Source organism: Brucella sp. JSBI001 (genome assembly GCF_026014005.1).
Lineage (GTDB): Bacteria > Pseudomonadota > Alphaproteobacteria > Rhizobiales > Rhizobiaceae > Brucella > Brucella anthropi.
In genome coordinates this window covers 4,642,263-4,757,605 of record NZ_CP110339.1, presented here as the reverse complement: position 1 = coordinate 4,757,605, position 115,343 = coordinate 4,642,263, and the positions used below count along the sequence as shown (strand labels likewise).

Below are 115,343 nucleotides of genomic sequence, written 5' to 3'. Positions count from 1 at the left end.
ACGAGGCGTGCATCAGAAATCAGATCGAATGGAATGCGCACGACAGGTTCGCTGCCGTAGGAAATCTGGTCGCTTTCGATCACGACCGATTCCGCATCCCCCAGGACGATGCGGCCGCGGAATTTCTTGCGGCCTTCGTGCACGACGGAGGTTTCCACCTTTGCGATGTGACCGGCCCAATCGGCAAAGTCCGACTTGCGAACCAGCGGGCGGTCGATACCGGGAGACGAAATCTCCAGATGGTATTGTCCACTGATGGGATCTTCCACGTCGAGAACCGGGGCAACCGTACGGCTGACCAGTTCGCAATCATCGACCGTCATCGTGCCATCGGGACGTTCGGCCATGATCTGCAAGGTCTGGCCATTGAGCCCCGAAAGGCGCACGCGTACCAACCGAAAGCCCAGCGTATTGATGACGGGCTCGATGATGGAAGCCACTTTCGCATCAATACCCGTCTCGCGAATGATGCGTTCATCCGCGCCTGCTGCGAGCGTTTCTGCTTCGTTTTCCTGAACCTGTTCCGTCAACCTAAAAACCTTTCAAAAGGCCGGAAAGCCCCTTCAAGTTAGCCGTAAGTAACAAAAAAGAGCGGGACCGGGTGGACCCACTCTTGTTCAAACGACCAAGAATTTGAGACTTATATACCAGCGGAAGCGGATTTTTTCAAGACCGCTTCTGCTGTTCGATTCATTCCGTTCACTGCTGGTAGCTTCAACGACGGGTGAAGGTCAGATAGGCTGCACGGCGTCCTTCGCGAAAAGCCTTTGCCTCATAGCGCGTGCCAGGCCAGCCTTCATAGGCGTCGTTCCAGTCGGACGGGCCTTCTGCCTGCCAGTCGAATGCAGGATGACGGCGACAATGCTGGAGCGTCCAGTTGACATAATGTTCAATGTCGGAAGCAAACCGGAATTTCGCGCCGGGTTTCAGGACACGGGCGAAGCGGTCGAGATTGGCATCGCTGACAAAACGGCGCTTCCAGTGGCGACGCTTGTGCCATGGGTCGGGATAGAAGAGATCGATACCCGACAAGGAGGCGTCGGGCAGCCAGTCCAGAACCGCCGTCGCATCCTCGTCGTAGAGACGCAGGTTCGATCGAGGTTCGCCATCCAATGCCGCCAGCATCTTGGCCATGCCGTTGATGAAAGGCTCGACGCCAATGAAACCCGTTTGCGGATAACGGCCTGTCTCATGGTGCAGGTGCTCACCGCCGCCAAAACCGATTTCCAGACGAACTGCATCGACCTTCGCTTCAAAGAGCGTGCGCAGATCCTGTGGCGCCGGGCTTTCGACGTTGACCTTGAGGCGCGGCAGAAGATCCTCGAACAGGTTCTTCTGGTGGCTTCGCAATGGCTTGCCGTGGCGACGGCCGAAGAAATTTCCGGCACCGCGCAGAGGATGAGATTCTTCGGTCATATTTTATCCGTCGGCATCATATCGGTGTTCTATTTATTCGTTTTGACGCGCATCTAGCCCGAAAACCGTTTCACACTTTTCGGGATGCGCTCCAATAACAGAAGAGCGCGATCCAAGACCGCGCTCCTCGAAAATCGTCGGGACACATAACGCCAAGCGGCTTGCGATGCAACTTTCCGTCAGGAAAGTTACGCTACCGCGGCTTTCAGAGCCTTGGTCAGGTCCGTCTTCTCCCAGGAGAAAGAACCGTCACGGCCCGGCTTGCGGCCGAAATGACCGTAAGACGAGGTCTTGGCATAGATCGGCTTGTTGAGGTCGAGATGCTTGCGGATACCGGTCGGCGACAGGTCCATGACCTCGCGAAGCGCTTCCTCAACCGCAGATTCGGCTACCTTGCCCGTGCCATGCAGATCGACATAGACCGAAAGCGGCTGTGCCACACCGATGGCATAGGAAAGCTGGATCGTGCAGCGGTCGGCAAGACCGGCAGCAACGACGTTCTTGGCGAGATAGCGCGCGGCATAGGCGGCAGAGCGATCCACCTTGGTCGTGTCCTTGCCCGAAAATGCACCGCCGCCATGCGGAGCGGCGCCGCCATAGGTATCCACGATGATCTTGCGGCCAGTCAGACCAGCATCGCCGTCCGGTCCGCCGATGACGAACTTGCCGGTCGGATTGATGTACCAGTTGCAAGTGGCTGCGATCGGAAGCTCGCCGAGCGCATCACGGATATAGGGTTCGACAACCGAACGAACCTTTTTCGAATCCCAGCTTGCATCCAGATGCTGCGTGGACAGAACGATCTGCGTGACCTCAGCGGCCTTGCCATTCTCGTAGCGCACTGTGACCTGGCTCTTGGCGTCGGGGCCGAGTTTGCCTGCGTCGCCTTCGCCCTTGTGACGGGCTTCGGAGAGCTTTTCGAGAATCTTGTGCGAATAATAGATCGGGGCCGGCATGAGGTCGGGGGTTTCGCGGCAGGCATAACCGAACATGATGCCCTGATCGCCTGCACCTTCTTCGCCCTGACGATCGGCGGCGTTGTCCACGCCTTGCGCGATATCGGCGGACTGCGGATGCAGAAGCACGTCGATCTTCACCGTCTTCCAGTTGAAACCGTTCTGCTCGTAACCGATTTCCCGGATCGCCTTGCGGGCTGCCGAGCGGAAACGCGAAGGATTAATCAGCGGATGCCCTGCAGCATCATGGGCGACAGTGCCGTCCTTATTCTTCTTCAGGAACGTATCCGGCACGCGCACTTCGCCGGCAATGACCACCCGATTGGTGGTGGCAAGCGTTTCGCAGGCAACACGGACAGACCAGGGATCCACGCCGGTGCGGCGCGCTTCCTTATAGATCATGTCCACGATTTCATCGGAGATGCGGTCGCAAACCTTGTCCGGATGTCCTTCGGACACAGATTCGCTGGTGAAGAGATAAGAACTGCGCGACACGGGTAACCCCTCTTGAAAATCCAACGGAGAATATCTCCGCCATGGAAACACAGTAGCGCCCGGAACAGGCTTTCAGCGTTCCGGGCACGGTAATGTGTTAGCGAAGTTGGGATTAAACCGTCAATGCATATTCTTGTTGCGACAGCGCATCAGCGGGAAAATTCATTCCAGATGGCATTTTCTGCCTGTTCAGGCACTGTAAATCGCAAAAACCGGCGGGACATGTCCATGTCCCGCGCTTACTGCACTTTTCGAGATATGAAATCAGTCAGCGTCTGCAGCGAGCGACTTCACGAGATCGATGATCTTGCGGCGCACTTTCGGATCTGAAATTTTCGTGAAGGCGCGGGTCAGCTGAACACCTTCGTTGGAATTCAGGAAATCGACCACATAGGTTGCTTCATTGTCTTCCGCAAAACCGGCCTGGTTCGAAGAACCTGGTGCGTCTTCAAAAAAGAAGGAAACCGGGACATTGAGAATTGCCGAGATCGCCTGAAGGCGGCTTGCACCGACGCGGTTGGTGCCTTTCTCGTATTTCTGGATCTGCTGAAACGTAATTCCAAGGCTTTCGCCAAGTTTTTCCTGACTGAGGCCCAGCATGTTACGGCGAAGACGGATGCGGCTGCCGACATGCACGTCAATTGGGTTGGGCTTCTTTTTATTCTCAATCATACAACTGTCACTCCTCGCAGCTGCGAGCTTCCATTCATGCTCTGTTCATCTGAACAGCGATAACAATAAGTTTTGGGAGGTAGTCTGACGATTTTCCGCAAAAACCGTCGCCGCCGCGCCATAACATCGTAACAATATTAGTCTGTCAATGAAAACGCCTGCCGATTGGCAGTCGGAAAGCCATGCTCAACACGAGTAAGGTTAACAGCGCTACCAGAGATTGTCGTGAGCCATGTGGCGTGCCCCAAAATGGTGCACGAGATGACGGTAGGTAAGCGTCAACGACCCCGACAGCGTCATGTGCAAGTCCGTCGGTGATTCGACCATAAGCATCAACGACAGCTGAAAGACCATTGTTAGCTGCACGAATGAGGGGGAGCCCTTGCTCCACCGCGCGAACCTGTGCCTGGCGAAAATGCTGGTACGGACCCGGCGTATCGCCATACCATGCGTCGTTTGTCACATTGATGATGGCGCTGGCTTTTTGGCCCGTATATCCAAGCTCATCCGGAAAAATGGCTTCGTAACAGATCAGTGGCAGAAAGGTCTGGCCGTCTTTGACGTTCAGCGCCCGACGCGACGCACCGGCGGTAAATCCGCCCGGCATCTCCACCACTTCCTGAAGTCCAAGCCTGCGCAAAAAACTCTCATAGGGAAGATACTCGCCAAAGGGGACGAGGTGCACCTTGTCGGCGGCATCGACAATCACACCACGATCATCAATCGTATAAATTGAATTATAATAGCGCGGTTCACCGCCCCCTGATGCCTTCTCTTCACGAACGGCACCGGTGAGCAGCATCTGCCCGTCCTGTAGAACCTCGCCGATGCGGGACAGAGCCTCGGGCGTCGAGGTGAGAATATAGGGAACAGCCGTTTCCGGCCAAATGACCACATCGGGTTTCGGCTTGCCTTCCGCTGGCACTTCGCCCGTCAGCGACACCAGCTTGTCGAAGATAGACCGGCGCTCCGCATTATCCCACTTCATGGTCTGGGCGATAGACGGCTGTACGATGCGAACCGCGAGCGCTCCTTTTTCTTCACCGATTGCCGGCGCTTTTGAAAGCGTCCAGGCACCGAATCCGACATGCGCTGCCACCAGCAACAAGGCGAGAACAATGCCTGTCTTGGCAAACCGCCCACCAATCAGCAGAGCCGGTGCGGCAAAGACAAAGACGGCCAATGCGCTCATCCCGATCAGACCGAGCACGGCAACCGATTGCATCAGCAGCGGCGTCGGCATGATGGCATAGCCGATCGCATTCCACGGAAAACCGGTGAACAGGAAAAGACGCAGCCATTCCGCCAGCGCAAAGCCAAACGCTAGCGCGAAGATACGCCCCAAGCCGTCCGACCAGAAGATGCGCGCAACCATGGCTGCAAATGCATAGAATAGAGCCAGAAATGCAGGGAGGCCCAGAACAGCCAGCGGCAAGGCCCAGGCGAACTGGTCCGCATCAACCAGCAGCGCCGTTCCAATCCACCACAGTCCGGAAACGAAATAGCCAAACCCGAACCACCAGCCAACCATGGCCGCTGGCAACAGACGGCGAATCAGGCCGGCATTCGCTTTCGCAATGGCCCCGTCAATCAACCAGACCAAAATGGGGAAAGAAACGAAACCCGCCACAAAACCATCGAAGGGCGGCTGGGTCAGCGTGGCGAAGGCACCGCTCAGGAAAGCGGCCAACGCTCGACGCCAGCCGCTCGAAAGAATGATTTTCCCCGCCAGCCTTTCGATCATCAGGCCTCTTTGGGAGCGTCGGTTATGGTTTCAGCCTCTATAGGCTGGTCACCCGGCTTGGCGGACACGACAGCACGCTGCTGGCGACGGCGATCAGCCGCGGAAAGCGGCACAATACGCACTTTCTTCACCCGGCGCGGATCGACTTCCAGCACATGGAATTCATAGCCCGGAATAGCCTGCACCACTTCACCGCGAACCGGAATACGCCCCAGGACCGAAAAGATGAGGCCGCCGACCGTGTCGACATCCTCGCCATGTTCGCCGACTTCGAAGGATGGGCCGATTTTCGCGGCGAGCTCTTCCAGATCGGCGCGCGCATCGACAACGAACACGCCATCGGCTTCTTCGGCGATCATGATTTCTTCGTCGTCATGCTCGTCTTCGATATCACCGACAACCATTTCGACAATGTCTTCCAGTGAAACCAGACCGTCGGTACCGCCATATTCATCAATGACCAGCGCCATCTGGATATGGGTCGCCTGCATGCGCGCCATCAATCCGCTTGCCATCATGGATGGCGGCACAAACAGAACCTTGCGCATGAGATTGAGTTCACCGATCGTCTTGGTGAGATCGATCCGGCTCATGTCGAATTTGGCGGCCTTGTCTTCGGCCGTCGCCTTGCTGCGCGCGCTGCTACGGCGCGTGGTCTTCTGGCGGGCCTGCTTGGTGATGTAATTGAGAACATCACGGATGTGGATCATACCGCGCGGATCGTCCAGCGTCTCGGCATAGACCGGCATACGCGAATGGCCGGATTTTTCGAAAAGCTCCAGCACTTCCCAGAGCGGTGTGGAAATTTCCACTGCCTCGACATCGGCGCGCGGGATCATCACGTCTTCGACGCGAATCTCGCGCAGGCGAAGGATGTTATGCAGCATCGCCTTTTCTTCAGGCGAGAATGCTGAATCCTGTTCGCTTGCCGTGCTGGAAAGGGCATCGGCCAGATCTTCGCGCAGGGAAGATGATTGGCGCGAGCGCATGAACGGGAAAATATTAGACAAGAGGGAACGCTTCTCGGCCACTACGGGCCGCTGCGTACTTTGCCCTTCGGCGTCTTGAGTCTCGCTGCGATTTTCGCCAGCGGACGGGGGGTGCGATGTTTGATCAGCCATGGTCAATCGTTGTTAAGGTCTTATTCGGATACAGCATAAGGGTCGGGGATGGCAAGAGCATGAAGGATTTCACGCTCGCGCCCCTCCATAACCTCCGCTTCCGCATCGGTTTCATGATCGTAACCCAAAAGGTGCAAAAAGCCATGCACGACGAGGTGAGCGAGATGGTTTTCGAGCGGTTTGCCCTCTTCACGGGCCTCACGCTCGACAGTTTCGCGCGCGATGATGATGTCGCCCAGCATCGGGCCCGGCTGCGCCCCGGCCTTGACCGGAAACGCCGGAAACGACAACACATTGGTCGGCTTGTCCTTGCCGCGCCATTCTGCATTCAGGGTCTGGATCAAGGCATCGTCGGCGAAGACAACACTCAGCTCGCTTGCCGCGCTTTTCAGGCCAAGATTGGCCCAGGCGGCCTCGACCGACTTTCTGACGAGCCCTTCAAGGGCGGTTTCATCCGGCCAGTTGCCAGCTTCAACCATGATATCGATATGGATCGCGTTATTTGACACGTTCTGCGGCGGCTCTCCGTGCTGGCTAGCCGCATCATCCTTTCAGTTACAGGAAAGCTGCCTGCCAAGAGCGGTTCCCACTTTTGGGGACACGTTCGAAAAGGCAGACAGCTTTTCTTAAATCGTGATTCCAATAGGCAATTGCAAGATCATTCCGAACGCGCGTGCTGTTTGCCGTCGCGGTCGTAAGCTCCGACGATTGCCGCCACCAGCGGATGACGAACAACGTCTTTCTCCGTAAAGCGCACCTTGATGACGCCTTCGACATCGTCCAGCACGCGAAGCGCTTCAACGAGACCTGATTTCTGGCCCGGCGGAAGATCGATCTGGCTCGGGTCGCCATTGACCATCATGCGCGACCCCTCGCCCAAGCGGGTCAGGAACATCTTCATCTGCATGGACGTCGTGTTCTGCGCCTCATCAAGGATGACCGCAGAATGCGCCAGAGTACGCCCGCGCATGAAGGCAAGCGGCGCGATTTCGATCACACCTGCCGTAATGGCACGCTCAACCTTTTCGGCAGGCATCATGTCGTAAAGCGCATCGTAAAGCGGGCGCAAATAGGGATCGACCTTTTCCTTCATATCGCCCGGCAGGAAGCCCAGTCGTTCGCCGGCCTCGACAGCCGGACGTGACAGGATGATGCGCTCCACCAGACCGCGTTCCAGCAGCATCGCCGCATGGGCGACGGCAAGATAGGTCTTGCCGGTACCTGCGGGGCCGACGCCGAACACCAGCTCCGACCGGTCGAGCGCACGCATATAGGCATCCTGCGTCGGCGTGCGGGCAAAGATGGTCTTTTTGCGCGTGGAAATCTGGGCAGCAGAGAGCTTGCCCTTGTTTTCCATGGTCGGCAGCGTCAGCTGGTCGTCCGCAGCGATTGCCATGCGCAAGGCGCCGTCGACATCCGACGTCGTCAGCTCATGGCCTTTCTGCAGCGATTCATAAAGATGATCGAGTGCACGCCGCGCCTGCTCGGTTGCGGTCGGCTCCCCCCGGATCGAAAGCTGGTTTCCCTTGGAGCGGACATCCACGCCAAGCTTCTGTTCGATACGGGCCAGATTTTCATCGAACTGACCGTAAAGCGCGATGGCAAGACGGTTATTGTCGAAAGTGAGCACGATGTGGGCCATATCCGAGGCCCCGGTCGTCGGGCTTTTTTGCGTTTGATTGGTTGGCTTGGCAGACTTCAGCTTTTCCGTAGCGCTCAACCGTATCTCCTTAAAGCACAATCCTGAAAAGTTGCGACTTTTCAGACCAGATTATGCGTGAACGCAAACCGTTCACGCATTGCAATCGAAGTCTCGACAGGATTACCGGCAAGCGACTCAATACGCCGAAATTTTCTGCCTCGACATCATCATGCCTTCAGGCCAGTTTTTGCGCAATAAGGCTATTGGTCCCTGTGGATGTGATTTTCACATGAATGATGTCGCCGACCCGGTCATTGCTGTCATCGATGATGACAGGCAGGAGCCATGGCGAACGGCCCACCATCTGGCCTGCGACACGACCCGGCTTTTCAAGCAGCACATCCATCTCGCGACCGATCATGGAATCCTGAAATGCATATTGCTGTTCGGACAGGAGAGCCTGAAGGCGCTGAAGACGCTCATCCTTGACCGCTTCCTCGACATGATCGTCGAGATCGGCACCCGGCGTGCCGGGGCGAGGCGAATATTTGAACGAATAGGCCTGCGCGTAGTTGACCGCGCGCACCAGCTGCATCGTGTCTTCGAAGTCCTGATCGGTTTCACCGGGGAAGCCGACGATAAAATCGCCCGACAGCGCCAGATCCGGCCTCACTTCGCGGATGCGTTCGATCAGACGCACATATTCATCCGCCTTGTGACGACGGTTCATCGCCTTGAGAATGCGGTCAGAACCGGATTGTACCGGCAGATGCAGATAGGGCATCAGCTGGCGCAGATCACGGTGGGCGGCAATCAGGCTGTCGTCCATGTCGCGCGGATGGCTGGTCGTATAACGAAGCCGGGCAATGCCCGGAATGCGCGCCAGGCGAAACAGGAGTTCGCCCAAGCCCCATTCGCGACCATCATCACCAGCGCCGTGCCAGGCATTGACGTTCTGGCCAAGCAGGGTGAGTTCACGCACGCCGCTGTCGGCAAGGCGCTCGGCCTCTGCCACGATCTGCTTCACGCTGCGCGAAACTTCCGAGCCGCGTGTATAGGGAACCACGCAGAAGGTACAGAACTTGTCGCAGCCTTCCTGCACAGTGAGGAAGGCAGAAACACCGCGCTTGCGGGTTTCCTCGCGCTTGGGAGACGGCAGGTGTTCGAATTTATCTTCGAGAGCGTATTCGGTCTCAACCACCTTTTCGCCGCTGCGGACCCGCGCAAGCGCATTGGGCAGGCGATGATAGGTCTGCGGACCGATGACGAGATCGACATTCGGCGCCCGGCGCAGGATTTCCTGCCCTTCGGCCTGCGCCACGCAGCCCGCAACACCGATGGTCAGTTCCTTGCCATTCGCTTCACGCGCATCCTTCATCTTGCGCAGACGGCCAAGCGCGGAATAGAGCTTTTCCGACGCTTTTTCGCGAATGTGGCACGTATTGAGCAGAACCAGATCGGCATCGTCCGGCGTATCGGTCGCAACATAGCCTTCCGCTGCAAGGCTGTCGGCCATGCGCTGGCTATCGTAGACGTTCATCTGGCAGCCATAGGTTTTCACGAAAACCTTGCGCACATTGGGGCGCTCTGCCGTGGGCTCGAGATCGGTAATATTGTCGCTCATGCGCGGCTATCTACAGCTTTTGTGACCATTTTGAAAGGTGACAATCTGAACACTTGGCTGAACACCCGATGGAGCAGTTGTCACTCTTCGGGAATCTCGCGCCCCAGCAACGCACTTTGCAAGAGCGAGCGCACACGGTTTTCCATTGTGCGAGCCAGCGCCTTGCGGTCTGTCTTGGCCGTTACGACGACCGGCTCGCCAAAACGCACTTCAACGTCGATAGCACCTTCACGCAAGATACCTTTCAGGTGCGGCATCAGCTCGACGTCGCCCGGCCATGATGCGATCGGGCGGAAATAACGGCCCATGGCCATGCCATGCACGCCCGTGTAGGCAATGGCAACCGGCTGAACCACGACTTCGGGTACATTGGCTTCCTTGATCGCGGCATGCGCGGCACCAAAAAGCGCGGTCTTGAACGGCAGGACGCGATTACCATCCGAGGTCGTGCCTTCCGCAAACAGCACCATAGCGTCGTCGGTTACCAGACGCCTTGCGATTTCGGATGTCTGTTCACCCGTTTTGCCCCGCCGTTCCCGCTCCACGAAAACGGTGCGCTGCAAAACGGCGAACATACCGAAAACAGGCCACTTCCTGACTTCCGACTTGGCGATGAAGGAGACCTGACCGACCGTCGACAGAACAATAATATCGCTCCACGAAGTATGGTTGGCGACGAGTAACAAAGGTCGGCCCTCGTGCATCTGGCCGACGGTCTTGATGCGAAAACCGAACAGGCGTGCAGCAATACGATGGAAAAAGGTCGGCAGACGCCGCTTCCAGTTGTTCTTCAGCTTAAGCAACAGATACTGAACTGGAATAAGCGACAGGCTCAATGCGACCATTGCCGCGACGACGAGAAAGATGCGGATTGCTCCGATCATCGTGGCCCTGCCGGAGTACGGCTCAGGTCGCGGCGCAATATCAGCGCAGCCGAACGCCCATTGGCGGTTTCATAATAAGCGGGTCTGTCGCCAACCTTTTGGAAGCCGAGACGGCGATAAAGCGTCTGGGCGGCAACATTGGCCTCATCCACTTCCAGAAAAAGCGTTTCAGCGCGCTCCTGATAGAGATGGCGCAACACGGCATCCATCAGCGCGCGCCCGACGCCCTGGCGTTGCACATCACGCGCGACGGCGATCGTCAGGATTTCCGCCTCACCTGCCACCAGACGAGCCAGCACGAAACCACAGGCATCGTTCGGTTTGCCTTCCGCACGGGCAACAAAACCGAAAACCGTATCCTGTGCGATCAGCGATCTGAAATCGTCGGAACTCCAGCCGTGATGGAAAGCGACTGCATGAATACGCTGAATCGCATGACTGTCCTGTACGCCAAGCGGCTCCACCGAGATTTGTCTGCGACCGAAACGCCCAAACGGCAAGCCCATCATCGGCTATTCTCCGGTAGCCTTGCGCGGCAGCGCAAACCCGACCTGCGGCTTCGCATCAGGCCCACGCATGTAAAGCGGCTTCGGCGCATCGCCCGGCTGGCGCAAGCTTGCCAGACGCGCATAGATACCGATTTTCGCGGTTGGCTCTATCGGGCCCAACTCGAAACGGCCACCAAGCACGTCATTGATCGCAGCGGCTGCAGAACCCGCAAGAACAGTATTTTCCGCTTGAGAAACAGCAAGAGCCTCCGCTCCCTCTCGCGACAGAACCAGCGGCTTCGCGCCCGGCAACCCTTTTGCATCGAATGATTGCGCATAAATCTCGCCACGATGCGCGTCGAGGAGAACCAGAATTGGCTTTTCCGGGGACAGTATCTGTGTTTCCGCAGCCAACGCTTCGAACGCCGTTATGCCGATGGCAGGAACGTCGAGCGCCAATGCAAAGCCACGTGCTGCCGAGACACCGATACGAACGCCGGTAAACGATCCCGGTCCGATATTGACCGCTACCCGATCCATATCGCGGAGCGACAGTTTCGCCTCAGTCACAGCACGTTCGATATAGTCCATCAATACTTCCGCATGTCCCTTGCCGATGTTTTCGCTCACATCGGCAAGCACGACATCGCCGTCGGCATTGTAGACAGCAACGGAACACCACGAAGCGGCAGTATCAAGCGCAAGTATCTTCATGCGCAACCGGGTAAATCAGATTTTACCTCGCGACAAGCCAAGTCTTGTCCAAAGGCTGGATCAGTTTCGTTTTTTAGCCCTTCTCGCGGAACAAAACTTGGCGATATGCGTTTGAAAACCGGGTGCGGCAACGTTTTTGCTTTGTCCTGACGGCGACAAGGCCCATTCAGCAATCGAGCCTTACAATGATCTGGCGGGTTCATTTGCGTTTGGAACACCCACCCGTGACGATGAGCGACATCTCCCAGCCGCTCCAAGCCGGATCGAACAACAGGATATGAGGATAAAATGTCCAAGAAGTCGATGCATGCAACCCGCAACGATCTTCCTTCCAATACGAAGACGACAATGATCGCGCTGCTCAACGAAAATCTAGCCGCGACAATCGATCTTGCCCTCATCACCAAGCAGGCACACTGGAACCTCAAGGGACCGCAGTTCATCGCCGTTCATGAAATGCTCGATGGTTTCCGCGCCGATCTTGATGAACATGTCGACACGATTGCGGAGCGTGCCGTGCAGATCGGCGGAACGGCCTATGGCACTACGCAGGTCGTGGCCAAGGAAAGCAAGCTCAAGCCTTATCCGACCGACATCTATGCCGTTCACGATCATCTGCTTGCACTGATCGAGCGTTATGGCGACGTTGCCAATCTTCTGCGCAAGTCGATCAAGGATGCGGATGATGCAGGTGACGACGATACGGCGGATATTTTTACCGCCGCTTCCCGTGGTCTCGACAAGGCATTGTGGTTCCTTGAGGCCCACGTTCAGGAAAAGAACTGACCTCGCAGATGCAATGAAAAGGCCGGGAACTCCCGGCCTTTTCTATTCGCGATAATCAGTTGGCCCATTCGCCGCTGCGCATCACTGGCTCTCGGGTTCCATCCGCATTGATGCCATCAACGTCGATCTGGCCGGAACCAATCATCCAGTCGATATGGATGAGACTCGAATTGCCACCCTGCGCCTTGATCTGTTCCGGTGTCAGTTTTGCGCCGTCGATAAAGCACTTGGAATAGCACTGGCCAAGCGCGATGTGGCTTGCGGCATTTTCATCGAACAACGTGTTGTAGAACAAAAGCCCGCTCTGCGAGATCGGCGAGGAATGCGGCACCAGTGCCACCTCACCCAGATGACGGGCACCTTCATCCGTATCCAGCACCTTGTTGAGCACTTCTTCACCGCGGCTTGCCTTCGCCTCGACAATTCGTCCACCTTCAAAGCGAACCGCGATATCCTCGATCAATGTGCCCTGATGCGACAGAGGCTTGGTGCTCGTCACATAGCCCTCGACCCGTAGTGCATGAGGTGTGGTGAACACTTCTTCCGTCGGAATGTTCGGATTGCAGGTAATCCCATTCTTCGCCGTAGACGCGCCGCCGTGCCATTCATGACCGTCGGCAAGTCCGACCGTCAGATCGGTGTTCGGACCTTTGAAATGCAGGGCGCTATAAGCCTTGCCGTTCAGGAAGCGGGTGCGGGTGCGAAGCGCTGCATTGTGTGCCGCCCATGCGCCGACCGGATCATCGACATCGACGCGCGAAGCCGCGAAGATCGCATCGGCCAGCTTGCGGGTCGCGATGTCCGCCGGTTCGTTCGGAAACATAAGCTTCGCCCATGCCGGATTGGGATAGGAGACAATGTTCCAGTTGATGTCGAAACCGGCAATCTTTTCGAGAGCCGGCTGATAAGCTTTCGAGTTGGCCCGGTTGGCGCGTGAAACCTTGGCCGGGTCCTGGCTGGAGAGCAGCATCGGATTATCAGCTGCAATGGCCAAACGGGCAGCGCCATCCGAATAGGCCTTCGCCATTCCCTCATAGAGCCAGCTCGCCGCACGATCGAAACTTGCGTCGGATGCGTTCTCGTAACGCGCAAGCGCCATTTCGTCATCCGCGAAGAATGGTGTTACCAGTCCGGCTCCAGCCTTGTAAGCATGCTTGGCGATAAGGCGAACCAGCGGCAAGGCCACGACCGGCGCGGTAATGACGAGATCCTGCCCCTCGCGCAATTGCAGACCAACGCGAACGGCGACTTCCGCGAGACGTTCGAGTTTCACCGGATCGATGACTGGGTTCAGCTGTTCATGAGCCATGGGTGGAAGACCTTTTTGGATATGGAATCACCGACAGTTTATCAGACGGCATAATTTCACCACCTTTTTTCCTGCCTTTGCAGTATAGTAATTCTGCAGTCAGTTGCAGGAGAAAGCAGACAGTAATGAATAAGAAAATGCTTATTTTGCTGGGCGTTATCGGCCTTCTGGCGGGCTGCGTGACCATGACACCTGAACAACGTCGTGCGGCCGACGAACAGACCTGCCGCAGCTATGGCTTCAAGGCCAAAACTGACGCTTTCGCCAACTGTCTCATGCGACTGGACCTCGATCGCAGAGCTGACCGGCGTGCCTGGCAGGATCAGGTCGATTTCTACGACACTCCGATGGTGATCTATCGCCCGATCTATCGCTGAAACTTTCGCCGGAAAGCGACGACAATCAGCCAGAAAAATCAAAACGCCGGTCAGGTAGAACCAGACCGGCGTTGCAGATTATCTGATTGTAAAATCGCCTCTTATAGCGGTGCTTCTGGACGGTCCTGAGACAGAAGAAGCGCGCCAATGGCGTCAGCCTGCTTCTGGCTTGCCGGAGCATAGCCAAGCGATGTCGGCTGCGGGGCTGTCGTATCGAATTGCGGCTGGTAGGAGGCCACCTGCATATGCTGTTCCTGCTGAGGTGCAGCCACACCGCGATGGCGTGCCAGTCGTTCGCCACGGGCCTGCGGACCAGCGCCAGTACTCTGTTCCACACTTTGAGCCTTTGCCGCTTCCGCGAGTGCCACCTGAACGGTCGGTTCCGTTCCCGGAACTGGACCGGTCTGTGGCAAGGTCACATCATAAGACGGATCCTGTGGAACGGAAGGCGATTGTGGCGAATAGGCCATAGCCAGATTGTATGGCTCCTGCGGGACCGGATTTTGCAGCGAGCCGTCGCGATTGCGCTTCTCGTAGAAGGAATTTCCACCGGCTACGAGCACGTAATGCATATTGTTGTAAGGGAACTTCAGACCCGCCGTGTGGAAGAACATGGCATTCTTGAGCTTCGGATGACGCTCACCCTTCAGAACCGCGTCAGCAGCGGCCTGAACATCAGGCAGCGCCTTGGAATTCATCTGGCGGGTAAGCACACCGGGCGCAAACTGGTTCTTCTGACCGACGACACCGCAAATCGTATCCGGATAACGTCCCGACGCGAGACGGTTCATGACGACCGTACCAACAGCCAGAAGACCGTCGGAACTCGAACGATTGGATTCGAAGAACATCGCACGTTCAAGGCAATTCTTGTCCCGTGCGGTGTAGGTGTAGGTCTTCACGCCATTGACGGATTTGACGTGGCTTGCCGCCGTCTTTTCCGAATTGGCTTTTCCCGAGGTTCCGGTTGTCGTGCAACCGGTCACCACGAAAGGCGCAATCACCAGCCCGATAAGAGCGGGCAATTTCCACTTCGCGGCGCGCGTCAATGGCTCAGTCTCATGTTAGGACCCTTAACTGATCCAGTCATCCATTCAGGCGAACACATCTGGAACGATGCGCGCGAACGTCTGACTGCGGTGCAAGTCAAAGAGGACGAAGATCAAAATCACACGTCCTACAGTCGCTCAATCGAATTCAAGGTTTTGGAATTTTTAGGCCAAAAAAAGGCGACGGGTCAAATCCCAACAATGCTGGAGACCGCTGAAAAGTCCTAAAACAATTCCGAATCGAGATTGCGAATGTGCCTACAAGCCCTTTAAATATATTAACAATTCCTTAACAAGAATTAGCGATTCAGGTAAGATATTGATTTAACGAGATTCAAAGTCTCGCAATACACGCCATATCGCTGCCTTAATTCGCCTTTGCTTGTACATTTTTTGCATACACATTCGTGGTGTTTCAAATCTTCTGCAGAATTTCTGCTTCCAGGCCGGTTCCATTGCTCTTTGTCAACTTTGACAACAGATTTGTAACATCGCGTGAGATTATGCTTTTGAGACCCGTTTCGGGTTGTTGCAATGCGAATCGGGCGAGCACGATCCGCACCTTGCAAAGCTGGGTCTTGGACAAAAACGACCCGCCACGGATACCGTGGCGGGTCGGACAAGTTCAATTCCTGACGCCGAGATGACCGCAGCGGTCACCCGAAAGAATAACCCGCACCCCGAACGGTGCGGATCGGATCGAGCGCACGACCGACATTGATCGCCTTGCGCAGCCGTCCGACATGGACGTCCACCGTGCGGTCGTCGACATAGATATCCGGTCCCCAAACGCCATCCAGAAGCTGGCTACGCGAGAAGACACGACCGGGCGACATCATGAAATATTCGAGCAGGCGGAATTCCGTTGGTCCGAGACGAACTTCCTTTTCCTTGCGATAGACACGATGCTGTTGGCGGTCGAGAACCAGATCGCCCACTTTCAGCACGTGCGAAAGAATGCTCGGATTCGACCGGCGCAACATCGCCTTGACGCGCGCAAGCAGTTCCGGCGTCGAAAATGGCTTCACGACATAGTCGTCCGCACCGACGCTCAGGCCGCGAACACGTTCGCTTTCCTCGCCACGTGCCGTCAGCATGATGATGGGCAGGCGTTCGGTTTCCGGCCATTGGCGCAAGCGACGGCAAAGCTCGATGCCCGATACGCCCGGCAACATCCAGTCCAGAATGAGCAGATCCGGTACGTTCTCGCGCAAGGCGATCTCGGCTTCGTCGCCGCGCAGCATTGTATCGACCTGGTAGCCCTCTGCCTCAAGATTATAGCGAAGAAGAACGCTCAGCGCCTCTTCGTCTTCTACCACAGCGATTTTGGGTGCCTGTGACATCCAGTATTTCCCTATCCAAATTCGGCGGGCGGTGGATACAATCCCCCCAATCGACCGCGTGCCGCCGCGCTATTCACTCATTTTCAACCGCCGGACCGTGGTCCGGTCGGCTGTAGTTCAGGGTTTACGCGCCTCATCCACGACAATACCGTGGCTCAGGTCTTCCTTCGGTCGTTCGGCCGGCATTTGCAGGCCGGTCACGATGTAGTAGACGGTCTCCGCAATATTGGTCGCGTGATCGCCGATACGCTCGATATTCTTTGCGCAGAACAGAAGATGCGTGCAGGCGGAAATATTGCGCGGATCTTCCATCATGTAGGTCAGCAGCTCGCGGAACAGTGACGTGTACATGGCATCAATCTCGTCGTCGCGGTCGCGAACGACATTGATCTGCTGCACCGAGCGCGACGCATAGGCGTCGAGAACATCCTTGAGCTGGGTCAGCGCCAGCTCGGCGAGTGTTTCGAGCCCGCGATAAAGCTTTACCGGCTGGCGTGATTCCGAAACGGCGGCAACGCGTTTGGCGATATTCTTGCCCAGATCGCCCACGCGTTCCAGATCGGCAGAGATGCGGATCGAGCCGATGATCTCGCGCAGGTCCACAGCCATGGGCTGACGCTTGGCGATAATCATCACAGCCTTGTCGTCAATCTCGCGCTCGCTGGCATCGAGAATGAGATCGTCGGAGATGACGCGCTGTGCGAGCGCATTGTCCGCATTGACGATAGCGGCGACCGACTGCTCGACCATACGTTCCGCATGTCCGCCCATTTCGGCGATCTTATGGGAGAGAAACTTCAATTCCTCGTCGTAGGAGCGAACGGTATGCTGAGACGGCATAGTAGACCTCGTAATATAAATTGCGGGGAAGCCGCACTGTCTATCTGTTGAAGCGCAGTTCCGGATCAGCCGAAGCGTCCGGTAATGTAGTCCTGCGTGCGCTTTTCGGTCGGCGCGGTGAACATGGTTTCCGTGTCACCCACTTCGACCAGATTGCCGAGGTGGAACATGGCGGTGCGCTGCGAAACACGCGCGGCCTGCTGCATGGAGTGCGTGACGATCACAATCGTATAGTTCTGGCGCAGTTCGTCGATCAGCTCCTCCACCTTCGCGGTCGCAATCGGGTCGAGCGCCGAGCACGGTTCGTCCATGAGAATGACTTCCGGGCTCACCGCAATCGCGCGTGCGATGCAAAGACGTTGCTGCTGGCCGCCCGAAAGACCGGTGCCCGCATCGTGCAAACGATCCTTCACTTCCTCGAACAAGCTCGCCTTCTGCAAGCTCGTCACGACGATTTCTTCAAGATCGGCCTTGGTGCGGGCGAGACCGTGAATGCGTGGGCCGTAGGCGACATTTTCATAAATCGACTTCGGAAACGGATTCGGCTTCTGGAACACCATGCCGACACGGGCGCGCAGTTCGACGACATCGATCTTCGGATCGTAGATGTCTTCATTGTCGAGCGTGATCTTGCCACCGACCTTGCAGCCTTCGATCGTATCGTTCATGCGGTTAAGCGAACGCAGGAAGGTAGACTTGCCGCAACCCGAAGGGCCGATCAGCGCCGTGACCATCTTTTCCTGGATTTCCAGATCGACGTCGAACAGCGCCTGCTTCTCGCCATAAAATACGCAAACCTTGTCGCCGCGCATCTTTATGGAATTGGCGTTGGCGTTCATCTTTTCTCCTACGGCTTTCTCGAGAGATCGTTCAGTCATCAGGTTCATAGCTTTCGACTCCCGTTTACCAGCGGCGCTCGAAGCGGCGGCGCAGAATGATTGCTGCAATATTCATCACGGCAAGGAACAGAAGCAGGACGATGATAGCGCCTGACGTGCGTTCCACAAAGGCGCGTTCTGCTTCATTCGCCCACATGTAGATTTGTACAGGCAATGCCGTCGCTGGATCCATTGGCGTGGACGGCACGTCGGCGACGAAAGCCACCATGCCGATGAGAAGAAGCGGTGCGGTTTCACCAAGCGCATGGGCAAGGCCGATGATCGTTCCCGTCAGGATGCCGGGTGCGGCAAGCGGCAGGACGTGGTGGAACACCATCTGTGTTTTCGATGCACCAAGACCGAGGGCCGCAGCGCGGATCGACGGCGGCACCGCGCGAAGGGCGGCACGGGTCGCGATGATGATGGTGGGAAGCGTCATCAGCGTCAGCACCAGACCACCGACCAGTGACGCCGAACGCGGCAGGCCGAAGAAGTTGATGAAGACAGCAAGCCCGAGCAGACCGAACACGATGGACGGAACCGCTGCCAGATTGTTGATGTTCACCTCAATCATGTCGGTGAAACGGTTCTTCTTGGCGAACTCTTCCAGATAGATCGAAGCGGCGACGCCGATAGGCAGCGACAGACCGAGAACGATCAGCATCATGTAGAGCGAACCGACAAGCGCGACGCCGAGACCGGAGGTTTCCGGACGGCTGGAGGCACCGAAGGTGAAGAGACCTGTATTGAAGGCCTCCTTCATGACGCCTTCTTCCGAAAGCATCTTCATCCAGCCCACCTGACGGTCAGAAACCTTGCGGCTCGTCTCCGGCACGGAAAGGTCGATCTGCCCCTTGAAGGCGGAATCGATGTCGGCGCCGGCCAGAACAGGAACGGTCTGCGTCGTGCCGATGAGCGATGGAGTGTCCATCACCATCTTGCGCAGCTGAATGCGCACGCCGTCGGAATAGAAGCGGCCCAGATCACGCATTGCCGGACGGTCTGTCGCAGCAACACCCAGTTTTTCGGCCAATGCATTGCGCACCAGAAGCGGATAATTGGCCGTGATCAGCACATTCGGATCGGTCGCGCGCTTGTTGCCCGGGTCAATCACCTTTTCTTCAAGCTTGACCGGCAGATAAAGCGTCGTCTGCCAGAAGGCTGTATAGCCCTTGGAAAAGACCGAGAAGAGGAGCGCACACAGAAAGAACACGCCGATGGCGATCGCAGCAATACCGTAATAGCGGAAGCGACGTTCGGCAGCGTAGCGGCGTTTCAGTCCGATATCGCGGCGCGTTGGCTGTGCCGTGGCGCCACTGGCGTTGAAGGTCGTATCGGTCATTATTCGTACTGCTCCCGGTACTTGCGCACGATATGCAGCGCAAAGATGTTCATGATCAGCGTCAGGACGAAAAGCGTGATGCCGAGTGCAAAGGCCACCAGCGTTTGCGGCGAGTTGAACTCCAGATCGCCGGTGAGCTGGTTGACGATTTTCACCGTGATGGTGGTCATCGCCTCGAAAGGATTGATGTTGATGCGTGCCGCAACACCGGCGGCAAGAACCACGATCATGGTTTCGCCGATGGCGCGGGATGCGGTCATCAGAAGCGCGCCGACAATTCCGGGCAAAGCGGCAGGAAGGACAACACGTTTGACGGTTTCGGAGCGGGTTGCGCCAAGACCAAGCGAACCGTCGCGCAATGTCCGCGGCACGGCTGTGATGATGTCATCGGAGAGCGAGGACACGAAGGGGATCAGCATCACACCCATGACGAGACCAGCGGTCAGAACGCTCTGCGCCATGATGAAGCCCTGACCGCCTGCAATGGCAATCGAGAGATCGCGCAGGAAAGGTCCGACTGTCACAAGGGCGAAGAAACCGTAGACGATGCTGGGAATACCGGCCAGAAGCTCAAGGACCGGCTTGACGATCGTGCGCACTCGGGGCGACGCATATTCTGCCATGTAGATGGCCGAGAACAAGCCGACTGGAACAGCGAACAGCATGGCCACAAGGGCGATGTAAAGTGTACCAGCCAGAAGCGGAATGAGACCGAACTGGCCTGTCTCACCACCCGAGCCGGCGGCGGCAAAGCGCGGGTCCCATACAGTGCCGAAGAAGAACTCCCACGGCGAGACTGACTGGAAGAAACTGATCGTCTGGAACAGCATCGAGCAGATGATGCCGACGGTCGTCAGAATGGCGATACCGGATGCGGCGATCAGCCCCCAGAGAACGATCCGCTCGACATTGTTGCGTGCACGCATGCGGCGGCTGATCGTGGAAAGGCCGAAGATCAGGCCTGCGATGGCGATCACCAAGGAAACAGCCGAACCGATGGTGTGTGTCAGCGCCGTTGCCTTTTTCAGGTAAAGCGCGATCGGCACCATGTAATCCTGGCCTTCAGTCGCGAGCGCCACGCCCTTGGATGCAAGAACGGCGCGAGCATCCTGATAGTTTGCCGGGAAGCTTTCCAGTTCGGCAGGCGTCAGCCGGTCAAGCCCGTTGGCCAGACCACGCACCATGCCAAGCTGCAGGCTGCGATTGGTGAAGGAGCCGTCCTCGATAGCATCCGGCAGACGGGCGGTCGCGCTGTGATCGAGATAGACCGACGTTCCAACGGCCCATACAGCGAGAAACAGAATCGCAGGCAATGCAGAAACGAGGAAAACCCACCAGCCATGATAATGCGGGCGGGAATGCATTTTCTCGGTCGGCGAGGCTTTTGCGGAAGCAGACTGCGCCTTGTCCAGTGCAACGGCACGCTGGCGGCCTATGAAGAATCCGATCAGCCCGATTGCAACGATACTGACGAGAACCAGAAAGAAGGACATTCAATTTCCCCGGTTGCCCTGATGAATGCGGACGGTTTTAGGTGCAGCTTCCACCCATGCCGTTCCACGTGGATGCGCCTGTCATAGTGCAAAGGCGCGAAAGGAGAAGAACGCGGAGATTCATCATCCCCGCGTTCCACAGATTAAAACTTACTTCGCAGCCAGCGTCTTGCCTTCGGTGAAGGCGGCGCGCTGTGCTTCACGTTCTGCGTCCGGAGCCGGAACCAGACCATATTCGGCGAGCGGGCCATCAGGACCGATCATCTGGTCATTCAGGAAGAACTCAACATATTCCTTCAGACCCGGGATAACGCCAAGGTGAGCCTTCTTCACGTAGAAGAACAGCGGACGCGACACCGGATATTCGCCCGAAGCGACGGTTTCAGCCGAAGGGGTGATGTCGTTGACGGTCGCAACCTTCAGCTTGTCAGCGTTGTTTTCGAAGAAGTAGAGGCCGAATACACCAACGCCGGTCTTGTTGGAGTCGATGCGGGCGAGCGTTTCGGCATAATCGCCGTCGATGTCGACAGCTTTGCCGTCCTTGCGCACTGCGATACAGGCGGAAGCGGCAGCCTTGTCGTCAAGACCGGTCTTCTTGATTTCGTCCAGAGCGCCGGAGTGCTTGCAGCCGTCGGCAAGAACCTTTTCTTCAAACACTTCACGGGTGCCGTGCTTTTCGCCTGGGATATAGGCAGCAATGTCCCAGTCCGGAAGGTTCGGGTTGACCTGGTTCCACTTGGTGTTCGGATTGTCGACCAGCTTGCCGTCGACGACGAGCTTGGCTGCGAGAGCCTTGTAGACATCTTCCGGCTTCAGCTTCCAATCCGGACCCTTGGCGTCGGTCGCGAAGACGATGCCGTCATAGCCGAAGCGTACTTCCTGAACATCCTTGACGCCAGCGTCGATGCACGACTTCAGTTCCGAGTCCTTCATGGCGCGCGATGCATTGGCGATATCGATGGTGTTTTCACCGACGCCCTTGCAGAATTCTTTGATGCCTGCGCCCGAACCGCCCGATTCAACAACCGGTGTCTTGAAGTTCGGAAAGGTTTCGCCGAACGTTTCGGCGACGATTTTTGCATAAGGCAGAACGGTCGAGGAACCGGCAACCTGAATCTGATCGCGCGCCTGAGCGGCGGAAACCGACATAACAGCAGCGATGGCAATCGCTGCGGTCGAGGAAATCATCTTGTTCATGAGCTGCGGCTCCTGTTGTAAAAGACATATGACGATGTGGCGTCGTTAGCCCTCTACGCGCTCTATATTACATTCATATGACACTATTGTTACAGGTTTGTATCAGAGCCGCTTGCCAGTGATTTTGTGGGGTTCTGCCGGTCCCTGAACCGGCAAAGATTTCAGCGCTTGAGCGGTTCCGGTTAACACAGAATCGTGGAACCGACCTATCTCTTTGTTTGTATGCATTATCCGACGCAAAACCGCTTCGCACTTCTGCTGGAAATGCTCTTAGAAATGCGGCAAACGCGCACCGAGATCTTCAATCCCCGAAACATCGACGTTGGCGAAGGCAAAGCGCAGAAATGCTTCTTGCCCATCACCGAAGAACCGGCCTGGCAAGGTGAGGATGCCAAGTGACTTCGCAAGGCGCTCGGCAACCTCGACCGATGAGGCATCAGGATAAGGGTGACGGACGAAGGCGAAGTAGGCCCCAACCGCCTCCACATGCCAGCCCTCGATATTGGCCATGACCGACCGCAATGCAGAGGCACGCCTTGCAATCTCGCCGCGATTATCGTCACGCCAGCCGATCAAGGGCTCAATGGCGCGTGCGACTGCGATCTGTGGCGCGCGGCTTGCGCATATCTGCAGATTGTCCATGACTTTTGCAACGTTCTCGACCATCGCCTTGCCCGCGACAATCGCACCAAGCCGGTGCCCCGGAATGCAGAACGATTTTGAGAAGCTGTAAAGCTGGATCAGATGCGACGGCCAGTCCGCCTCGTCAAAAAGCCGATGCGGCGGTTCATTGGCATCGGCCATAAAATCGCGATAGGTCTCGTCCAGAATGAGCCATGTTCCATTGTCGCGGCAGAGAGCATAGATTTCCGATAACAGTCCCGCCGGATAAATCGCCCCAGTTGGGTTGTTCGGGGAAACAAGCGCCAGCGCCGCAATACCCGGACGAAGCACAGCTCGGACATCTTCCGCGCTTGGGATGAAACCATTCTGGGCATGGCAGGGCACCGAACCTGAAGCGATGCCGAGCATTTCCAGCGATGAACGATGGTTGAAATAGAACGGATCGGTGGTCAGCACCCTATCGCCACTTTGCGCCACACACATGATGGCAGCGATAAAGGCCTGATTGCAGCCGGACGTAATATGGACGTTGGAGGCGTCGATCTGCGCGCGATAGAGCTGTCCGACATGCGCAGCATAGGCTTCGCGCAGAACCTTTTCGCCCTCAATCGAACCGTAACCGGCATAGGCGACCGATCCGGCTGCCTCGCCGAGAAAGTGCAGCATGTCTGGATGCGGAGGATAGCCGGGAACAGCTTGCGACAAATCAATCAGAGCACCACGCGACCCGTCATAATCCCGCGCCCAGGCCTGTACCGCTGGAATGGGCGGCGCGGAAAGGCGATTAATCAGCGGATTGACGGCAGGCGAGGACATTGGCGGCTCCCATGGTGGTTTTGGCCACTCTTATCGCGATCGCTGGTGTGGTTGAAGCCATTATTCGCTCGGACGCGAAAGCACGTAAACAGCCGAGCCGAGCATGAAAACAGTTACCGATGTTGCCAGCAGCCAGCCGGGTTTCGCGCCCCACCAGAACAGGCCATACCCGACCGTCATGCCAAGACAGGCATAAAGCTTTGCACGTGGCGGAATGGCTCCACGCTCGCGCCATTTTATGACCAGAGGACCAAAACGCTGATCGGCAAGCAGGCGAGCCTCAAGCTTCGGCGATGATCGTGCAAAGAACCACGCGGCAAAAATGATGAAGATCGTTGTTGGCATGACCGGCAGGAAAGCACCGATGATGCCAAGTGCCAGCATAAGGAAGCCGAGGCAAAGATAGAGTATCCGCTTACCCGCCGAAATTGCTGGCGAAGCGGTCTCGATCCTGTCTTTTTCCGGGTGGTCCTGCATGGCGTTCCATCGTCTGATCTGGACGCTTATAACAGGATTCTGGCGCTTTCGTGCAGGTTCACAGCGGTCAAAGAAATGTCATCCCACTGCCTTTCAGCCCCTGTGGATAACTTTTTGAGACCGGTAAGGAATTGTAAAACACAGTCATAAATTGCAGCTTTGCCCCCGAAATGCCTTATTTCCTTAACTTTGCCACTCAGGATGAAAACTTGTTCTACAAATAAAAATTGCAACGCAATCGCACCGAACCTCCGTCCGGGTAAGCAGTTCTTCTTGCAATCAATGCGCGAAAACAAGGCGCAGCAAAGGCTGCCGCAGATTCCTAACGAATCGTAAACGGTATTACAGCAACCAAACAGAATCTTTCCTAATATTCCTTGGTTATGTTTATCTGATTAAATAAACAACGTGTAGTATAGGATGATTTTCCCGATGCGATATAGATTCAATTATCGCATAATGTTCTCATTCAAACCACGTCAGCGCCACATTTAGATTCCAGTTCGCGATTGTCTTTCTCAGCGACAACTGTGGGACACCCCGTTAACAACTAGTGGATCTGGCATGACTTTCAAGACCCGTATGGCTATGCTCGCCGTTGCGGCAACCGGTCTTCTCGCGACCACCGCAATCGAGGCTTCAGCACAGCAATGCGGCGGTGCCTCCTGGTACGCCCTCACTTCCCGTACGGCTTCGGGTGAACGTATGAACCCGGCCGGCCTGACCGCAGCACACCGCACCCTGCCGCTTGGCAGCAAGGTCAAGGTTACCAATCAGAGAAACGGCAAGTCACTCGTCGTGCGCATCAACGATCGCGGCCCGTTCATCAAGGGACGCGTCCTCGACCTGTCGAAGGGTGCCGCCGGCCGCCTTGGCTTCATCGGCGCGGGACACACCAAGGTCTGCTTTACGCCGCTTTGATTTCGGCGACATTTCGTCCGACTATTGGATATGGAGCATTTCCGATCTAAGTTCGATCGTTAGAAATGCTCCATCGAATTGTTTTCGGCATTTCCTTGCCCCAAAATCGGTTCCCACTTTTGGGTGAGATGCCTATTTCCGGTCCAACCGGTCGGTGAACCAGCGGGTCAGCTTGATCCAGACCTCGTCCTTTTCGGCGGCATCCTCGATCCCGTGTTCAAGATTGGGATTGTCGTTGACCTCGATCACCACCACGCCATCGTCCGTTTCCTTCAGATCGACGCCATAGAGCCCGTCGCCGATGCAGCGTGCCGCGCGTAGCCCGGTTTCCAGAACCAATGGCGGCGCATCGCCCAGCGCATAGGAACGAAACCCGCCTTCCAGAGGCTTGCCGCCCGTATCGTGCTTGACGATCTGCCAATGGTTCTTGGCCATCATGTACTGGCAGATGAAAAGCGGCTTTCCGTCGAGAACGCCAACACGCCAGTCGAACTTCGTCGGCATGTATTTCTGCGCCAGCAGGAGGTCACTGTCCTCCAGCCATAAAGTGGCGAGCGATTTCAGTTCGGCAAAATCCTTCACCTTCTTCACGCCGCGCGAAAATGACGAATCCGGTATCTTGATGACCATCGGAAAGCCGAGCATATCGGCGGCGCGCTCCAGATCCTCCTCACCCGCAATCATCACCGTCGGCGGAACCGCCACGTCGTTCGCCTGCATCAGTTCGTGCAGATAAACCTTGTTGGTGCAGCGGATCATGGAAATCGGATCATCGATGACTGGCATGTTTTCCTGCTGCGCCCGCCGGGCGAAACGGTAGGTGTGATTGGAGATCGATGTCGTCTCGCGGATGAACAGTGCGTCATAATTGGCAAGTCGCGGCAGATCGCGCTTGCCGATCGGTTCCACTTCCACCCCAAGCCGGGCTGCGATTCTTGCCCAATGCTTCAGCGTTGAAACGGTCGAGGGCGGCATAGCTTCCTTCGGATCGCACAGCGTTGCGAAGGAATAGCGCGCTGGCACCTTTGGGCGCGCGGCGCGCCACTCACGCTGGGTATAGCGATCAAGTGCGTCCTCGAAGCGTTCCTTCTGTGCCTTGGTAAACTTGGTGATATTCGCAAAGCCGATCTTCTGGATTCGCGCCCATTCACCGGGCTTGACCGTGACTTCCAGCGACGGCGCGCGAAACCAGTCGAAGAGCAGCCGTCCGAACCGTTCAAATTCGGGATTATCGGCAAGACCGAAATGTACGTGAATTGTTTCGGGCGCCCTTTCCGGATGCTTGCCGAGCGCCTTGTTCAGCATGTCTTCGAGTTCGGGAATAGCGTTTTCATAAAGTCGCCGTTCCGACAGATCGATCATCGTTTCCACAGAGGGGATGATGCGATGCCCCCGCGCTTCAGCCAGAAGCGAAGCGTAATAGCCACGGCTTTGATAGGCGTAGGAGCGCGACAGGTTGATGATGCGCGGGCGCAGCTGCCCGTTGAAGAGAGCGGGATGCGCGAGATAGTCACGCGTGGTCATGACCTTGTGCGGCGTCGCCCCATTGTCGATATCCGAGAGGCGCCCTACCAGAATGACGCAGATCGTCATCAATCCGTCCTTTTTTCCAGAATAACGGCCGCCCTGAGCCCATCACTGCCGAACCGTGCGATGCGGTCGAAAATGTGGAAGGGAACAGGGACATTTGCAGCATCGGCAATGGTTTCGCCGAGCTCTTCCTCCACCCAGGGGTCATGAATGAGAATATGCCGCCCATCTTCGCCATGGGCGAGCACCCAGTGCGGCACTTTCTTGCCGAACATATGATAACCGCTGATCAGCACGATCACTGCCGCCCCACGGCGCAAGGCAGCCAGAATGTCGTGCAGCGTGAAACCGCGATAGTCCACCGGAATTGCATAGGCTTCTGTACGCTGGCGGAAATCGGTCTGCGCCAGTTGCATCACCTTGCGCTTTTCCTCCGAACGCACCGATTGCAGGAAAAGCATGTCCTCGATGGAAACGATGATCGAAGCTTTCAGACCGCGCTCATGCGCAGCGACCGCAAGCCCAAACGGCTCACAACCGCCCGGCCCCGACATCATGTAAATCGTCGTCGCATCGCGCCAAAGGCGGACTTCCAGCACGGGGTCGAGCTGCGTCTCCCGATTGTGCCGGGCAAGCACCATCATCAGGCAGGCTGCACCGCAGGTAAAATCAGTCGTCTGCTCGTAATAGGGAAAGGCCGTGACGGGTGAAATGTCACCGCGAACCGTCTTTTCGAAACGCAGCGCATCCGAATGGTCAGCGTAGTAATCGAGATAGCGTCCAATGGGGCGGTAGCCGTGCCGCTTGTAAAGCGCGATGGCGCGTTCATTATCCTCGCGCACTTCCAGCCGCAGCAACGGACGGTCGTGGTCGTAAGCTGCCGTTTCCGCCGCCTGCAACAGAAGAGAGCCGACGCCCTTGACCTTGGCCTCCGGGTCGACGGCTATCGAGTAAAGTCGCGCAAGCGCGGTGCCATGACGGAAAAGAATCATCGCATAGCCGATGACCGTGCCGTCCATTGTTGCAACAATGGTTTCTGCGGTTGGTCGTGCGATGAGGGCACGAAATGAACGGCGAGAAATCCGGTCTGTCTCGAAACAGCGCTCCTCGATGCGCAGGAGCGCATCTATGTCGTCTGCCGTGGCCTTGCGCGTCGTTGCGCCTGTCATCTTTTGGCCTTTGCAAAGGGATCGTTACGATCCGGTCGACACCAACATTGGCTTATTCGAGGCAAAAGACAAGCGCCCGGACCGTGGCAAAATTATGAGTGATTTTTACCGCCTGATCGGTTCCGCTCAGCCGCTAAATTCAATCAATAATTGCAATTTTTGGCACCACCCGCGTTAACCATTAATTAAGAAGTCCGGCGACCCCAAGGTGAACTGAATTGACTCCAGAGTATTTCAGACATTAACGTTTCGTTAACAAATGAGTAACTGGCGAGAGCCAAAGGGCGTTGAGTATGTTTTGCGTTGTTCGCTCGACCACAAAGATTATGGCAGTCGCCGGTTTTGCAGTTTCGCTGCTGATGGCAAGCTTTGGTGCGGAAGCCGCCTCCGGCGACTTCATGCAGACCGGCAAGCTGACCTCGCAGCCGATTGGACATTATGAATTCTGCAAGCGCGAAGCCAAGGAATGCGGCATCACCAGCCGCGACACCCGCGCACTGCAGCTCGACCATTCAAACTGGCAGCGCATCGTCGAGATCAATCTTTCGGTCAATGAACGTATCAAGCCGATGACCGACATGGAAATCTATGGCGTCGAGGAATACTGGGCTTACCCGACGACTGTTGGCGACTGCGAAGATTACGTCCTGCTGAAGCAGCGTGAATTGCAGAAGGCCGGCATTCCGATCACCGATCTTCTGATCACTGTCGTTCGCAAGCCGGACGGTGAAGGTCATGCAGTCCTCACCGTTCGCACGGATCGCGGTGATTTCGTTCTCGACAATCTGACCGATGAAGTCATGCGCTGGAACGAGACCGATTATACTTATCTGAAGCGTCAAGCAGCCAACGATACCGGTCGCTGGGTCACCATCGAAGGCCCGGACAACCTCCTCGTCGGTTCGGTACGCTGACACAAAACCTTCCCCATATGTTTTTGAAAACGTCCCGGAATGTGCTATTCATTCCGGGTCTAAAAAGGAGAGGTCGGTGCGGTTAGCCCGATCCCCGTTGCAAAGCGGGTCCTGGCCTTCGCAATTGTTTTCATTTCGGCAAATGCGTCGAGTCCCTTGACCTTACACTCCGATGCAATGGTGTATTGGAGAACAAAAGGTCTTGGTCATGAAACAGCAAATCTCCGTCATTACAATTGGTATCGCCGACCTCGAGTGCTCACGTCGTTTTTACACGCAGGGTTTCGGCTGGGCACCTGTTTTCGAGAATGAAGAAATCATCTTCTATCAGATGAACGGTTTCGTTCTCGGAACCTTCCTGAAAGCTTCGCTCGAAACCGATATGAACCGCAAAGGCCTCCAGCAGCTCGGCGCATTTTCTCTTGCACATAATGTGGAACTGGAAACGGATGTCGTGCCACTGATGGACCGGTTGGTTGGGGCTGGTGGCAAACTGGTGCGTTCGGCTGACGCGCCGAGCCAAGGTGGTTTTCGCGGCTATGTCGCCGATCCTGACGATCACGCCTGGGAAATTGCATGGAACCCGGCCTGGGCCATCGATGAGAATGGACTTGTAACGTTCGGAATATGAACTCAATGGGTTGGCAACAGGGCGCGAAATGCGCCCTGTTGTTTACAATGATACGGCTATTGGGGGGCGTATGAAGAAAATCTACTTTATCTCGCATCCGGAAGTCGTGATCGATCCCGCAAAGCCTGTTCCGTCGTGGAACCTGTCGGAGCGCGGAATTGAACGGATGCGCTCCTTTGCCAACCAGCCTGAACTGCAATCGATCACATCGATCTGGTCCAGCACGGAAGCAAAGGCAACTGAAGCTGCTGAAATTCTAGCGGATATTTTGAGAGTCCGTCTATTAACCGACAGCCGCTTTAACGAGATCGACCGAAGCACCACTGGCTTCCTGCCCGCCGAACAACACGAGACTGTAGCCGACCAGTTCTTTTCCGCACCCGAAGCGAGTATTCACGGCTGGGAGCGGGCCATCGATGTGCAACAACGCATCGTGGAAGGTTTTGAAGCGGTGAAATCATTTCCGGCCTCCGGAGACATCGCGATTGTCGGCCACGGTGGTGCCGGTACGCTACTGCTCTGCTTTCTGGCCGGACGTCCAATCAGCCGCCAGTATGATCAGCCCTTTCAGGGCCATTACTGGTGTTATTCATGCGAAGACAAATCCGTCCTTCATCACTGGAAGCCGATAGCGCCACGCTGAAATTTCCTCATCGTACTGTCTAAGCTACATAGCAGTTCCGCAGACTGACCATTTGCGTTATTCTCCGATTCTGGTTGCTTCCAAGCCTCCCCCCTCCGTCCGGGAAAGCATTTTTCATGCAGGAAGATGAAATCATCGAACCAACTGTTCGGGCACATGCACAAGGAGGGACTGCAATGACAGCTCGTCACAGGAGGTTTATCGATGCGGTTATCGTCACCTATCTATCACCTGAAGCGGCTTGCCAAGCGTTTGGCAAATGATGCTGATATTCCACTTCACGAAGCGCTTGATCGCGTTGCCGCGCAGGAGGGTTACAGAAGCTGGAGCCTGCTCGTTAACAACACATCCGCTCCCGTTTCTGCTCGCGAAATCTATGGCTATCTCAAGTCCGGCAGCATGGTGCTGATTGGCGCCAGACCGGGCCATGGGAAAACCCTGTTGAGTCTTGATATAATGATTGAGGCCATGCGAGATGGCAATTACGGCCTTTTCTTTTCGCTTGAATACACTGAGACGGATATCGCCGGACGCTTCAAGGCACTCGGCGTCGATCGCGATAACTTCCGGCATCTATTCCGTTTCGATTGCTCGGATGCCATCTGCGCGGATTATATGATCGCCAAACTCGACGCTGCTTCGGCTGGAACCGTCGTGATCGTCGATTATCTGCAGATTCTCGATCAGAAGCGGGAAAAGCCCGACCTGTCGACCCAGATTGCGGCGCTCAGGTCATTTGCTTCAAAGCGAAGGCTCACCATTCTGTGTATATCGCAAATCGACCGTTCCTTTGATCCAGCGGCAAAGCCGTGCCCAGGGATCGAGGATGTTCGGCTTCCCAACCCGCTTGATCTCACATTGTTCGATACATGCCTCTTTCTCAACAATGGCGAGATTCGCGTGCAATCGCGTGATCGGATGAAGACGCTTGAAAACATGACGTCGTAGAAGATGTTCAGGCTACGGAAACCAGCCTTTCCGCACCCATGCGATAGGATATGGCGCTGGCCAAATGAATGCGACCGACTTTGTCGCTCCCGTCCAGATCGGCCAGCGTCCGGGCGACCTTCAGAATGCGATGATAAGCGCGGGCAGAAAAACGCATCTGCTCGCTTGCGTCACGCAAAAGCTTGAGGCCTGCCGCATCCGGCTCAGCAACCTGTTCGATCAGTTTGGCCGAGCAATAGGCATTGGTCAGGGACGGTTCCAGACCGAGCGCTGAATAACGCTGGGTCTGAATCGCACGAGCGCGGGAGACGCGTTGCGCGACCGTCTCGCTCGTTTCCGACCGGGATGGCTTGATAAGATCGAAGGCAGAGACGGCAGGCATATCCACCCGCAAGTCTATACGGTCGAGAAGCGGGCCTGAAATACGCGCCTGATAATCGGCCTGACAACGGGGCCCCCGCGCGCAGACATGACCGGGTTCGCCCGCCATACCACAACGGCAGGGATTCATGGCGGCGATCAGTTGAAAGCGCGCTGGATAGCTGGTGCGATGATTGACGCGTGCAATGAGACATTCGCCGGTTTCGAGTGGCTGACGCAAGGAATCCAGCACCTGTGGCGAGAATTCCGGAAACTCGTCCAGAAACAGCACACCGTTATGCGCAAGCGATACCTCGCCCGGACGCGCACGCAGTCCACCGCCGACCATTGCCGCCATCGACGCCGAATGATGCGGCGCGCGGAACGGACGGCGATCTGACAGTTTTCCACCCGAAAGCTCACCCGCAATCGAGGCGATCATCGATACGTCCAGCAATTCGCGCGGAGAAAGGCGAGGCAGAATGGATGGCAATCGCTGAGCAAGCATGGATTTGCCGGATCCCGGCGGTCCGACGAGCAGCAGATTGTGATTGCCTGCAGCGGCGATTTCGAGCGCTCGCTTGGCGGTCTCCTGCCCCTTGATATCGGCAAGGTCGAGTTCCGCTTCACCGGAAATCCGCATGGATGGTTCCGGCCGGGTCAGAACCTGCGTGCCGCGAAAATGGTTGGCAAGGGCGATCAGGCTGCGCGGAGCCAATATATCAATGTCCGCACCCGCCCAGGCTGCCTCAGGCCCACAAACATAAGGGCAGATGAGTCCCTTCTCGTCCCGGTTCGCACCGATTGCAGCAGGCAGGACGCCTGCCACCGGCGTTATCGAACCATCGAGCGACAATTCACCCAGAACGAGATAGGACTGGATCGCATCCGCCGGGATAGCGCCGATCGCCGCCATAAGCCCGACAGCAATGGGCAAGTCATAATGCGACCCTTCTTTCGGCAGGTCGGCAGGTGCCAGATTAACCGTCACCCGTTTGGTCGGCATGGAAAGGCCCGAGGCGTGCAACGCCGCTTGCACCCGCTCCCGGCTTTCTGCCACGGCTTTGTCCGGCAAGCCGACAATGGACATGCCCATCTTGCCCGGCGCGACCATCACCTGCACGTCGACAGGCACAGCTTCTATGCCTTGAAAAGCAACTGTTCCAACCCGCGCGACCATGTGCCCCCGCTCGCCACGCACCACATCTCTTAAGTGAGTAAAGACTCAAATACAACTTAGAGAGTTAAGCACGAGCGAGCGGTAAACTCAAGAACGTTAAGAGAACAAATTAACGCTTGGCTTCGACCGCATCCCAGAACAGGGCTGCTATATTAGTCCCGTCGAAACGCTGGATTTCGCGGATACCAGTTGGAGAGGTAACGTTGATTTCGGTCATGTAGTCGCCGATCACATCAATGCCGACCAGAATGAAACCACGTTCTTTCAGTGATGGGCCAATGCGCTCGCAAATCTCGCGTTCACGTGGCGTAAGCTTGCTTTGTTCCGCACGCCCGCCGACATGCATGTTGGAACGGGCATCGGTTTCCGACGGCACGCGATTGATTGCACCGACAGGTTCCCCATCAATCAGGATGATGCGCTTGTCGCCGGCGCGTACGTCCTTCAGATAACGTTGTGCAATGAACGGCTCCTTGAAGAGCTGACCGAACATTTCCAGAAGCGAGGTCAGGTTGCGGTCACCATCGGCCAGATGGAAGACGCCCGCACCGCCATTACCGTAAAGCGGCTTCAAAATGATGTCGCCGAACTCGCGACGGAAATCCATGACTTCCTGCGGGTCCTTGGTGATGAGCGTTTCCGGCATCAGGTCGGGAAACTCTGTCACAAAGATTTTTTCGGGGCTGTTGCGCACCCATGCCGGATCGTTGACAACCAGTGTTTTCGGGTGAATCCGCTCCAGAAGATGGGTGGTGGTGATATAGTTCATGTCGAAGGGCGGGTCCTGACGCAAAAGCACCACATCCATTTCCGACAGGTCGCGGCGGATCGGCTCACCCAGCGTATAGTGATCGCCCTTGACGTCGCGCACTTCCATCTTTTCCAAGCGGGCGGAAACGACGCCATCGCGCATCGAAAGCCGGTCTGGCGTATAATGGTAAAGCTCATGACCGCGCTTCTGCGCCTCGAGCGAAAGGGCGAATGTGGTGTCGCCCGTAATATTCACCGTGCTGATATGGTCCATCTGGACCGCGACTTTGAGAGCCATGATTTCCTCGCGATTCGAAGTTGCGGGAAATCTAAAACGGAATGACTGGGCAACATAGTCCTTTCTCTCAATCCGTTCTCGGGCGTTGGCTGTGCACTCACAATGCTTGAAGTTGAACTGGATCAGCTTTCATCCGTTGATTATGTTGGATGCAATCGCTTCGGGCGTCTCGGGAGGAAAAAGTGACCGTCGTTAAAACTACCCTGTTTGCCGACCATGTAGCAGAACTGGGCGAAGGCCCCGGCTACGATCCACTGAGCGGAAATGTCTGGTGGTTCGATATTCTCGGTCAGAAACTGATCGAGAAGAACTGGGACAGCGGTGAAATCCACGTCCATGCGCTTGGCATGAAGGCCAGCGCCCTCGCCGTTATCGACCGTGACCGGCAGTTGATCGTCAGTGAGCATGGGCTGTTCATCCGCGAACGCGCCAATGGGCGACTGACCCTTCATCACCCGCTTGAAGCCGACAATGAAATTACCCGTTCCAATGATGCGCGCGTGCATCCATCAGGATCGTTCTGGATTGGCACGATGGGCAAAAAGGCCGAGACCGATGCAGGCTCGATCTGGTGGTATCGCGAAGGCCAGGTGAAAAAGCTTTTCTCCGGTATCACGATCACCAATTCAATCTGCTTTTCTTCCGATGGAACGATCGCCTATTTCGCCGACACGGATCGCAACATCATCTGGCGGGTCGATACGGATCCTGAGACCGGCCTACCGATATCCGACAAAAGCGTCTTCCACCACCGGGCCGAAGAAGGCGGTGTCGATGGCTCGGTCGTTGATGCGGACGGCACGCTGTGGAATGCCTGCTGGGGCGGCAGTTCGCTCAATGCCTATTCATCGCAAGGCCGCCTGATCCGCTCGATTTCACTGCCGGTCCGCCAGCCATCATGCCCTGCTTTTGTCGGACCGGATGCAACGGTGATGATCGTGACCAGTGCCAATGAAGGACTCGACGAAGAGGCTCGCCGTTCCGATCCCCATGCCGGAAAGGTTCTGCTGCTCGATCTGACGCTTGCCGGACGGCACGATCCGCCGGTTCGGCTCTAAACAGCAAATAAAAAAGAGCCCCTGCGGGCCCTTTGATTTAGAGCATAATCCGACCGAAGTGAAACGAGGATCGATAAGATTATGCTTAAAATATAATAGGTTAGAGTTCCGATCAGATCCTATCTGATCGGCACTCTAAACGCCTTCGACGATGACGATTTCACCATCCGCAACCGTCTGGCGGATCGCCTTCGCCGCCTGATATTCCGGCGAATTATAGCAATCGAGCGCGTGCTGCATGGTTTCGAATTCGATGATCACGTTGCGGGCGCGACCTTGTCCCTCAACTGCATCAGCCGTGCCGCCACGAGCGATGAAATTTGCACCATAACGTTCAAATGCCGGTTTCGCCGTTGAAACATAATCCTTGTATCGCTCGGGATCACGGACATCCACACGGGCAATCCAGTAGGCTTTAGTCATGCTGTTTCCTCCACTAGCTCGCAATCTTTTCTACCGCATTATCCCGCGCAAAACCGCTTCGCACTTTTGCTGGAAATGCTCTAGGCAACGGAACGCATTTCGTCGAGAATGGCAAGGGCTGCGGCTTTGCGATCAACCGCGCCGACAATTGGACGGGCAACGACCAGATGGCTGGCTCCGGCCTTCAAGGCATCCGCAGGGGTCATGACCCGTTTCTGGTCGCCCTTTTCCGAACCGGCGGGACGAATGCCCGGCGTGACGATGGCCATATCCGGGCCGACCGCCTGACGGATGGCTGCCGCTTCGACCGCGGAAGCAACAATGCCGCCCATACCAGCCTCACGCGCCTGAAGGGCGCGTTTCAGCACCAGCGTTTCGGCATCGTCAGAATAACCTGCTTCCCGCAGATCGGCATTGTCCATTGAGGTTAGAACTGTCACGCCGAGCAGGCAGAGGTCTGATCCTTTGGCGGCTTCCACCGCTGCCCGCATCGCTTTCGGATAGGCATGCAGCGTGAGCATGGAAACACCCATCTTCGCGACATTCTCAACACCCTTCGCGATGGTGTTGTCGATATCAAGCAGCTTCATGTCGAGGAAGACTTTCTTCTTCGCCGCCACAAGGCTTTTTGCGAAATCGAGACCACCCGCAAAAACCAGCTGATAGCCGATCTTGTAGAAGGAAACAGTGTCGCCCAGCTCTTCGACCGCCTTCTCAGCATCGGCGATGGTCGGCACGTCGAGGCCCACGATCAAGCGCCCGGATGCTTGATCGCGCAAATCTGTCGTCGTCATGAGAGTCTCCGTGGTGATTTTTATTCTCTTCGCACAACAAGACTCGTTACGAAAGAGACGGAATCAGCTTTTTGCTTCTTCCACCCGTGCGATGAGGCTGCGGCAGACAGCGGAGAGCATTCTCGCGCTGCGTTCTTCTTTCAGCGTACCATCGTCATTGAACGCCACCGATGCATGACCGACCGAGCATTGCTCGGTGACGATCTGTACGCCGACATTCATCAGAACGGCGCGCAGGTGGTAGAGTCCACGCATACCGGCAAACATACCGTCGGAGCTGGAACAGAGGCCGACAGTCAGACCGGCATAAGGCCTGAACGGCCTGTCTCCGTCTCTTGAAATGCGACTGACCCAATCGATGGTGTTTTTCAGAAGCGGCGGGATCGATGCATTATATTCCGGCGAGCAGATCATCAGACCGTCCTGTTCGGCAAACAGGCGACCGAGTCGCATGGCGTTCTCGGGAACGCCATGCTCGTTTTCCAGATTCTGATCCATGATCGGCAGCGGATAGTCGGCAAGCGTGATGCGCGTGACCTGCGCACCTTGCGCCCGTAATTCTTTCTCGGCGGCATCTGCCATATGGCCGGAAAAAGCGCCGATGCGAACTGAACCCGCGAAGACGAGAATACGTGCAGTCATGAAAAGCCTCGTGCGAAACTAGTGGATTGAATTTGACGTTTGAATCCCGACTGAATGAGATGCTGTTTCAAACGTCAAATTCGAAAAATCCACTAGATACATAAAGTTACTAGTGGTCATTACGATTCCGACATTTGCTCGACGCTTGTATCAGAGGGACGCAAATGTCGGAATCAGACCACTAGACCAAAGGGCTGCGATAAACCCAAAGCTGCGCCGGTGGCACATTGCGCACCACGAAATCATAGTGCTGGACCGTATAATTGCCGCGACCGGCTGGAACCGGTGGCAAGGGACCATAGGTGATCTGCATCAGAGGCCGTCCGTGTGGAATGCGTGAAAGCAGGCTTTCCACGAGCTGGATGCGCTTGTCCATCGGGAAATTGAGCATCGGCACCGCAGAGATGATGCAGTCGAATTTCTGGTCTTTCTTCTCACCCAACGCGCTATCGAGATCGAAGGCATCACCCTGAATGATGTTGACCTCCGGAAAGATCGTATTCAAGTGATCCACGAAGTCCTGCGAATATTCGATGGAATAGAGGTCGGCAGGTTTCACGCCCTGTTTCAGGATCGCCTTGGTAATCACGCCCGTGCCCGGTCCGAGTTCCAGAACCGGAAGACCGGAACCGGTATCGATGACGCTCGCCATACGGCGCGCGGTAATGGAACTCGTCGGCAAAATAGCGCCGACCGCTTTCGGCCCGTCTATCCATCCCTTGAAAAAACGGATCTCCTCATCGAACTTAGCGGCCAGTTTCCTGCCGAGCTGTCCTGCCATTCTTGCTGCTCCCATTGTCGTTATTGGACAAGTTTATGCCGCTTTGAATTCCCTAAGCAAGGCGTGAATAAGGAAAAGAACAAAAAAGGGAGCCAAAAGGCTCCCTTTATTATTCACCGATACCTTCAAAGAATTCTTTCATCCTTGAGAAGAACCCCGCTGATTTCGGGCTGTTCTCTTGCGAGGAAAGTTTTTCGAACTCTTCCAGCAGTTCACGCTGGCGTTTGGACAGGTTCTGCGGCGTCTCAATGTCGATCTGTATATAAAGATCGCCAACGGCGGCCTGACGCAGAACCGGCATGCCCTTGCCCTTGAGGCGGAACTGCTTGCCGTTCTGTGTGCCGTCCGGAACCTTGACCCTTGTCTGCGTGCCATCGAGTGTCGAAACTTCGAACTGGCCGCCAAGCGCCGCAGTCGTCATCGAGATCGGCACCTTGCAATAAAGGTCGGAACCGTCGCGCTGGAAGAACTCATGCGGCTTGACCGAAAGGAAAATGTAGAGATCGCCCGATGGGCCACCGCGCATACCGGCCTCGCCTTCACCGGAAAGACGGATACGGGTGCCATCCTCAATGCCAGCAGGAATATTGACCGACAGTGAACGTTCCTGGGTGACGCGGCCCTGACCATGGCACTTGCCGCAAGGATCCTTGATCATCTGTCCGCGACCATTACAGGTCGGACAGGTGCGTTCCACCGAGAAAAAGCCCTGGGCAGCGCGAACGCGGCCCGAACCTGAACACATGGTACAGGTGGTCGGCTGGGAACCGGCCTTTGCCCCGGAACCCGAACATTCATCGCAGGTAATGGAGGTTGGAACGCGGATTTGCGCGGTCTTGCCCGCATAGGCTTCTTCCAGCGTCACTTCCATATTGTAGCGAAGATCGGCGCCGCGTTCGCGTCCGCCATTGGAGCGACGGCGACCACCACCCATCATCTCGCCAAAAATGTCTTCGAAGATATCGGCGAAACCGCCAGAGCCACCAAAACCGTTGCCGAAGCCGCCGCCCATGCCGCCATTTTCAAAGGCTGCGTGGCCGAACCGGTCATAAGCGGCACGCTTCTGCGGGTCCTTCAGCGTTTCGTAAGCTTCACCGATTTCCTTGAACTTGCGTTCAGCTTCCGGATTGTTCGGATTGCGATCCGGATGGTACTCCATCGCGAGCTTGCGAAAGGCGGTTTTCAGCACCTTATCGTCTGCCGTTCTTTCAACACCCAGAGCTTCGTAGTAGTCGATCTTCATCAGTTCGTTATCCCGGCGGCAGGAACGCGCCTTTTGCTTTCACGGACATCGTATCCCGAAACCGGTCCCCAGATTCGTGCGACACGCCCCAAAGCGTTCAACACTTGTCAGGGGCCAGCGTTTCCAATTGTTCATCTATCGAAGCGCCTTCCGACTCAATGCGTCAGAGCAGCACTCCGGGTTTCAGCGTCAACACCACTTTGCCCGAAACCGTCTCATGCTTTTCAAGATGTATGCAGGCCAGCGCGATTTTTCAAATAGAGGCTGATCTGCCTGATATTTCCATCGGTACTTTCTACCGATACCGGCCAATATGCAGGCTTATACAAAACCTGCGAATATGAACATCTCGAAAATTGGCAAAAGCCCGGGGCAGAGCCCCGGGCTTGAGCGTATAGAGCCTGAAATTACGACTTCTTCTTGTCGTCGTCGATTTCTTCGTAATCGGCGTCGACAACATCGTCGTTCGAAGCAGCTTCTTCGCTACCGCCGGCAGAACCGGTTTCAGCAGCCTGAGCGGCCTCATACATGGCCTGACCAAGTTTCATGGAAGCTTCGGCGAGCGTCTGCGTCTTGGCTTTGATGTCCTCGGCATCGTCGCCTTCAAGCGAGGTCTTGAGGCTTGCGAGAGCATCCTCAATGGCCTTCTTGTCGTCAGCCGAAACCTTGTCACCATATTCGCTCAGCGACTTTTCGGTCGAATGAACGAGGCTTTCGCCCTGGTTCTTGGCTTCCACGGCGTCGCGGCGCTTCTTGTCAGCTTCGGCATTCGCCTCGGCGTCCTTGACCATCTTTTCGATGTCGGCATCGCTCAAACCACCGGATGCCTGGATGCGGATCTGGTGTTCCTTGCCGGTGCCCTTGTCCTTGGCCGTCACGTTGACGATACCGTTGGCGTCGATGTCGAAGGTCACTTCGATCTGCGGCACGCCACGCGGTGCGGGCGGAATGCCGACGAGGTCGAACTGGCCGAGCATCTTGTTGTCGGCAGCCATTTCACGCTCGCCCTGGAAGACGCGGATCGTCACGGCCGACTGGTTGTCTTCGGCGGTGGAGAAGGTCTGCGACTTCTTGGTCGGGATCGTGGTGTTGCGTTCGATCAGACGGGTGAACACGCCGCCCAGCGTTTCGATACCCAGCGAAAGCGGGGTCACGTCGAGCAGCAGAACATCCTTGACGTCGCCCTGCAGAACGCCTGCCTGAATTGCCGCGCCCATGGCGACGACTTCATCAGGATTAACGCCCTTGTGCGGCTCCTTGCCGAAGAAGGCCTTCACGACTTCCTGAATCTTCGGCATGCGAGTCATGCCGCCGACCAGAATCACTTCGTCGATTTCGCCAGCCTTGAGACCGGCATCCTTCAGCGCTGCCTTGCAAGGCTCGATGGTGCGCTGGACGAGATCGTCGACCAGGCTTTCGAACTTGGCGCGCGACAGCTTGATGGCAAGATGCTTCGGACCGGTCTGGTCGGCCGTGATGAACGGCAGATTGACTTCGGTCTGCTGCGCGGACGACAGTTCGATCTTGGCCTTTTCGGCAGCTTCCTTGAGGCGCTGCAGAGCGAGCTTGTCGTTCTTGAGGTCGATGCCGCTTTCCTTCTTGAACTCGGCCACGAGGTATTCGACCAGACGCATGTCAAAGTCTTCACCGCCGAGGAAGGTGTCGCCATTGGTCGACTTCACTTCAAAGACGCCGTCACCGATTTCGAGGATCGACACGTCGAAGGTACCGCCGCCAAGGTCATAAACAGCAATGGTCTTGCCTTCGTTCTTGTCCAGACCGTAAGCGAGTGCAGCAGCCGTCGGCTCGTTGATGATACGCAGCACTTCAAGACCGGCGATCTTGCCGGCATCCTTGGTTGCCTGGCGCTGAGCGTCGTTGAAGTAGGCCGGGACGGTGATAACCGCCTGCGTAACCGTTTCGCCGAGATAAGACTCAGCGGTTTCCTTCATCTTCTGAAGGATCATCGCAGAAACCTGCGACGGGGAATATTTCTTGCCGTGGACTTCAACCCAGGCATCGCCATTGTCGCCCTTGACGATCTGGTATGGGACAAGGTCCTTGTCCTTGGTAACCATCGGGTCGTCAAAGCGGCGGCCGATCAGGCGCTTGACCGCAAAAATGGTACCTTCCGGATTGGTGACGGCCTGACGCTTTGCAGGCTGGCCGATAAGACGTTCGTCACTATCCGTGAATGCAACGATCGAAGGGGTTGTACGCGCACCTTCGGCATTTTCGATGACCTTCGCGTTTTTGCCGTCCATGACGGATACGCAGGAGTTGGTCGTTCCTAGATCGATACCAATTACTTTAGCCATATTTCTCTCCATTCAGCAAACCGCCAAGACCTCTACCGAGCGTTCCATGGGCGGTTCCTATCGGTTTCACAATGCGCTTTTCACGATGCTTGTCCAGATACCGGACCGGTTTCCAGACGCACATCAATGCCCTGTGCGAGGCGTATATAAGAAACGCGGTTTTTTACTGCAAGTCACAACAGCCAAGCTGAGGCAGATTCCGCACCCGGAAATACTGACAGGGACCTATCGACGTACAAAATAGGGGTCGCCGCTGCACTACATAGTGCGCGCCGACCATCATACCATAGCCGATTTGCCGTCTTTTGCCGCTCGGTAGATCGCATCGATGAATTTCTGGTTCGCCTTCGAGTTTTCAAGCGAGAAAAGCCGCGCATCCTTATCGCCACGCGCAGCACGCACAAAACTCTCGGCCTGAAGCTGATAATGATTGGCGTCACCGAACGACCATTCCGTCGCCTTCGTGTGACCGGCATCGAAAAGCGCGATGCTGCCATGACCATATTTGCCGGTATTGAACGGCGCATAGACTTCGATGAAGCCCTTGTCGCCATGGAAAACCATCGTTTGTCGAGTGCCAAGTTGCGTGGCGACATAGAAAGTCAGGTCAAAACCGTCGAAGCGCGCCGAAACATTGGCATAACGGTCGGTGCCGAAGGCCGGATCATATTCGACCGACGCCTGAACCGACACCGGTTCCTGACCGGTAACCATACGGGTTACCACGGTCGGATAGACGCCAATATCCGGCAGGGCGCCGCCACCCAGTTCCGGCTGGTTGCGCATATTGCCCGGATCGACATTGAAATAGGAAAAAGCGCCCTGCACATGGCGGAGCCTGCCGATAGCGCCTTCGGCCAGAAGTTCCTGCAGCTTGATCCACTGCGGATGGTAATAGACCATGAAGGCTTCAGCCATCGTAACCTTATGCCTGTCACGCGCGGCAATAAGCTGGTCGATATCGTCGGCCTTGAGTGCAATCGGCTTTTCGCACAGGACATGCTTGCCTGCTTCAGCCGCCTTGAGGCTCCATTCGATATGCTGCGAGGTCGGCAGCGGTATATAGACGCCGTCGATAGCGTCGCTGGCCAAAAGTTCTTCATAGGAACCGAATGCCAGCGGTGCACCGAAACGGTCGGCGACGGCGCGTGCCCGCGACAGGTCGCGGCTTGCAATGGCATGAACAATGCCATTTTCGGACGCGCAAAGCGCTGGAATTACCTGCGTGACGCCAATCTTGGCAGTTGAAAGGATACCCCAACGAAACATGCTGTTCCCTCTTTCATTCAAAGCAAGAACCGGACTCATTCCGGCGTGTCCCAGTCCTGAACTCTCAGTTCCGGCCAGAATTTCAGCGCGCGGGTTGCCTTGATCTCATGCGTTTCGCGGTTATCGATGGCACGATTGGGCCGAATGCGAAATGAAAAAATATCGTCAAAGCCGAATGGAGCGTGGATGAGCAGCCCATCTTCCGTCACCTCGCCGTCTTTTGCCAGCCGCGCACCCACACAATGGGCAATCGTCGAATAGCGTTCTATCGATTCGGTCGCAGAGCGAAGCGGTGCATAGGGCTGTCCAAAGCGCTTTTCGAACCACAGATGCACCCGCGCCTGATTGCGAACTTGCACCGGAAGCGGAAAGTCGCGGAAGACGTCAGCCCCGCGGGTGATAACCGCATCCTCTGCCTCCCAGGAGAGATCGCTGCTGTCGAAATAGATAATATCGAGATCCTTGATCCCATGCAGAGCCTGTCGCCTAGTCAGCCGATTCCAGATGGTGTTGTAGAGGGCACCGGAGACGAGCCAGAATTTGGATGATTCCCCGCCGAGTTCATGCAGCCGATGCAGCGCATCCATCAGCAGCGGGCTTTCCAGAATCATCTGTGAAAAGATATCCCGCTGCCGTGCGAGTGGCAGACCGGCATGACGCAAATGGTTCGACGTTGCCTTCATTGACCGCTCCCCGACCCATGGCGATAAAAGTCGATGAATGCGCGCAAGGCCGGGCGCATCTGGCGGCGGCTTGGATAATAGAGATAAAGCCCGGCGAAAGGCTGGCACCAGTCTTCCAGGACCCGGACAAGACGTCCATTCGCCAATGCATCGTGAACATAGGCTTCGAACAGATAAGCAAACCCCGTACCGTTCAGGGCTGCTTCCAGAATAACCCTGTCGTCATTGACAATCAGAGGTCCCTCAATGGCGATTTCCTGCACTTCGCCCGCTTTTTCGAACTCCCAGCGATAGGTTCGCCCGCTCGGAAAGCGATGGCGAATACATGCGTGCTGCAAAAGATCGCGCGGTTCGACGGGAGCTGGACGGTTATTGAAATAAGCCGGTGCCGCGACGATTGCCGCACGAACATGCCCGGTCAGCCGCGTTGCAATCATGTCCGCTTCGAGGCTTTCACCAAGACGCACACCTGCATCGAAGCCCGCCGCCACGATATCGGTGAAGCCATTTTCCACCCGCAGGTCGAGTGTAATATCGGGATAAGCTCTGGCGAACTCGCCCAGACGCGGAGCGATGACAAGCTGCGCCGCCACATAAGGCGCCGTGATACGCAACACCCCCGACGGACGATCTCGCGAATCAACGGCGGCGCCCAAAGCCGCATTGATCTCCTCAAGCGCCGGTGCCAGCCTCTCCAGCAATTGCCTCCCGGCCTCCGTCGGGGCAACGCTGCGCGTTGTGCGCGCAAGAAGACGCACACCCAGACTGTCCTCCAGTGTTGCCACTGCGTGGCTGACGGCTGAAGGTGCGATCGCCAGTTCCCGTGCTGCGCCACGGAAACTTCCATGCGCGGCAACGGCGGCTAGAACGGCAAGCTGTGACAGTTGACTTCGATTCATTGTTACAAATTACAGAACAAGCTGTGAAAATAAATCGGTATTATCGAACTGATCACCCTGTTTTATGGTTCGCAACATGATCCCGGGCTTGGGCGCAGGCAGCTTGAAGGCGCGTCCACCCAGAACCTCCTCCCGATCCTCCCGCACAATTCTCAGTACTTTCAATCAGCCATTCGAAAGGAACTACAATGCAACAGCGCAAACTCGGCCAGCAATTGAGCGTTTCCGCCCTTGGTTTCGGCTGCATGGGAATGACACACGCCTATGGGGGGCAGGACGAACAGGATGCAATCCGCACGCTGCACCGCGCCGTCGACCTTGGCGTGACATTTTTCGATACCGCGGAGGTCTATGGCCCGTTCGAGAATGAGAAACTCGTCGGCAAGGCGCTCAAGCCATTCCGTGAACGGGTGACGATTGCAACGAAGTTCGGCTTCAAGATCGAAGACGGCCAGATGAAGGGTGTCGATAGCCGCCCTGAACATATTCGCGACGTAGCCGAGGCCTCCCTGAAGCGGCTTGGCATTGATGTGATCGATCTGTTCTACCAGCACCGCGTCGATCCATCCGTGCCGATCGAAGATGTGGTTGGCACTTTGAAGGACCTGATCGATGAGGGAAAGATACGCGCCATCGGTCTTTCGGAAGCAGGTAGCACCACCTTGCGCCGCGCGCATGCGGTCCATCCGATCGCCGCGTTGCAAAGCGAGTATTCGCTATGGGCACGCGATCCGGAAGACAATGTGCTGCCAGTCTGCCGTGAACTTGGTATCGGTTTCGTACCCTATAGCCCGCTTGGGCGCGGTATGCTGACCGGCACATTGCGCTCACAGTCAGACCTTGCCGAAGACGATTTCCGCAAGACGCTGCCACGTTTCCAGCCGGGCAATCTGGAAGCCAACAACCGGCAGGTGGATCGTATCGTCGAGATCGCACAGGAAAAGCAGGTCACGCCCGCGCAATTGGCGCTGGCATGGGTGCTGAGCCGGGGCGATTTCATCGTGCCGATCCCCGGTGTCCGCAAGATCCATCATCTGGAAGACAATGTGAAAGCCGTGGACATCGTACTGACGGAGCAAGATCTCAAGCGTCTGGATGAGATATCCGCACCCGCCCTGATCGCAGGCAAGCGTTACAACGAACAGCAGCTTGCTTTGACCGGTCTTTGATAAATGCTCCAAATAAAAGGGGAGCCCGTCGGGCTCCCTTTTTTACATCCTGCGCAGAGCTGGCGGTGCAAGCGTCAGAAGCCCGGCCAGTGTCATGGCAAAGCCGACCCATAGCGGTGCATGCAGGCCATAGCCTGCCTCCATTGCCTGTCCACCAACCCACGGCCCAAGTCCGAGACCGATATTGATGACCGATGCATGCATGGCGTTCACCAGCGCGCCCGGATGCGCGATCCGCATCACCCTCGCGATAAAGGCAGGATTAAGTGCTATGCCTGTCAGACCGATCATCACGATGGCAAGGATCGTAGCCAGTTTCAGCTCGGCGAAAAGCGCGAAAATCAGCATGGCCGACAGCATCAACACAAGACCGATGGCGATAGTCGGGATCGTGTGACGGTCGGCAAAGCGACCGGTGACATAGTTGCCGACGATATTGGCGCCACCATAGACGGCAAGCAGCAGTGGCACCTGCATCGCGGAGAAGCCGGCAAGCTCCACCGTGATCGGCGACAGATAGCTATAGACCGCGAAAGACGAACCGATGACGAGCGCGCTCGTGGCATAGGCGGCCCAGAGTTTCGGCTTGCGCATTTCCTTCAGTTCAGAGCGCAGATCGGCCTGCGGCGTATCGGGCGACGATTCGATCTTGAAGGCGATGACAAGGGCGCAGATCAGGACCAGAACCACAATGGCCCAGAAGCTCGCCCGCCAGCCGAACGCATTGGTGATCGCCGTCGCTATCGGCACGCCGAAGACGGTGCAGAGCATAAGACCGGCAAAGACCAGCGATGAAGCTCGCCCGCGCAGTTCCGGTCCGACGAGCTGTGCCGTGATGGCAAGCATCAGCCCGAAGCTCGTTGCCGCCGCCATACCGGTCAAAACACGGGCGATCAGCAGAATTTGAAAACTGCTTGTGGACGCGGCCACGCTTTGCGCCGCTGCATAAAATACAAGCAGAATCAGAAGTCCCCGCTTGTTCTCGATCTTCAACGCCAGAAACAGGATCGTGACCAGCGGTCCGCCGATCATCATGCCAAGCGCATAAAGCGAAATGAGATTGCCGATATCGGCGATGGAACGGTCGAACGCCACCTGAAGTGAAGGCAGCATGCCCGAGATCATGAGTTCGGAAGTCGTGAGCGCGAACACGCCTAAGCTGAGGCAATAGACAACCAGCGGGATCGCTCGCGCCTTTTGCGAAGACGCAGAAACCTCTTCCGCCGCAAGGGCGGATTCGCACGTATCGTTCATGGGACGAATCCTATTTATATAGTGTAGACTACATAATTAATATCGCCTTGCCTGAAAGGGTCAAGAGAATTATATAAGGCTGATTACAGAAAGGGAGAAAAATGGTTCCACGCGGACGCCCGCGCAGCTTCGACCGCGATGCAGCGCTGGACAAGGTGATGAAGGTTTTCTGGGCCAAAGGCTATGAGTGCGCCCAGATCAACGACTTCACGACCGCCATCGGCATTACGCCGCCAAGCTTCTATGCCGCCTTCGGCAACAAGGAGCAGGCGTTTCGTGAAGCCGTCGACTATTATCGCCGCACCATCGGCACCGCTCCTTTCGATGCATTGGAAAATGCAACCACCATACAGGATGGCTTACGCCAATGGCTGGAACAGAGCGCAGACAGCGCTTTCGCCTGCCCGGCGGGCGGCTGTATGATCAGTGTCAGCTCAATCCAGTGCAAACCGGAAAATGTGCCTGTGAAGGAGTTTCTCCAGGCTATCCGACACGCAAATCATGAGCGGCTTTCCAAGCGCTTGCAGCAGGCGGTAGGGGCAGGTGATCTACCCTCCAATGCCGATACTGCACAGATGACCGAATTCTATCACATGATCCAGCAGAGCATTTCTTTTGAAGCCCGCGATGGCAATTCGCGCGCCGCGGTACAAAAGATCATCGATATGGCGATGATGGCTCTGCCAGCAAGGACGAGACAGGCCGCTGAATAGCTGCATTAGAGCGTCGATCTGACTGGATCAGATCGACGCTCTAACTTCTTCTATTACAAGCATAATCTTATCGATCCTCGTTTTACTCCGGTCGGATTATGCTCTAAAAAAGCCCGCCAGATGGCGGGCTTTTCATTTCATGCTTATCCGCGCAGCACACCGCCGGTCTGCTTGGCCACACTGGCCACTACCTGCTTCGATAGTGCTTCCAGATCTTCATCCGTCAATGTGCGGTCCTGCGGCTGCAGCAGCACTTCAACCGCGATCGACTTCTTGCCTTCACCCAGCGATGCGCCGGTGAAGATATCGAAGACCTGAACGCCAACAATTAGCTTCTTGTCAGCCGACGAAACTGCCTTCACTACATTTCCAGCTTCCACATCTGCATCCACCACAAACGCAAAATCGCGCTTGAGGCTCTGGAACTGCGAGAGGTTCAAAGCCGGCTTGGTGCGCGTGGATTTTGCCTTCGGCTCAGGGACCGCATCAATATAGACTTCAAAGCCGCAAAGCGCGCCCGAAGCATCGAGTGCTTCCAGCGTATCCGGATGGAACTCGCCGAAATAGCCCAAGATGACCTTCGGTCCGAGCTTCAATGTGCCCGAACGACCCGGATGGAACCATTCAGGACCACCAGCTTCGATCTGGATGCGGTCAACCGGAGCGCCAGCAGCTTCAAGTGCTGCCAATGCATCAGCCTTGGCATCGAAGACGCCGACGGGAGCCGCATTACCAGCCCAGAAACGGCCCGAGCCATCAACCTTGGCTGTACCGCGGCGCACGCCAACCGCCACGCGACGCTGCTTGTCTGGCGTATCGCCTTCATAGATTCCCGAAACCTCGAACAGTGCCGTATCGCCGAAACCGCGATCCGCATTGCGCTGTGCTGCGACCAACAGGCCCGGCAGAAGCGAAGGACGCATGTCCGACATATCGGCGGCAATCGGGTTCGCCAGCTTCAGTTCCGGCTTGCCACCACCAAAAGCTTTGGCTTGCGCGTCGGAAATGAAGGAATAGGTCACGGCTTCCATCATGCCGCGCGAAGCGAGCATGCGGCGGGCATGGCGGGTTCTGATTTGCAAGGTTGTCAGAATACGACCATTGACCGTGCCAAGCCCCGGCAGCGGCTGCGGGTCGATCTGGTTGATGCCATGAATGCGCATGACTTCTTCAACGAGGTCGGCCTTGCCTTCCACGTCGCCACGCCACGTCGGAACGGTGGCCTTTATAACCTTGCCGTCGCCTTCAACGCCGAAGCCAAGACGCTTCAGGATATCGAAGGATGCGTCGTAGGAAACCTCGATGCCCGTCAGGCGCTTGACTTCCGATACCGGGAAATCGATCACGCGCGGCGTAGGCTTGCTATATCCAACCACGTCGAGAACTGTTGGCTGTCCGCCGCACAGGTCCAGCACCAGCTTGGTCGCAATTTCCGCACCGGGCACCATCATTTCCGGATCGACGCCACGCTCGAAACGATAGCGCGCATCGGTAACGATGCCGAGTTCGCGGCCCGTGCGCGCAATCATGCGCGGGTCCCAGAGAGCCGATTCGATCAACACATCGACAGTGTTTTCATCGCAACCGGAATGCTCGCCGCCCATGATACCGGCAATCGATTCGGGACCGTTCTCATCGGCAATCACATACATGCCCGGCTTGAACTTATAATCACGCTGATCGAGGCCGAGAATGGTTTCGCCATCCTTTGCCAGACGCACCGTCAGATTGCCCTTGACCTTGGCAGCGTCGAAGACGTGCAGCGGACGGCCCTGATCGAAGGTCACATAATTGGTGATGTCGACCAGCGCATTGATCGGGCGCAGGCCGATGGCCTTGAGGCGCTGCTGCATCCATTTGGGGCTTGGGCCATTTTTCACGCCCTTGACCATGCGCAGTGCGAAACCAGTGCAGAACGGGTTCTCGGCATCCTGATCCAGAATGATCTTGACCGGGGTTTCCCCCTCGCCCTTGACGGCGTCCGGCAGCGTGTTCTTGAGCGTGCCTAGACCAGCAGCAGCAAGATCACGTGCAATGCCATGAATGCCGGTGCAATCGGCACGGTTCGGCGTCAGGCCAATCTCGATCACCGCATCGTCCAATCCGGCATAAGTCGCGAAGCTGGTGCCGACCGGAGCGTCTTCCGGGAGGTCGATGATGCCATTGTGCTCGTCGGAAAGCTCCAGCTCGCGCTCGGAACACATCATACCGAAACTTTCGACACCGCGAATCTTGCCGATGGAAAGCGTGACATCGAGACCCGGCACATAATCGCCCGGACGACCCAGAACGCCGACCAGACCGGCACGTGCATTCGGCGCGCCGCAAACGACCTGAACCGGTTTGCCATCGCCCGTATCGACGGAAAGCACGCGCAGCTTGTCGGCATCCGGATGTTGAACAGCTGTCAGGACCTTGGCAATCTTGAAGGCTTTGAAAGCAGCACGGTCGTCGACCGATTCCACTTCCAGACCAATATCGGTCAGCTTTTCGACGATTTGTTCCAGCGTCGCATCGGTTTCAAGGTGATCCTTGAGCCAGGAAAGCGTGAATTTCATTTGTCTTGTCCCTTCCTGTCCTTACGCGCTCAGTCCGCCGAAAAGCGTCGGAATGTCGAGCGGACGGAAACCGTAATGTTCGATCCAGCGCACATCAGCGTCGAAGAAAGCGCGCAGATCAGGCATGCCATATTTCAGCATGGCGATGCGGTCGATGCCCATGCCCCATGCAAAGCCCTGATAGACGTCTGGGTCGTAGCCGGAAGCGCGCAGCACATTCGGATGCACCATGCCGCAGCCCAGAATTTCGAGCCAGTCATTGCCTTCGCCGAACTTCACATGCGGACCGGAACGGTCGCACTGAATATCAACCTCGACCGATGGCTCGGTGAACGGGAAGAAGCTCGGACGCATGCGCATCTTGACCGAAGGAACTTCAAAGAAGGATTTGCAGAACTCTTCCAGCACCCACTTCATGTTGGCGACATTGGCCGACTTATCGACAACCAGACCTTCGACCTGATGGAACATCGGCGAATGGGTGGCGTCGGAATCCATGCGATAGGTCTTGCCCGGAATGACGATGCGGATCGGCTCGTCGCGGCCTTCCTTGTCACGGATGGCCGCGAACTTCTCCATCGTGTGCACCTGCACCGGCGAGGTATGCGTGCGCAGCAACTTGCGCTCGCCCTTCTCGTCTGCATTGAAGAAGAAGGTGTCGTGCATTTCGCGCGCCGGATGGCCTTCGGGGAAGTTCAGAGCCGTGAAATTGTAATAATCGGTTTCGATATCCGGACCTTCGGCAATCGAGAAACCCATATCGGCGAAGATTGCGGTGATCTCATCGATGACCTGTGAAATCGGATGAATGCGGCCGCGCGATGCAGCGCTTTCACGCACCGGCAGCGTCACATCGACCTTTTCGCGCTCAAGGCGAGCGGCAATCGCTTGCTTGCGCAGTTCCGTCTTGCGCTCGGTCAGCGCTTCGGTAACCCGGTTCTTCAAGCCGTTGATCGCCGGTCCCTGCGCCTGGCGCTCTTCCGGCGTCATGCTGCCCAGTGTCTTCAGCTTTTCCGAAACTGAGCCCTTCTTGCCAAGAGCGGCGACACGCACGGCTTCAATGGCAGGCTCGTCAGCCGCCGCCGCGATGTCTTCGAGAATCTGCCGTTCAAGTTGTTCTAGATCACTCATTGTTTAAATCCCTGTCGTGCCTGCGGCACTCCACGCCTCTTGTTTTGAGTTACCTGTTGCGCCTGCAGCGCTCCACATATTTCGCTTTGCAGCCCAAAGAAGCGTTGTCGTTACTCTCTTTGGCCTGATTGGTGAGACGCATCAAGATTGGCGTCAAAAAATTCCATCGCCTGCAAAAGCCGTCTGCCATCGCCGCCGAGAAAAATGCGGCGGAACAGCCTCAGCGGCGCGATGGTAAATCGGAAGAAGCCGACAATTTTCTTCAATTCCGGAATCACGTCAGCGGGCGCGACCGCACGATAGGCTGCGAATGTCTGCTGCGGTGTCCCGGCAAGACGCGCCTGCGCCGTGATCTGGAAGAACAGGAGCCACACGTCGCGCGCCTGTGCAGCAGCAAGCGGCATGACCGTTTCCGGTTCCTCCTCGAAATCCAGAAAACCGGCAACGCCGTTTTTCTCGAAGAAATCGCGCGGGTGCGGACGCCCATGGCAGAGCCCGGCAGCATGGGCTTCACCCAACGCGCGGGCGCAATGCACGAGAAGTGCATCATGGCCCTGCGGATCATTGCGACGCAAATGGTCAAGCTGGTCCTGGATAATCGGCGCGACATCGCTCAGAACCATCACCGCCCCTTGGTGGTAGACGATCCTGGGAACCTGAAAGCCTGCCTGCAGAAAAGCGCTCATCTTGCGCTCTTCGCGGTCGGCCATGTCTGCTTCTCCAACATCCTTCGGGCTGCGCAGGAACGGATAGGGAAGAAGCGGCGAGATGAGGCTGTGCAGACGCTTCGGAAATGGGCGCCTTTCTGCATCGTAGCGCTTGATCCAGACACGATGACCACCGATGACGGCGCTGGAAATGCGCTTGCCCCGGCTCTGGACAAGCAGAACCAGCAGGCTGCGGAGATCATCCGCATCCAGATCCAGTCTCAACTTGCCCGGTTCATCCTTCATGCCCGCTTTGAATCCTTAAAACGAGAAAACCCGCGCCAGCCGAGCCAGCGCGGGTCCCCAAATTATCAATACTGCTTGGGAAAGGCGGCTGGCTTAGCGGACAGCGCCTTCAAAAGCGTTCGGCGTCTCGGTGTTCTTGAGGTACTCGAGAGCCTTCTTTGCCGATGCAACCAGCGCACCGAATGCATCCGGTTCGTGGATTGCGATGTCGGACAGAACCTTGCGGTCGATCTCGATGCCAGCCTTGGCAAGACCGTCGATGAAACGGCCATAGGTCAGGCCCTGCTCGCGGACAGCAGCGTTGATGCGCTGGATCCAGAGAGCGCGGAACGAGCGCTTGCGGTTCTTGCGGTCGCGGTAAGCATACTGCTTCGAACGGTCAACTGCAGCCTTGGCGGTGCGGATGGTGTTCTTGCGACGGCCACGGAAACCAGCAGCCTGATCCAGAACCTTCTTGTGCTTTGCGTGGGCGGTAACGCCGCGTTTTACGCGTGCCATGTTATGATCTCCTTCTCAGACTAATCTTAGAGGCCGTTCGGCAGGAACTGCTTCACGATCTTTGCATCGGCATCGGCGAGAACCATGGTGCCGCGTGCATCGCGAATGAACTTGTTCGAACGCTTGATCATGCCATGACGCTTACCAGCAGCTGCGGCCTTGATTTTGCCGGTGCCGGTGATCTTGAACCGCTTCTTGGCGGCCGATTTGGTCTTCATCTTGGGCATTTTGCTACTCCTTCTTTGCGATCCCCCTCGTGCCTCCGGCACTCGACGCCTCTTGCGTGGCGTCCGGTCATGCCTGATGCGGATGGGAACCTAGTTTTACTTCCGGACTGACCAAGCCCGAAAAGCATACGAAACCGCCACGGCATGCCCTGCCGGGCGGTTCGAACGCGGCCTTATAGGCTCAAAGACCGCAAAACGCAATGCCCGAATTGGACTGAATCGCAACCGGAACGTCAATAAAGCCGCAGAAGTACCGGCAGGACGTGAATGTCCTGCAGATATTCCACGAACTCGAAAAACGGATAGGCCACGAAGAACACCAGGCCGTCCTGAAAAGTGCGATAAATCCGGTCAGGCCGGACGATCAGTTCCTTGTCGTCGCGAAACAGCGAAAACTTCGGAAAGAAACGCGGAACGCTCGCACAATAGGCTTCATAAGGCTTGCCGAAATTCTGCTTGAGAAATTTCTCTTCCGTCCGGATGACAACCGAGAAAGCGAGATAGCAAAGCACGCCGAAGGCGATCGCAATGATGATGCTGCCGGTCTGCGCGCCGATACCCATCGCGCCGATGCTGCTGAAGACGTAAAGTGGATTGCGCGTGACCGAATACGGTCCGCTCTGCACGATTTCCGCGCTCTTGCGTCCGCCGATATAGAGCGTGCACCACATGCGTCCGATGATGGCCGCGACGATCAGACTGAGACCGAACGCCTCGATATATTCATGAAAATGGCCGGTCGATTGCGAGCTGACAAAAAGCAGCGCCACGACCAGAAGCACCACGACGGCGCCGATCGCAAGACGCCGACGCTGCTGATATTTACCCAATTCGCCCAAAGTCTTCATTGCGATTCCATGATCCAATTTGCCTGGCCAAAAGAAAAGCCGCCCGAAGGCGGCTTTTCCAAGGCATTTCGAAATGCTCAGCGCGGAGCGAGAACCATCATCATCTGACGGCCTTCAAGCTTCGGCTCGGACTCAACCTTGGCGATTTCGACAGTGTCTTCCTTGACGCGCTGCAAAAGCTTCATGCCAAGTTCCTGGTGCGCCATTTCACGTCCACGGAAACGCAAGGTAACCTTGACCTTGTCGCCTTCCTCAAAGAAACGCAGAGCAGCCTTCATCTTCACCTCATAGTCATGGGTGTCGATGTTCGGTCGCATCTTGATTTCCTTGATTTCAACCGTTTTCTGCTTCTTGCGCGCTTCGGCGGCCTTTTTCTGATTCTGATACTTCAGCTTGCCGAGGTCGACGATCTTGCAAACCGGAGGCTCTGCGTTCGGCACGATCTCGACGAGATCGAGACCTGCTTCTTCAGCCATGGCGATAGCTTCCTGAATGGAAACATCACCGTGGTTCTGGCCTTCGGCATCGATAAGCTGAACCCGGGGAACCCGGATATCACGGTTGGAGCGCGGTCCGTCTTTCTGAACCGGCGTCGCTCTGAAGGGTCGGCGAATGGTCGTTATCTCCTGAATTGTTAAGTCTCATGCGGTCGGATACTCGCTGCCAGACGGCATATCCCCAATCAAACCGCAGTTGATCGCGGAAATGTCGTCAAGCGGGCGGCGAAGTCAATAGCATCTTTGACAGGAAAAATCACCCCCGCGTGATAAACGTTCTTTTTGTTGTCATTTCGCGGCGGACAAGCGGCATATCGGTCACATTTGCCGTCATTTCAAGGGCCTCGCCCCACATGCGGGTTTTCTCTCTTTTGCGAACATGCAAAAACACTCCCGGAAAATGAGGAGATTTGTCATGAGCGTTGCGGGGCCGGAATTCATCGACGTGGACGGAGCGAAAATCGCCCTGCGTTACAGAGCCGGAAGCAAATCTCCCGGTGTGGTCTGGCTCGGCGGCTATCGGTCCGACATGCTGGGCACCAAGGCGGTCGTCCTCGATGAATGGGCGGCTGAGACCGGGCACAGCGCACTCAGGCTCGATTATTCCGGCCACGGCGAATCCGGCGGCGACTTCAATCAAGGCACCATCTCGCGCTGGCTGAACGAAAGCCTCGCCGTCTATCGCAAATATGCCAAAGGTCCGCAGATTCTGGTCGGCTCCTCAATGGGTGGCTGGATCGCGCTGCGCATGGCGCAGGAGCTCAAGAAGGAAGGGAACCCGCCTGCCGGGATCGTCCTGATCGCACCTGCTCCGGATTTTACGGCTGTGCTTGTGGAGCCAACACTTTCCGACGCGCAGAAAAACGACCTTCAGGAAAAGGGTTATTTCGAAGAACCCTCCGAATATTCGCCCAATCCTTATGTCTATACCCGTGCGCTGATCGAGGACGGACGGAAGAACCTGGTTCTCAAGGGTATCATCGAGACCGGCTGTCCAGTTCATATCCTGCAAGGCATGCAGGACCCCGATGTTCCCTACAAGCATGCGCTGACGCTGGTGGAACACCTGCCCGTCGATGACGTGACCCTGACACTGGTGCGCGACGGGGATCATCGCCTGTCGCGACCGCAGGATCTCGATCTTCTGATCCGCACCGTATCCGGTCTGGCGGAACGCATCGGCGAAAAATCATAACGGAGCGAAATCATGCGGTTTTCGGTTTTCGCTTCCTCGGCGGTTGCGGCCATTGTCGGTTTCGGCGGCACGCTGGCACTCATCATTGCCGCAGCGCAGGTGCTGGGCGCCACACAGGCCGAAACTGCAAGCTGGGTGACGGCGATTTGCCTTGCGATTGCCGCTTCATCCGCCTGGCTCAGCATTCGCTACAAGATGCCGATCATCGCGGCCTGGTCTACACCGGGGCTGGCGCTGATCGGCGCCAGTGCCGGTTTCACCATGCCGGAAGCGGTTGGCGCATTCATCGTGACGGCGCTCGCACTGGTCGCCACCGGACTGATCCGCCGATTGTCGGTGCTTGTTTCCCGCATTCCAGCCTCCGTCGCATCAGGTATGCTTGCAGGTGTGCTGCTGAGTTTCGTCATTGCCGCCGCCAAAACAGTGCCTGGCGATCCGGTTTTCGTCCTGCCGCTGGTAGCGCTGTTCTTTATTATCCGCCTGTTCAACCCGTCGCTCGCCGTCATTGCCGTTCTGGTGATCGGGATGATCTTCGCGCTCGCCACTGGGCGCTCACCCGCACTGCCCGCGCCTGAAATCTCCACGCTCACCCTCATCTGGCCAGAGTTCCACATGGGTGCGATGATCGGCATCGCGATCCCGCTTTATCTGGTGACCATGGCCTCGCAGAACCTGCCGGGTTTCGCCGTGCTGCGTGCTTCAGGCTATGAGCCGCCAACCAGCGCCTGCCTGCGCGTAACCGGCCTGTTTTCACTGCTGACGGCTCCTTTCGGCGCATCGACCACCAATCTGGCCGCGATTTCGGCGGCGCTCTGCACCAATCCCGATGCACATCCCGATCACACCAAACGCTGGCTTACCGGTCCGGTCTATGCGGCGATCTATGTGGTGTTCGCCCTCTTCGGGGCGTCACTGGTCGCAATCTTTGCCGTATTACCGGTAACGCTCATCGCCCTTGTTGCCGGGCTTGCCCTGACAGGCCCGTTCATCAACGCCATGTCATTGGCGCTGAAGGATGAACATGAGCGTCTTGCGGCGACCATAACCTTTGCCGTGACGGCCTCCGGTATGGCATTTTTCGGCGTCGGCTCCGCCTTCTGGGCACTGATCGCCGGGCTTGCCGTCACTTTTCTCGAACATTTTCGCAAAAAAATTTCGAATTAATCACATTGGTTAGCAGAAGCGTGGCCTGAATCCGCAAGTTGCATTCTTGAAAAGCCGCAATCTTTTCACCACGTCGAAGTCAAGCCGCCAGAACAAAATGCCCGCACAGGGCGGGCTGGCAGGCCTTGGTTTTGCGCATGTTGCCGGACGATGTCGAACGGTTGAATGGCATGCGCTTTTCGACGGAGCAGACCATGACCAATACTGCATTGATCCGCCCGGCATGGACGCCAGCCACGATTGCGCTGATGGTGCTCGGCTTTATCCTGTTCTGGCCGCTTGGCCTTGCCATGCTGGCCTATATCCTCTGGGGCGACCGCCTCGAAGGATTCAAGCGTGGCGTGAACGAGAAGACCGATTCCATGTTCGGATCGTTCCGCAACTGCCGCAAGGGCGAAAGCTTCAACTTCGGTAGCACCACCGGCAACGAGGCTTTTGACGACTGGCGCCGCGCCGAGCTGGAACGACTGGCCGAAGAACGCCGCAAGCTTGAAGAAGCACGCGCCGAATTCGAGGCCTATGCTGCAGAACTTCGCCGCGCTCGCGACAAGGAAGAATTCGACCGCTTCATGGCTGAACGCCGTGCGGCCTCGAAGAAGACGCCTGCCCCGCGCGCGAAAGGCGGCAAGGACGACATCACCGATCTTTGATAAGGTATAACACCCTGAAATCTCTCGAAACGGCGCGGTTTGGCTGCGCCGTTTCGGTCAAAACAGCAATTTTTTCTGGCTTTTTAAGCGAATCGCTTATTCTTAAGCGATGGGCTTATCCTTTCTTCGGCAAATCAGCGGTAAAGGGGCATCCGCTGGAACGACAACCGTTCGCAGCGAACGTATCCATGCGGTCGCCGGACGCGAACTTCCCTTACGTGTTTTCGAGAATCCGCGTGCCAAACGACTGACCCTGCGTATCGAAGCAGGCGGCAGGGGACTGCGCATTACGGTTCCGCCCGGCCTTCCCGAGCGCGAGGTGCTGAGCTTCCTCAACCGCCATGAAGGCTGGATCGAAAGCCGCATTGCAAAACTGCCCGACCAGCCAGGCGTGCGCGCCGGTATCAAAATCCCCTTGCGTGGCGTGCCACACAAGATCGTGCATCAGCCCGGGCGCGGCACCACACAGCTTCTCGAAGGCAATATTCTGCTCGTCCATGGCGACCCGGCACATCTGCCACGCCGCGTTGCCGATCACATCAAGCGCGAAGTGAAGCGCGAGATCGAGGCGCTTGTCGTCCGTCACACCGCGGCTGTCGGCCGCAAGGCCAAGGCAGTGCGCTTCAAGGATACGAAGAGCCGCTGGGGGTCGTGTACCTCGGACGGCATCCTTTCTTTCTCCTGGCGCATCGGCATGGCCCCTGCCCCGGTGATCAATTATCTCGTTGCCCATGAGGTGGCCCATCTCATCGAGATGAACCATGGGCCGAAATTCTGGAAACTCTGCCATGAGCTTTGCCCCGATACGGAGCGCTGCAAGGCTTGGCTGAAGCGCAATGGCAGCGCATTACAGGCTATCGACTTCACATGACCGCATCCATACTGACCGCCGCCAAGGTGCTGTGGGATTATCACTGCATCTATGATCCGCTGGAAACTGCCGATGTCATTATCGGGCTTGGCAGCTACGATCCACGCGTTGCCGAGAGGGCAGCCGATCTCTTTCTGGCCGGCACGGCGACGTGGCTGGTATTCACCGGCAAAAGTGGTCACTGGACGGACAGGCTCTACAAGGCAAGTGAAGCAGAAGCTTTTGCTGAAATCGCAATCAGGCGCGGCGTGCCCGAAGAAGCGATCACCATCGAACCCAATGCCACCAATATTGGCGAAAATATAAGGTTCAGTCGCGAACGGCTTGCACCCGGTGCTATCAGCGCCATCCTTGTGACCAAGCCGCAGACCCAGCGCCGCGTTCTGGCGACCGTGGCCCGGCAATGGCCGGAAGCACGCGCAAGCATCACCGCGCCGCTCGTATCCTTCGAGGACCAGCCAACGGCAGATCATCCGGTCGAAATGCTTATCAGCGAGATGACCGGCGATCTTCAACGCATTCTGGAATATCCCGCCAGGGGCTATCAGATCGCGCAGGCTGTTCCCCTTGAGGTCATGGAGGCGTATGATTTTCTGATCGCACAGGGTTTTGACGGCCATCCGGTCTCCGAATAGGTCGACAATGGACAGAATAACTTGAGTAGACCCCGGATTTATGCGACGGAAAACCATGGTTCTCGATATCAAGATATGCGGGCTTAAAACCCCTGATGCCGTTGCCGCCGCTCTCGACGGCGGTGCGACGCATATCGGTTTCATCTTCTTTCCAAAAAGCCCGCGCCATATAACCCCGCAGGCAGCGGCAGGCCTGCGCGATGCGGTCAAGGGACGTGCGCTTGTCGTTGCCGTTACAGTCGATGCGGACGATGAAACGCTGGATGATATCGTGAAAACCGTGAAGCCCGATATTCTGCAGCTTCACGGCCATGAGACGCCGGAACGCGTGGCCTTCATCAAGGCGCATTATGGCCTGCCGGTCATGAAGGCTTTCTCGGTGCGCGAAGCCAGCGACCTTGCCGCGATTGCAGCCTATAAAGGCATAGCCGACCGTTTCCTGTTCGATGCCAAACCGCCAAGGGGCTCTGAGCTGCCCGGCGGCAATGGCGTGTCATTCGACTGGGAACTTCTGGCGGCGCTTGACGCGGATATCGATTACATGCTTTCCGGTGGATTGAATGCGGACAATATCGCCGAGGCGCTGCACAAGACCCAGGCGCCGGGCATCGATATATCGTCCGGCGTCGAGCGCGCGCCCGGCGAAAAGGATGTGCGTCTCATCGAGAATTTTTTCCGGGCTGTCGCCGATGCGCGCCGTTGCCCTGTAGACAGCCTGAACTGACGGAGCGGAAGCGTTGAACAAGCCGGTTGCACCCAATTCCTATAAGACAGGCCCCGATGAAGAGGGCATGTTCGGTATTTTCGGCGGACGCTTCGTCGCCGAAACGCTGATGCCGCTGATCCTTGAATTGCAGGAAGCCTATGAAACGGCGAAGAACGACCCTGAGTTCAAGGCGGAGCTGAACGCGCTTTCCACCTATTATGCAGGTCGTCCTTCCAAGCTCTATTATGCCGAAGGCCTGACCAAGCATTTGGGCGGCGCGAAAATCTACTTCAAGCGCGAAGACCTCAATCACACAGGCAGTCACAAGATCAACAATTGCCTTGGTCAGATTCTGCTTGCCAAGCGCATGGGCAAGACCCGCATTATCGCTGAGACCGGCGCCGGACAGCATGGCGTGGCTTCTGCCACCGTTGCCGCGCGTTTCGGCCTGCCCTGCGTGGTCTATATGGGCGCAACCGACGTCGAACGTCAGAAGCCGAATGTGTTCCGCATGAAGCTGCTTGGTGCCGAAGTGATCCCGGTTTCTGCAGGCAACGGCACGCTCAAGGATGCGATGAACGAAGCCCTGCGTGACTGGGTGACGAATGTCGAAGACACCTATTACCTGATCGGCACCGCTGCCGGTCCGCATCCCTATCCGGAACTGGTGCGCGACTTCCAGTCGGTGATTGGCAACGAAGCGCGCCAACAGATTCTGGAACAGGAAGGACGCCTGCCGGATGTGATCGTGGCAGCGGTCGGCGGCGGTTCCAATGCCATCGGTCTGTTCCATCCGTTCCTTGACGACGCCTCGGTGAAGATCGTCGGTGTCGAAGCGGGCGGACGCGGTCTCGACGGTGAAGAACATTGCGCTTCGATGAGCGCAGGTCGTCCCGGCGTTCTGCATGGCAACCGCACCTATCTCCTCCAGAACGATGACGGTCAGATTCTCGAAGGTCATTCCGTTTCTGCCGGCCTCGACTATCCGGGCGTCGGGCCGGAACATTCATGGCTGAAAGACAGCGGGCGCGTCGACTATGTGCCGATCCTCGACGATGAGGCGCTGGATGCATTTCAGCTTTGCACCCGCACCGAAGGCATCATCCCTGCCCTCGAATCCGCCCACGCCATCGCGCAGGCCGTGAAAATGGCACCGACCATGGGCAAGGATCAGGTCATGATCGTCAATCTGTCCGGTCGTGGCGACAAGGATGTCCACACGGTCGGCAAGCTTCTCGGCATGGACATCTGACATGGGTAATGACGTCGCCGAAATCTCCGCCTACAAGCCGCGTGCCGCATGGTTCGACGGCCTGACGACGTGCGGTCCGGCGACGATCAAGCTCAACATCATCGAAGCCGATCCGGCCAATCCTGTCGCGGAGGCTGCTGTCGGCCTCGCCCGCAGACAGATCGAAACTGCCGCTGAAAAGCTCACCGCATTGCCGCATCTGGGCGTCGGTTTCGCCGTTCTTCATCAGGGCGAGGAGGGCCTCTGGCTGCTGCTGCACTGGTGGCTGGAGGGCGGCATCGCTACGGAAATCCTCTGGCAGTCGGAACTCGGCGACGAGGTGGACTTCATGCCCGCACAGCCGCTGCTGATGGCCTGCGTGTGGGAACTCGGAATTATAGACTTTGAACGGCGTGCATGGATGGAAACGGCAATGGCGGGCAAGCCCGTTGCCGACTATCTGGCACGCACTTTGCCACGGGGCACGGTATGACTACTCGCATCGACACCAAATTCGCTGAACTGAAGGCCGAGGGCCGTCCGGCACTCGTTACCTATTTCATGGGTGGCGATCCCGATCTGGAAACCTCGCTCAAGGTGATGAAGGCCTTGCCAAAGGCTGGTGCCGACGTGATCGAACTCGGTATGCCCTTCTCCGATCCGATGGCAGACGGACCCGCCATTCAGGCCGCTGGCCTGCGCGCCCTCAACGCCGGTCAGACGCTTGCCAAGACGTTGCACATGGCAGCAGAATTCCGCAAGGAAGACGACACGACCCCGATCGTCATGATGGGCTATTATAACCCGATCTATATTTACGGCGTGGAACGCTTTCTGGCCGATGCCAAGGCTTCCGGCGTGGACGGGCTGATCATCGTCGATCTTCCCTCCGAAATGGATGCCGAACTCTGCATTCCGGCCATGAAGGCGGGTATCAATTTTATCCGCCTCACCACGCCGACCACGGACGACAAGCGCTTGCCGAAGGTGCTGCATAATTCATCGGGCTTCGTCTATTACGTCTCGATGAACGGCATCACCGGTTCGGCCATTGCCGATACGGCAAAGGTCGGTGAAGCTGTGCGTCACATCAAGAAGAGCACCGATCTGCCGATCTGTGTCGGTTTCGGCGTCAAGACGCCGGGGCAGGCAGCAGCCATCGCCACCCATGCCGATGGCGTCGTCGTCGGCACGGCGATTGTCAACGCGATTGCCGGTGAACTGGACGAAAACGGCAAGGCGAAGGGCGATCCTGTCGCCGCTGCAACCAGACTTGTCCACGCCCTTGCGGAGAGTGTGCGTGCCACACGCCTTGAAGCCGCCCAATAAATCGTCCATTTAGTGCACATCTTAAAAGTGCTAAGCGGCTGAAGCTCTTTGCCGAAGAACAAGAAACGGAAGCAAACGTCATGAACTGGATCACCAACTACGTCCGTCCGAAGATCAATTCGATGCTCGGCCGTCGTGAAATGCCGGAAAACCTCTGGATCAAGGATCCGTCGACCGGTGAAATGGTGTTTCACAAGGACCTTGAGAGCAACCAGTTTGTGATCCCGTCCTCGGGTCATCACATGCGCATCAAGGCGAAGGATCGTCTGCGTTTCTTCTTCGACAATGGCGAATACACCACGCTTGACGCTCCGAAAGTGCCGATCGATCCGCTGAAATTCCGCGACGAGAAGAAATATATCGATCGTCTCAAGGATTATCGCACCCGCACAGGCATGGATGACGCTATCGTCAACGGCCTCGGCACCATTGACGGCCTGCCGATTGTCGCCACCGTTCAGGATTTCGGCTTCATGGGCGGTTCGCTCGGCATGGGAGCCGGCGAAGCGATCATTCAGGGCTTTGAAAAGGCCATTGAGCTGAAGCGTCCGCTGGTTCTGTTCGCGGCCTCGGGCGGTGCACGCATGCAGGAGGGCATCCTGTCGCTCATGCAGCTCCCGCGCACCACGGTTGCTGTGGAAATGTTGAAAGAAGCTGGCCTGCCCTATATCGTCGTTCTGACCAATCCGACTACGGGCGGCGTGACGGCTTCCTACGCCATGCTGGGCGATATCCACATTGCCGAACCCGGCGCACTGATCGGCTTTGCCGGACCACGCGTCATCGAACAGACGATCCGTGAAAAGCTGCCGGAAGGCTTCCAGAGCGCCGACTATCTCATGGAACACGGTATGGTCGACATGGTCGTCTCGCGTCTTGAACTGAAGGACACGATTGCGCGCCTTCTCAAGATCATGACCAGGCAGCCGGGCAATAGCGACGTGCCGGAACACGAAAAGACGGAAGCAACCGACAAGGCAGCCTGATCGTGACAGAAAAAGCCGCCGCCGCAATCGAGCGGCTTATGCAGTTGCATCCAAAAGGCTTCGATCTTTCATTAGACCGCATCCGCGGTCTTCTGGAAAAGCTCGGCAATCCGCATCTGAAATTGCCGCCGGTCATCCATATTGCCGGAACCAACGGCAAGGGATCGGCGACGGCTTTCTGCCGCGCGCTTCTGGAAGCGGGCGGCTTCGACGTTCACGTCCATACTTCGCCGCACCTCGTCCACTGGCATGAGCGCTACCGTCTGGCGGCGCCCGGCGGCGGCAGGCTGGTCAGCGACGATGTTCTGGCCGACGCCATAGAGCGCGTTGCGGCAGCCAATGGCGGCCAGCACATCACCGTTTTCGAAATCCTGACGGCTGTGGCTTTCGTACTCTTTTCCGAGCATCCGGCGGATGTCGTCGTTATGGAAGTCGGCCTTGGTGGACGTTTCGACGCCACCAATGTCATTGCCGAGCCTGCCGTCTCGCTCATCATGCCGGTTTCCATCGACCATCAGGCCTATCTTGGCGACCGCGTGGAGCTGATTGCCGCCGAGAAAGCCGGTATCATCAAGAAGGATTGTCCGGTCGTTGTCGGTTTCCAGCCTTTCGATGCAGCGCGGGAAGTTCTCGTCTCGACTGCCGATCGTCTTGGCTGTCCGGTTTCGGTCTACGGGCAGGATTTCCTCGCCTTCGAGGAACATGGTCGCATGGTGTTCCAGAACGAGGACGGTCTGATCGACCTGCCATTGCCGCGCTTGCCCGGACGCCATCAGATTTCCAATGCCGCAGCGGCAATCGAGGCGGTGCAGATGGCTGGTTTCAGCCTGACCGACAAAGCCGTCGAAAAGGCTTTGATGGTGGTGGACTGGCCAGCACGTATGCAGCGGCTGACCCATGGTGCGCTCGTGGATTTGGCCCCGGCGGCCTCCGAAATCTGGCTTGATGGCGGTCATAACCCGGGCGCCGGCGCAGTCATCGCGGAGGCACTCGGCGATCTTGAAGAGCGTAACGAGCGCCCGCTGTTCCTCATCACCGGCATGATCAACACCAAGGACCCGGTCGGCTATTTCGAAGCCTTTGCCGGTATGGCACGGCATGTTTTCACCGTGCCTGTTCCGTCCAGCGATGCGGGTATCCCGAATGATGAGCTGGCGGTCGCGGCCCAGAAAGCCAACCTGTCGGCAGAGCCTGTGCATTCGGTTGCCAACGCGTTGAAACTTCTGCGTGGCACGTGGCCCCCGGATGAAGCGCCACCGCGTATCCTGATTGGCGGTTCGCTTTACCTTGCGGGTGAAGTTTTGAGAGAGAACGGCACACCACCCGCCTAACGGCAAATTCTAGAACGGTTCCAGTAAAACAGAGTCGCTGGAACCGCTCCAAGTATTTATTTCGTCGCATTATCCTGCGCAAAAACCGCTTCACACTTTTGCTGGAAATGCTCCAAACAAAAACCCGGCTCGAAGGCCGGGTTTTGCATTTTTATGATGCTGTTATTATGCAGCTGAAGCCTTGATCCAGTCGGCAAGGCGGCTCTTCGGAGCAGCGCCGACCATATTGGCGGCGAGTTCACCGTCCTTGAACATCAGAAGCGTCGGGATCGAACGCACGCCGAACTGGGCAGCCAGTTCCGGGTTTTCGTCGATATTAACCTTGGCGATCTTGACCTGACCGGCCATTTCGGTCGCGATTTCGTCCAGAGCCGGCGCGATCATCTTGCAGGGACCGCACCATTCCGCCCAGAAATCCACCACGACAGGCTCGCTCGACTGAAGAACGTCCGACTGAAAATTGCTGTTATCGACCTTAACGGTTGCCATAGGGCTATCCTCTTTTCTCACCAAGAACGGCAGACATCTTTTCAGACTCACAACACGATCCGCTCTTCATTCGCTATATCATGTGGCGCGTCTGCTGCCATCCGTCAAGTTCTGGTTCGTCACCTTTCCTTGAGAGTCTTTCAGAGACTGCAGCGCTTCGTCCAGAACCACATCCGGCAGCGGCATCAAAAACGGACCTTCGGTGAACAGAAGCGCCGTTTCGACAATCCGCCCCGGATAGAGCGGGGCCAGCAACTCGCGATAAAGCGCAAGCTGCGCCCGATAGGCGAAAGGAACCGCCTCGATGGTTTTCGGTGGCGGTCGATTGGTCTTGTAGTCGACGATCAGGACACAATCCTCGCCAACACTGATGCGGTCGATCTGACCGGACACGGCATGATCGCGCCCGCCAAGCTCAATCGTGCCCATGATGGCAACTTCCCCGCGCGAGCCTTCCGCAAAGACCGGTGCATAGGTGGCATCGTCCAGAATGGTCCTGACGCTTTGCCAGGCAATCTGGCGCTCCGTTTCCGGCCAGTCGGCAGCAATCCGCCCAAGATAGTCGCGTGCCAGCGTTTCACGCCCATCCTGTGGGACATCCGGCAGATATTGCAGCAGCATATGGATCGCCGTGCCGCGTCGCAACGCAAAGGCTGGCGTCCCATTGCCCGGTCCCAGAACGGGCGAAAACGTATCGAGCGGCGGTTCTTCATCCGCTTCGATCAGCGCAGAAGCGCCGGACGGCGCCAGCGGTCGCGGCAGTCCGATTTCCGGCTTTATCGGCTCTCTATATTCATCTGGAAATGATGGCAGTGCATGATCTTCGGTTCTATCCTGCTCGGCAATCTCGACCATGCCGCGCGGTGTGTTGCGATAACGTCTTGCGGCAACATTCAGCACGGGGTGCACGAATGTCTCGGCCTTGGTGGCCAACGCATCCTCGACAAGGCGATGCCATGTTTCGCCGCTTTCACGCGTGCCGCGATAGCCGCAGATGATGAGCCGGTCTTCGGCACGCGTCATGCCGACATAGAGCAGGCGGCGATATTCTTCCTCCGCCCGCGTTTTCAGCTCCTCGATCTGAGCGGTCGTGAAGCCGGTCTGGTATCCGGCATTCGGTTGCCAGAGATAGCCTTTCACCGACGGACTATCATTCGAAAAGTCAAAAGGAATGAGCTTTGGCGCACGACTGCCAGTCCAGACCGCGCTTCCCGGATCAACAAGAAACACCACCGCCCCTTCCAGCCCCTTGGCGGCATGGACAGTCATGATGCGCACTTCATTGCGCCCCTGATCGAGTTCACGCTTGATTTCCGGCGATGCCGCTTCCAGCGTTTCAAGGAAGGCTTGCAGGCCGGGCAGACCGGCACGCTCGGCGGAAAGCGCATAATTCTGGAATTCGTCGATGATATCGCCCGCCTCCGGCCCCAACCTCGCCAGTAGTTTTCGCCGCGCACCGTCCGCACTCAATATCCGTGCATAGAATTCGAACACCGGCATCGTGTCGGCCATATTGCGCCAGCGGCTCAAGGTCTTGTGCACCTCGGCCAGTGCAGCATCGCCGCGCGAGACCTGATAAAGCCGCTCGAACAGCGTGAGGCTTGAACCGCGCGGATAGGCAAGCTCGAACAGCCGGTCGTCATCCCAGCCGAATAACGGGCTTTTCAATACCGATGCCAGCGAAAGATCGTCCGAAGGCTGAAGCACGAAACGACCGAGTGCCATCAGGTCTTGAATGGCGATATGGCTGGTGAGCCGCAAGCGGTCTGCACCTGCTACAGGAACGGACAGGTTTTTCAGCGCCCGCGACAAAGCAGGCATGAACTGGTCGCGCTTTCGCACCAGAACCATGATGTCACGCGGCATGATCCGCCGGTTCTGGCCCGGAATAGGTTCGCCGCGATCCAGCCAGTGGCGAATAGTGGCTGCGATCTGATCCGCCAGCCGGACAGCAGGTGCTGCCAGATGATCGACCGGCTCGCGCCAGTCGTCCGGCTCTTCCACCACTTCCGGCGTCAGCATATCCCAGATTTCCACCTCGCCCGGCGCATCGGAGCGAATGGCTTCATGTACCGTTGCGCCTGCAAGGCCTCGATTGGCCTCGGCTCTCGCAAAAACCTCGTCTACAGCCTGCAGGACGTCGGGCGCGGATCGGAACGAGAAATTGAGGCTGACGCGCTCGAATTTCAGCTCCGCATCTCCGGCGCGAAGACTGACGGACCGCCCCTGCGCCGCGAAATCCTCCGGCACCGCGCCCTGGAACGAATAGATCGACTGTTTTTCATCGCCGACAGCAAAAAGCGTGCGGCTGATATTGCGTTGGCCGACGCCGGAGAAAAACTCTTCCGACAGCATGCGGATCACCTGCCACTGGTCGGGGCTGGTGTCTTGCGCCTCGTCGACCAGAATATGGTCGATGCCGCGATCGAGCTTGTACTGAACCCACTGCCCTGCCCCGTTGCGGGCGAGCAGCGCCACGGTCCGGGTAATGAGATCCTCGAAATCGAGCAGGCCGCGCTGACGCTTCAGGTCGTGATAGCGTTGCAGCAGATTGTCGATCAGCGTCAGCGCGGCCAGATTGAGCCGCACCAGACGCAATTCCTTCAGCCGGTCGAGACCCTGTTCGACACGCGCGGCTGCCGCGTCAAAATCCTCTTCGAAATCCGGCAGAAGTTTCTTGACCGCCGCCGAGCCAACATAGGAACCGGATTTCGGCTCGCCCGTACTTTTCAGGAAAGCTGCGCGCAACACGGCCTCGCGGTCACGCTGGCTCGTCACCTTTTCGAAACGCCGAAGCTGCAGCGCAAAATCCTGCGCGCGCGACGCGCCTTTCTGGATCGACATGATGAGGTCGAGCGCATCGTCGGAAAACTCCGGTATCGGCCAGAGATCTGCGACGAGGTCATCTTCGCTGGTTCGCGGGTCGAAGCGGAAAGCCCGGTGCAGAGCTTCGCTGCGATGCGCCGTTACGCCCAGTTCGGCGATATAGGTCTGCAGGCCATTGCGCCTGTTTACGGCCTCATCCAGAAGCGATTGAAGCCCCATCTCGCCCGATGCCTGCAGAACATCAGCAAAGGCCGCTGCGAGATCAATATCGCCGCCGCCATGCGCGGTTTCGAGCAGTTGGCGCCGTGCTTCGCCGACAAGGGCTGCCTGCATCAAATCATCCATCATCTCGAAATGACCGGCAATGTTCGCCTCAAGCGGGAACTGGTGCAGGATCGCTTCGCAGAAAGCATGGATGGTCTGGATTTTAAGTCCGCCCGGTGTTTCGAGCGCACGCGCGAACAGCCGTCGCGCTGCTGCAAGACGAGCATCGTTCGGTCTGCGGCCTTCCAGCGACTTCAGACGTTCGACGAGTTCTTCGTCAGGCAGGACAGCCCATTCTGAAAGCCGCATGAACACGCGGTTCTGCATCACCGCCGCAGCCGCCTTGGTGTAGGTAAGGCAGAGAATCTTGGAAGGATCAGTACCCTCCAGCAGCAGGCGGATAACACGTTCGGTCAGAACATGGGTCTTGCCGGAACCCGCATTGGCGGACACCCAGACAGAAGCCGCCGGATTTGCCGCGTTGCTCTGTGCCCGTAGCGTTTCTTCGGGGATAATGGGTGCCTTTTTCATTCACCGCCCTCCCCGCCAGCATCGCCCCCGGCAGACCATTCCAGTACTCGCGCCAGATGATCGTAATCGCCTGTCAGGTCCGTCTCGCGAAACGGCAATGCGCGTGACAGGTAGCCTTTTTCCGGTTTTTGATATTCGACGAGCAATTGCGCCAGTCGCTGCCAGGATTCCTCGCCGAGAGCCGGTGCAGTTTTTTCCGATGGCGGTCGTCCGATCTTGAGGATCGATTCCGGCTTCACCTCGCCGCCCGCCTTGAGACGCACATAGGTCAGATCGGATGCACGGACCGAACCAAGTTCCCGAAACGCGCCGCGCACCAGAAGTGCGGCTTCCAGCGCCAGCTGCGGCGACAGCAGCACATGCGCCTGTTTGGGCGATGGTGTCGATCCGGTCTTGTAATCGATGATTTCCGCTGTCCCGTCACGCATCAGATCGATGCGGTCAGCACGACCGGAAAGCGTAATGCCAAGCCCTTCGACTTCACGTTTATCGGATGAAATCTCCGCAAAGCGGGTCTGGACATTGTAGGCGCGCTCGCGTTCCCAAGCCAGAAACTGCGGAATGAGCGCGGTGAAGCGTGGCCACCAAACGGCCTCTATTTCCGTCGGCAGATCCATATCGGCAAAGAGGATGCGCCCCAACTCCATCAACCGCTCTGCAGCGTCGGGCGCCAGCGGATCGATTGCCTCCTGCGTAAAATGGCCCAGAATATCGTGGAACAAAGTGCCGCGTTCGGCGGCAGCCGGGTCGCGGATCAAGGGTTCCAGCGGCCGCAGCTTCAATATCTTCTTGGCGAAGATCGCATAGGGATCGCGGCGCAACGTTTCGATTTCCGTTACCGAAAAATGCTTCGGGCGCGCTAGGACCGGCGGCGCAGGCTGCGGTCTCTTCACGAAAGGCACATCTTCGTCACGATCGATTTCGCGCGACCACTGGATGAATCGAGCCCCGCGCTTGCGCATTTCGGCGGTCACATCCGCACCCAGCACTGTTTCAAGTCGTTGAAGCCAGCGCGATGGCACGGTCGGGGCATTGTCGGAACGCTGCGAGCGCGTCAGCACGACATGGTCCATGCCGAGCGCCATCTGGAAATCGTGGGCGGCAAGGCCGGTGCGGCGTTCGGGCGGATCGAGCGCGATCATCGACTTCATGGGGCGTGACATGAATGGGTCGTTGCGGGTGCGTGCGGGCCAGCTCCCCTCGTTGAGGCCACCGATAACCACCGTGTCCATGGTTTGCAGGCGCGCTTCCAGCGCACCCCAGATGAAGAGGCGCGGATGACCGCCCGGATGCGGCTTCACCGTCTCACCCGCCATCAGGGCATCCAGTACGGCTGGCCATTCCGACGCTTCAAAATCGAGCCCGGCTTCGTTCGAAACCAGACCACGCAAAAAGATGGCAAGCTGCTCGCCACGTTCACCGGAATAGAAAGGCGCGATGCTGGCCTTTTCATTCCGAGCAAGATTTTCCAGCGCCTCCACCGTGGCCCGCGCGATTTCACCGATCTCGGTCCTGCGTCCAGCGATAACGAAAGGCGCCAATGGTGCCACCGCGTTCGATAGGCTTTCGCAAAGATTTCGGGCAGCGGCGATCATGTCCGGTGTGACCGTGTCGTGCCATGCCGGTTGCCATGGCTGGCCGGCACTTTCCTCCAGCCGCCGGTCGAAAAATGCAGGAAGATCGAGCACGGATGCGCGGCCCGTGCCACCGCGAAAGGCGATGAGTTCCAGGGTTTCGGCAGCAAGGCGTCGCTCGATGCGGGGAGCTTCCAGCCGTAGCAGCGGATGCTTGACCAGCGCCAGCAACGCAACCGGGTCGCCCGGGTTGAAGACGGTCTCGACCAGCAGCCGTAGCAATGTCGTGGTCTCGACATCACGCAGATGCCGCCCGCCGGAATCATCGGCGTCGATGCCGAAACGGGCAAGTTCACCCACCACGCGCCGCGCCAGATTGCGGTCTGCCGTAACAAGCGCGGCTGTTCTGCCTTCATCATTGATCGCGTCGCGCAGGACGAGAGCCACAGTAAGCGCTTCTTCCCGCTCATTCGCGGTTTCAATCAGATCGATCGTCTGCGCTGCTTCCTGCAAGGCTTTCGGCTGCATATCGGGATCGCGTGCAAGCTGTCCCCACGCATCGGTCGTTTCCGCCGGACGAAGCGCTTCACTGACCACCCGTTCGCGCAGGCGTTTCGAGGCAGGCATATCGTCCAGATGTTCCACATCCGCACGCAATGTCTGCATTGCATCGAGAAGCTTGCGCAAACCGAATTGCGGATGACCGAAGGTCGACGGATTATCGGTTGCCGATGCCAGCATCTGCCAGGCTGCATCATCCAGATCGCGATCCAGCCCGGGCAGCACCACCGCGCCATTCGGCAAGTCCGCAATGGCGGAAATCAGTTCCGCCGTCGCCGGTATGGAACCGGTGGAACCAGCAACGATAACCGGCCCGGCAGGCGGATGGGCGCGCAGCCGCTTCACTTCGCTCCAGATGAGATCGTTGCGATGCGCAGCGGGATTCGAAAGCCTGCGTTCCGCCAGAATATCCGGCCAGAGATTGGTGACGATGTTGAGAAAGCCGAGCGTGACCTGCCACCAGTCGGCAAGGTCTTCCGGAGCAATTCCAGCAAGCTCGCTCCATTTAGCCCCATCAGTTTCGACCTGATCCATCAGCCCTGCCAGATCGCGGGCGAGCCAGATCGCATCGGCAGTCGTTGCCGGAACGGAAACGTCGTCAACACCGAAAAGGGCGCGCACATGCGAAGGCAGCGATTCCCGCCAAGGACGGATCAATCGCGCCAGAAGCAGAAGCCGCTCCGCTGTACCGATCGGTGGATTGATATCGAAGACGCCCGACGAGCCTGCATTGAAGAAAGCTGCATCTTCATCCACATCGCCGAGCGGCTTTATTGTCGGCAAAATAGCGCTCTTTTTTTGCGACGCATTTCCGGACGCAATACCGGTTCCCGCTTTTTCTGGAAATTCTTTAGCCGGATTCATATCGACCAAAATGGACCGCAATGCGCGCGCTGCGCGACGCGTGGGCACATAGATGGTGGCATTGGCCAATGCCAGCGGATCGGATGGATTACCGGGGAAACCTTCGACCAGCCGCCCTTCCAGAAGCGCCTTGGCAAAGGCGGGCAAAAAGGGCGTGCCGGGAGGAACTGAAAACAGGCGCTGTTTCCCATCTCTGGGTTGTCGTGCGCTCATGCGTTCTACCTCCTCATGCAAATGCGGTAAGCGCTGCCTCCGCCTCGCCGATCGCGTCCGGCGTTCCGACGGTCAGCCAATGTCCGGTCATTGGCATACCATAAAGGCGACCGGCTGCAATCGCTTCGTCGAAATAGCGGTTGAGTGAGGACACACCGGGCTCCGCGCCAGCGAAGATACGAGGATGGATGATCCCTGCTCCCGCATAGATCACCGGCTCGCCGGAGATGTCCCGTGCGCGGTGCAGATGCCCGTTTTCGTCGGCAACGAAATCACCCTTGCCTTCATAACCCGTTTCCTGATCGAGACGTGCCGTCATCAGGAGAATATCCATTCGGTCGGCATCCCAAGCGTCAGCGAGCGCCAACAGATTAGGAGCTTTCTCGTCGCCGACCCAGAATGTGTCGGCATTCAATATGACAAACGGTTCTGTTCCGAGTATCGGCAGCGCCTTCACGATGCCGCCAGCGGAATCGAGCAGCATTTCGCGTTCGTCCGAAATCACGATCTCAAGATCGTTGCGGTCACGAAGATGCGCTTCCAGTTGGCCGGCTAAATAGTGCACATTGACGATTGCGATGCCAATGCCCGCCTGCGCCGCCGCATCGAGCCCCCAGTCGATCAAGGGCTTGCCCGCCACCTTGACCAGCGGTTTAGGAATGGTTTCGGTGATGGGACGCATGCGCTTGCCAAGTCCGGCGGCAAGAACCATAGCCGTCTTCGGGACCATTTCAGGCATTCTCATTGCGCGGCCTCTTCCTGCTGCATCAATCCCAATTCCTCAAACCACGCCGCCACTGGCGCCATGACCGAATGCTTCAGCACACGGCCGAGATAGTCATGAATGCGTGGCAGATGTTTTAGATAATCCGGCTTACCATCACGCTCATCGAGCCGCACGAAAAGACCGAGCAGCTTGGCGTTACGCTGTGCGCCCATGGCCGCATAGGCCTTGCGGAACAAAGCCTCGTCGAACGCATGTCCGAGCGCACAACGCTCATCGCAATAGGCAGCGACCACAGCCTGTTCCAGCTCCGGCGAAATCGTCACGCGCGCATCGAGGGCCAGCGAAGCCACGTCATAGGCTGCCGGTCCAATCATCGCATCCTGAAAATCGATGACGCCGATCTTGTCCTTGCCTTCCGCTTCTGGAAACCAGAACAGGTTGGGCGAATGATAGTCGCGCAAGAGCAGGCTCTTCTCAACATCGGCAATGTCGGCGATCACGTGGTCCCATGCGGCTTCGTAAGCTTGCTTTTCTGCGTCTGTAAGTTGCCTTCCCATCATGCGCGGCGCGTACCACTGGCCGATCAGGCTGACCTCGATCATCATCGCATCGCGGTCGAAACCGGCGATGATGTGGTCGGGATGCCCCGCCACAGGTGCATGGTCTGGCCAGGAAACACCATGCAGATGCGCCAGAAAGCGTCCGGCGGCCTCATAGCGTTCGGCGACAGGTTCACCGGACGATGCCCGCACACCTACGGTTCCGAGATTCTCGAGGATCAAAAGCCCTGCATCAATATCTACCGCACGCATTTGCGGCACGCGAAAACCATGTTTTGCAAGCAAGCCATCAATTGCCACAAAAGCCTGAATATTCTCTGCAATATGGGCAAGCTGGCGATAGGACTTGCCATTACGTAGTGGCGGATCATAGGGCATCGCTGGCGCGTTCATGAGAACTTCCACACCATCAGAGGCACTTGTGATGAGTTCATATCTACGTGGACCAGCATCTCCCTGGAAATAACGACGCGTGGACTCTCCCCGGTCGTTTTTTTCAAGAAATGCGCGGATCATCCGACAGCGTTCCAGCCGCTGGATCGCAGCCGCTGGTCCCGACACGGTAATACGCCGCCCTGCTCCTTCATGGCTCAGCGTGACGGCAAACGACGGTTCGGGCAGGAAACTGTCGCCCTGCTCCGGCCATTCGGCCAGCACCACGCCATCTTCCAGGAACTCCGGCAACCCCAACTCATCCAGTTCTTCGCCGTGTGAAATACGGTAAAGATCGGCATGGGCAACAGGAATGCGCAAAGTCTCGTAACTTTGTACCAGCGTGAAAGTCGGGCTTGGGACATCCAGCCCCTCATCATCAGCAATTGCCCGGATGATAGCGCGGGCAAGCGAGGATTTTCCCGCCCCCAGATCGCCGGAAAGCGTGACAAGATCGCCCTTCTGCAGGGCGAGGGCGAAATCCTCGCCGAAACGCTGTGTTGCAGCTTCGTCGGGCAAGAAATAGCTGATACTGGATTGTGAGGCGCTCATGGGCACCCTTTACCTTATTCGGCAGCGACGCGGAAGCTACGTGTTTCCGACGGAAAACGGCAAATGACCGTTGTTCCACGACCGGAACCCGTATCGATATCGACCGACCCGCCATGCAGCTCGACAAAGCTCTTGACGATGGCAAGTCCGAGGCCGGCACCACGACGGCGACCTCCATTCGGATAGGACTGGAAGCGTTTGAAAACCGTGTCGAGCACTTCTCCGGGCATGCCGGGACCGTCATCGTGGACGGCAAAGACCACTTCCGACCCCTCGCGCGCCACCTGCAGCTGGATGCTGGAGCCTTCCGGCGCATAGTTGGTGGCGTTGGACAGGAGGTTGAAAAGTACCTGACGGACGCGGTTTGCATCGGCCTTGAATACATCCACGTCGTCGGCAATGTCGATGTCGAGCCCGATATCGTGGTCGCGCATACGCTCGCCGACACGGGAGGCGGCAGCGGAAATCGCTTCCACGACGGAAACCTCACCGACCTCCAATTCCATGATGCCTGCATCGACCGTTGCGAGATCAAGAATATCATTGACGATGGTCAGCAAGACCGATGACGACGTGCTGATATGGTCGAGATATTCGATCTGGCGCTCGTTGAGCGACCCGAAAGTCGGTGTCTGCAACAGCTCGGTAAAGCCGATGATGTTTGTGAGTGGCGAACGCAGTTCGTAGGAAACGTGCTGGACGAAATCGTTCTTGATCTGGTCGGCCAGTTCCAGCGCCTCGTTCTTTTCCTTGAGCGCCCGTTCGACGCGCACGGTGTCGGTGACGTCGATGAAGGTCAGCATGGTCTGGCCCTTCGGCAGTGGCACCACGGCAAAGGAAAGAATGGTGCCGTCGTCCAGCTCCACCTGTCCCATGCGCCCGTCACGCGTATCGAGAAAGCCAGTGACGGTGGAGACGAAATCATCCCACAATCCGTTGCCGCCGCGCTCGCCGCAAATCTTGGCAATCGACGAAATATGCGTGCCTTCGACAATGAGCGGCATCGGCAGCGCCCAAAGATCGGCGAAGGACGGGTTGGAAAGCCGGATGCGGCCATCAGAGCCGAACACCGCCACGGCTTCCGCCAGATGGTCGAGCGTTTCACCCTGCACCTTGATGAGCGTGTTGTAACGGCCTTCGAGCTCGAACTTCTCGGTCATGTTCTCGAAGAACCAGGTCACACCGCCTTGCGGATGCGGATTGGCGACGACGCGCATCGTCCGCGTATCCGGCAGATGCCACATATGTTCCTGCGGCTCGACTGCGCGATAGGCAGAAAGCACCGAATCCTTCCATTTGCGCCATTCCGGCTGCTCTGGAAGTTTGCCTTCCGAACGCAGGCGGTCAAGGATCAGCGTATTGCTCGGCTGCGATTCCAGCCAAGCCGTATCAAGTGACCAAAGCTTGGCAAAAGCCTGATTGAAGAATTGCAGCTTCATCTCGGGATCGAAAATCGCCACAGCAGTCGAAAGCTGGTCGAGCGTTTCAGCGTGGCTCTTCATGGTGCGGTTCAGTTCTTCGCGCACCGCCTGTACTTCGGTCTGGTCGAAACCGAGGCCGATGGAACCTGTTTCCGCGCTTACGTCCGTCACGTTGAAAAGGCGGCGGTCACCGTGCACCACAGCCGTCAGCTGGTCCTGCAGGACAGGCTCGGCAAAGCGATCACGCTCCAGACGCTGACGCGCCTGTGCGCCGAAAAGCTCGCGCCCTTCTGAAATGACCTGGCTCGCATCCGCCATATCGACTGCCTGCGCATAGGCGGCGTTGACCCATTCGACGCGACCACCGGCGTCGCGGGTCCATACCGGCTGGTCGATCCGGTCGAGAAGACGCCGGAAAAGCTCGATACGCTCGGAAAATTCACGGTTCTGCGCCTGCAGTGCCGCGCGTTCCGCCTGCACGCCCTGCAGGCTGAGGAACCGGGCAACAGCAAAGCCGCCCGATGTGCGTCCGCGCACGTCGAGCAGAGTGCCGTTGACAGTTTCAACCGTGAGATCGAAAGACCGTGCCTGTTCACGCAGCATTCCAATGGCGCGCTCAAGCGCCACGACCGATTGCGGGCGCAACCAGCGGCCAAATGCCAGAAAGGTGGAGCGATCCTGCGGGGCCGCACTATCGTCTGGCAACAGTCCGACGACTTCAGCGCGTGTGCTATGGCCATCCCAGACCACGATGCGCTGATCCTTGAGGTTAAGCAGCGCTTCATTGCGCTGGGCGACCAGATTGAGGTCGGCGAATTTGGAACGCAGTTCCTTGTTTTCTGCGGCAACGCGCGATCGTTCGCGGATCAGCCAGCCCGCAGAAAGAAGCGCTGCGCCCATCACACCTAGGAACATGGAAAACTGGATGACTTCGAAAGCGCCGATACTGCCACCGCCGAAGGGCAGGGCGATACGCGCCGATTCCGCGCCCTGTGCGAAGGCAGGCATGGCGGCGAAAAGCGTCGAAAGAGAAACGGAAGCCTTCATCAGGGCTTTTTTCGGAGCAAGCCATGCGAACGGCTTTGCAACATGGGCGGCAGGAAGCCATTGCCTGCCAGTAACGATTGCGGAAACATTCCGCAAAATCCCCGTTGCGCCGAAATCTGGCATGTTGTCCTTTTCTCCGCCACCCGGCCATGAAAACCGCCACGAAGGCAGACCGGCCGTATTAAAACACTTCAATACACATCAAAGCCTGACCATACGCACGCCGCCACAGTGCACGATGGTCATCGCGTTTTGAGGTATTCTGGGGATGAATCGTCCTGTCGCTTCCCGCCACAACCGGCAAAAAACGCACAACGCAAACACCCGCTCAAACACCTTGATTCGCCTACACAATACCCTTCCGGCGAATCCGCGTGAAGCATCTTGCACGCAAAAAGAAAGACCGGGCAGTTTGTCAACCGCCCGGCCTCAACATGTAGTGCAATGCTTAACGTATGGTTAATACCTGTAGTGTTCCGACTTGAACGGGCCCTGTGGAGTGACGCCGATATAGGCAGCCTGTTCCTCGGAAAGCACAGTCAGCTTGGCACCGAGCTTGTCGAGATGCAGGCGCGCGACCTTCTCGTCAAGATGTTTCGGCAGCACATAGACTTCATTCTTGTAGGCGTCGGTGCGGGTAAAGAGCTCGATCTGGCCCAGAACCTGATTGGTGAACGAAGCCGACATGACGAAGCTCGGATGGCCAGTTGCATTGCCCAGATTGAGCAGGCGGCCTTCAGAAAGCAGGATGATGCGCTTGCCGTCCGGGAATTCGATCAGATCGACCTGCGGCTTCACATTGGTCCATTTCAGGTTGCGGAGTGCTGCCACCTGAATTTCGTTGTCGAAGTGACCGATATTACCGACGATCGCCATGTCCTTGAACTTGCGCATATGGTCGATGGTGATCACGTCTTTGTTGCCGGTCGTGGTCACGATGATATCGGCTGTAGAAGCGGCATCGTCGAGGGTTACGACTTCGAAACCATCCATTGCAGCCTGAAGTGCGCAGATCGGATCGACTTCGGTAACCTTCACGCGTGCGCCTGCGCCGGCGAGCGACTGGGCAGAGCCTTTGCCGACATCGCCATAACCGCACACGACGGCAACCTTGCCAGCCATCATGACATCGGTGCCGCGACGAATGCCGTCAACGAGCGATTCCTTGCAGCCGTACTTGTTGTCGAATTTCGACTTGGTGACGCTGTCATTGACGTTGATGGCCGGGAAGGGCAGGAGGCCCTTCTTCTGCAGCTGGTAAAGACGGTTGACGCCGGTGGTGGTTTCTTCCGTCACGCCCTTGATGGCGTCGCGCTGGCGCGTGAAGAAGCCCGGCGTTGCAGCCATACGCTTCTTGATCTGCGCGAAAAGCACTTCCTCTTCTTCCGAACCGGGTTTCGACAGAACGTCCTCGCCTGCTTCGGCACGCGCGCCGATGAGGATATACATGGTGGCGTCACCACCATCGTCGAGGATCATATTGGACGGTTCGCCGTCCGGCCACTGGAAGATCTGGTCGGTATAGGTCCAGTATTCTTCAAGCGTTTCGCCCTTGATGGCGAAAACCGGCGTGCCGGTTGCGGCAATCGCGGCAGCCGCATGATCCTGCGTCGAGAAAATGTTGCAGGAGGCCCAGCGGACCTCAGCGCCCAGCGCCTGCAGGGTTTCGATCAGAACGGCGGTCTGAATCGTCATATGCAGCGATCCGGAAATGCGTGCGCCCTTCAGCGGCTGCGACTTGCCGAATTCCTCGCGGGCAGCCATCAGGCCCGGCATTTCGGTTTCTGCGATATCGAGTTCCTTGCGGCCCCAATCGGCCAGGCTAAGATCCTTGACGACAAAATCTTGGCTTGCGGTCATCGCTTGCTCCAATAAAAGGCAGTTCCAGCTCGATAAAGATGTAATCAGCGGCCGGGATTGCATTCCAATATGGGGCGGCTTTCCACACGGGAAAGCGCTCCGGCTGCCGCCTTGACTAGCAGATCACAGCCAGAAGCACAACGCAATATAAAGAAATCTTTATACGTGCATATCAGGCAGGTTTGTCGAATACGGGGTCGATGACCGTCAAAGGAAGATCGACCTGCAATATTTCGAGCATGTGGCGAAACTCGGCAACGGGATAGGTTTCGCTTTCCGTGACAAGGGCAACTGTGCGACCGGAGCCGCCTTCGGGTAGCGGGAGTGCAGCGATCACGTCATCCGCCGGATCAAGAAACTGCCAGCCGGGACGGGCCGTTTCGAAAAACGGTCTGAGCCATGGCAGATGGGTGCTGGAAAGTGTCAGCGTGTCGATATGAGGGTGGCTCGCAGCAATGTCATCGCAGAATGCGGCGACCTTTTGCGCGGTCTCGTCCGGTTGCCGAAGAAAAGCGCCGTTTTCCACCAGCTCCACCATCGCAGACGCATTGATCAGAGCGACATCGCCTGGGTTATCGGCCTGTGTTCGGACAAAACATGCAAGTTCTTCGCTCTCGATCATCGAACGCACCCCCAAAACGGCAACCTTGCCGCTGTGGCTCATCGCAAGGGCAGTGCGTACCGGCGGCGCCACACCGTAAACCGGTACGGCGAACTCGCTTTTCAATGTGTCGAGGACCATGACCGAGGGCGCGTTGGAAGCAAGGACAATTGTTTGAGCGCCAAGGCTTGTGAGGTATTGGATCGTGCTGCGCATGATGGAAAGCAGCTGATCGTGGCTTTTGGCGCCATAGGGGAAACTGGCCCGATCAGCAAAATAGATGATGTCGCGCTGCGGCTGGCTGCGCCTGATCAGTTCAACCAGAGCATAACTGCCGATCCCTGCATCAAAAACGGCCACCGGATCGTTGAGATCACCCACGGCGGCCACAGTCTTGTTCTTCAGCATTCTTCGCCGAACTTGTCGGCGATGAGTGTCTGCAAGGCTTCCAACACGGCATCGGCCTGTTCACCGGAGGCACTAACGTCGATGCAGCAGCCGGGTGACGCGGCGAGCATCATCAGCCCCATGATCGACGTGCCGCCAACGGTCATGCCGTCCTTGCTCACGCGGACATGCGCATTGTAACCATCGACCAGTTGCACGAACTTGGCCGAAGCGCGGGCATGAAGTCCGCGCTTGTTGACGATCTCGAAGGATCGGGAAACTGCAGTTTCGGGTTCGTATTCACCGGTAACGGGCACGCTGGAGTGCATGAATTACTTTCCTGTCAGGACCTGGCTCGCAACATTAATATATTTGCGCCCCGCATCCTGCGCCTCACGCAGGGCTGTCTTGATGTCGCCCCCGATGCGGACGCTCGACAGCTTGATAAGCATCGGCAGATTGACACCTGCGATGACTTCGACCTTGCCTTCCTTCATGACGGAAATGGCGAGATTGGACGGTGTACCACCGAACATATCGGTCAGGATGATGACCCCGCTGCCATTATCGGCGCGTTCCACCGCATCAACGATATCCCGCCGACGCTGTTCCATATCGTCTTCGGCACCGATGCAAACGGTCTCGAAATTGTCTTGCGGCCCGACTACATGCTCAACAGCATGCAAAAACTCTTCGGCCAACCTTCCGTGCGTGACAAGCACGAGTCCGATCATACTATAAAAGCTCCCGTCGCGTGCCCGCCGCATCACCCCGCCAGAGTGTCAGATGGCACTGAAACCACGCCGGAAAAGCGCCGGCGAGTTGTGCATCTTGGCAGCGCAAATCTTGATAGCAAGTGAAAAATTTCCACGCTGCCACTAAAAAAGCAAAATGCCGCAGCGCTGTGAAATATTAGCCGATTCGTAACGAAGCCTGTTTCAGCCCTCGGAGGAGGGCCATTTTTCATAGAACAAGGTGGCTTCGATGGCCCGTGAAAGCGCGTTGGAATCGCCATTCGACGACAAAGCCGGCAAAAGAAGTCGGGGCAGTGAGATGCCCTCGAATTCCCACATTTCACCACTTGGATAGCGTTCGGCCTCGTCACGATCCACAAGCCGGACGACGAGATAAAGCGGAACGGCCTCCGCAAAAGCGACCTTAAAAAGCCCCGCCCCGCGAATCTCCACGCCACCAGCAAGGGCGGCTGGAACGCTGGCGATCAGCGTGCCGCTTTCCACATGAAGCAATGTGCGGTCGTCAGCGACCAGTGAAGCCACCTCTCCACGAAGGAGGGCTCTTTCCACAAGTGTCAGCGCAAGTTCGGTCTTGCCCGCGCCGGAACGCCCCATGATCATGACACCGCGGCCTTGAACCTGAAGCGTGGTCGCATGAAGCCCGCTTTTTTCCTCTTCAGGCGTCATGGGCTTGCAGGCAGGTCGACGATGAAGCGCGCACCCTTGAACTGGTCGGGCCTTGCCGGATCGACAATATTCTCTGCAGTCAGCGTGCCGCCATGCGCTTCTATGATCTGGCGGCTGATCGAAAGGCCGAGACCGGAATTCTGGCCGAAAGCCTCTGAGGCCGGACGGTCCGTATAGAATCGCTCGAAAATGCGCTCGATATTCTCGATCGGAATGCCTGGACCATTATCCTCGACAAGCACGCGCAAGCGACTGCCTTCGCCACTCAGCGACACGACGATGCGGCCTGTATCGTCCGGCACGAAAGAACGGGCATTTTCAATCAGATTGCTCACCACCTGACCGAGACGCAGATCGTGACCGGCAACATAGAAACCCTTCTTTCCGGCAGGCAGTTTGCCGGTATCGAAGACGATTTCCGTTCCGACCTTGTTGCGCCGCACTTCGCGCGCTGCCGTTACGAGATTGGTCAGAAGCGTCTTCATGTCGACGCGGTCGATATGTTCGCGCGCAAGTTCCGCATCGAGACGCGAAGCGTCGGAAATATCGGTAATCAGGCGGTCGAGGCGGCGAACGTCATGCTGGATGATATCGAGAAGCCGCTTGCGCGATTCTTCGGTCTTGGCGAGCGGCAGGGTTTCGACAGCGCTGCGCAGCGAGGTGAGGGGGTTCTTCAACTCGTGGCTGACATCGGCGGCAAAGCTTTCGATGGCTTCGATACGGGTATAGAGCGAATCGGTCATTTCGCGGATCGACGTGGAAAGATGGCCGACCTCATCCTGACGTTCGGAGAAATCGGGAATTTCCACACGGCTCTTCACACCATGGCGAACGCGGTCTGCCGCAGCAGAAAGCTTGCGCAGCGGGCTTGCAATCGTCGATGCGAGGAAAAGCGACAGAATGACCATGACCAGAGAAACGACGCCGAACACGCGGAAAACCGCCATGCGTTCACCCTGCACGATCTTGTCGATGTCGTCGCCTTCGGTGGAGAGCAGGAGTACACCCAATATTGCACGCGAGCGCTGGATCGGGACGGCAACCGAGACGACCAGCTCGCCCTTTTCATTGCGTCGCTGCGCTGTTTGCGGCGAACCGGCCAGCGCCTTGACGATTTCCGGATAGGCAAGGCCGTTACCGCCCGGCTGTTCCTGATAGACCGGCAGGCCTCCACCATAGAACAGATGCGAAATCCACGTCCCGGCCCGTTCCCAGATGGTCGGCGTCTCTTCCTCGATCGGCGGCAGGTCGTAGCGAAGTACAGGCCCCGCCGAAGGGAAGCTTGGTGAATAGAGTGCGCGCGAATCGAGCAACATATTGGCGTAGCGATCATAGATGCGCGCCCGCGTGCTCGTCGGCGAAATCAACCGGCGCAGCAAGGGAGAAACTTTTTCCGGATTGATCGGAAATTCCCAATTGTCGGGCGAATCCGGTGATGGCGTCAGGCTTTGCCCGGCCTGAAGCTCCAGAAGCTTTTCCGGGTCGATCATCAGAGAATTGGTATCGATGGTCGCCGAAGCCGAAATGGCGCCTGCAATGATCTTGCCTTGCGTCAGCAGGCTTTCGATCTTTGCATCAATCAGCCCCTCACGGAACTGATTCATGTAGAGAATGCCGGAAACAAGAACCGCCAGCGCCGCCAGATTGAGAAACAGGATACGGCGCGTCAGACTCGAGAACAGATATTGGCCAAGAAACTTGCGCAGGGGCGCAAAGAAGCGACGCCAGAACACCGAGCGCTGCCGCCGGGCCCTGCGTTCGCGCAAATCCGATTTCTGGCCGATAAGGCCGTCGTTCCCGGTTTCTGCGACCATGTCGCTCTGTCTGCTCTCATTAAACTACCGCCAGACCTTACGGACTGGCGATATGTAATTATCTATCAAGCCTCGCGGAAGCGATAGCCAACGCCATAGAGCGTTTCGATCATTTCGAAATCGTCGTCAACCGCCTTGAACTTCTTGCGCAGGCGCTTGATATGGCTGTCGATGGTACGGTCATCCACATAGACCTGCTCATCATAAGCCGCATCCATGAGGGCGTCACGGCTTTTCACGACGCCCGGACGCTGTGCCAACGAATGAAGAATCAGGAACTCAGTGACCGTCAGCGTTACCGGCTCGCCCTTCCAGGTGCAGGTGTGACGCTCCTGATCCATGACCAGCTGGCCGCGCTCAAGCGATTTGGCCTGCTGTCCGGTCGGCTTGGCCGTGCCATCGCGTGCGGCAACCCGGCGAAGCACCGCCTTGACGCGCTCGACCAGAAGGCGCTGCGAGAACGGCTTGGTGATGAAATCATCCGCGCCCATCTTGAGGCCGAAAAGCTCGTCGATCTCGTCGTCCTTGGACGTGAGGAAGATGACGGGGAGGTCGGATTTCTGGCGCAGACGGCGCAGAAGCTCCATACCGTCCATGCGCGGCATTTTGATATCGAAGATCGCAAGATTGGGCGGACGCGCCATCAGACCGTCCAGCGCGGACGCGCCATCGGTGTAGGTTTCGACCCGATAGCCTTCCGATTCCAGCGCGATGGACACGGAGGTCAGGATGTTGCGGTCGTCGTCGACCAGCGCAATTGTCTGCGTTGCCGAGGCTTCCTTCATGCGAACCTTTCTCCTTCAACTAAGCCAACCGGAATATCCGGCTGGTGACGTCTTTCAGCCGCCAGAGACTGGCGGGTTATAGATCGAGCGCCTTATTACACATCGATACTAGTATAATGTGCCTGCTTGTGCAGTACAAATTAGGTACAAAATGTGGCAGCACCGGAAGAAGCCGCGAAACGACGCTCTCCGAATCGCGCTTTGGTTAATGCCAGCCCGACCTTCATTCCCCGAAACTCACAGCTCATAACGCATAGATTAAACGATTTAAAAAAATTTCAAAAATTTTAAATCGATTAAATATTTGAATTGCCACGATTAATCTGTTTCTGACTGCCATCCTCAGTTTCGCGATCAATCTGGTAGGCGCGAAACGAGACCGATCAATTGTCAAACCATATGGCGGAGACATCATGAGAGAGACCGGCATTCACAACACGGCCGCTTCCATTGCCACTTCAGGACTGAAGGAAATCTCCGCAGTCTTTTACAACCTTGGGGCCGCCCGGCTTTATGAGGAAACCGTTCGCCGGGGCGAAGCCGAACTGTCGGCGCAGGGTGCGCTTGTCGCACGCACCGGACAGCACACGGGCCGTTCGCCGAAAGACAAGTTCGTCGTCCGCGATGCCGACACGGAAGGTCATGTCTGGTGGGACAACAACAAGCCGATGAGCCGCGAGGCCTTCGAGCTTCTTTATGCCGATTTCATCGACCATGCGAAGGGCAAGGAGCTTTTCGTTCAGGATCTCATCGGCGGCGCCGATGCCGACAACAAGATCAATGCCCGCGTCATCACCGAGTATGCCTGGCATTCGCTGTTCATTCGCAATCTTCTGATCCGTCCGGAACAGGAAGCGCTCGCTTCCTACGTGCCGGAAATGACGATTATCGACCTGCCATCCTTCAAGGCGGATCCGGAACGCTATGGCGTGCGCACTGAAACCGTGATCGCGGTCGACCTGACCCGCAAGATCGTACTGATCGGCGGCACGTCCTATGCCGGCGAGATGAAGAAGTCGGTTTTCACCGCACTCAACTACATCCTGCCTGCGAAGGGTGTGATGCCGATGCACTGCTCGGCCAATGAAGGCCCGAACGGCGACACCGCCGTCTTCTTCGGCCTGTCCGGCACCGGCAAGACCACGCTTTCGGCAGATCCGACCCGTACGCTGATCGGCGATGACGAGCATGGCTGGGGCGAACATGGCATCTTCAACTTCGAAGGCGGCTGCTACGCCAAAACCATCCGTCTGTCCGCCGAAGCGGAGCCGGAAATCTACGCGACGACGCAGCGTTTCGGCACGGTGCTGGAAAATGTCGTTCTCGATGAGAACCGCCAGCCGGATTTCGACGACGGCTCGCTGACGGAAAACACCCGCTGCGCCTATCCGCTCGATTTCATCCCGAATGCATCGAAGTCGGGCAAGGGCGGCCAGCCGAAGAACATCATCATGCTCACCGCCGATGCCTTCGGCGTAATGCCTCCGATTGCCAAGCTGACGCCAGCACAGGCCATGTACCACTTCCTGTCCGGCTACACGGCTAAGGTCGCCGGTACCGAAAAGGGCGTGACCGAACCGGAAGCGACCTTCTCGACCTGTTTCGGCGCACCGTTCATGCCGCGCCATCCGTCGGAATATGGCAATCTTCTGCGCAAGCTGATCGCCGAGCACAAGGTCGATTGCTGGCTGGTCAATACCGGCTGGACCGGTGGTGCTTACGGCGTCGGCAAGCGCATGCCAATCAAGGCAACCCGCGCTCTGCTCGCCGCCGCGCTTGACGGTTCGCTGAACGAAGCCGAATTCCGCATCGATCCGAATTTCGGCTTCGCGGTTCCGGTCGACGTACCGGGTGTGGACACGTCCATTCTCGATCCGCGCTCGACCTGGGCCGACAAGGCTGCCTATGACGCGCAGGCCAAGAAGCTTGTCGACATGTTCGTCACGAATTTCGAAAAATTCGAAAGCCATGTCGATCACGAGGTAAAGGACGCGGCGCCAGCGATCCGTATCGCTGCGGAATAGCTTTTTCTACGCATGTCTTTATCCAAAAACCGGTTCCCACTTTTTGGAGACATGCTTTTACCATCCTGAGGAGGAGGGAGAGCCCGGCTGAAAGGCCGGGTTTTTCTTTTGTATAAGGGATACAAAGCGGTATATCTCCTCGTCATGGAAGAGAACCGGAACATCATCCGCATCACCAATCGCCTGACGATCCGTGAAGACGATCTGGAGGAGAGCTTCATTCGTGCCTCCGGGCCGGGCGGTCAGAACGTCAACAAGGTTTCGACTGCCGTGCAGCTGCGCTTTCATGCCGTGAGAGCAGGCCTGCCGGAAGATATCCTGTCACGGCTCTTCAAGCTTGCCGGACAGAAAGGTACCAAGGACGGCGATATTCTGATCGAGGCCAATCGTTTCCGCACCCAGGAGCGCAACCGCGAGGACGCGCGCGAACGGCTGATCGCGCTTATTGCCAAAGCTGCCGAACCACCGCCGCCGCCACGCAAGAAGACCAGGCCCACAAAAGGCTCCGTCGAACGCCGCCTCAAGGCCAAGTCTGGACGATCCGACATCAAGAAGGGCCGCGGCAAGGTTTCTTACGATTAAAAGGAACCACGGGGCGGAAACTCTCCGCCATCAACATCCGGCAGATAGATTTCCGCCGCCATGAAGGTGACGGCCTTGCCCGCAAGCAGGACGCGGTCGTCTTTCAGTTCGCAAAGAAGATGTCCGCCACGTGCCGACACCTGCTGTGCATGCAGTCGGTTCTTTCCCAATTTCCGGCTCCAATAGGGTACAAGCGTAGCGTGAATCGACCCGGTGACGGGATCTTCGGGAATGCCCGCGCCAGGTACGAAATAGCGCGAGACAAAATCATGCGACACGCCCTTTGCCGTGACAACTAGACCGACGGGTCCCAGTTTCGCAATCTGCGGCAAGTCAGGGACGAAAACGCGTACGGACGCCTCGTCTGCAACCTCAACGAAGATGTTCTCAAAATTGCGGAAGAACCGGCTCCCGTCCGATCTGTCAAAAAGCGGAGCGATGGAGGTCGGCAGTTCCGCCAATGGTTGCGGCGGAAAACACGGAATGTCGAGGACATAACCGCTGCCCGAACGAGAAACCCGGATCGGGCCGACGCGGGTTTCAAAATCCATATCCCCTTCAACATCATAATGTGCAGCAAGGACATGCGCCGTCGCCAGCGTGGCATGGCCGCAGAAATCGACTTCCGTCGTTGGGGTGAACCAGCGCAAACGCCAGCTATCCCCGTCGCGGCAGGCAAAAGCCGTTTCCGCCAGATTGTTCTCGCTGGCGATTGCCTGCATCAGATGGTCGGACAGCCACGCGTCGAGAATGAGAACGGCTGCCGGATTGCCACCAAACAGGCGGTCTGTGAAGGCATCCACTTGATACATGCGCAACGTTTGCGGCATTGTCGTTACTATATCTTCCGCTTTTATATTTTTCTCAGCGCAACTTCCTCGATCAGGTGATCGCTGCCCTTGCGCAGGATCAGATCGGCGCGCGGGCGCGTCGGCAGGATATTATCCTTGAGGTTCTTCAGGTTGATATTGTTCCACAGTCCTTCGCCAATCGAACGCGCCGCATCTTCCGAAAGCTGCGAATAGCGATGGAAGAAGGATTCCGGATTGACGAAAGCAGTCTCCCGCAGCCGCATGAAGCGGTCGATATACCATTTGTGAATCAGCTGCGATTCCGCATCGATATAGATCGAGAAGTCGAAGAAATCGGACACGAAGGGCACCATCTTGCCGTCTTCCGGCAGATCGCGCACCTGCAGCACATTGATGCCTTCAAAGATCAGAATATCCGGCTTGTCGACGATCTGATATTCGCCCGGCAATACGTCGTAGCTCAGATGCGAATAGAGCGGCGCACGCACCTGGCTCATGCCTGCCTTGATCGCTGACAGAAAGCGCAAGACCGCACCGACATCGTAGCTTTCGGGAAAACCCTTGCGCTCCATCATGTTCTGCTCGCGCAGGACCGCATTGGGGTAGAGAAAACCGTCGGTCGTCACCAGATCGACCTTCGGGCTCGATGGCCAGCGTGCAAGAAGCTCTTTCAGGATACGCGCAGTCGTGGATTTGCCGACTGCAACCGAACCGGCAATGCCGATGATGAACGGTGTCTTGAACGACTCTTCCATGTTGAGGAACTGCTTGCGCTGCTCGAACAGAAGCTGGCTTGCCTCCACATGCGCCGACAGCAATCGCGACAGCGACAGATAGATGCGCCGCACCTCATCGAGATCGATAGGATCGCCCAGCGAGCGCAGCCGTTTGACCTCGTCATAAGTCAAAGTGAGCGGCGTGTCGGCGCGAAAGCCCGCCCATTCCTCAGCCGAAAAGAAACGGTAAGGCGAGTAACGCGACGGCGTTAGCTGGTCCACTTTTTCCCACATATTGTCGCTGCTCTCCCTCAACGCCAATTCTGCACTAGCAGCTTTCAATTCGCTTTGCATTTATGCTTTCGGACGACCGGCCTTTTCCTCAAGACCAGTCTGCGCCGTGCGGCGTTGCAATTCTGCAAGAACCTCATTGAGTGGTACGTCCGCAATCTTGAGAACCACCAGCAGATGATAAAGCAGGTCAGCGCTTTCAGTGACCACTTCCGCGCGGTTGCCCTCAACAGCGGCAATGACCGTTTCCACGGCTTCTTCACCGAGCTTTTTCGCGGCCCGTGTCTGTCCCTTGGCAACAAGGCTTGCAGTATAAGACGAGCCGCCCGTCATGCCGGCACGCTCCGCGACGATGCGTTCAAGGTCGGAAAGTGTGAACTCAGTCATCGGATTTCCTTAAATCTTGCTCTTTAACGGACCGGATCGAGCCGCATCGGGATGCCAGCTTCGGCCATATAGCGTTTGGCCTCGCCAATCGTATAGGTGCCGAAGTGGAAGATGGATGCTGCGAGAACTGCCGTCGCATGACCGTCACGAATGCCCGCAACCATGTGATCGAGATTGCCGACACCACCCGAAGCGATTACCGGAACGCGCACGCTGTCAGCCACGGCTCGCGTCAGTGCCACGTCGTAACCGGCCTTGGTTCCGTCGCGATCCATCGAGGTTAGCAGGATTTCACCAGCGCCGAGGCTCACCACCTTCTGCGCAAACTCCACCGCGTCGATGCCGGTTGTCTGGCGTCCGCCATGGGTGAAGATTTCCCAACGGTCGGCTTCACCTTCGCCCGAAACCTTCTTGGCGTCGATGGCAACCACGATGCACTGGTCACCGAATTTGTCAGCAGCTTCTGCAACAAATTCCGGGTTCTTCACCGCAGCCGTGTTGATCGAAACCTTGTCTGCACCGGCCAGAAGCAGCTTGCGAATATCGGCAACCTGACGCACGCCACCGCCAACAGTGAGCGGCATGAAGCACTGTTCCGCTGTACGGGCGATCACATCGAAAATTGTCTCGCGATTGTCCGAAGACGCCGTGATGTCGAGGAAGCACAATTCGTCTGCGCCTGCCGCATCATAGGCACGCGCTGCTTCAACCGGATCACCGGCATCGATCAGATCGACAAAGTTCACACCCTTGACGACGCGTCCGTCCTTCACATCGAGGCACGGTATCACTCTTGCTTTCAGCATGGTTGTCCTCGATCTGCCGCGTCTCTTTTCAGTTTTGCCTGTCCTCGCTGTCCGGCCTTTGCCGGACTGTTCGCTGCGGGCAGGCGGGAGCGGCCGTCTTTAACATCGAGGCAAGGAATTACGCGTGCTTTGAGTGTCATACTGCGGCCCTCAACAGGGATAATGCTTCTGCCGGATCGATGCGGCCATCGTAAAGCGCGCGACCGGAAATCGCGCCTTCCAGCTTGCGGGCATCAGGAGCGGCAAGACGTTTGATGTCATCCATCGAGGCGAGGCCGCCCGATGCGATCACCGGGATGGAAACGCTATCTGCGAGGCCGAGCGTCGAATCCCAGTTGATGCCAGCCAGAACGCCGTCGCGATCAATGTCGGTATAGATGATGGCGGCAACGCCTGCGCCTTCAAACTTTTTCGCGAGTTCGATCACGCCCAGTTCAGACGCTTCTGCCCAGCCTTCAACGGCGACATAGCCGCCCTTGGCATCGATGCCGACAGCAACCCGACCCGGAAATGCCTTGCAGGCCTCTATCACCAATGCTGGATCGCGCACGGCGACCGTACCAAGAATGACGCGGCGCAATCCCTTGGAAAGCCAGTTCTCGATATGCTGGAGCGTGCGGATACCGCCCCCGAGCTGCACCGGATTTTTCGTGGCTTTCAGGATCGCTTCCACAGCCTTGCCGTTGACGCTTTCGCCAGCAAAGGCACCGTTGAGATCAACCACATGCAGCCATTCAAAGCCCTGATCCTCAAAGGCTTTGGCCTGTGCAGCCGGGTCTTCATTATAGACGGTTGCCTGATCCATGTCGCCGAGCTTCAGGCGCACGCATTGACCGTCTTTCAAATCGATGGCGGGAAAAAGGATCATAATGTCAGGGCTTCCATTTCAGGAAATTGGCAATGAGCGAAAGGCCGAGCAACTGGCTCTTTTCAGGATGGAACTGGGTTCCCACCATATTGTCGCGGCCAACCGTTGCAGTGACATCGCCGCCATATTCAGTAACGGCCAGCACGTCAGCCTTGTTCTTCGCATCGAACATATAGGAATGCACGAAATAGGCGTGCAAGCCGTTCTCGCCGGTCTCGATACCTTCGAAGACCGGGTGAGAATGTTTCACGTGAATCCTGTTCCAGCCGATCTGCGGAATTTTCAGCGAAGGATCGGACGGTGTCATTTCACGCACATCGCCCGCAATCCAGCCAAGACCCTTGGTCACTTCCTTTTCAAGGCCGCGCTCCGACATGAGCTGCATGCCGACGCAAATGCCAAGGAAGGGGTGCGCCTTCTTCAGAACCACATCTTCCAGTGCTTCCACCATGCCCGGTACGGCATGAAGGCCGCGACGGCAATCGGCGTAGGCGCCAACGCCCGGAAGCACGATACGGTCAGCCGTCGCCACTCGGTCGGCATCCGCCGTCAGTTCTATTTCTGCCGCGATACCGCTCTCATGCGCCGCACGCTCAAAAGCCTTGGTGGCCGAGCGCAGATTGCCGGAGCCGTAATCGATGATTGCAACACGCATTTTCAGTTTTCTCCGCGATGGCCGACAAACCCGATCGTCGAGCCAAATGAGGAATAGGTGGGACGAGGGGGCTGCTGCGCCCATTCCGGAGCAGGCTTGTCCGCAAGAGAGGTTGCTGGCCGGGCCGCATCTTCGAGGCTGTAGAAATAGCGGATCTCTGCTTCTTCCAGATCGGAGGCATCAATGACCGCTTTTTCGACAAAACCCTGACGCCTGAGCTTGGCGATCTTCCAGTTGACGCCTTCCAGCGCCACAAACAGCGATACCAGCAGGGTCAGAAGCGGAACCGCATCGGCGATGCCAAAGTAAGCTCCGACAAGCCCGAGCAGGATTGTAATGCCCAGAACAGCAAAAGCTTCAAACCACAGACGCTGGGTCAGAAGCCAGACGAAGGGCAAGACCAGCGCCAGTACATGGAATCCGTCGCGCACGAAGACGGCCTTTTCAGCGCTTTTTTCAGTCGCAATTTCGGACGGAAAACCGGTGTCCACTTTTCCTGAAATTGCTTTACTATCCCTCGGTTCCAGCACGACATATTGCGCCATGACCTGTCCTTCCGTTCGGGACCTATCCCTTTAACGAACCCTTGGTGGAGGGAATTGCATCCTTCTGGCGCGGATCGGTTTCCAGCGCCGTGCGCAGAACCCTGGCCACCGCCTTGAAGATCGATTCCGCAATATGGTGGTTGTTGGCACCATAATGATTGTTGATGTGGAGCGTGATGCCTGCATTCATCGCAAAAGCCTGGAAGAATTCGCGCACCAGCTCGGTATCGAACGCACCGATCTTGGATGTCGTGAAATTGACGTTCCAGACCAGAAAGGCGCGCCCGGACACATCGACCGCAGCGCCGGTCAGCGTATCGTCCATGGCCAGGTCCATTGAGGCATAGCGCACGATACCGCGGCGCTCGCCCAATGCTTTGGCAATGGCCTGACCGAGCGCAATGCCGGTGTCCTCGACCGTGTGGTGATCGTCAATATGCAGGTCGCCCTTGGCCATGACACGCATATCGATGAGCGAATGTCGGGAAAGCTGCTCCAGCATGTGATCGAAGAAGCCGACACCGGTGGTGATGTCGAACTTGCCAACGCCGTCCAGATCGACGGAAACGGCAATGCTCGTTTCCTTGGTCGAGCGCTCGATGCTTGCCTTGCGGGTGCTTTCTGCAGTCATAAGCTTTCCTCATTCAATAGCTTGGAGGCGTTCTAGAACAGCTTGCCCAGTTTGCCAATTCCTTTTGCCGGTTTGGCAAGCTGCAATTCGGCATTTGCAATTCGTCCGTACGTTCTTAAATATTCTCAGCGAAGCACGATTCATCCGCCAATGGCTGACGGAACCTGTTTCTTCAATAGATGAAGGGGCACCTGCAATTGCCTTCCGGGATTGCATGTGCCGCCAAAGGAGCATCCATGATCGAACATCATCCCACGACAATTTACGGCACGACCATCGTCACCGTGCGCAAGGGTAACAAGGTCGTTATCGCCGGCGACGGACAGGTTTCGCTCGGCAATACCGTCATGAAGGGCAATGCGCGAAAGGTTCGCCGCATCGGCAAGGGCAATGTGATTGCCGGTTTCGCCGGAGCCACCGCAGACGCCTTCACCCTTCTGGAACGCCTCGAAGCGAAGCTGGAGCAATATCCCGACCAGCTCATGCGCGCTTCGGTCGAACTCGCCAAGGACTGGCGCACCGACCGCTATCTGCGCAAGCTGGAAGCCATGATGCTGGTTGCCGACAGCAAGGTAACGCTGGCGCTGACGGGCACCGGCGACGTGCTTGAACCCGAACACGGCGTCATGGCCATCGGTTCGGGCGGCAATTATGCGCTGGCCGCTGCCCGCGCGCTGGTCGATACGGACAAGTCAGCCGAAGAAATCGCCCGCAAGGCGATGGATATCGCCGCCGATATCTGCATCTACACCAACCACAATATCATCGTGGAAAGCCTGGACGCAGAATGAGTTCGCTCGCGCAGGCCTCAAAACCGAGTGCGCAACGCTGGGGTCTGGGCGCCCTGATCGTTCTCGCCATACTCGCAGTGCAAGCCTCCTGGCTTTACTTCGACGGGCGGATCGCCATGTGCGAATGCGGGACCATAAAATTATGGTCGGGTTCGCTGATGACCGAAAATTCGCAGCATATATCCGACTGGTATACGCTGTCGCATATCATCCATGGCTTTCTGTTCTACTGGCTGTTCACGGTCATCGCACCCAAAGCCCCGCTCGGCTTGAGACTTGCGGCTGCGGTCGGCATCGAAGCCGTATGGGAACTGGTCGAGAATTCGAACTTCATCATCGAACGCTATCGCGCCAATACGTCCTCGGTGGACTATTTCGGCGACAGCATCGTGAATTCGGTTGCCGACACGGTTGCCGCCCTGATCGGCTTTCTGATCGCAGCCAAACTGCCAACGAAAATAACCGTCGCCATCGCGCTGTTCTTTGAAGTTCTGGCGCTGATCGTCATTCGCGACAATCTTACGCTCAACGTGATCATGCTGCTGCATCCGTTCGAGTTCATCAAGCAGTGGCAAAGTGGGTTATAATTATGAGTAATTTCTCTCCCCGTGAAATCGTCTCCGAACTCGACCGCTTCATCATCGGCCAGAACGACGCCAAGCGCGCGGTCGCTATCGCCCTTCGCAATCGCTGGCGCCGCCAGCAGCTCGAAGGCCAGATGCGCGAAGAGGTCATGCCGAAAAACATCCTGATGATCGGACCGACCGGCGTCGGCAAGACAGAAATTTCCCGCCGCCTCGCAAAGCTGGCCGGTGCGCCTTTCGTCAAGGTGGAAGCGACCAAGTTCACCGAAGTCGGCTATGTCGGCCGTGACGTCGAGCAGATCGTCCGCGATCTCGTCGAAGTTGCCATCACGCTCGTCCGTGAAAAGCGTCGCGACGATGTGAAGGCCAAGGCGCATCTCAATGCCGAAGAACGCGTGCTGGATGCACTGGTCGGCAAGACCGCCAGCCCCGCCACGCGTGACAGTTTCCGCAAGAAGCTGCGCAATGGCGAAATGGACGACAAGGAAATCGAAATCGAGGTCGCCGATACCGGCTCCGGCCCAAGCTTTGAAATTCCGGGCATGCCGGGCGCCAATATCGGTGTCATGAACCTGTCCGACATGCTGGGCAAGGCCATGGGCGGGCGCACCAAGACGCGCAAGACCACGGTGAAGGATTCCTATCCGATCCTGATCAATGATGAATCCGACAAGCTTCTGGATCAGGACCAGATCGTTCAGGAAGCGCTTCGCGTCACCGAAGACGAAGGCATTGTGTTCATCGACGAGATCGACAAGATCGCATCGCGGGAAGGTGGTATGGGTGCCGGTGTGTCGCGCGAAGGCGTGCAACGCGATCTGCTGCCGCTGGTCGAAGGCACGACCGTTGCGACCAAATACGGGCCGGTGAAGACCGACCACGTGCTGTTCATCGCATCCGGTGCGTTTCACGTATCCAAGCCGTCCGATCTTCTGCCGGAACTACAGGGCCGTCTGCCGATCCGTGTCGAGCTTAATGCGCTGACACGCGAAGATTTCCGCCGCATCCTGACGGAGACCGAGGCAAGCCTGATCAAGCAGTATATCGCACTGATGGAAACGGAAGAGGTGAAGCTGGAGATCACCGATGACGCCATCGACGCTCTGGCCGATATCGCTGTCGATCTCAATGCGACGGTTGAAAACATCGGTGCGCGCCGGTTGCAGACGGTGATGGAACGTGTTCTCGATGAAATTTCATACACCGCGCCTGACAAGACAGGCGCAACTTTCGTCATCGACGCGGCCTATGTAAAGGACAAGATCGGCAGCCTTGCCAAGAACACCGATCTGTCGCGCTTCATCTTGTAAAAGTGGCCATAAAGCCACGGCGCGAGTTCACTTTCGCAAATACTGCAAAAACCCCTCGACTTGCATCGGGGGGTTTTTTATTTTCCCCGCAACTTTTACCGAATATTCACCATATCAGGACCGTTTCCACACAATGATCAGAATAATGGGCGCAAAGCCGCGACGCATTTTTGTTGGATTTGTCCTGGCCCTCAGCCTTGCCAGCCAGAGCGCCTATGCAGCGACGGTCGTGCCTCCGGGCAATCGCAGTGCGGAACAGCCCCCAATTCCCGGCGCATCCGCCAAGCGCACGCGTGAGCTGAGCACGACGTACGAGAAGAAGTATCAGAAGATCTACAATCTCCTGAAAAAGGATGCCTCGCTGCGTTCCAAGATCCGCTCAACGGCAGCCGCCTATGGCATCGATCCTATTCATATTGTCGGCGCGATTGTGGGCGAGCACACCTATAATGTCGACGTCTATGACCGGCTGCAGACCTATTACGTCAAGGCCATGTCCTATGTGAACCAGGGCGTGAGCTTCGGCTACAATGGTGAAAGCATCGGCCAGTTCATCAAGAGGCCGGAATTTGCCGACTGCCTGAAACACAAGGACAGCTATTCGCTATGGTCCTGCCGCGAGAATGTCTGGAATAAGAACTTCCGCGGCAAATCTGTCGGTGGCAACGCTTATCCCAACAATCGTTTCAGCGCGGTCTTCTTCCAGCCCTTCTATGCCGGGCAGACATTCGGTCTTGGCCAGATCAATCCGCTGACAGCATTGCAGATGTCCGACATGGTGAACCGCGTTTCCGGTCTGCCCAAGCTCAACGCAGAAGACGGCAATGTCGTCTACAAGACGATCATGGACCCCGATCTGACGCTGCCCTACATTGCGGCGACGCTGAAACAGTCGATCAACTCCTACCGCCAGATCGCCGACTTCGACATTTCGAAGAATCCCGGCCTGACCGCCACGCTCTATAATACGGGCGGTGCCGAAGCACGCGCACGAGCGCTTGCCAACGAAAACGCCAAGCGAAAGGCGGACGGTCAGGAACCTTTGCTACCGCAGGAAAACTACTATGGATGGCTGGTCAATTCGAAGCTTGATGAGCTGAAAGCGCTTTTCTAGTGGGTTTTTCGAATTTGACGTTTGAAACGGGATTAATATCGGACGGGTATCAAACGTCAAATTCAATCCACTAGAGCGCGTTTCGATCTGATTGGATCAGATCGGCGCTCTGATCATTTGTTTCTATGTGCATCTTTTCCGATCGAAGCAGGATCAGAAATCAGTCCAGTGGACTGATTTCCCTGCGTAGGCGTTTCACACTTTTCGGGATGCGCTTTAATCAACTTGAACAGGCTTGATACCGCGGCGGCGCTTTCGCGCCGCCTCTATTTCCTCACTCAGATGCCTGATCGTCTCGCGGTCGATGATGCGGATATTGCGCGCCAGAAGATTGGCGAGTTCTGTTGCCTGCGGCGACAGGCCCGACGTATCGATCACCACGCGCGGATGCGACACGGCGGCGAGGTTCTGCAACTCTTCCGCTTCGTCCCAGATGATATTGAAATAGGTGATGATGCGCTGAAGCAGGTCCCAGGTCGGCTGGCCGCGCCGGCCATGTTCCAGCGCTGACAGATAGGCCGGTGAAACGCGAAGCGCTGCCGCCATATCCTTCTGCGTTACGCCGCGTTCTTCCCGCAACTCGCGCAAGCGTATTCCAAATGGCGTCATCGCGGTCTGCTCCCCCCGGGCAATACGGTTTGCTGTGCCATGGTTTGCGTCTGGCGGCGAAGCCTTACATAGAGGGCGCCATGCCCGCCATGATGACGCGCCGCATCCTCATAGGCACTCACCAGAAGCCGGAACAGCGGTGTGGAAAACCAGTGCGGCACCGCCTGTCGCAAAATCCCTTCGCTGCCGAATGAACGGCCTTTGCCGGTAATAACCATGACGTGACGCAGGCCACGTGCATGTGCGCTGACCAGAAATCCGTAGAGCAGGCCGTGCGCCTCTCCCTGCGTGAGACCGTGCAGATCGATGCGGGCTTCAATATCGACACGACCTTTGGCGATCTTTCGATGCGTCGGCTTGTCGAGTGATTGAATCTGCATTTCGCTGAGCGCCGACAAACCCTTCTTCGGTTTGCTCGCTTCCACTGCAGGCTGAACCTTCGCCTTGGCAGGGCGTTTTTCTTCTTCCGCCATCAGGGATTTGAAGTCGGGAAGTTCGTCCTCACTCGCCTTTGGCTTTATCAGCGGCTTTGCGGTTTTCGCGACCGTCTCCCACAGGATGCGGTCTTCGGGCCGCAGATAATCCTTTTCCGGCTTGTCGGTGTTACGCGCCATCCCGTTCAAGCCTCCAGAAGCCTGCGCGGCACCAGCGCATAAAAGTCAGCATCGTCCTTTACACCACCGGCGATCTCGCCTGCCGTGTCGCCAGAGCCCGCGAACAGATCGCCGCGGGCAGGGCCGACAATGGCCGTTCCCGTATCCTGCGCGATCATCAGGCGTGCAAAGGGTTCGCCGTCAAAGACCGTGACATTGGGAGCACTGGCGTAGATCGGCGTCCCGAATGTGTGGAGCAATTTGTCGACAGCAAGCGAACGCCCGGCGGTCAGCGGAACTTTTGCAGCCGCAATAGGTCCGGCATCCGGGTCGTCCACAGAAGCTTCCCGGAAGAAAATGTAGGACCGGTTCTGCCAGATGAGATCGTCGGCCTTATCCGGATGCTCGGCCAGCCAGCGTCGGATCGACTGCATGGAAATTTCTGAAGCCGGGATTTCGCCATTGGCAACCAGAATGCGGCCGATGCCTGTAAACGGATGGCCGGATTTGGCTGCATATGTAATGCGCAGCAACCCGCCATCGGGCAGTTTCAGGCGTGCTGCACCTTGCACATGCGCGAAAAAGGCATCGACCCGGTCGGCGACAAAAGCGATTTCCAACCCACGCCCGGAAAGACTTCCCTGCTCGATTGTCTGGCGGTCGTCATATTCGGCAAGGCCGTTTTCCGTCCGGCGCGCAAAGGCAAAGGACGGATCAAGTCCGATTGGACGGCTTTCATCTGTCACTTTCACGAGGTCATCGGGCTGGCGCAGGAAGGGCACCTTGAACCGGGTGTCGGCCTCAAGGGAGGCTTCGATCTCCGGTTCATAGAAAGCGGTCACAAAGCCTTTGCTCTGATCGGGAACGATCCGGCAGGGGATAAAATTCTGTTCGAAGAAAGCGCGCGCTTCTTCCACACCCGGATTGTCGAGGCTGCGTGCAGCCGCAAAGATCGGCCCCAACGCTTCGAAACAGATGCCGAGACTGCCGCTTTTGTAAGTCTGGTGGGCCGCATAGTCGGCAGAACGGCGAAACGCAGCGAATGCCGCGGACTGATCGTCCCGGTTCCAGCCCGGACAATCGGAAAAAGCCACCGGGCGCAAAATCCTCGCCAAGTCGTTCATCGCCGCATCCGTCTAACTATGCACAAACAAAAAGGCCGCTGATTTTTTGAAACGCGCATCTTTTCCGATCGAAGCAGGATCAGAAATCAGTCCAGTGGACTGATTTCCCTGCGTAGGCGTTTCACACTTTTCGGGATGCGCTATCGCGGCCGGATTCACATGTTTTCTCTTAATCTTCCGCTTCAGTCGCGACAAGCTTCCAATTTGGATCACGCGATCGTGTGTCGCGGGCAAAGGTCCAGAGATCCTTGATCTCGAGCACGTTTTCCGGATCACCGTCGATCAGCTTGCCGTCCTTGTCAAAGGTGGATGAAATCATCTGGCTGACGATATTGACCGTTACGTGCGCTTCCGACCCCTTCATTTCAGCACCGGCGATTTCCGCCTTGTCGATCCCGACAAAGGACGAACGCACGCTTTCGCCACGGGTTTCGCGGTCGTCGATAGCTGAAACAAAGCCCTCGAAGACATCCTTGGAAAGCAGATTTTTCAGAACCTTGCGATCGCCATCGGCAAAGGACATCACAATCATTTCATAGGCGATCTTTACGCCTTCCACGAAACCGGCCGGATCGAACGAAGGATCGGCAGCGTAAATCGCGCGCATGCCGTCATTGACCGGCGTGCCGACCGGAGCGGCCTTGTCGATGGCGGTGAAATCTTTTTCGCCCGGACGACGTGGCAGAGAGACGACATTATCCGTCTCACCGCTTGCCGGTGCAGCATCGGCACTGCGGGCTGATGTGTAAGGATCGAAGGGCGGTTTTTCACTTCCGGTACGACGGCCAAGAACATTCCTCAGCTGGAGAAAGATGATCACCGCTGCGATGAAGAAGAATATCGTGCCAAAATCAAAAAATTCCATGCCGCCTGCCGCTGATTGAAGGATCAGGCATTTCGCCTTTCCTTATCCCTAGTTTGTATCTCATACATATAGATCGGCTTACGTCATCATTCAAATCCCGATCATGCATACCTATTTGATATTGCATGACAGACAGTTTCAATTTCGTTCCGAACCTGAAAAAGTTACAATTCAGGTTAAATTGAAACGCTGAAACCAAACAACAAAGGTCGTAACTTACGTGTCCTCCTCTCTCGCCCCTCTCGTCATGCTGGCGATGCCTTTCATCGAAATTGCCGGTTTCGTCATTATCGGCAGCAAGATCGGCGTTTTCGCGACTTTGGGCCTCGTTATTCTGAGCGCAATGCTGGGTTTCTTTCTGCTGCGCGTACAGGGCATCGGGCTTTTGCAGCGTATCCGTACCGAAACGGCTGCCGGACGCGTGCCGGATCGCGAAATGGTGCATGGCGCCATGCTGGTTCTGGCAGCAATCCTGCTGATCGTGCCCGGTTTTGTCAGCAGCACCATCGGCATTCTGCTGTTCATTCCGTTCATCCGTGATTTCATGTGGGAAAAATTCATGCGCGGCCGCATGGTCGTTGCGACATCCGCGCGCTATTCAGACGGCTACGGGCAACAGCGTCCCGGTTCAAATCCACGTCAGGACCATGTCATCGATCTCGATCCAGAGGATTATACCACCAGGCCGAATGAAAACTCGCCGTGGAAAGACGACCGTAAAGATCAATGAATACGCAAATACTAACCTAAAAAGCCTTTCTTGCCTCATGCCCGCGCACATGCTAGCCAAACATTCCGACCTTTCGGGGCAGTCTGCGTAGACTGCGCTGGAAGCGCAAAAGTTTTAATCACCGATAGAAGGCATACCGATAATGAGCGATAAGGCCGCGGGCGAAGTAAAGAACGGCAATGGCGCGACGGCCGAGCCGTCCCTCAACATTCTGGCGCAGTATGTGAAGGACCTGTCCTTCGAAAGCCCGGGCGCGCCGCTGTCGCTGCGTCCGCGCGAGAAGGCACCGTCCATCAACATCAACGTGAACGTAAACGCCAATCCGCTTTCCGAAACGGATTTCGACGTTGTGCTGACGCTGGAAGCCAAGGCTGTTGACGGCAAGGACGTCCTTTTCAACACCGAGCTCGTCTATGGCGGCGTGTTCCGCATTCAGGGCATCCCGCAGGAGCACATGCTTCCGCTTCTGTTCATCGAATGCCCGCGTCTTCTGTTCCCGTTCGCTCGCCAGATCATTGCCGACGCAACGCGCAACGGTGGCTACCCGCCGCTGATGATCGACCCGATCGATTTCGCGCAGATGTTCCAGCAGCGGATGGCCGAAGAACAGGCCAAGTCCGCTGTAAAGAGCTGATCATTTCAGACGATAGCGCGGTTCCAGTTAAAGCAGAGCCGTGGAATCGCTCTATCTCTTTGTTTGTACGCATTATCCGACGCAAAACCGCTTCGCACTTTTGCTGGAAATGCTCTAACTGCAAAAAAGCCCGGTTTCGACCGGGCTTTTTTCATATCCGCTTCTGAGACTTACTCAGTACTTTTTCCAGATGGCTTTTTCGCCCAGCTTGTCCACAAGTGCGGCGTGAGCAGCGCGCTCCGCATCGGAAATGCGTGGAGCAAGCGGCCTCGGGCGCGCGGCAAGAACGATGGCAGCGCCGCTCTCTCCGGCATTGTTGCCGCTGACAGCACCGCCCATGCTGAGCCCAAGCGCTGTCTGCTTGCCGCCGATCAGTTCTATATAGACTTCGGCCAAAATCTCGGAATCGAGCAATGCCCCGTGCAGGGTACGGTGTCCATTCTCGATGCCGTAGCGCTTGCACAAGGCGTCGAGTGAATTCGGACCCATCGGATGCTTGCGGCGGGCAAGCGCCAATGTATCGATGATGCGCTCCGACTGGATTTCAGCCTGTCCGAGCCTTGCCAGTTCAGCATTGATGAAGCCAAGGTCGAACATGGCATTGTGTGCCACCAGCTTGGCCCCGTCGAAAAATTCGAGAAACTCGTCCAGAACTTCCGCGAATGTCGGCTTGTCCAGCAATTGTTCATTGCTGATGCCGTGGACCGCGAGCGCTTCGGGATGAACCTGACGCCCCTGCGGGTTGATGTATTTATGGAAAGTGCGGCCTGTGGGAAACTTGTTGATCAGTTCCACGCCGCCGATTTCGATCACACGGTCCTCGAGCCTTTCCAGACCGGTGGTTTCCGTATCGAAAACGATTTCACGCATTGAAGAACCTCTCGGAAAATATCTCGAACAGCTGTAACACAGCGCCCGCGATTATTCTGTCGCGACCGCCGGCTTTCCACTCAATTCCGCAACAATTTCGGTAATCTGACGGCGCAGATTGTCGAAACTACCGCTCGTATCGATAATGAAATCGGCTCTCGCACGCTTTTCCGCATCCGGCGTCTGACGGGCGAGAATGGCATCGAGTTTTTCTTCCGTCATGCCCGGTCGCGCAAGCACGCGAATGTGCTGTATCTCGGCAGGGGCTGAGACAACCACTATCTTGTCCACACGCTTGTCGCCGCCGGTTTCAAAAAGCAGCGGAATATCGATCAGTGCTAGAGCGGCGCCAGCTTGCTCCGCATTGCGGCGAAAGGCTTCTTCTTCCTCACGCACAAGCGGATGAACGATGGCTTCCAGTTTCTTCAGGGCTTCGGGCTTTCCGATGACGGCAGCGGAAAGTTTTTCCCGATTGACCGCACCGTTTTCCACAGTGCCCGGAAACGCAGCCTCGATCAGCGGGGCCGCGCGACCGGAATAGAGCTGGTGCACGGTGTCGTCGGCGCTATAGATCGGCACACCGGCTTCGGCGAACATGTTCGCCGCCGTTGTTTTCCCCATTCCGATGGAGCCGGTTAATCCGAGCACGATCATAGAGCGCCAGCCTTTGCCATATCCGCCAGAATATGCTCACGCAGCGCTTTCGTCACTAGCGGCCTTTTGCCGAACCAGCGCTCGAAACCTGGAACGGCCTGATGCAGCAACATGCCAAGACCATCCACTGTCACCAGACCTGCTTCTTCGGCCTTTTTCAGAAATGGCGTCTTGAGCGGTACATAAACAATATCGGTGGCGACTGCCTTTCGCGACGCCTTGCCAAGATCGAGCGGAAATACTTCCTGCTCGTCATGGCCGCTCATGCCAAGCGATGTCGTGTTGACGATCAATCCGGCGTCGGAGACCAGTTTTTGCGCCGCATCCCAGCCATACGCCGAGACACGTGGTCCGAAATGGGTTGCGAGATCTTGCGCCCGACTCACCGTGCGATTGACGATGGCGACTTTCTTAAAGCCGCGCGACAACAGCGCGTGGGCGATTGCCCGGCTTGCGCCACCAGCGCCCAGAACGAGGGCACTGTCGGCATTATCCCAGCCGGAAGCCGATGCATCGAGATTGGCGGCAAAACCATAGGCATCGGTATTGCCGCCATTGAGCCTGCCATTTTCAAGCCAAAGCGTGTTGACCGCGCCGATGGCCTTCGCGGCCTCATCCAGACTTTCCACCGCAGCATAGGCTGCTTCCTTGTGGGGAATGGTGACATTGCCACCGGCAAAACCGTTTTCGGCAAGCGACGAAGCAAAGAAGCCGAAATCCTCCGGCTTCACTTCTATCGCCTCATAAGAACCGTCGATCCCAAGTTCATCAAGCCAGAAACCATGGATCAGCGGCGACCGCGAATGTTTTATCGGAAAGCCGGTGACAAACGCCTTCTTAGCCATCGATCAGTTTTTCCTTCCGCAGTTCAGCCAGCAGCGGCAGCAGCGGCAGACCGATAATCGTGAAATAATCGCCTTCGATCTTGTCGAAAAGCTGGATGCCCGGTCCTTCGACCTGATAGGCGCCGACGCTCGAAAGCGCGACGTCCCCCACACGACCGAGATAACGCCCGACAAAACCGGGATCCAGATCGCGCATGGTCATGCGGGCAATCGAAACGTGGCGCCACAGGGTTTTGCCGTCCTTCACAAGCACAACCGCACTGTTGAGCTGATGGGTCTTTCCGGAAAATTTCAGAAGCTGGCGGCGCGCCGCTTCCATATCGGCGGGCTTGTGGAAAATCTCGTCACCGAGTGACAGAGTCTGATCGCAGCCGATCACCACCGCGCCGGGGTTCTTCTCGCTTACGTCGAGCGCCTTCGCCTCGGCCAGAACCTGTGCGACTTCTTCCGGCGTAGCGCCCGTTTCATAAAGCGGGGCTTCGACCGCGCGCTCGTCGATATCCGCGCTTGCTGTTGAAAACTCTATGCCGGCATTCTTCAGCAACGCCGAACGGAAGGGGCTTTTAGAGGCAAGAACGAGTTTGTCCGTCATGACAGGAATCCTTGTTTATCCCTTTTCGCTATGCGCACGGAGCAGCGCCAGAATGGCAGCTGCGGTTTCCTCGATCGACCGGCGCGATACATCAATGATTGGCCAGCCGTTTCGGTTGCATATATTACGCGCATAGGCCAGCTCTTCCGAGATCGATACGCGATCCGTATAAAGACCCGTATCCAGCGACGGCACATTGCCGAGCGGCCGGTTCTGGCGGATTTGCGAAATCCGTTCAGCCGTCGCGACCAGTCCCACGATCAATGGACGCTTCGCCGTGAAAAGGACTTCGGGCAAGGGAATCCCCAGCACAATCGGAACATTGGTGGCCTTGATGCCACGATTGGCGAGATAGATGCTTGTCGGTGTCTTGGATGTGCGTGAAATGCCAACAAGAATGACGTCGGCTTCCTCAATGTCATAAGGCAATTGCCCGTCATCATGTTCCATTGTGAAATTGAGCGCGTCGATGCGCCGGAAATAATCGGCATTGAGAACATGCTGTGCGCTGGCGCGGCGATGCGCGGGCGCACCGAGATAGGATTGAAACGTGTTCAGCACCGGCTCCAGCACGGAAACGCTCGGCACGCCCATTTCCGCGCAGGATTCATCAATGATCGCCGCCAGCTTCTGGTCGACAATCGTATAGAGAACGATGCCGGGTTCCGCATCGATGCCCTCAAGAACCTTGCGCAACTGCTTTTCGGTACGGATCAGCGGATAGATGTGCTCGATGGCACGCGCATTGGCATATTGCGCCGCTGCCGCACGACCCGCCGCGAGGAGAGTCTCTCCCGTCGCATCAGAAATAAGATGAAGATGAAAGTAGGAAAGCGGTCTGGTCACAGTTTTGTTGCCCTCCTGTTGACGGCTGTGCGTAAAGGCCGAACGTCTTCCACAAGCCATGGCAGGCCGTGGGAAACTTGGCAAGTCATCCACAGCGGGCGAACATGTGGCGAGTGGTCATCAACATGTGTGGACAAGACTCATGAAAACGCGAAATCCCATCGTAATTCCCAGCTTTTCCACAAATCCTCATGAACTGCGTCAATTGGTAACCCTTTATATTAAAAGAGGGAATTGAGTTTTCATTGTATTTGGTCAGACTATCGGTGAATGATTGCACAGGATGACATGGCAAATTCGGAACTGTGGGGAAAACAGGGACAGACCTTAATCCCCGATTCCAACAGACTCTAAGAATCAAAAGATTCCTGAATCATCCTTTCTTTATGAGAGCCGGACTGGATAACTTCAGACCAAACCGGATCAGGTAACCAACAGGGCGGATAAAAATCAGATGAAGCGCAAAGTCTTGAGAGTGATTGACGGTGAAACGGTCTTTCCACCTCCCATCTGGATGATGCGCCAGGCCGGACGCTATCTTCCCGAATATCGCGAGACGCGGAAAAAGGCGGGGAGCTTTCTCGATCTCTGCTATTCGCCCGATCTTGCTGTCGAAGTGACCCTTCAGCCGATCCGCCGGTTTGGCTTTGATGCAGCCATTCTCTTTTCAGATATTCTTGTCATTCCCCACGCCCTTGGACGTGACCTTCGCTTTGAAGAAGGCAAGGGACCTTTGATGACACCGATTGATGCGGACGAGATTTTCTGGCTTGAGACGGAAGGTGTCGCCAAAAGGCTGGAGCCGGTCTACGAGACGGTTCGGCTGCTGCGCGAGCAGTTGCCCGACGAAACCACGCTGCTGGGCTTCTGTGGCGCTCCCTGGACCGTTGCGACCTATATGATTGCCGGTCACGGCACGCCGGATCAGGCGCCCGCCCGTCTTTTCGCCTATCGCTTCCCCGAAGCTTTTGAAAAGCTCCTGAACGATCTTGCCGATGTTTCTGCCGAATATCTTATCGAGCAGCTGGATGCCGGTGCTGATGCGGTTCAGATTTTCGATTCATGGTCGGGCGTTTTGGATGAGGACTGCTTTGAGCGTTTCTGCATCCGGCCCGTTGCCCGGATCGTCCAGAAGGTGAGGGCGGTTTATCCAGAGGCGCGCATCATCGGCTTCCCGAAAGGGGCAGGAATGCTTTATGCAGGCTATCGTGAAAAGACCGGTGTGGATGCGCTCGGTCTCGACTGGTCTGTTCCCTTTTCCTTTGCTGCCGCCCTTCAGGAAGAAGGCGCGATACAGGGCAATCTCGATCCGCTGCGCGTTGTAGCAGGCGGCAATGCGCTGGATGAAGGCGTGGACACCATTCTCGAACGCCTCGGTCAGGGTCCGCTGATCTTCAATCTCGGTCACGGAATCACACCGCAGGCGCCGATTGAAAATGTTCAGCGCATGATCGACCGTATTCGCGGAGGAAAATCATGAGCCAGACAGCTCCGGAAAATCGCGGCTCGGCAGTCGCCATTCGCACTGTTGTTTCGCTGGTTGTGGTCGCGCTTGGCGTTTGGGCATTGTTTCACGTGAATCCAGCCGACGCCTATCTCTGGATCAAGTCGCTGCATGTGATTGCCGTCATCGCATGGATGGCCGGGATGCTCTATCTGCCGCGCCTCTTCGTCTATCACTGCGCTGCAAAGCCTGGTTCCGAAACATCGGAGACCTTCAAGGTGATGGAGAAACGGTTGCTGCGCTTCATCATCAATCCGGCCATGATCGTGACCTGGATTGCCGGTCTCTGGATGGCTTGGGAAATCTTCGGTTTCCAGGGTGGCTGGCTGCATGCAAAACTGCTGCTGGTCGTGCTGATGTCCGGCCTGCACGGCTATCTCGCCAAGTCGACCCGACTTTTTGCTGAAGACCGCAATATGCGCTCGGCCAAACACTGGCGAATCATCAATGAAGTGCCGACGATTCTGATGATTCTGATCGTCATACTGGTGATCGTTAAGCCGTTTTAATCGGAATACAGTGTCGAGAAAGAAACCCGCTCGCCGGGTTTCTGCCATTTTTCTGTTGCAGAAATTTCGCGCTATCCCTACATGAGGCTTGCTCTGCATGCTGCAAGTCAGTATGTAGGAAGCCTCTTCCCTTCAAGACAGCAGGCCTTCGATGCCGGTCACGACATTCAGGTGGCCACCTTTCCGAACAACTGCATTTTCTCCTTACATTTTAAAAAGAGTTCCTCATCCATGCAGGAAATGAAACTACAAGAACTAAAGAACAAGACACCGGTGGAGCTGCTGGCTTTTGCCGAAACACTTGAGGTCGAAAACGCGAGCGCCATGCGCAAGCAGGAACTGATGTTCGCGATCCTCAAGAAGCTGGCGGCCCAGGACGTCGAAATTATCGGCGAGGGCGTCGTTGAGGTGCTGCAGGATGGATTTGGCTTCCTGCGCTCTGCTGATGCCAACTACCTGCCGGGCCCAGACGATATTTATATTTCACCCTCGCAGCTGCGTCGTTTTTCTCTCAAGACCGGTGATACGGTCGAAGGTCCGATCCGCGGTCCCAAGGAAGGCGAACGTTATTTCGCGCTGCTCAAGGTTAATTCGATCAATTTCGAAGATCCGGAAAAGATCCGGCACAAGGTTCACTTCGACAATCTGACGCCGCTCTACCCGAATGAGCGCTTCAAGATGGAACTGGAAGTTCCAACTTCCAAGGATCTTTCGCCGCGTGTCATCGATCTGGTGGCACCGCTCGGCAAGGGCCAGCGCGGCCTGATCGTCGCTCCGCCACGTACCGGTAAGACTGTTCTTCTCCAGAACATCGCCCATTCGATCACCGCAAATCATCCAGAATGCTATCTGATCGTTCTTCTGATCGACGAACGTCCGGAAGAAGTGACCGACATGCAGCGCTCGGTGAAGGGCGAAGTGATTTCCTCGACCTTCGATGAACCGGCAGCGCGTCACGTTCAGGTGGCTGAAATGGTCATCGAAAAGGCCAAGCGCCTTGTCGAACATGGTCGCGATGTTGTGATTCTGCTCGACTCGATCACCCGTCTGGGCCGCGCTTACAACACGGTTGTGCCGTCTTCCGGCAAGGTTCTGACCGGTGGTGTGGATGCCAATGCATTGCAGCGCCCGAAGCGTTTCTTCGGCGCTGCGCGCAATATCGAAGAAGGCGGTTCGCTGACCATCATCGCAACCGCGCTGATCGATACGGGCAGCCGTATGGACGAAGTGATCTTTGAAGAATTCAAGGGCACCGGTAACTCGGAAATCGTGCTTGACCGTAAGGTTGCCGACAAGCGCATCTTCCCGGCCATGGACATTCTCAAGTCCGGCACCCGCAAGGAAGACCTGCTCGTACCGCGCGCCGATCTGCAGAAGATTTTTGTTCTGCGCCGTATCCTCGCGCCGATGGGCACGACCGATGCGATCGAATTCCTTATCGACAAGCTCAAGCAGACCAAGAGCAATTCCGAATTCTTCGATTCGATGAATACGTAAAAATTACTCGGTTCAAACCGTTTGAGAAGCGCCGCACGGGAAACCGTTGCGGCGCTTCTTATTTCAGGATGCCTTGCCGAGGAGCAGTCGCAAAGCATCAGCGTTCTGGACAGGCGGCAGACAGACATGTCCCTTGCAGAACCAGGCTGATGGATGCTCAGGCTCTGCAGTTCCCCCGGTCGGTAGCTCTACTGTCTTGCCAATCTCGAACCGCACGAACTTGTCGACGCGTCTTGGGTCTGGATTTCGATTCGCTGTCGAAACAAGTTCTTCGGCGTTATCGTCTGAGGCCACGACAAGAGAAAGTGGTTCAGCTGCAAAACGGGCCGCATTCAATATTCCAATTTGCCCATATTGCTGTGCGAAGGCTCGGCCAAGCGCCTGTTCGATCAGCTTCTCATTGCTTTGATAGAGATCGATATTGCCCGTCACCAGAAACAGTCTTGTCAGTGCTTCGATGATCTGGCTGGTCGCGCTCGGTATCGCTTCATCATAATTGCCATAAGCGTGCAGGATGACGTCATCAGCGTCCAGCGCCGACAGGCGATAATTACCGGCACCATCGCGATGGCTGTCATCGAGCGCCTTTTTGAGTTTCAATGCGTCATCGATATAAGCCCATTCGCTCGTTGCCTCATAAAGGGCTATAGCTGCGTTGATCATCGATGCATAATCGGTCGAAAGGGCAGGGTAGAGAAGAGAGTTTTCCATGCGGCAATGTGCGATGCGTCCATCACGAAAACTGCTCGCTATGGAGCGATAGGCATCAACCGCGAGGTCGATCCAGTTCTGTCTTCCAAAACTCCGACCTGCTTCGGCCAATGCCCGGATAGCAAGTCCGTTCCAGTCGGTCAGTGCTTTTTCATCGCGTCCGGGCCGTACCCGCAATTCACGACGTGCCAGCAGTTTTTGCCGCGATGTTTCGATCAATGGCGGCAGGATCGCATCACCATCGACGGCATCAAGGCGATTCAGAATGTTCTGGCCTTCCCAGTTTCCACCCGCTGTGACGCCGTAATAGTCCTTGAAGGTTTTGCTATCGTTGCCAAGCGCCTGATCGATTTCCTGCTCGCTCCAGACGTAAAACCGTCCTTCTTCGCCTTCGCTGTCGGCATCGAGGCTGGATGCAAAACTTCCGTCGGGCAAACGCATTTCACGGATCAACCAATCGATAGTTTCTTCGATTCGTAAACGAAACAAATCATTTCCGGTTTCGGCGAAAGCGTAATTCGCATGTCGAATGAATTGAGCATTGTCGTAGAGCATTTTTTCAAAATGCGGGACCAGCCAATTGGCATCGGTGGAATAGCGGCAAAGCCCACCACCCAGATGGTCGTAAATCCCGCCCTGCAGCATCACCTTGAGAGACAGGAGGAAATTGTCCCGATGCGTCTCATTACGCCCGTAGAGCCAAGAGAGCCACAGATTGTCCATGAAAGGCGCGTTGGGGAATTTCGGTGCTCCTTCTATTCCGCCCCGGACCGGATCAATCAGGCTGTTGATGCGTGTCGCAATCTCGTCAAATCGTTCGACTTCGTTCACCACCGGCGCGATCTGCGCTGCCAGCCTGCCTTCGAGATGATCGAACACAGCCTGCGCATTATGGTTAATTTTTTCTTTATCCTTATTCCAAAGGTTATTAACCGCATGCAGCACATCGACAAAGCCGGGCATGTTGTGGCGCTTGTGCGGGGGAAAGTAGGTTCCTCCCCAGAAGGGCTTGCCATCTGGCCTCAAAAACATGGTGAGCGGCCAGCCGCCCTGTTGTCCCATCGCTCCAAGCGCTGCCATATATATCTGGTCTAGGTCGGGCCGTTCCTCGCGGTCCACTTTCACATTGACAAACAAGGCATTCATTACTTCCGCCACTTCGGGATTTTCAAAGGACTCATGCGCCATGACGTGACACCAGTGGCAGGCCGCATAGCCAACCGAAAGCAGAATGGGCCGGTCGAGCTCCTTCGCAGCATCCAACGCCTCTTTACCCCACGGCTGCCAGTGAACAGGATTATTGGCGTGCTGGCGCAGATAGGCACTCGGTTCTTCAGCAAGGCGATTGCGGTCTAACTCTGTCATAAGGCTTTTCTTTCACTGCACGAATGAATATGCCATTCCATCAGCATCCGTTTGGTTGCTTTCGTCCTTATTGATTATAGGTCAGGAAATGAAATGAGCGAGATCGCTTCCCTTCAAGATACGATTTTTGCTTTATCGAGCGGGCGTCTGCCATCCGGCGTTGCTGTGGTACGCATTTCCGGCCCCAAAGTTCGATTCGTACTCGAAACGATAGTCGACTCCATACCGACACCACGATATGCAGCCTACAAGCTATTCCGTAGCCGAAATGGTGACCCAATCGACCGAGGACTTGTACTCTTTTTCCCTGGACCGAACAGTTTTACCGGCGAAGATTGCGCCGAATTTCATTTGCATGGCGGCAAAGCAGTCGTTGAGAAGCTCTTGTCGGAAATGGGAGAGCTGCATGGTTGCCGTATAGCGGAAGCTGGAGAGTTTACGCGACGTGCTTTTTCCAATGGCAAGATGGACTTGACGATCGCCGAAGGCTTTGCGGATCTGATCGCCGCAGAAACCGAGGGACAGAGGCGGCTTGCTTTGCAGGTCGCTTCTGGTACGCAGCGCGAGCTTTATACGGAATGGCGTCAGCGTCTGTTGCGCGCACGCGCCTTTATCGAAGCGGAACTCGACTTTGCCGATGAAAGCGATGTTCCTGGTTCCGTATCGGAGCAGGTCTGGCAGTCACTGGAACTGTTAAAGAGCGAGATCGAGAACCATATAGCGAGCGGCAAGCGCGCTTCGATGTTGCGCGACGGACTGCATGTCGTGATTGTTGGTGCACCGAATGCCGGTAAATCCAGCCTGCTAAACTTTCTTGCTGGTCGCGAAGTAGCGATCATCTCGGAAGAGGCGGGAACGACCCGCGATCTTCTGGAGGTCAAACTCGATCTGGGCGGTATCCCGGTATACGTGACAGACACGGCAGGTTTGCGGGAGACCGATAGTTCCGTCGAGAAGATCGGGATTGAACGCGCCCGCGCGCGTATGGTTGATGCCGATCTGATTCTGCTGCTTGAAGATATGAACGATCCTATAGCCGTCGCTTCCGACGAAATACCGGAAGCTTTATGGAAAATCGGTACAAAAGCTGATCTGAATGCTGAATCTGCCGATCGCTGGACCTACCGCATTTCAACAAAAACTGGCGAAGGACTGGACCAATTACTCACGAATCTGCAGAATTTCGCGGAAGAACAGATAGGCCAGATTGAGGATGCCGTGCCCACGCGGCAAAGACATATCAACCTTCTGCGATCTACTGTCACCGAGATCGATAGAGCAATGAACGGTACAAACCTTCCGCTTGAACTCCGCGCAGAGAACATGCGCCTTGCATCCCAATATCTCGGACGTATTACTGGTGATGTCGATGTGGAAGAAATTTTGGACGTTATTTTCTCTCAGTTCTGCATCGGAAAATGATTCACGTGAAACACGGGCCGATTGATCCTGAAAATTGTTTCACGTGAAACATCTGTGGAATCTCGCGAAGGTGATTGACTCACTCCTCCATCCGTGAGTCGGCTCGTCGCCGAGATTTGATCAAGTCGACGACCAATTTGATCTTCCGTTTCAAGCCTATTCGTGTCAAAGAGACATCTTTCAGAAACGGATTCGAGTTGCGTCAGGATGAACCAAATGAGTTCGACCGAAGCCACAGTCTTTGATGTCATTGTGATCGGCGGCGGCCACGCGGGATGCGAGGCCGCTTCAGCGGCTGCGCGCGCCGGCGCCAGAACTGCGCTTGTAACACATCGCTTTGATACTATTGGCGTTATGTCCTGCAACCCTGCCATTGGTGGGCTGGGAAAAGGGCATCTTGTACGTGAGATCGATGCACTCGATGGCTTGATGGGGCGTGTCGCCGATGAAGCCGGTATCCAGTTTCGTCTACTGAACCGCCGAAAAGGGCCTGCTGTTCGCGGACCTCGAACTCAGGCTGACCGCAAGCTTTATCGGCTTGCAATGCAGAAGATGATCGCGGCTCAGGACAATCTATTTGTTGTCGAAGGCGGCGCGCGCGACCTTCGGGAAGAACACGGACGCATCACTGGGGTTGTTTTGTCCGATGGGCGGACCCTGTCATGTAGCGCTGTGGTGCTGACCACCGGCACTTTCCTGAATGGGTTGATCCATATTGGGGAAAAGAAGATTCCAGCCGGCCGCATGGGCGAAAAGCCAGCGCTTGGTCTTTCCGAACGCCTGACCTCGTTCGGCTTTGCGCTTGGGCGTCTCAAAACAGGCACGCCGCCACGACTGGATGGGCGTACTATTGATTGGCAAAGCCTTGACATGCAGTCCGCCGATGAGGAGCCTGTGCCGTTCTCTCTCATGACGGATCGGATCACCACACCGCAGATTGATTGTGGCATTACCCGCACAACGCAGGAAACCCACGCTGTCATTCGGGCCAATCTGCATCGTTCGGCTATGTATTCTGGTTCGATCGAGGGCATTGGTCCCCGTTACTGCCCCTCGGTGGAAGATAAGATTGTCAAGTTCGGCGACCGTGACGGCCACCAGATATTCCTCGAGCCGGAAGGGCTGGACGACGATACCGTTTATCCAAACGGCATTTCGACATCGCTTCCGGAAGATGTGCAGCTCGACATATTGAAGACCATACCGGGGCTTGAAAAAGCCGCTATGCTGCAGCCCGGATATGCGATTGAATATGATTTCATCGATCCGCGTGAGTTGAAGCGCAGCCTTGAAACCCGGAAAGTTACCGGTCTGTTTCTGGCGGGGCAGATCAACGGCACGACTGGCTATGAAGAAGCGGGCGCACAAGGCTTGCTCGCGGGCATCAATGCCGCGCGTCGAGCTTCTGGTGGCGATCCTGTCATTATCCAGCGCACGGAAGCCTATATCGGCGTCATGGTTGATGATCTGACGTCACGCGGTGTCAGCGAACCTTATCGCATGTTTACATCGCGTGCAGAATTCCGTCTGTCGCTTCGCGCGGATAATGCCGATCAACGCCTGACGCCCTTGGCGGACAAGCTTGGTATATTGGGGAACGCACGCAAGGAACGATTTGAAGCGCGGGAAACAGCGTTGGATGAGGCGCGGTCACTGACACAGTCACTGACCATTACGCCCAATCTGGCCAGCCGTTACGATCTGCGTCTCAATCAGGATGGCGTGCGCCGTTCGGCCTATGATCTTCTGTCCTACCCGGAGATTGATCTGGATCGGTTGAAGTCGATCTGGCCTGAACTCGGAGCTGTCGATCCGGCAACGCGGGAAGCGCTGGAGATCGAGGCTCAGTATGCCGTCTATATGGATCGGCAGAAGAGCGACATTGCAGTGATGGAGCGCGAGGAGCAACTGCTCATTCCAGCAGGGTTGGACATTGATGGAATATCCGGTCTTTCCAATGAGTTGAAGCACAAGCTCAAGCAGCGTAAGCCGGAAACAATTGCCGAGGCGCAGCGCGTTGACGGGATGACACCGGCAGCACTGGCGCTCCTTATCGCACAGATCAAGAAATTCGGATATCGCCAGCGGGCTGCATCGGAATTGTCTGAAGGACAGGGCGCTGCATGAGCGCCGATACTCGCTTTGAAAGTCTGAAAGCAATCGTTCCCGCTGTTTCACGTGAAACAGCGAACCGCCTGATCGCCTTTGAAGACTTGTTCCGCAAATGGTCGAAGGCGATCAATCTTGCCTCCCCCTCTACTCTGAACGAGTTGTGGACCCGTCATATTCTGGATAGTGCACAGCTATTTCCCTTGGCGAGTGACGCCAAACACTGGCTGGATATTGGTTCTGGCGGCGGATTTCCGGGCATTGTGACGGCCTGTTTCCTCGCCGAGCAACCAGGCGGCGTTATCGATCTTATTGAGAGCGCAGGGAAAAAGGCGGCGTTCCTGCGCACTGCAGCGGGACATTTGCACGTACCGGCGCGGGTCCATTCCGCCCGTATTGAAGCGATGTGGGAGAAAATTGAAACACCACAAGTGGTTACGGCACGCGCGTTGGCGTCGCTGAACGATCTTTTTGGTCTGACGGAGCCGTGGCTGACCAATGGCGCCAAAGCTCTCTTCCAAAAAGGTCGGGATTATCAGCGTGAGATAGACGAAAGCCGTGTCGGTTGGAGTTTCGATCTGGTACAACATCAAAGTGCTATCGATCAGGCTTCGGTCATACTCGAAATTACCAATCTTCGGCGCAAAATCGCTTGATGGCTGGAAATTTCGAAGGGGCGGGCAGCAGCAAGGCGACGGTGATGAACAAAATGTCCAGAATCATAACCATTGCAAACCAGAAAGGCGGCGTGGGTAAAACTACCACCGCCATCAATCTGGCTACGGCATTGGCGGCTATCGGCGAGACGGTACTGATTGTCGATCTCGATCCGCAGGGCAATGCCAGCACCGGTTTGGGTATTGATCGCCGCAACCGGCCTTTGTCTTCCTATGACGTGCTGACGCAGGAATCGTCGGTTCCTGATGCTGCAATGCCAACCGATGTTCCCAATCTGCATATCGTACCATCGACGCTGGATCTTCTTGGCATTGAAATGGAAATTGCGCAGTCGGCCGATCGTACACGGCGCTTGCGTGATGCTTTGCGGTTCGATTCCTCCGTGTCGGAGCGATTCTCCTATGTGCTTGTCGATTGCCCACCGTCGCTCAATCTTCTGACGTTGAACGCCATGGCTGCAGCCGATTCCGTTCTGGTGCCGCTGCAATGCGAGTTCTTTGCCCTGGAAGGCTTGAGCCAGCTTTTGCAGACGGTCGATCAGGTGCGGTCGTCGATCAATGCCGAGCTTTCGATCCAGGGTATTGTGCTGACCATGTTCGACAGCCGCAACAATCTCGCTGCGCAAGTGGTGGATGATGTTCGCGCTTTCATGGGTGAGAAGGTCTATCGTACTGTCATTCCGCGTAATGTGCGCGTCTCGGAAGCACCATCACACGGTAAACCGGCAATTCTCTACGATTTGAAATGCGCCGGCAGTCAGGCCTATTTGCAACTCGCATCGGAAGTTATCCAGCGCGAGCGACAATTGCAGGCCGCTTAAACCAATCGATTCGACGACGAAACAATTCAGGAATAAGCCGAACGATGAATGATGATCCTTCAAAAAAGCGCCTTGGCCGCGGATTAGCGGCGCTGATCGGTGAAATCGACCGCCCTGCCGAAGAGCGTAAGGCACCTGTTCCCATCGAACGGAATGTTCCGATTGAATTCGTTACGCGCAATCCGCGTAATCCGCGTCGCATGTTCTCAGAAGGTGACTTGGAGGATCTGGCGCAGTCGATCAAGGAACATGGCGTCGTACAGCCGATCGTCGTGCGACCGGCACCAGGGCAGCCGGACCGGTTCGAATTGATTGCTGGTGAGCGTCGCTGGCGCGCTTCGCAGCGGGCCGGTGTCGATACGATCCCGGTTATTGTTCGTGACGTCGACGATCGTGTCGCACTTGAGATCGCGATCATCGAAAACGTGCAGCGCGCCGACCTGAATGCGGTCGAAGAAGCGTTGGGATATCAACAGCTTATCGATAATCACGACTATACGCAGAATGATCTGGCACAGGTGATCGGCAAGAGCCGCAGCCATGTCGCCAATACGTTGCGCCTGCTTAAATTGCCGCAACCCGTGCAGGATTTCATTGTCGATGGTGCGCTTTCGGCAGGTCATGCTCGAAGTCTCATCACGATGGAAAACCCGACCGCACTGGCTGAGCGGATTGTCAAAGATGGTCTGTCGGTACGCCAGGTGGAAGCGCTTGCGCAGGCGGAAGCACGCGGTGGTGCGGAAGCCAAGCCCGGTAAAGCAGGACCTGTTGAGAAAGATGCCGACACCAAAGCACTCGAAAAGCTGCTTTCTGATGTTACTGGCATGAAGGTTGAGATCAATCATCGTGATCGCGGCGGTGAGGTCAAGATTCGATATAGTTCTCTTGAGCAACTCGACGAGATTTGCCGCCGGCTTCAGAGCTGATCTATTATACGAATATTTGAACATAAAGGCTCGTTGCATTTCATTGCGGCGAGCTTTTTCATTTACAGCAGCCAAACCAACACAACACCTATATTGTAACGCGATGCGGAGAACTGGCTTAGTCAGGCTGCAAAGCCCACCGCTATTCGTTCCAACAAGTACATGGATAGATAGGATCACCGCCGCGTCAAAAGGCAATTATGATCCGTCATCGCTTCAAGTTAGAGGCCGCAGTCAAACAGCGCTCCCACAGCATAACTCGTAACTTTATGAACCATTTTGTTTCGCAGCCGCTCGTCAGTTCGACCGGTGGCTGTTTCGTTTGGAAGCGAATTGCGCTAGTGAGTGGCAATGGCGCAGAAGAAAGCAGACGAAGTCGATAGTTTTCTGGCAAGGCCGACGAGTTCGTTTCCGGTCGTGCTGCTTTACGGCCCCGACAAGGGGCTGGTGAGCGAGCGTGCGCGCCGTTTTGCCGAAGCAAGCAAACTGCCGCTGGACGACCCGTTCGCCGTCATTCGCATGGAAGCGGATGAGATCGAAGCCGACCCGGCGAAACTCGCCGATGAAGCTCGCACCATCTCTATGTTCGGTGGCCAGCGCCTGATCTGGATCAAGAATGCCGCAGGCCAGAAGAAGTTGGCGGAAGCGATCAAGCTGCTTGCGACCGAACCGCCACTTGAGACATTCGTTCTGGTCGAAGCCGGAGAT

At 56.7% G+C, this 115,343-nt stretch carries 112 protein-coding genes (2 of these 112 cut by a window edge); 38 read left to right on the top strand and 74 right to left on the bottom strand.

Features of this window, described 5'->3' with window-relative positions:
- From rimP to tsaB, 12 genes are all read right to left on the bottom strand, one after another.
- A protein-coding gene (gene rimP / locus LJ361_RS22795) for a ribosome maturation factor RimP (protein WP_264812331.1) crosses the window boundary here: on the bottom strand, positions 1-530 show its 5' portion. The gene continues 145 nt to the left of window position 1, outside the view; only the first 530 of its 675 coding nucleotides appear in the window; the start codon lies at positions 528-530; its stop codon lies beyond the left edge, outside the window.
- Between the two features lie 184 nt (positions 531-714).
- The gene (trmB, locus tag LJ361_RS22790; protein ID WP_010657771.1) at positions 715-1,416 is read right to left on the bottom strand and encodes a tRNA (guanine(46)-N(7))-methyltransferase TrmB; all 702 of its coding nucleotides are present in this window, start codon (positions 1,414-1,416) and stop codon (positions 715-717) included.
- 188 nt (positions 1,417-1,604) lie between these two features.
- Complete coding sequence (gene metK / locus LJ361_RS22785; protein WP_010657770.1) at positions 1,605-2,867, bottom strand: methionine adenosyltransferase; 1,263 nt, start codon at positions 2,865-2,867, stop codon at positions 1,605-1,607.
- A 264-nt stretch (positions 2,868-3,131) separates the two neighbouring features.
- On the bottom strand, positions 3,132-3,539 hold the full coding sequence (locus LJ361_RS22780; RefSeq protein ID WP_010657769.1) for a helix-turn-helix domain-containing protein: 408 nt from the start codon (positions 3,537-3,539) through the stop codon (positions 3,132-3,134).
- 145 nt (positions 3,540-3,684) lie between these two features.
- On the bottom strand, positions 3,685-5,283 hold the full coding sequence (gene lnt, locus LJ361_RS22775; protein WP_010657768.1) for an apolipoprotein N-acyltransferase: 1,599 nt from the start codon (positions 5,281-5,283) through the stop codon (positions 3,685-3,687).
- Entirely contained in the window at positions 5,283-6,404 is a 1,122-nt protein-coding gene (locus tag LJ361_RS22770; protein WP_029375823.1) for a hemolysin family protein, read from the bottom strand. The genes lnt and LJ361_RS22770 overlap by 1 nt, the downstream gene beginning before the upstream one ends.
- A gap of 20 nt (positions 6,405-6,424) precedes the next feature.
- Positions 6,425-6,913: an rRNA maturation RNase YbeY gene (ybeY, locus tag LJ361_RS22765; protein WP_010657766.1), complete on the bottom strand. Its 489-nt coding sequence runs from the start codon at positions 6,911-6,913 to the stop codon at positions 6,425-6,427.
- 149 nt (positions 6,914-7,062) lie between these two features.
- Positions 7,063-8,124, bottom strand: a complete 1,062-nt coding sequence (locus LJ361_RS22760; RefSeq protein ID WP_029375821.1) for a PhoH family protein — start codon at positions 8,122-8,124, stop codon at positions 7,063-7,065.
- Positions 8,125-8,281: 157 nt separating this feature from the next.
- Entirely contained in the window at positions 8,282-9,670 is a 1,389-nt protein-coding gene (miaB, locus tag LJ361_RS22755) for a tRNA (N6-isopentenyl adenosine(37)-C2)-methylthiotransferase MiaB (RefSeq protein WP_010657764.1), read from the bottom strand.
- 80 nt (positions 9,671-9,750) lie between these two features.
- Positions 9,751-10,554, bottom strand: coding sequence for a lysophospholipid acyltransferase family protein (locus tag LJ361_RS22750; protein WP_010657763.1), 804 nt, complete (start codon positions 10,552-10,554; stop codon positions 9,751-9,753).
- Positions 10,551-11,063, bottom strand: a complete 513-nt coding sequence (rimI, locus tag LJ361_RS22745; protein ID WP_010657762.1) for a ribosomal protein S18-alanine N-acetyltransferase — start codon at positions 11,061-11,063, stop codon at positions 10,551-10,553. The genes LJ361_RS22750 and rimI overlap by 4 nt, the downstream gene beginning before the upstream one ends.
- 3 nt (positions 11,064-11,066) lie before the next feature.
- Positions 11,067-11,756: a tRNA (adenosine(37)-N6)-threonylcarbamoyltransferase complex dimerization subunit type 1 TsaB gene (gene tsaB, locus LJ361_RS22740; protein WP_010657761.1), complete on the bottom strand. Its 690-nt coding sequence runs from the start codon at positions 11,754-11,756 to the stop codon at positions 11,067-11,069.
- 288 nt (positions 11,757-12,044) lie between these two features.
- Here tsaB and dps point away from each other — a divergent pair, with 288 nt between their 5' ends.
- The gene (gene dps, locus LJ361_RS22735) at positions 12,045-12,542 is read left to right on the top strand and encodes a DNA starvation/stationary phase protection protein Dps (RefSeq protein WP_010657760.1); all 498 of its coding nucleotides are present in this window, start codon (positions 12,045-12,047) and stop codon (positions 12,540-12,542) included.
- Positions 12,543-12,597: 55 nt separating this feature from the next.
- Here the strand turns inward: dps and LJ361_RS22730 are convergent, their stop codons facing one another.
- Entirely contained in the window at positions 12,598-13,851 is a 1,254-nt protein-coding gene (locus tag LJ361_RS22730; protein ID WP_010657759.1) for an aminopeptidase, read from the bottom strand.
- 125 nt (positions 13,852-13,976) lie between these two features.
- On the opposite strand from LJ361_RS22730, the gene LJ361_RS22725 reads away from it, so the two are divergent.
- Entirely contained in the window at positions 13,977-14,228 is a 252-nt protein-coding gene (locus LJ361_RS22725; protein ID WP_010657758.1) for a hypothetical protein, read from the top strand.
- A 101-nt stretch (positions 14,229-14,329) separates the two neighbouring features.
- Here the strand turns inward: LJ361_RS22725 and LJ361_RS22720 are convergent, their stop codons facing one another.
- The 9 genes from LJ361_RS22720 to LJ361_RS22680 all read right to left on the bottom strand — a co-directional run bounded on the left by LJ361_RS22720 (position 14,330) and on the right by LJ361_RS22680 (position 24,287).
- On the bottom strand, positions 14,330-15,277 hold the full coding sequence (locus LJ361_RS22720) for a cell wall hydrolase (protein WP_010657757.1): 948 nt from the start codon (positions 15,275-15,277) through the stop codon (positions 14,330-14,332).
- A 656-nt stretch (positions 15,278-15,933) separates the two neighbouring features.
- Positions 15,934-16,620: a phosphate regulon transcriptional regulator PhoB gene (gene phoB, locus LJ361_RS22715; protein WP_006468130.1), complete on the bottom strand. Its 687-nt coding sequence runs from the start codon at positions 16,618-16,620 to the stop codon at positions 15,934-15,936.
- A 117-nt stretch (positions 16,621-16,737) separates the two neighbouring features.
- Entirely contained in the window at positions 16,738-17,460 is a 723-nt protein-coding gene (gene phoU / locus LJ361_RS22710; RefSeq protein WP_010657755.1) for a phosphate signaling complex protein PhoU, read from the bottom strand.
- A 65-nt stretch (positions 17,461-17,525) separates the two neighbouring features.
- Positions 17,526-18,299, bottom strand: a complete 774-nt coding sequence (gene pstB / locus LJ361_RS22705; protein ID WP_010657754.1) for a phosphate ABC transporter ATP-binding protein PstB — start codon at positions 18,297-18,299, stop codon at positions 17,526-17,528.
- Between the two features lie 64 nt (positions 18,300-18,363).
- Positions 18,364-19,680: a phosphate ABC transporter permease PstA gene (gene pstA, locus LJ361_RS22700; RefSeq protein ID WP_010657753.1), complete on the bottom strand. Its 1,317-nt coding sequence runs from the start codon at positions 19,678-19,680 to the stop codon at positions 18,364-18,366.
- Positions 19,680-21,173 (bottom strand): phosphate ABC transporter permease subunit PstC, encoded by a 1,494-nt coding sequence (pstC, locus tag LJ361_RS22695; RefSeq protein WP_010657752.1) that lies wholly within the window; start codon positions 21,171-21,173, stop codon positions 19,680-19,682. Before pstC ends, pstA begins: the two co-directional genes overlap by 1 nt.
- 150 nt (positions 21,174-21,323) lie before the next feature.
- A complete protein-coding gene (locus LJ361_RS22690; protein ID WP_010657751.1) occupies positions 21,324-22,370 on the bottom strand; it encodes a PstS family phosphate ABC transporter substrate-binding protein in 1,047 nt (348 codons plus the stop codon).
- Positions 22,371-22,640: 270 nt separating this feature from the next.
- Positions 22,641-23,810: an aminotransferase gene (locus LJ361_RS22685; protein ID WP_010657750.1), complete on the bottom strand. Its 1,170-nt coding sequence runs from the start codon at positions 23,808-23,810 to the stop codon at positions 22,641-22,643.
- A 60-nt stretch (positions 23,811-23,870) separates the two neighbouring features.
- Positions 23,871-24,287, bottom strand: coding sequence for a YbaN family protein (locus tag LJ361_RS22680; RefSeq protein WP_010657749.1), 417 nt, complete (start codon positions 24,285-24,287; stop codon positions 23,871-23,873).
- A 564-nt stretch (positions 24,288-24,851) separates the two neighbouring features.
- Between LJ361_RS22680 and LJ361_RS22675 the strand changes: the two genes are divergently transcribed.
- Positions 24,852-25,208 (top strand): septal ring lytic transglycosylase RlpA family protein, encoded by a 357-nt coding sequence (locus LJ361_RS22675; protein WP_010657747.1) that lies wholly within the window; start codon positions 24,852-24,854, stop codon positions 25,206-25,208.
- Positions 25,209-25,340: 132 nt separating this feature from the next.
- Here LJ361_RS22675 and LJ361_RS22670 read toward each other — a convergent pair whose 3' ends face one another.
- Complete coding sequence (locus LJ361_RS22670) at positions 25,341-26,801, bottom strand: RimK family protein (RefSeq protein WP_036578832.1); 1,461 nt, start codon at positions 26,799-26,801, stop codon at positions 25,341-25,343.
- The gene (locus tag LJ361_RS22665; RefSeq protein ID WP_010657745.1) at positions 26,801-27,907 is read right to left on the bottom strand and encodes a peptidase C39 family protein; all 1,107 of its coding nucleotides are present in this window, start codon (positions 27,905-27,907) and stop codon (positions 26,801-26,803) included. Before LJ361_RS22665 ends, LJ361_RS22670 begins: the two co-directional genes overlap by 1 nt.
- A 293-nt stretch (positions 27,908-28,200) precedes the next feature.
- On the opposite strand from LJ361_RS22665, the gene LJ361_RS22660 reads away from it, so the two are divergent.
- The 4 genes from LJ361_RS22660 (at position 28,201) to LJ361_RS22645 (ending at position 31,043) form a co-directional block, all read left to right on the top strand.
- Positions 28,201-28,821, top strand: coding sequence for a transglutaminase-like cysteine peptidase (locus tag LJ361_RS22660; RefSeq protein ID WP_010657744.1), 621 nt, complete (start codon positions 28,201-28,203; stop codon positions 28,819-28,821).
- Positions 28,822-29,029: 208 nt separating this feature from the next.
- Positions 29,030-29,452 (top strand): VOC family protein, encoded by a 423-nt coding sequence (locus tag LJ361_RS22655; protein ID WP_151576406.1) that lies wholly within the window; start codon positions 29,030-29,032, stop codon positions 29,450-29,452.
- Between the two features lie 70 nt (positions 29,453-29,522).
- Positions 29,523-30,095, top strand: a complete 573-nt coding sequence (locus tag LJ361_RS22650) for a histidine phosphatase family protein (protein WP_029375820.1) — start codon at positions 29,523-29,525, stop codon at positions 30,093-30,095.
- Between the two features lie 204 nt (positions 30,096-30,299).
- Entirely contained in the window at positions 30,300-31,043 is a 744-nt protein-coding gene (locus LJ361_RS22645; RefSeq protein ID WP_010657741.1) for a DNA helicase, read from the top strand.
- A gap of 7 nt (positions 31,044-31,050) precedes the next feature.
- Here LJ361_RS22645 and LJ361_RS22640 read toward each other — a convergent pair whose 3' ends face one another.
- Positions 31,051-32,583 carry a YifB family Mg chelatase-like AAA ATPase gene (locus LJ361_RS22640; RefSeq protein ID WP_264812322.1) on the bottom strand — a complete coding sequence of 511 codons (1,533 nt, stop codon included), beginning with the start codon at positions 32,581-32,583 and terminating at the stop codon, positions 31,051-31,053.
- Between the two features lie 109 nt (positions 32,584-32,692).
- Positions 32,693-33,631, bottom strand: a complete 939-nt coding sequence (gene gshB / locus LJ361_RS22635; RefSeq protein ID WP_010657718.1) for a glutathione synthase — start codon at positions 33,629-33,631, stop codon at positions 32,693-32,695.
- A gap of 182 nt (positions 33,632-33,813) precedes the next feature.
- On the opposite strand from gshB, the gene LJ361_RS22630 reads away from it, so the two are divergent.
- Positions 33,814-34,689 carry an SMP-30/gluconolactonase/LRE family protein gene (locus LJ361_RS22630; protein WP_010657717.1) on the top strand — a complete coding sequence of 292 codons (876 nt, stop codon included), beginning with the start codon at positions 33,814-33,816 and terminating at the stop codon, positions 34,687-34,689.
- 135 nt (positions 34,690-34,824) lie between these two features.
- Here the strand turns inward: LJ361_RS22630 and LJ361_RS22625 are convergent, their stop codons facing one another.
- The 9 genes from LJ361_RS22625 to LJ361_RS22585 form a co-directional block, all read right to left on the bottom strand.
- Positions 34,825-35,112, bottom strand: a complete 288-nt coding sequence (locus tag LJ361_RS22625; protein WP_010657716.1) for a DUF1330 domain-containing protein — start codon at positions 35,110-35,112, stop codon at positions 34,825-34,827.
- 80 nt (positions 35,113-35,192) lie between these two features.
- Positions 35,193-35,906: an orotidine-5'-phosphate decarboxylase gene (gene pyrF, locus LJ361_RS22620; protein WP_010657715.1), complete on the bottom strand. Its 714-nt coding sequence runs from the start codon at positions 35,904-35,906 to the stop codon at positions 35,193-35,195.
- A 63-nt stretch (positions 35,907-35,969) separates the two neighbouring features.
- A complete protein-coding gene (locus LJ361_RS22615) occupies positions 35,970-36,548 on the bottom strand; it encodes an NADPH-dependent FMN reductase (protein ID WP_010657714.1) in 579 nt (192 codons plus the stop codon).
- A gap of 181 nt (positions 36,549-36,729) precedes the next feature.
- Positions 36,730-37,329, bottom strand: a complete 600-nt coding sequence (gene pmtA, locus LJ361_RS22610) for a phospholipid N-methyltransferase PmtA (RefSeq protein ID WP_010657713.1) — start codon at positions 37,327-37,329, stop codon at positions 36,730-36,732.
- Between the two features lie 109 nt (positions 37,330-37,438).
- Positions 37,439-38,572 (bottom strand): molecular chaperone DnaJ, encoded by a 1,134-nt coding sequence (gene dnaJ, locus LJ361_RS22605; RefSeq protein WP_010657712.1) that lies wholly within the window; start codon positions 38,570-38,572, stop codon positions 37,439-37,441.
- 407 nt (positions 38,573-38,979) lie between these two features.
- Positions 38,980-40,890 (bottom strand): molecular chaperone DnaK, encoded by a 1,911-nt coding sequence (gene dnaK / locus LJ361_RS22600; protein WP_010657711.1) that lies wholly within the window; start codon positions 40,888-40,890, stop codon positions 38,980-38,982.
- Positions 40,891-41,169: 279 nt separating this feature from the next.
- A complete protein-coding gene (locus LJ361_RS22595; RefSeq protein ID WP_010657710.1) occupies positions 41,170-42,159 on the bottom strand; it encodes a Gfo/Idh/MocA family protein in 990 nt (329 codons plus the stop codon).
- Positions 42,160-42,194: 35 nt separating this feature from the next.
- Positions 42,195-42,842: a nucleotidyltransferase family protein gene (locus LJ361_RS22590; protein WP_010657709.1), complete on the bottom strand. Its 648-nt coding sequence runs from the start codon at positions 42,840-42,842 to the stop codon at positions 42,195-42,197.
- A complete protein-coding gene (locus LJ361_RS22585) occupies positions 42,839-43,741 on the bottom strand; it encodes a LysR family transcriptional regulator (RefSeq protein ID WP_010657708.1) in 903 nt (300 codons plus the stop codon). Before LJ361_RS22585 ends, LJ361_RS22590 begins: the two co-directional genes overlap by 4 nt.
- Before the next feature lie 188 nt (positions 43,742-43,929).
- Between LJ361_RS22585 and LJ361_RS22580 the strand changes: the two genes are divergently transcribed.
- Positions 43,930-44,910, top strand: coding sequence for an aldo/keto reductase (locus LJ361_RS22580; RefSeq protein WP_010657707.1), 981 nt, complete (start codon positions 43,930-43,932; stop codon positions 44,908-44,910).
- 42 nt (positions 44,911-44,952) lie between these two features.
- Here the strand turns inward: LJ361_RS22580 and LJ361_RS22575 are convergent, their stop codons facing one another.
- Positions 44,953-46,164, bottom strand: coding sequence for an MFS transporter (locus LJ361_RS22575; protein ID WP_010657706.1), 1,212 nt, complete (start codon positions 46,162-46,164; stop codon positions 44,953-44,955).
- Positions 46,165-46,265: 101 nt separating this feature from the next.
- Here LJ361_RS22575 and LJ361_RS22570 point away from each other — a divergent pair, with 101 nt between their 5' ends.
- Positions 46,266-46,877 carry a TetR/AcrR family transcriptional regulator gene (locus LJ361_RS22570; RefSeq protein ID WP_010657705.1) on the top strand — a complete coding sequence of 204 codons (612 nt, stop codon included), beginning with the start codon at positions 46,266-46,268 and terminating at the stop codon, positions 46,875-46,877.
- A 143-nt stretch (positions 46,878-47,020) separates the two neighbouring features.
- Here LJ361_RS22570 and pheT read toward each other — a convergent pair whose 3' ends face one another.
- From pheT to infC, 7 genes are all read right to left on the bottom strand, one after another.
- Positions 47,021-49,435, bottom strand: a complete 2,415-nt coding sequence (gene pheT / locus LJ361_RS22565) for a phenylalanine--tRNA ligase subunit beta (RefSeq protein ID WP_264812318.1) — start codon at positions 49,433-49,435, stop codon at positions 47,021-47,023.
- Between the two features lie 21 nt (positions 49,436-49,456).
- Positions 49,457-50,566, bottom strand: coding sequence for a phenylalanine--tRNA ligase subunit alpha (gene pheS, locus LJ361_RS22560; protein ID WP_010657703.1), 1,110 nt, complete (start codon positions 50,564-50,566; stop codon positions 49,457-49,459).
- A gap of 110 nt (positions 50,567-50,676) precedes the next feature.
- Positions 50,677-51,519 (bottom strand): hypothetical protein, encoded by an 843-nt coding sequence (locus tag LJ361_RS22555; protein WP_010657702.1) that lies wholly within the window; start codon positions 51,517-51,519, stop codon positions 50,677-50,679.
- 93 nt (positions 51,520-51,612) lie between these two features.
- Positions 51,613-52,017, bottom strand: coding sequence for a 50S ribosomal protein L20 (rplT, locus tag LJ361_RS22550; protein WP_006468099.1), 405 nt, complete (start codon positions 52,015-52,017; stop codon positions 51,613-51,615).
- Positions 52,018-52,043: 26 nt separating this feature from the next.
- Entirely contained in the window at positions 52,044-52,244 is a 201-nt protein-coding gene (rpmI, locus tag LJ361_RS22545) for a 50S ribosomal protein L35 (protein ID WP_006473268.1), read from the bottom strand.
- 233 nt (positions 52,245-52,477) lie between these two features.
- Positions 52,478-53,092 carry a methyltransferase family protein gene (locus tag LJ361_RS22540; RefSeq protein WP_010657701.1) on the bottom strand — a complete coding sequence of 205 codons (615 nt, stop codon included), beginning with the start codon at positions 53,090-53,092 and terminating at the stop codon, positions 52,478-52,480.
- 77 nt (positions 53,093-53,169) lie between these two features.
- Entirely contained in the window at positions 53,170-53,706 is a 537-nt protein-coding gene (gene infC, locus LJ361_RS22535; protein WP_012091035.1) for a translation initiation factor IF-3, read from the bottom strand.
- A 298-nt stretch (positions 53,707-54,004) separates the two neighbouring features.
- Here infC and LJ361_RS22530 point away from each other — a divergent pair, with 298 nt between their 5' ends.
- From LJ361_RS22530 to LJ361_RS22480, 11 genes are all read left to right on the top strand, one after another.
- Complete coding sequence (locus tag LJ361_RS22530) at positions 54,005-54,784, top strand: alpha/beta hydrolase (RefSeq protein WP_010657698.1); 780 nt, start codon at positions 54,005-54,007, stop codon at positions 54,782-54,784.
- A gap of 12 nt (positions 54,785-54,796) precedes the next feature.
- On the top strand, positions 54,797-55,948 hold the full coding sequence (locus LJ361_RS22525; RefSeq protein WP_010657697.1) for a benzoate/H(+) symporter BenE family transporter: 1,152 nt from the start codon (positions 54,797-54,799) through the stop codon (positions 55,946-55,948).
- A gap of 194 nt (positions 55,949-56,142) precedes the next feature.
- Complete coding sequence (locus tag LJ361_RS22520; protein ID WP_010657696.1) at positions 56,143-56,598, top strand: DUF2852 domain-containing protein; 456 nt, start codon at positions 56,143-56,145, stop codon at positions 56,596-56,598.
- Between the two features lie 109 nt (positions 56,599-56,707).
- Positions 56,708-57,469, top strand: a complete 762-nt coding sequence (locus tag LJ361_RS22515) for a M48 family metallopeptidase (protein ID WP_010657695.1) — start codon at positions 56,708-56,710, stop codon at positions 57,467-57,469.
- Positions 57,466-58,104 carry a YdcF family protein gene (locus LJ361_RS22510; RefSeq protein WP_264812313.1) on the top strand — a complete coding sequence of 213 codons (639 nt, stop codon included), beginning with the start codon at positions 57,466-57,468 and terminating at the stop codon, positions 58,102-58,104. Before LJ361_RS22515 ends, LJ361_RS22510 begins: the two co-directional genes overlap by 4 nt.
- 55 nt (positions 58,105-58,159) lie before the next feature.
- Positions 58,160-58,828, top strand: a complete 669-nt coding sequence (locus tag LJ361_RS22505) for a phosphoribosylanthranilate isomerase (RefSeq protein WP_010657693.1) — start codon at positions 58,160-58,162, stop codon at positions 58,826-58,828.
- Positions 58,829-58,841: 13 nt separating this feature from the next.
- Positions 58,842-60,062, top strand: a complete 1,221-nt coding sequence (gene trpB / locus LJ361_RS22500; RefSeq protein WP_010657692.1) for a tryptophan synthase subunit beta — start codon at positions 58,842-58,844, stop codon at positions 60,060-60,062.
- Between the two features lies 1 nt (position 60,063).
- Positions 60,064-60,534, top strand: coding sequence for a hypothetical protein (locus LJ361_RS22495; RefSeq protein ID WP_010657691.1), 471 nt, complete (start codon positions 60,064-60,066; stop codon positions 60,532-60,534).
- Positions 60,531-61,370: a tryptophan synthase subunit alpha gene (trpA, locus tag LJ361_RS22490; protein ID WP_010657690.1), complete on the top strand. Its 840-nt coding sequence runs from the start codon at positions 60,531-60,533 to the stop codon at positions 61,368-61,370. Before LJ361_RS22495 ends, trpA begins: the two co-directional genes overlap by 4 nt.
- An 80-nt stretch (positions 61,371-61,450) precedes the next feature.
- A complete protein-coding gene (accD, locus tag LJ361_RS22485; RefSeq protein ID WP_010657689.1) occupies positions 61,451-62,356 on the top strand; it encodes an acetyl-CoA carboxylase, carboxyltransferase subunit beta in 906 nt (301 codons plus the stop codon).
- A 38-nt stretch (positions 62,357-62,394) separates the two neighbouring features.
- Entirely contained in the window at positions 62,395-63,687 is a 1,293-nt protein-coding gene (locus LJ361_RS22480; protein WP_029375814.1) for a bifunctional folylpolyglutamate synthase/dihydrofolate synthase, read from the top strand.
- Positions 63,688-63,852: 165 nt separating this feature from the next.
- Here LJ361_RS22480 and trxA read toward each other — a convergent pair whose 3' ends face one another.
- The 13 genes from trxA to LJ361_RS22415 all read right to left on the bottom strand — a co-directional run bounded on the left by trxA (position 63,853) and on the right by LJ361_RS22415 (position 82,616).
- The gene (trxA, locus tag LJ361_RS22475) at positions 63,853-64,176 is read right to left on the bottom strand and encodes a thioredoxin (RefSeq protein WP_006473274.1); all 324 of its coding nucleotides are present in this window, start codon (positions 64,174-64,176) and stop codon (positions 63,853-63,855) included.
- 78 nt (positions 64,177-64,254) lie between these two features.
- A complete protein-coding gene (addA, locus tag LJ361_RS22470) occupies positions 64,255-67,797 on the bottom strand; it encodes a double-strand break repair helicase AddA (RefSeq protein WP_264812312.1) in 3,543 nt (1,180 codons plus the stop codon).
- Complete coding sequence (addB, locus tag LJ361_RS22465) at positions 67,794-71,009, bottom strand: double-strand break repair protein AddB (RefSeq protein ID WP_010657686.1); 3,216 nt, start codon at positions 71,007-71,009, stop codon at positions 67,794-67,796. The genes addA and addB overlap by 4 nt, the downstream gene beginning before the upstream one ends.
- Before the next feature lie 13 nt (positions 71,010-71,022).
- Positions 71,023-71,754: a nucleotidyltransferase family protein gene (locus LJ361_RS22460; protein ID WP_010657685.1), complete on the bottom strand. Its 732-nt coding sequence runs from the start codon at positions 71,752-71,754 to the stop codon at positions 71,023-71,025.
- Positions 71,751-73,280: a bifunctional tRNA (adenosine(37)-N6)-threonylcarbamoyltransferase complex ATPase subunit type 1 TsaE/phosphotransferase gene (locus tag LJ361_RS22455; protein ID WP_010657684.1), complete on the bottom strand. Its 1,530-nt coding sequence runs from the start codon at positions 73,278-73,280 to the stop codon at positions 71,751-71,753. Before LJ361_RS22455 ends, LJ361_RS22460 begins: the two co-directional genes overlap by 4 nt.
- A 14-nt stretch (positions 73,281-73,294) precedes the next feature.
- Entirely contained in the window at positions 73,295-75,748 is a 2,454-nt protein-coding gene (locus LJ361_RS22450; protein ID WP_226622508.1) for a PAS-domain containing protein, read from the bottom strand.
- Between the two features lie 459 nt (positions 75,749-76,207).
- Positions 76,208-77,608 (bottom strand): adenosylhomocysteinase, encoded by a 1,401-nt coding sequence (gene ahcY / locus LJ361_RS22445; protein WP_010657682.1) that lies wholly within the window; start codon positions 77,606-77,608, stop codon positions 76,208-76,210.
- A 172-nt stretch (positions 77,609-77,780) separates the two neighbouring features.
- Entirely contained in the window at positions 77,781-78,617 is an 837-nt protein-coding gene (locus LJ361_RS22440) for a glutamate racemase (RefSeq protein WP_010657681.1), read from the bottom strand.
- The gene (locus tag LJ361_RS22435) at positions 78,611-78,925 is read right to left on the bottom strand and encodes an HPr family phosphocarrier protein (protein ID WP_010657680.1); all 315 of its coding nucleotides are present in this window, start codon (positions 78,923-78,925) and stop codon (positions 78,611-78,613) included. Before LJ361_RS22435 ends, LJ361_RS22440 begins: the two co-directional genes overlap by 7 nt.
- Positions 78,926-78,928: 3 nt before the next feature.
- A complete protein-coding gene (locus LJ361_RS22430; protein ID WP_006472522.1) occupies positions 78,929-79,330 on the bottom strand; it encodes a PTS sugar transporter subunit IIA in 402 nt (133 codons plus the stop codon).
- Positions 79,331-79,534: 204 nt separating this feature from the next.
- Entirely contained in the window at positions 79,535-80,017 is a 483-nt protein-coding gene (locus tag LJ361_RS22425) for an HPr kinase/phosphorylase (protein WP_010657679.1), read from the bottom strand.
- The gene (locus LJ361_RS22420; protein ID WP_010657678.1) at positions 80,014-81,831 is read right to left on the bottom strand and encodes a stimulus-sensing domain-containing protein; all 1,818 of its coding nucleotides are present in this window, start codon (positions 81,829-81,831) and stop codon (positions 80,014-80,016) included. The genes LJ361_RS22425 and LJ361_RS22420 overlap by 4 nt, the downstream gene beginning before the upstream one ends.
- Before the next feature lie 65 nt (positions 81,832-81,896).
- Positions 81,897-82,616, bottom strand: coding sequence for a response regulator transcription factor (locus LJ361_RS22415; RefSeq protein WP_006468074.1), 720 nt, complete (start codon positions 82,614-82,616; stop codon positions 81,897-81,899).
- 413 nt (positions 82,617-83,029) lie between these two features.
- On the opposite strand from LJ361_RS22415, the gene LJ361_RS22410 reads away from it, so the two are divergent.
- Together LJ361_RS22410 and arfB are read left to right on the top strand one after the other, a co-directional pair.
- Positions 83,030-84,640 carry a phosphoenolpyruvate carboxykinase gene (locus tag LJ361_RS22410; RefSeq protein WP_010657677.1) on the top strand — a complete coding sequence of 537 codons (1,611 nt, stop codon included), beginning with the start codon at positions 83,030-83,032 and terminating at the stop codon, positions 84,638-84,640.
- 144 nt (positions 84,641-84,784) lie between these two features.
- Positions 84,785-85,222, top strand: a complete 438-nt coding sequence (gene arfB / locus LJ361_RS22405; protein WP_010657676.1) for an alternative ribosome rescue aminoacyl-tRNA hydrolase ArfB — start codon at positions 84,785-84,787, stop codon at positions 85,220-85,222.
- On the opposite strand, the gene LJ361_RS22400 is transcribed toward arfB, so the two are convergent.
- From LJ361_RS22400 to hisB, 8 genes are all read right to left on the bottom strand, one after another.
- On the bottom strand, positions 85,219-86,052 hold the full coding sequence (locus LJ361_RS22400; RefSeq protein ID WP_010657675.1) for a PhzF family phenazine biosynthesis protein: 834 nt from the start codon (positions 86,050-86,052) through the stop codon (positions 85,219-85,221). The genes arfB and LJ361_RS22400 overlap by 4 nt on opposite strands.
- Positions 86,053-86,075: 23 nt before the next feature.
- Entirely contained in the window at positions 86,076-87,044 is a 969-nt protein-coding gene (gene coaA / locus LJ361_RS22395; RefSeq protein ID WP_010657674.1) for a type I pantothenate kinase, read from the bottom strand.
- A gap of 60 nt (positions 87,045-87,104) precedes the next feature.
- Positions 87,105-87,428 (bottom strand): phosphoribosyl-ATP diphosphatase, encoded by a 324-nt coding sequence (locus LJ361_RS22390; RefSeq protein WP_010657673.1) that lies wholly within the window; start codon positions 87,426-87,428, stop codon positions 87,105-87,107.
- A 23-nt stretch (positions 87,429-87,451) separates the two neighbouring features.
- Entirely contained in the window at positions 87,452-88,234 is a 783-nt protein-coding gene (gene hisF, locus LJ361_RS22385) for an imidazole glycerol phosphate synthase subunit HisF (RefSeq protein WP_010657672.1), read from the bottom strand.
- A gap of 136 nt (positions 88,235-88,370) precedes the next feature.
- On the bottom strand, positions 88,371-89,102 hold the full coding sequence (gene hisA, locus LJ361_RS22380; RefSeq protein ID WP_010657671.1) for a 1-(5-phosphoribosyl)-5-[(5-phosphoribosylamino)methylideneamino]imidazole-4-carboxamide isomerase: 732 nt from the start codon (positions 89,100-89,102) through the stop codon (positions 88,371-88,373).
- A gap of 4 nt (positions 89,103-89,106) precedes the next feature.
- On the bottom strand, positions 89,107-89,757 hold the full coding sequence (gene hisH, locus LJ361_RS22375) for an imidazole glycerol phosphate synthase subunit HisH (protein ID WP_012091059.1): 651 nt from the start codon (positions 89,755-89,757) through the stop codon (positions 89,107-89,109).
- A gap of 2 nt (positions 89,758-89,759) precedes the next feature.
- Positions 89,760-90,302, bottom strand: coding sequence for a DUF2628 domain-containing protein (locus tag LJ361_RS22370; RefSeq protein ID WP_010657669.1), 543 nt, complete (start codon positions 90,300-90,302; stop codon positions 89,760-89,762).
- A gap of 22 nt (positions 90,303-90,324) precedes the next feature.
- Positions 90,325-90,933, bottom strand: a complete 609-nt coding sequence (gene hisB / locus LJ361_RS22365) for an imidazoleglycerol-phosphate dehydratase HisB (protein WP_010657668.1) — start codon at positions 90,931-90,933, stop codon at positions 90,325-90,327.
- A 236-nt stretch (positions 90,934-91,169) separates the two neighbouring features.
- Here hisB and hslV point away from each other — a divergent pair, with 236 nt between their 5' ends.
- The 4 genes from hslV (at position 91,170) to LJ361_RS22345 (ending at position 94,732) form a co-directional block, all read left to right on the top strand.
- Positions 91,170-91,724, top strand: a complete 555-nt coding sequence (gene hslV / locus LJ361_RS22360; RefSeq protein WP_010657667.1) for an ATP-dependent protease subunit HslV — start codon at positions 91,170-91,172, stop codon at positions 91,722-91,724.
- Positions 91,721-92,311 carry a DUF2585 domain-containing protein gene (locus LJ361_RS22355; RefSeq protein ID WP_010657666.1) on the top strand — a complete coding sequence of 197 codons (591 nt, stop codon included), beginning with the start codon at positions 91,721-91,723 and terminating at the stop codon, positions 92,309-92,311. Before hslV ends, LJ361_RS22355 begins: the two co-directional genes overlap by 4 nt.
- A gap of 2 nt (positions 92,312-92,313) precedes the next feature.
- Entirely contained in the window at positions 92,314-93,618 is a 1,305-nt protein-coding gene (hslU, locus tag LJ361_RS22350) for an ATP-dependent protease ATPase subunit HslU (RefSeq protein WP_010657665.1), read from the top strand.
- Positions 93,619-93,751: 133 nt separating this feature from the next.
- Positions 93,752-94,732 carry a DUF1402 family protein gene (locus LJ361_RS22345; protein ID WP_012091062.1) on the top strand — a complete coding sequence of 327 codons (981 nt, stop codon included), beginning with the start codon at positions 93,752-93,754 and terminating at the stop codon, positions 94,730-94,732.
- 216 nt (positions 94,733-94,948) lie between these two features.
- Here LJ361_RS22345 and LJ361_RS22340 read toward each other — a convergent pair whose 3' ends face one another.
- The 4 genes from LJ361_RS22340 to LJ361_RS22325 all read right to left on the bottom strand — a co-directional run bounded on the left by LJ361_RS22340 (position 94,949) and on the right by LJ361_RS22325 (position 97,923).
- Positions 94,949-95,341, bottom strand: a complete 393-nt coding sequence (locus LJ361_RS22340) for a helix-turn-helix transcriptional regulator (protein ID WP_010657663.1) — start codon at positions 95,339-95,341, stop codon at positions 94,949-94,951.
- Positions 95,338-95,955, bottom strand: a complete 618-nt coding sequence (locus LJ361_RS22335; RefSeq protein WP_010657662.1) for a Smr/MutS family protein — start codon at positions 95,953-95,955, stop codon at positions 95,338-95,340. The genes LJ361_RS22340 and LJ361_RS22335 overlap by 4 nt, the downstream gene beginning before the upstream one ends.
- A gap of 5 nt (positions 95,956-95,960) precedes the next feature.
- A complete protein-coding gene (locus LJ361_RS22330) occupies positions 95,961-97,058 on the bottom strand; it encodes a murein transglycosylase A (protein WP_010657661.1) in 1,098 nt (365 codons plus the stop codon).
- Positions 97,059-97,227: 169 nt separating this feature from the next.
- Positions 97,228-97,923: a Tim44/TimA family putative adaptor protein gene (locus LJ361_RS22325; RefSeq protein ID WP_010657660.1), complete on the bottom strand. Its 696-nt coding sequence runs from the start codon at positions 97,921-97,923 to the stop codon at positions 97,228-97,230.
- Positions 97,924-98,143: 220 nt separating this feature from the next.
- Between LJ361_RS22325 and LJ361_RS22320 the strand changes: the two genes are divergently transcribed.
- Positions 98,144-98,653 carry an FxsA family protein gene (locus LJ361_RS22320; RefSeq protein ID WP_010657659.1) on the top strand — a complete coding sequence of 170 codons (510 nt, stop codon included), beginning with the start codon at positions 98,144-98,146 and terminating at the stop codon, positions 98,651-98,653.
- Positions 98,654-98,795: 142 nt separating this feature from the next.
- The gene (gene secB, locus LJ361_RS22315; protein WP_010657658.1) at positions 98,796-99,287 is read left to right on the top strand and encodes a protein-export chaperone SecB; all 492 of its coding nucleotides are present in this window, start codon (positions 98,796-98,798) and stop codon (positions 99,285-99,287) included.
- Between the two features lie 174 nt (positions 99,288-99,461).
- Here secB and dnaQ read toward each other — a convergent pair whose 3' ends face one another.
- From dnaQ to LJ361_RS22290, 5 genes are read right to left on the bottom strand one after another with little or no spacing between them, the layout of a single operon-like run.
- Positions 99,462-100,157, bottom strand: a complete 696-nt coding sequence (gene dnaQ, locus LJ361_RS22310) for a DNA polymerase III subunit epsilon (protein WP_010657657.1) — start codon at positions 100,155-100,157, stop codon at positions 99,462-99,464.
- A 51-nt stretch (positions 100,158-100,208) separates the two neighbouring features.
- The gene (gene coaE, locus LJ361_RS22305) at positions 100,209-100,811 is read right to left on the bottom strand and encodes a dephospho-CoA kinase (RefSeq protein ID WP_010657656.1); all 603 of its coding nucleotides are present in this window, start codon (positions 100,809-100,811) and stop codon (positions 100,209-100,211) included.
- Positions 100,808-101,656: a shikimate dehydrogenase gene (locus tag LJ361_RS22300; protein WP_010657655.1), complete on the bottom strand. Its 849-nt coding sequence runs from the start codon at positions 101,654-101,656 to the stop codon at positions 100,808-100,810. The genes coaE and LJ361_RS22300 overlap by 4 nt, the downstream gene beginning before the upstream one ends.
- Complete coding sequence (locus tag LJ361_RS22295; RefSeq protein ID WP_010657654.1) at positions 101,649-102,248, bottom strand: Maf-like protein; 600 nt, start codon at positions 102,246-102,248, stop codon at positions 101,649-101,651. The genes LJ361_RS22300 and LJ361_RS22295 overlap by 8 nt, the downstream gene beginning before the upstream one ends.
- Before the next feature lie 15 nt (positions 102,249-102,263).
- Positions 102,264-103,094: a pyruvate, water dikinase regulatory protein gene (locus LJ361_RS22290; protein WP_010657653.1), complete on the bottom strand. Its 831-nt coding sequence runs from the start codon at positions 103,092-103,094 to the stop codon at positions 102,264-102,266.
- A 454-nt stretch (positions 103,095-103,548) separates the two neighbouring features.
- Here LJ361_RS22290 and hemE point away from each other — a divergent pair, with 454 nt between their 5' ends.
- The 3 genes from hemE (at position 103,549) to rho (ending at position 106,604) form a co-directional block, all read left to right on the top strand.
- Positions 103,549-104,574 carry a uroporphyrinogen decarboxylase gene (gene hemE, locus LJ361_RS22285; RefSeq protein WP_010657652.1) on the top strand — a complete coding sequence of 342 codons (1,026 nt, stop codon included), beginning with the start codon at positions 103,549-103,551 and terminating at the stop codon, positions 104,572-104,574.
- The gene (hemJ, locus tag LJ361_RS22280) at positions 104,571-105,107 is read left to right on the top strand and encodes a protoporphyrinogen oxidase HemJ (protein ID WP_010657651.1); all 537 of its coding nucleotides are present in this window, start codon (positions 104,571-104,573) and stop codon (positions 105,105-105,107) included. Before hemE ends, hemJ begins: the two co-directional genes overlap by 4 nt.
- Before the next feature lie 231 nt (positions 105,108-105,338).
- Positions 105,339-106,604 (top strand): transcription termination factor Rho, encoded by a 1,266-nt coding sequence (rho, locus tag LJ361_RS22275; RefSeq protein ID WP_012091070.1) that lies wholly within the window; start codon positions 105,339-105,341, stop codon positions 106,602-106,604.
- 63 nt (positions 106,605-106,667) lie between these two features.
- Here the strand turns inward: rho and LJ361_RS22270 are convergent, their stop codons facing one another.
- Positions 106,668-108,680 (bottom strand): thioredoxin domain-containing protein, encoded by a 2,013-nt coding sequence (locus LJ361_RS22270; RefSeq protein WP_010657649.1) that lies wholly within the window; start codon positions 108,678-108,680, stop codon positions 106,668-106,670.
- Positions 108,681-108,773: 93 nt separating this feature from the next.
- Here LJ361_RS22270 and mnmE point away from each other — a divergent pair, with 93 nt between their 5' ends.
- The 6 genes from mnmE to holA form a co-directional block, all read left to right on the top strand.
- Positions 108,774-110,102, top strand: a complete 1,329-nt coding sequence (mnmE, locus tag LJ361_RS22265) for a tRNA uridine-5-carboxymethylaminomethyl(34) synthesis GTPase MnmE (protein ID WP_010657648.1) — start codon at positions 108,774-108,776, stop codon at positions 110,100-110,102.
- A 216-nt stretch (positions 110,103-110,318) separates the two neighbouring features.
- Positions 110,319-112,229 (top strand): tRNA uridine-5-carboxymethylaminomethyl(34) synthesis enzyme MnmG, encoded by a 1,911-nt coding sequence (gene mnmG, locus LJ361_RS22260; RefSeq protein ID WP_010657647.1) that lies wholly within the window; start codon positions 110,319-110,321, stop codon positions 112,227-112,229.
- Positions 112,226-112,867 (top strand): 16S rRNA (guanine(527)-N(7))-methyltransferase RsmG, encoded by a 642-nt coding sequence (gene rsmG, locus LJ361_RS22255; RefSeq protein WP_010657646.1) that lies wholly within the window; start codon positions 112,226-112,228, stop codon positions 112,865-112,867. Before mnmG ends, rsmG begins: the two co-directional genes overlap by 4 nt.
- 44 nt (positions 112,868-112,911) lie before the next feature.
- Positions 112,912-113,709: a ParA family protein gene (locus LJ361_RS22250; RefSeq protein WP_010657645.1), complete on the top strand. Its 798-nt coding sequence runs from the start codon at positions 112,912-112,914 to the stop codon at positions 113,707-113,709.
- Between the two features lie 44 nt (positions 113,710-113,753).
- The gene (locus LJ361_RS22245) at positions 113,754-114,635 is read left to right on the top strand and encodes a ParB/RepB/Spo0J family partition protein (protein WP_010657644.1); all 882 of its coding nucleotides are present in this window, start codon (positions 113,754-113,756) and stop codon (positions 114,633-114,635) included.
- 351 nt (positions 114,636-114,986) lie between these two features.
- Positions 114,987-115,343, top strand: the 5' portion of a protein-coding gene (gene holA, locus LJ361_RS22240; protein WP_010657643.1) for a DNA polymerase III subunit delta. Its footprint extends 687 nt past the window's final position; 357 of the gene's 1,044 nt are visible here — the first part of the coding sequence; it begins with the start codon at positions 114,987-114,989; the stop codon falls past the right edge of the window.

Bases quoted from the DNA above. Each gene is read 5' to 3' on its own strand.
- trmB (WP_010657771.1), bottom strand. From the start codon at position 1,416: ATGACCGAAGAATCTCATCCTCTGCGCGGTGCCGGAAATTTCTTCGGC.
- LJ361_RS22780 (WP_010657769.1), bottom strand. From the start codon at position 3,539: ATGATTGAGAATAAAAAGAAGCCCAACCCAATTGACGTGCATGTCGGC.
- lnt (WP_010657768.1), bottom strand. From the start codon at position 5,283: ATGATCGAAAGGCTGGCGGGGAAAATCATTCTTTCGAGCGGCTGGCGT.
- LJ361_RS22770 (WP_029375823.1), bottom strand. From the start codon at position 6,404: ATGGCTGATCAAACATCGCACCCCCCGTCCGCTGGCGAAAATCGCAGC.
- miaB (WP_010657764.1), bottom strand. From the start codon at position 9,670: ATGAGCGACAATATTACCGATCTCGAGCCCACGGCAGAGCGCCCCAAT.
- LJ361_RS22750 (WP_010657763.1), bottom strand. From the start codon at position 10,554: ATGATCGGAGCAATCCGCATCTTTCTCGTCGTCGCGGCAATGGTCGCA.
- rimI (WP_010657762.1), bottom strand. From the start codon at position 11,063: ATGATGGGCTTGCCGTTTGGGCGTTTCGGTCGCAGACAAATCTCGGTG.
- tsaB (WP_010657761.1), bottom strand. From the start codon at position 11,756: ATGAAGATACTTGCGCTTGATACTGCCGCTTCGTGGTGTTCCGTTGCT.
- dps (WP_010657760.1), top strand. From the start codon at position 12,045: ATGTCCAAGAAGTCGATGCATGCAACCCGCAACGATCTTCCTTCCAAT.
- LJ361_RS22730 (WP_010657759.1), bottom strand. From the start codon at position 13,851: ATGGCTCATGAACAGCTGAACCCAGTCATCGATCCGGTGAAACTCGAA.
- LJ361_RS22725 (WP_010657758.1), top strand. From the start codon at position 13,977: ATGAATAAGAAAATGCTTATTTTGCTGGGCGTTATCGGCCTTCTGGCG.
- phoB (WP_006468130.1), bottom strand. From the start codon at position 16,620: ATGTCACAGGCACCCAAAATCGCTGTGGTAGAAGACGAAGAGGCGCTG.
- phoU (WP_010657755.1), bottom strand. From the start codon at position 17,460: ATGCCGTCTCAGCATACCGTTCGCTCCTACGACGAGGAATTGAAGTTT.
- pstB (WP_010657754.1), bottom strand. From the start codon at position 18,299: ATGAACGCCAACGCCAATTCCATAAAGATGCGCGGCGACAAGGTTTGC.
- pstA (WP_010657753.1), bottom strand. From the start codon at position 19,680: ATGACCGATACGACCTTCAACGCCAGTGGCGCCACGGCACAGCCAACG.
- pstC (WP_010657752.1), bottom strand. From the start codon at position 21,173: ATGTCCTTCTTTCTGGTTCTCGTCAGTATCGTTGCAATCGGGCTGATC.
- LJ361_RS22690 (WP_010657751.1), bottom strand. From the start codon at position 22,370: ATGAACAAGATGATTTCCTCGACCGCAGCGATTGCCATCGCTGCTGTT.
- LJ361_RS22685 (WP_010657750.1), bottom strand. From the start codon at position 23,810: ATGTCCTCGCCTGCCGTCAATCCGCTGATTAATCGCCTTTCCGCGCCG.
- LJ361_RS22680 (WP_010657749.1), bottom strand. From the start codon at position 24,287: ATGCAGGACCACCCGGAAAAAGACAGGATCGAGACCGCTTCGCCAGCA.
- LJ361_RS22675 (WP_010657747.1), top strand. From the start codon at position 24,852: ATGACTTTCAAGACCCGTATGGCTATGCTCGCCGTTGCGGCAACCGGT.
- LJ361_RS22670 (WP_036578832.1), bottom strand. From the start codon at position 26,801: ATGACGATCTGCGTCATTCTGGTAGGGCGCCTCTCGGATATCGACAAT.
- LJ361_RS22665 (WP_010657745.1), bottom strand. From the start codon at position 27,907: ATGACAGGCGCAACGACGCGCAAGGCCACGGCAGACGACATAGATGCG.
- LJ361_RS22660 (WP_010657744.1), top strand. From the start codon at position 28,201: ATGTTTTGCGTTGTTCGCTCGACCACAAAGATTATGGCAGTCGCCGGT.
- LJ361_RS22655 (WP_151576406.1), top strand. From the start codon at position 29,030: ATGAAACAGCAAATCTCCGTCATTACAATTGGTATCGCCGACCTCGAG.
- LJ361_RS22650 (WP_029375820.1), top strand. From the start codon at position 29,523: ATGAAGAAAATCTACTTTATCTCGCATCCGGAAGTCGTGATCGATCCC.
- LJ361_RS22645 (WP_010657741.1), top strand. From the start codon at position 30,300: ATGCGGTTATCGTCACCTATCTATCACCTGAAGCGGCTTGCCAAGCGT.
- LJ361_RS22640 (WP_264812322.1), bottom strand. From the start codon at position 32,583: ATGGTCGCGCGGGTTGGAACAGTTGCTTTTCAAGGCATAGAAGCTGTG.
- gshB (WP_010657718.1), bottom strand. From the start codon at position 33,631: ATGGCTCTCAAAGTCGCGGTCCAGATGGACCATATCAGCACGGTGAAT.
- LJ361_RS22625 (WP_010657716.1), bottom strand. From the start codon at position 35,112: ATGACTAAAGCCTACTGGATTGCCCGTGTGGATGTCCGTGATCCCGAG.
- pyrF (WP_010657715.1), bottom strand. From the start codon at position 35,906: ATGACGACGACAGATTTGCGCGATCAAGCATCCGGGCGCTTGATCGTG.
- LJ361_RS22615 (WP_010657714.1), bottom strand. From the start codon at position 36,548: ATGACTGCACGTATTCTCGTCTTCGCGGGTTCAGTTCGCATCGGCGCT.
- pmtA (WP_010657713.1), bottom strand. From the start codon at position 37,329: ATGGCAGGACAGCTCGGCAGGAAACTGGCCGCTAAGTTCGATGAGGAG.
- dnaJ (WP_010657712.1), bottom strand. From the start codon at position 38,572: ATGAAGATCGACTACTACGAAGCTCTGGGTGTTGAAAGAACGGCAGAC.
- dnaK (WP_010657711.1), bottom strand. From the start codon at position 40,890: ATGGCTAAAGTAATTGGTATCGATCTAGGAACGACCAACTCCTGCGTA.
- LJ361_RS22595 (WP_010657710.1), bottom strand. From the start codon at position 42,159: ATGTTTCGTTGGGGTATCCTTTCAACTGCCAAGATTGGCGTCACGCAG.
- LJ361_RS22590 (WP_010657709.1), bottom strand. From the start codon at position 42,842: ATGAAGGCAACGTCGAACCATTTGCGTCATGCCGGTCTGCCACTCGCA.
- LJ361_RS22585 (WP_010657708.1), bottom strand. From the start codon at position 43,741: ATGAATCGAAGTCAACTGTCACAGCTTGCCGTTCTAGCCGCCGTTGCC.
- LJ361_RS22580 (WP_010657707.1), top strand. From the start codon at position 43,930: ATGCAACAGCGCAAACTCGGCCAGCAATTGAGCGTTTCCGCCCTTGGT.
- LJ361_RS22575 (WP_010657706.1), bottom strand. From the start codon at position 46,164: ATGAACGATACGTGCGAATCCGCCCTTGCGGCGGAAGAGGTTTCTGCG.
- LJ361_RS22570 (WP_010657705.1), top strand. From the start codon at position 46,266: ATGGTTCCACGCGGACGCCCGCGCAGCTTCGACCGCGATGCAGCGCTG.
- pheT (WP_264812318.1), bottom strand. From the start codon at position 49,435: ATGAAATTCACGCTTTCCTGGCTCAAGGATCACCTTGAAACCGATGCG.
- pheS (WP_010657703.1), bottom strand. From the start codon at position 50,566: ATGAGTGATCTAGAACAACTTGAACGGCAGATTCTCGAAGACATCGCG.
- LJ361_RS22555 (WP_010657702.1), bottom strand. From the start codon at position 51,519: ATGAAGGATGAACCGGGCAAGTTGAGACTGGATCTGGATGCGGATGAT.
- rplT (WP_006468099.1), bottom strand. From the start codon at position 52,017: ATGGCACGCGTAAAACGCGGCGTTACCGCCCACGCAAAGCACAAGAAG.
- rpmI (WP_006473268.1), bottom strand. From the start codon at position 52,244: ATGCCCAAGATGAAGACCAAATCGGCCGCCAAGAAGCGGTTCAAGATC.
- LJ361_RS22540 (WP_010657701.1), bottom strand. From the start codon at position 53,092: ATGAAGACTTTGGGCGAATTGGGTAAATATCAGCAGCGTCGGCGTCTT.
- LJ361_RS22530 (WP_010657698.1), top strand. From the start codon at position 54,005: ATGAGCGTTGCGGGGCCGGAATTCATCGACGTGGACGGAGCGAAAATC.
- LJ361_RS22525 (WP_010657697.1), top strand. From the start codon at position 54,797: ATGCGGTTTTCGGTTTTCGCTTCCTCGGCGGTTGCGGCCATTGTCGGT.
- LJ361_RS22520 (WP_010657696.1), top strand. From the start codon at position 56,143: ATGACCAATACTGCATTGATCCGCCCGGCATGGACGCCAGCCACGATT.
- LJ361_RS22515 (WP_010657695.1), top strand. From the start codon at position 56,708: ATGGGCTTATCCTTTCTTCGGCAAATCAGCGGTAAAGGGGCATCCGCT.
- LJ361_RS22510 (WP_264812313.1), top strand. From the start codon at position 57,466: ATGACCGCATCCATACTGACCGCCGCCAAGGTGCTGTGGGATTATCAC.
- LJ361_RS22505 (WP_010657693.1), top strand. From the start codon at position 58,160: ATGGTTCTCGATATCAAGATATGCGGGCTTAAAACCCCTGATGCCGTT.
- LJ361_RS22495 (WP_010657691.1), top strand. From the start codon at position 60,064: ATGGGTAATGACGTCGCCGAAATCTCCGCCTACAAGCCGCGTGCCGCA.
- trpA (WP_010657690.1), top strand. From the start codon at position 60,531: ATGACTACTCGCATCGACACCAAATTCGCTGAACTGAAGGCCGAGGGC.
- accD (WP_010657689.1), top strand. From the start codon at position 61,451: ATGAACTGGATCACCAACTACGTCCGTCCGAAGATCAATTCGATGCTC.
- LJ361_RS22480 (WP_029375814.1), top strand. From the start codon at position 62,395: ATGCAGTTGCATCCAAAAGGCTTCGATCTTTCATTAGACCGCATCCGC.
- trxA (WP_006473274.1), bottom strand. From the start codon at position 64,176: ATGGCAACCGTTAAGGTCGATAACAGCAATTTTCAGTCGGACGTTCTT.
- addA (WP_264812312.1), bottom strand. From the start codon at position 67,797: ATGAAAAAGGCACCCATTATCCCCGAAGAAACGCTACGGGCACAGAGC.
- addB (WP_010657686.1), bottom strand. From the start codon at position 71,009: ATGAGCGCACGACAACCCAGAGATGGGAAACAGCGCCTGTTTTCAGTT.
- LJ361_RS22460 (WP_010657685.1), bottom strand. From the start codon at position 71,754: ATGAGAATGCCTGAAATGGTCCCGAAGACGGCTATGGTTCTTGCCGCC.
- LJ361_RS22455 (WP_010657684.1), bottom strand. From the start codon at position 73,280: ATGAGCGCCTCACAATCCAGTATCAGCTATTTCTTGCCCGACGAAGCT.
- LJ361_RS22450 (WP_226622508.1), bottom strand. From the start codon at position 75,748: ATGAAGGCTTCCGTTTCTCTTTCGACGCTTTTCGCCGCCATGCCTGCC.
- ahcY (WP_010657682.1), bottom strand. From the start codon at position 77,608: ATGACCGCAAGCCAAGATTTTGTCGTCAAGGATCTTAGCCTGGCCGAT.
- LJ361_RS22440 (WP_010657681.1), bottom strand. From the start codon at position 78,617: ATGCTGAAGAACAAGACTGTGGCCGCCGTGGGTGATCTCAACGATCCG.
- LJ361_RS22435 (WP_010657680.1), bottom strand. From the start codon at position 78,925: ATGCACTCCAGCGTGCCCGTTACCGGTGAATACGAACCCGAAACTGCA.
- LJ361_RS22430 (WP_006472522.1), bottom strand. From the start codon at position 79,330: ATGATCGGACTCGTGCTTGTCACGCACGGAAGGTTGGCCGAAGAGTTT.
- LJ361_RS22425 (WP_010657679.1), bottom strand. From the start codon at position 80,017: ATGACGCCTGAAGAGGAAAAAAGCGGGCTTCATGCGACCACGCTTCAG.
- LJ361_RS22420 (WP_010657678.1), bottom strand. From the start codon at position 81,831: ATGGTCGCAGAAACCGGGAACGACGGCCTTATCGGCCAGAAATCGGAT.
- LJ361_RS22415 (WP_006468074.1), bottom strand. From the start codon at position 82,616: ATGAAGGAAGCCTCGGCAACGCAGACAATTGCGCTGGTCGACGACGAC.
- LJ361_RS22410 (WP_010657677.1), top strand. From the start codon at position 83,030: ATGAGAGAGACCGGCATTCACAACACGGCCGCTTCCATTGCCACTTCA.
- arfB (WP_010657676.1), top strand. From the start codon at position 84,785: ATGGAAGAGAACCGGAACATCATCCGCATCACCAATCGCCTGACGATC.
- LJ361_RS22400 (WP_010657675.1), bottom strand. From the start codon at position 86,052: ATGCCGCAAACGTTGCGCATGTATCAAGTGGATGCCTTCACAGACCGC.
- coaA (WP_010657674.1), bottom strand. From the start codon at position 87,044: ATGTGGGAAAAAGTGGACCAGCTAACGCCGTCGCGTTACTCGCCTTAC.
- LJ361_RS22390 (WP_010657673.1), bottom strand. From the start codon at position 87,428: ATGACTGAGTTCACACTTTCCGACCTTGAACGCATCGTCGCGGAGCGT.
- hisF (WP_010657672.1), bottom strand. From the start codon at position 88,234: ATGCTGAAAGCAAGAGTGATACCGTGCCTCGATGTGAAGGACGGACGC.
- hisA (WP_010657671.1), bottom strand. From the start codon at position 89,102: ATGATCCTTTTTCCCGCCATCGATTTGAAAGACGGTCAATGCGTGCGC.
- hisH (WP_012091059.1), bottom strand. From the start codon at position 89,757: ATGCGTGTTGCAATCATCGATTACGGCTCCGGCAATCTGCGCTCGGCC.
- LJ361_RS22370 (WP_010657669.1), bottom strand. From the start codon at position 90,302: ATGGCGCAATATGTCGTGCTGGAACCGAGGGATAGTAAAGCAATTTCA.
- hisB (WP_010657668.1), bottom strand. From the start codon at position 90,933: ATGACTGCAGAAAGCACCCGCAAGGCAAGCATCGAGCGCTCGACCAAG.
- hslV (WP_010657667.1), top strand. From the start codon at position 91,170: ATGATCGAACATCATCCCACGACAATTTACGGCACGACCATCGTCACC.
- LJ361_RS22355 (WP_010657666.1), top strand. From the start codon at position 91,721: ATGAGTTCGCTCGCGCAGGCCTCAAAACCGAGTGCGCAACGCTGGGGT.
- hslU (WP_010657665.1), top strand. From the start codon at position 92,314: ATGAGTAATTTCTCTCCCCGTGAAATCGTCTCCGAACTCGACCGCTTC.
- LJ361_RS22345 (WP_012091062.1), top strand. From the start codon at position 93,752: ATGATCAGAATAATGGGCGCAAAGCCGCGACGCATTTTTGTTGGATTT.
- LJ361_RS22340 (WP_010657663.1), bottom strand. From the start codon at position 95,341: ATGACGCCATTTGGAATACGCTTGCGCGAGTTGCGGGAAGAACGCGGC.
- LJ361_RS22335 (WP_010657662.1), bottom strand. From the start codon at position 95,955: ATGGCGCGTAACACCGACAAGCCGGAAAAGGATTATCTGCGGCCCGAA.
- LJ361_RS22330 (WP_010657661.1), bottom strand. From the start codon at position 97,058: ATGAACGACTTGGCGAGGATTTTGCGCCCGGTGGCTTTTTCCGATTGT.
- LJ361_RS22325 (WP_010657660.1), bottom strand. From the start codon at position 97,923: ATGGAATTTTTTGATTTTGGCACGATATTCTTCTTCATCGCAGCGGTG.
- secB (WP_010657658.1), top strand. From the start codon at position 98,796: ATGAGCGATAAGGCCGCGGGCGAAGTAAAGAACGGCAATGGCGCGACG.
- dnaQ (WP_010657657.1), bottom strand. From the start codon at position 100,157: ATGCGTGAAATCGTTTTCGATACGGAAACCACCGGTCTGGAAAGGCTC.
- coaE (WP_010657656.1), bottom strand. From the start codon at position 100,811: ATGATCGTGCTCGGATTAACCGGCTCCATCGGAATGGGGAAAACAACG.
- LJ361_RS22300 (WP_010657655.1), bottom strand. From the start codon at position 101,656: ATGGCTAAGAAGGCGTTTGTCACCGGCTTTCCGATAAAACATTCGCGG.
- LJ361_RS22295 (WP_010657654.1), bottom strand. From the start codon at position 102,248: ATGACGGACAAACTCGTTCTTGCCTCTAAAAGCCCCTTCCGTTCGGCG.
- hemE (WP_010657652.1), top strand. From the start codon at position 103,549: ATGAAGCGCAAAGTCTTGAGAGTGATTGACGGTGAAACGGTCTTTCCA.
- hemJ (WP_010657651.1), top strand. From the start codon at position 104,571: ATGAGCCAGACAGCTCCGGAAAATCGCGGCTCGGCAGTCGCCATTCGC.
- rho (WP_012091070.1), top strand. From the start codon at position 105,339: ATGCAGGAAATGAAACTACAAGAACTAAAGAACAAGACACCGGTGGAG.
- LJ361_RS22270 (WP_010657649.1), bottom strand. From the start codon at position 108,680: ATGACAGAGTTAGACCGCAATCGCCTTGCTGAAGAACCGAGTGCCTAT.
- mnmE (WP_010657648.1), top strand. From the start codon at position 108,774: ATGAGCGAGATCGCTTCCCTTCAAGATACGATTTTTGCTTTATCGAGC.
- mnmG (WP_010657647.1), top strand. From the start codon at position 110,319: ATGAGTTCGACCGAAGCCACAGTCTTTGATGTCATTGTGATCGGCGGC.
- rsmG (WP_010657646.1), top strand. From the start codon at position 112,226: ATGAGCGCCGATACTCGCTTTGAAAGTCTGAAAGCAATCGTTCCCGCT.
- LJ361_RS22250 (WP_010657645.1), top strand. From the start codon at position 112,912: ATGAACAAAATGTCCAGAATCATAACCATTGCAAACCAGAAAGGCGGC.
- LJ361_RS22245 (WP_010657644.1), top strand. From the start codon at position 113,754: ATGAATGATGATCCTTCAAAAAAGCGCCTTGGCCGCGGATTAGCGGCG.